This is a genomic window from Kamptonema animale CS-326 (assembly GCF_028330895.1).
GTDB classification, from domain to species: Bacteria; Cyanobacteriota; Cyanobacteriia; order Cyanobacteriales; family Microcoleaceae; genus Kamptonema; species Kamptonema formosum.
Window position 1 is genome coordinate 1 of sequence record NZ_JAQMUA010000281.1, and the last position, 93,042, is coordinate 93,042.

Annotated in this window: 78 protein-coding genes and 1 pseudogene; 28 read left to right on the plus strand and 51 right to left on the minus strand. The window is 42.3% G+C overall.

The window, feature by feature from the left end:
- Window positions 1-93: 93 nt before the first annotated feature.
- Window positions 94-1,002, minus strand: coding sequence for a tetratricopeptide repeat protein (locus PN499_RS16305; RefSeq protein WP_272033120.1), 909 nt, complete (start codon window positions 1,000-1,002; stop codon window positions 94-96).
- A 97-nt stretch (window positions 1,003-1,099) separates the two neighbouring features.
- On the opposite strand from PN499_RS16305, the gene PN499_RS16310 reads away from it, so the two are divergent.
- The 6 genes from PN499_RS16310 (at window position 1,100) to PN499_RS16335 (ending at window position 12,973) form a co-directional block, all read left to right on the plus strand.
- On the plus strand, window positions 1,100-4,639 hold the full coding sequence (locus PN499_RS16310) for a glycosyltransferase (protein ID WP_272033121.1): 3,540 nt from the start codon (window positions 1,100-1,102) through the stop codon (window positions 4,637-4,639).
- A gap of 123 nt (window positions 4,640-4,762) precedes the next feature.
- Window positions 4,763-6,085, plus strand: coding sequence for a GH39 family glycosyl hydrolase (locus tag PN499_RS16315; protein WP_272033123.1), 1,323 nt, complete (start codon window positions 4,763-4,765; stop codon window positions 6,083-6,085).
- A 145-nt stretch (window positions 6,086-6,230) separates the two neighbouring features.
- The gene (locus PN499_RS16320) at window positions 6,231-7,184 is read left to right on the plus strand and encodes a GDP-mannose 4,6-dehydratase (protein WP_272033223.1); all 954 of its coding nucleotides are present in this window, start codon (window positions 6,231-6,233) and stop codon (window positions 7,182-7,184) included.
- Between the two features lie 93 nt (window positions 7,185-7,277).
- Window positions 7,278-8,054, plus strand: coding sequence for a glucose-1-phosphate cytidylyltransferase (rfbF, locus tag PN499_RS16325; RefSeq protein WP_272033124.1), 777 nt, complete (start codon window positions 7,278-7,280; stop codon window positions 8,052-8,054).
- Between the two features lie 170 nt (window positions 8,055-8,224).
- Window positions 8,225-8,395: a hypothetical protein gene (locus tag PN499_RS16330; RefSeq protein ID WP_272033126.1), complete on the plus strand. Its 171-nt coding sequence runs from the start codon at window positions 8,225-8,227 to the stop codon at window positions 8,393-8,395.
- 123 nt (window positions 8,396-8,518) lie between these two features.
- Window positions 8,519-12,973: an FkbM family methyltransferase gene (locus tag PN499_RS16335; RefSeq protein WP_272033128.1), complete on the plus strand. Its 4,455-nt coding sequence runs from the start codon at window positions 8,519-8,521 to the stop codon at window positions 12,971-12,973.
- A 3-nt stretch (window positions 12,974-12,976) separates the two neighbouring features.
- On the opposite strand, the gene PN499_RS16340 is transcribed toward PN499_RS16335, so the two are convergent.
- The 4 genes from PN499_RS16340 to PN499_RS16355 all read right to left on the minus strand — a co-directional run bounded on the left by PN499_RS16340 (window position 12,977) and on the right by PN499_RS16355 (window position 16,023).
- Entirely contained in the window at window positions 12,977-13,765 is a 789-nt protein-coding gene (locus PN499_RS16340) for a class I SAM-dependent methyltransferase (RefSeq protein WP_272033130.1), read from the minus strand.
- A 173-nt stretch (window positions 13,766-13,938) separates the two neighbouring features.
- Entirely contained in the window at window positions 13,939-14,115 is a 177-nt protein-coding gene (locus PN499_RS16345; RefSeq protein WP_272033132.1) for a hypothetical protein, read from the minus strand.
- A gap of 70 nt (window positions 14,116-14,185) precedes the next feature.
- Complete coding sequence (locus tag PN499_RS16350) at window positions 14,186-14,860, minus strand: methyltransferase domain-containing protein (RefSeq protein ID WP_272033134.1); 675 nt, start codon at window positions 14,858-14,860, stop codon at window positions 14,186-14,188.
- 176 nt (window positions 14,861-15,036) lie between these two features.
- Window positions 15,037-16,023 (minus strand): tetratricopeptide repeat protein, encoded by a 987-nt coding sequence (locus PN499_RS16355; protein WP_272033135.1) that lies wholly within the window; start codon window positions 16,021-16,023, stop codon window positions 15,037-15,039.
- A 435-nt stretch (window positions 16,024-16,458) separates the two neighbouring features.
- Here PN499_RS16355 and PN499_RS16360 point away from each other — a divergent pair, with 435 nt between their 5' ends.
- On the plus strand, window positions 16,459-18,624 hold the full coding sequence (locus PN499_RS16360; RefSeq protein WP_272033137.1) for a sulfotransferase: 2,166 nt from the start codon (window positions 16,459-16,461) through the stop codon (window positions 18,622-18,624).
- Between the two features lie 22 nt (window positions 18,625-18,646).
- On the opposite strand, the pseudogene PN499_RS16365 reads toward PN499_RS16360, so the two are convergent.
- The 15 genes and pseudogenes from PN499_RS16365 to PN499_RS16430 all read right to left on the minus strand — a co-directional run.
- Window positions 18,647-18,995, minus strand: a pseudogene (locus PN499_RS16365) (transposase); the annotation flags it as partial.
- Between the two features lie 127 nt (window positions 18,996-19,122).
- Window positions 19,123-20,175, minus strand: coding sequence for a pseudaminic acid synthase (gene pseI, locus PN499_RS16370; protein WP_272033139.1), 1,053 nt, complete (start codon window positions 20,173-20,175; stop codon window positions 19,123-19,125).
- Window positions 20,176-20,337: 162 nt separating this feature from the next.
- Window positions 20,338-21,111 carry a class I SAM-dependent methyltransferase gene (locus PN499_RS16375; RefSeq protein ID WP_272033140.1) on the minus strand — a complete coding sequence of 258 codons (774 nt, stop codon included), beginning with the start codon at window positions 21,109-21,111 and terminating at the stop codon, window positions 20,338-20,340.
- Between the two features lie 64 nt (window positions 21,112-21,175).
- The gene (gene pseG / locus PN499_RS16380; RefSeq protein ID WP_272033141.1) at window positions 21,176-22,213 is read right to left on the minus strand and encodes a UDP-2,4-diacetamido-2,4,6-trideoxy-beta-L-altropyranose hydrolase; all 1,038 of its coding nucleotides are present in this window, start codon (window positions 22,211-22,213) and stop codon (window positions 21,176-21,178) included.
- Window positions 22,214-23,209 (minus strand): class I SAM-dependent methyltransferase, encoded by a 996-nt coding sequence (locus tag PN499_RS16385; protein ID WP_272033142.1) that lies wholly within the window; start codon window positions 23,207-23,209, stop codon window positions 22,214-22,216.
- Between the two features lie 54 nt (window positions 23,210-23,263).
- The gene (locus PN499_RS29675) at window positions 23,264-23,611 is read right to left on the minus strand and encodes a class I SAM-dependent methyltransferase (protein WP_417063884.1); all 348 of its coding nucleotides are present in this window, start codon (window positions 23,609-23,611) and stop codon (window positions 23,264-23,266) included.
- Between the two features lies 1 nt (window position 23,612).
- Entirely contained in the window at window positions 23,613-23,828 is a 216-nt protein-coding gene (locus tag PN499_RS16390; protein WP_272033143.1) for a hypothetical protein, read from the minus strand.
- 32 nt (window positions 23,829-23,860) lie between these two features.
- The gene (locus tag PN499_RS16395; RefSeq protein ID WP_272033144.1) at window positions 23,861-25,051 is read right to left on the minus strand and encodes an N-acetyl sugar amidotransferase; all 1,191 of its coding nucleotides are present in this window, start codon (window positions 25,049-25,051) and stop codon (window positions 23,861-23,863) included.
- A gap of 24 nt (window positions 25,052-25,075) precedes the next feature.
- Entirely contained in the window at window positions 25,076-25,864 is a 789-nt protein-coding gene (hisF, locus tag PN499_RS16400; RefSeq protein ID WP_272033145.1) for an imidazole glycerol phosphate synthase subunit HisF, read from the minus strand.
- Entirely contained in the window at window positions 25,857-26,504 is a 648-nt protein-coding gene (hisH, locus tag PN499_RS16405) for an imidazole glycerol phosphate synthase subunit HisH (protein ID WP_272033147.1), read from the minus strand. Before hisH ends, hisF begins: the two co-directional genes overlap by 8 nt.
- Before the next feature lie 15 nt (window positions 26,505-26,519).
- Window positions 26,520-27,170, minus strand: a complete 651-nt coding sequence (locus tag PN499_RS16410) for a pseudaminic acid biosynthesis-associated methylase (protein ID WP_272033148.1) — start codon at window positions 27,168-27,170, stop codon at window positions 26,520-26,522.
- Entirely contained in the window at window positions 27,167-27,895 is a 729-nt protein-coding gene (locus PN499_RS16415) for a glycosyltransferase family protein (protein ID WP_272033149.1), read from the minus strand. Before PN499_RS16415 ends, PN499_RS16410 begins: the two co-directional genes overlap by 4 nt.
- The gene (pseC, locus tag PN499_RS16420; RefSeq protein WP_272033150.1) at window positions 27,892-29,097 is read right to left on the minus strand and encodes a UDP-4-amino-4,6-dideoxy-N-acetyl-beta-L-altrosamine transaminase; all 1,206 of its coding nucleotides are present in this window, start codon (window positions 29,095-29,097) and stop codon (window positions 27,892-27,894) included. The genes PN499_RS16415 and pseC overlap by 4 nt, the downstream gene beginning before the upstream one ends.
- Entirely contained in the window at window positions 29,055-30,044 is a 990-nt protein-coding gene (gene pseB / locus PN499_RS16425) for a UDP-N-acetylglucosamine 4,6-dehydratase (inverting) (RefSeq protein WP_272033151.1), read from the minus strand. The genes pseC and pseB overlap by 43 nt, the downstream gene beginning before the upstream one ends.
- A gap of 86 nt (window positions 30,045-30,130) precedes the next feature.
- Window positions 30,131-32,209 carry a tetratricopeptide repeat protein gene (locus PN499_RS16430; protein ID WP_272033152.1) on the minus strand — a complete coding sequence of 693 codons (2,079 nt, stop codon included), beginning with the start codon at window positions 32,207-32,209 and terminating at the stop codon, window positions 30,131-30,133.
- Window positions 32,210-32,901: 692 nt separating this feature from the next.
- On the opposite strand from PN499_RS16430, the gene PN499_RS16435 reads away from it, so the two are divergent.
- A complete protein-coding gene (locus tag PN499_RS16435) occupies window positions 32,902-37,740 on the plus strand; it encodes a glycosyltransferase (RefSeq protein ID WP_272033153.1) in 4,839 nt (1,612 codons plus the stop codon).
- A 55-nt stretch (window positions 37,741-37,795) separates the two neighbouring features.
- Here PN499_RS16435 and PN499_RS16440 read toward each other — a convergent pair whose 3' ends face one another.
- Window positions 37,796-39,475, minus strand: coding sequence for a tetratricopeptide repeat protein (locus PN499_RS16440; RefSeq protein ID WP_272033154.1), 1,680 nt, complete (start codon window positions 39,473-39,475; stop codon window positions 37,796-37,798).
- A gap of 153 nt (window positions 39,476-39,628) precedes the next feature.
- Complete coding sequence (locus PN499_RS16445; protein ID WP_272033155.1) at window positions 39,629-44,230, minus strand: tetratricopeptide repeat protein; 4,602 nt, start codon at window positions 44,228-44,230, stop codon at window positions 39,629-39,631.
- A gap of 132 nt (window positions 44,231-44,362) precedes the next feature.
- Between PN499_RS16445 and PN499_RS16450 the strand changes: the two genes are divergently transcribed.
- From PN499_RS16450 to PN499_RS16470, 5 genes are read left to right on the plus strand one after another with little or no spacing between them, the layout of a single operon-like run.
- Window positions 44,363-44,566: a hypothetical protein gene (locus tag PN499_RS16450; RefSeq protein ID WP_272033156.1), complete on the plus strand. Its 204-nt coding sequence runs from the start codon at window positions 44,363-44,365 to the stop codon at window positions 44,564-44,566.
- On the plus strand, window positions 44,544-44,948 hold the full coding sequence (locus PN499_RS16455) for an MAPEG family protein (RefSeq protein ID WP_272033157.1): 405 nt from the start codon (window positions 44,544-44,546) through the stop codon (window positions 44,946-44,948). The genes PN499_RS16450 and PN499_RS16455 overlap by 23 nt, the downstream gene beginning before the upstream one ends.
- A 30-nt stretch (window positions 44,949-44,978) precedes the next feature.
- Window positions 44,979-45,167 (plus strand): hypothetical protein, encoded by a 189-nt coding sequence (locus tag PN499_RS16460; protein ID WP_272033158.1) that lies wholly within the window; start codon window positions 44,979-44,981, stop codon window positions 45,165-45,167.
- Entirely contained in the window at window positions 45,136-45,528 is a 393-nt protein-coding gene (locus tag PN499_RS16465) for a hypothetical protein (RefSeq protein ID WP_272033159.1), read from the plus strand. Before PN499_RS16460 ends, PN499_RS16465 begins: the two co-directional genes overlap by 32 nt.
- A 38-nt stretch (window positions 45,529-45,566) precedes the next feature.
- Entirely contained in the window at window positions 45,567-45,755 is a 189-nt protein-coding gene (locus PN499_RS16470; RefSeq protein WP_007357207.1) for a hypothetical protein, read from the plus strand.
- 115 nt (window positions 45,756-45,870) lie between these two features.
- Here PN499_RS16470 and PN499_RS16475 read toward each other — a convergent pair whose 3' ends face one another.
- From PN499_RS16475 to glyS, 6 genes are all read right to left on the minus strand, one after another.
- Complete coding sequence (locus tag PN499_RS16475) at window positions 45,871-46,620, minus strand: amino acid ABC transporter ATP-binding protein (protein WP_272033162.1); 750 nt, start codon at window positions 46,618-46,620, stop codon at window positions 45,871-45,873.
- Window positions 46,586-48,052, minus strand: a complete 1,467-nt coding sequence (locus tag PN499_RS16480; protein WP_019487624.1) for an ABC transporter substrate-binding protein/permease — start codon at window positions 48,050-48,052, stop codon at window positions 46,586-46,588. Before PN499_RS16480 ends, PN499_RS16475 begins: the two co-directional genes overlap by 35 nt.
- A 199-nt stretch (window positions 48,053-48,251) precedes the next feature.
- Complete coding sequence (locus PN499_RS16485) at window positions 48,252-50,006, minus strand: iron uptake porin (RefSeq protein ID WP_272033164.1); 1,755 nt, start codon at window positions 50,004-50,006, stop codon at window positions 48,252-48,254.
- Window positions 50,007-50,392: 386 nt separating this feature from the next.
- The gene (murD, locus tag PN499_RS16490) at window positions 50,393-51,742 is read right to left on the minus strand and encodes a UDP-N-acetylmuramoyl-L-alanine--D-glutamate ligase (protein ID WP_272033166.1); all 1,350 of its coding nucleotides are present in this window, start codon (window positions 51,740-51,742) and stop codon (window positions 50,393-50,395) included.
- Between the two features lie 59 nt (window positions 51,743-51,801).
- Window positions 51,802-52,053 (minus strand): hypothetical protein, encoded by a 252-nt coding sequence (locus PN499_RS16495; RefSeq protein ID WP_272033167.1) that lies wholly within the window; start codon window positions 52,051-52,053, stop codon window positions 51,802-51,804.
- A gap of 134 nt (window positions 52,054-52,187) precedes the next feature.
- Complete coding sequence (gene glyS / locus PN499_RS16500; RefSeq protein WP_272033169.1) at window positions 52,188-54,413, minus strand: glycine--tRNA ligase subunit beta; 2,226 nt, start codon at window positions 54,411-54,413, stop codon at window positions 52,188-52,190.
- 285 nt (window positions 54,414-54,698) lie between these two features.
- Here glyS and PN499_RS16505 point away from each other — a divergent pair, with 285 nt between their 5' ends.
- Both PN499_RS16505 and PN499_RS16510 read left to right on the plus strand, forming a co-directional pair.
- Complete coding sequence (locus PN499_RS16505; RefSeq protein WP_272033171.1) at window positions 54,699-55,847, plus strand: HetZ-related protein 2; 1,149 nt, start codon at window positions 54,699-54,701, stop codon at window positions 55,845-55,847.
- A 325-nt stretch (window positions 55,848-56,172) separates the two neighbouring features.
- Window positions 56,173-57,273: an ATPase, T2SS/T4P/T4SS family gene (locus PN499_RS16510; RefSeq protein WP_272033224.1), complete on the plus strand. Its 1,101-nt coding sequence runs from the start codon at window positions 56,173-56,175 to the stop codon at window positions 57,271-57,273.
- Between the two features lie 73 nt (window positions 57,274-57,346).
- Here the strand turns inward: PN499_RS16510 and PN499_RS16515 are convergent, their stop codons facing one another.
- The 6 genes from PN499_RS16515 to ruvA form a co-directional block, all read right to left on the minus strand.
- Window positions 57,347-58,297: a PmeII family type II restriction endonuclease gene (locus PN499_RS16515; RefSeq protein WP_272033172.1), complete on the minus strand. Its 951-nt coding sequence runs from the start codon at window positions 58,295-58,297 to the stop codon at window positions 57,347-57,349.
- 32 nt (window positions 58,298-58,329) lie between these two features.
- Window positions 58,330-59,517 (minus strand): DNA cytosine methyltransferase, encoded by a 1,188-nt coding sequence (locus PN499_RS16520; RefSeq protein ID WP_272033174.1) that lies wholly within the window; start codon window positions 59,515-59,517, stop codon window positions 58,330-58,332.
- Window positions 59,518-59,625: 108 nt separating this feature from the next.
- Complete coding sequence (aroF, locus tag PN499_RS16525) at window positions 59,626-60,687, minus strand: 3-deoxy-7-phosphoheptulonate synthase (protein ID WP_272033176.1); 1,062 nt, start codon at window positions 60,685-60,687, stop codon at window positions 59,626-59,628.
- A 70-nt stretch (window positions 60,688-60,757) separates the two neighbouring features.
- Window positions 60,758-61,210 carry a PAM68 family protein gene (locus PN499_RS16530; RefSeq protein WP_272033178.1) on the minus strand — a complete coding sequence of 151 codons (453 nt, stop codon included), beginning with the start codon at window positions 61,208-61,210 and terminating at the stop codon, window positions 60,758-60,760.
- 115 nt (window positions 61,211-61,325) lie between these two features.
- Window positions 61,326-61,595 (minus strand): 30S ribosomal protein S15, encoded by a 270-nt coding sequence (gene rpsO / locus PN499_RS16535; RefSeq protein ID WP_272033180.1) that lies wholly within the window; start codon window positions 61,593-61,595, stop codon window positions 61,326-61,328.
- A 331-nt stretch (window positions 61,596-61,926) separates the two neighbouring features.
- On the minus strand, window positions 61,927-62,550 hold the full coding sequence (gene ruvA / locus PN499_RS16540; protein ID WP_272033182.1) for a Holliday junction branch migration protein RuvA: 624 nt from the start codon (window positions 62,548-62,550) through the stop codon (window positions 61,927-61,929).
- Window positions 62,551-62,581: 31 nt separating this feature from the next.
- Between ruvA and PN499_RS16545 the strand changes: the two genes are divergently transcribed.
- Complete coding sequence (locus PN499_RS16545; protein WP_272033184.1) at window positions 62,582-63,838, plus strand: MDR family MFS transporter; 1,257 nt, start codon at window positions 62,582-62,584, stop codon at window positions 63,836-63,838.
- 25 nt (window positions 63,839-63,863) lie between these two features.
- On the opposite strand, the gene PN499_RS16550 is transcribed toward PN499_RS16545, so the two are convergent.
- From PN499_RS16550 to hisIE, 3 genes are all read right to left on the minus strand, one after another.
- Window positions 63,864-64,148 (minus strand): type II toxin-antitoxin system RelE/ParE family toxin, encoded by a 285-nt coding sequence (locus PN499_RS16550; protein WP_272033186.1) that lies wholly within the window; start codon window positions 64,146-64,148, stop codon window positions 63,864-63,866.
- Window positions 64,145-64,372: a hypothetical protein gene (locus PN499_RS16555; protein WP_272033188.1), complete on the minus strand. Its 228-nt coding sequence runs from the start codon at window positions 64,370-64,372 to the stop codon at window positions 64,145-64,147. The genes PN499_RS16550 and PN499_RS16555 overlap by 4 nt, the downstream gene beginning before the upstream one ends.
- A 92-nt stretch (window positions 64,373-64,464) precedes the next feature.
- Complete coding sequence (gene hisIE / locus PN499_RS16560; protein ID WP_272033190.1) at window positions 64,465-65,115, minus strand: bifunctional phosphoribosyl-AMP cyclohydrolase/phosphoribosyl-ATP diphosphatase HisIE; 651 nt, start codon at window positions 65,113-65,115, stop codon at window positions 64,465-64,467.
- A 259-nt stretch (window positions 65,116-65,374) separates the two neighbouring features.
- Here hisIE and hemL point away from each other — a divergent pair, with 259 nt between their 5' ends.
- From hemL to PN499_RS16575, 3 genes are all read left to right on the plus strand, one after another.
- Window positions 65,375-66,673 (plus strand): glutamate-1-semialdehyde 2,1-aminomutase, encoded by a 1,299-nt coding sequence (gene hemL / locus PN499_RS16565; protein ID WP_272033192.1) that lies wholly within the window; start codon window positions 65,375-65,377, stop codon window positions 66,671-66,673.
- Window positions 66,674-66,797: 124 nt separating this feature from the next.
- On the plus strand, window positions 66,798-67,175 hold the full coding sequence (locus PN499_RS16570; protein WP_272033194.1) for a hypothetical protein: 378 nt from the start codon (window positions 66,798-66,800) through the stop codon (window positions 67,173-67,175).
- Complete coding sequence (locus tag PN499_RS16575; RefSeq protein ID WP_272033196.1) at window positions 67,172-67,384, plus strand: hypothetical protein; 213 nt, start codon at window positions 67,172-67,174, stop codon at window positions 67,382-67,384. Before PN499_RS16570 ends, PN499_RS16575 begins: the two co-directional genes overlap by 4 nt.
- 3 nt (window positions 67,385-67,387) lie before the next feature.
- Here the strand turns inward: PN499_RS16575 and PN499_RS16580 are convergent, their stop codons facing one another.
- The 6 genes from PN499_RS16580 to ebsA form a co-directional block, all read right to left on the minus strand.
- Window positions 67,388-68,431, minus strand: coding sequence for an NAD(P)/FAD-dependent oxidoreductase (locus PN499_RS16580; RefSeq protein ID WP_334311696.1), 1,044 nt, complete (start codon window positions 68,429-68,431; stop codon window positions 67,388-67,390).
- Window positions 68,432-68,629: 198 nt separating this feature from the next.
- Window positions 68,630-69,121: a YajQ family cyclic di-GMP-binding protein gene (locus PN499_RS16585; RefSeq protein ID WP_272033197.1), complete on the minus strand. Its 492-nt coding sequence runs from the start codon at window positions 69,119-69,121 to the stop codon at window positions 68,630-68,632.
- Between the two features lie 127 nt (window positions 69,122-69,248).
- Entirely contained in the window at window positions 69,249-69,659 is a 411-nt protein-coding gene (locus PN499_RS16590) for an MAPEG family protein (protein WP_272033199.1), read from the minus strand.
- 21 nt (window positions 69,660-69,680) lie between these two features.
- Window positions 69,681-70,184, minus strand: a complete 504-nt coding sequence (locus PN499_RS16595) for a DNA recombination-mediator protein A (protein WP_272033201.1) — start codon at window positions 70,182-70,184, stop codon at window positions 69,681-69,683.
- A 283-nt stretch (window positions 70,185-70,467) separates the two neighbouring features.
- The gene (locus PN499_RS16600) at window positions 70,468-71,538 is read right to left on the minus strand and encodes a phosphotransacetylase family protein (RefSeq protein ID WP_272033202.1); all 1,071 of its coding nucleotides are present in this window, start codon (window positions 71,536-71,538) and stop codon (window positions 70,468-70,470) included.
- 749 nt (window positions 71,539-72,287) lie between these two features.
- A complete protein-coding gene (ebsA, locus tag PN499_RS16605) occupies window positions 72,288-72,662 on the minus strand; it encodes a type IV pilus biogenesis protein EbsA (protein WP_007357646.1) in 375 nt (124 codons plus the stop codon).
- A gap of 176 nt (window positions 72,663-72,838) precedes the next feature.
- Between ebsA and PN499_RS16610 the strand changes: the two genes are divergently transcribed.
- From PN499_RS16610 to PN499_RS16620, 3 genes are all read left to right on the plus strand, one after another.
- Window positions 72,839-74,332, plus strand: coding sequence for a glycosyltransferase family 2 protein (locus PN499_RS16610; protein ID WP_272033204.1), 1,494 nt, complete (start codon window positions 72,839-72,841; stop codon window positions 74,330-74,332).
- Between the two features lie 343 nt (window positions 74,333-74,675).
- Complete coding sequence (locus PN499_RS16615) at window positions 74,676-75,938, plus strand: ATP-grasp domain-containing protein (protein WP_272033206.1); 1,263 nt, start codon at window positions 74,676-74,678, stop codon at window positions 75,936-75,938.
- Window positions 75,939-76,197: 259 nt separating this feature from the next.
- Entirely contained in the window at window positions 76,198-77,097 is a 900-nt protein-coding gene (locus PN499_RS16620) for a succinate--CoA ligase subunit alpha (RefSeq protein WP_272033208.1), read from the plus strand.
- Between the two features lie 113 nt (window positions 77,098-77,210).
- Here the strand turns inward: PN499_RS16620 and PN499_RS16625 are convergent, their stop codons facing one another.
- The 4 genes from PN499_RS16625 to PN499_RS16640 form a co-directional block, all read right to left on the minus strand.
- The gene (locus PN499_RS16625) at window positions 77,211-78,797 is read right to left on the minus strand and encodes a hypothetical protein (RefSeq protein WP_272033209.1); all 1,587 of its coding nucleotides are present in this window, start codon (window positions 78,795-78,797) and stop codon (window positions 77,211-77,213) included.
- Between the two features lie 88 nt (window positions 78,798-78,885).
- Window positions 78,886-80,559, minus strand: coding sequence for a hypothetical protein (locus PN499_RS16630; protein WP_272033210.1), 1,674 nt, complete (start codon window positions 80,557-80,559; stop codon window positions 78,886-78,888).
- Between the two features lie 99 nt (window positions 80,560-80,658).
- Window positions 80,659-81,609, minus strand: a complete 951-nt coding sequence (locus tag PN499_RS16635) for an ABC transporter ATP-binding protein (RefSeq protein WP_272033211.1) — start codon at window positions 81,607-81,609, stop codon at window positions 80,659-80,661.
- A gap of 207 nt (window positions 81,610-81,816) precedes the next feature.
- The gene (locus PN499_RS16640) at window positions 81,817-81,954 is read right to left on the minus strand and encodes a hypothetical protein (RefSeq protein ID WP_272033212.1); all 138 of its coding nucleotides are present in this window, start codon (window positions 81,952-81,954) and stop codon (window positions 81,817-81,819) included.
- Between the two features lie 107 nt (window positions 81,955-82,061).
- Here PN499_RS16640 and leuB point away from each other — a divergent pair, with 107 nt between their 5' ends.
- The gene (gene leuB / locus PN499_RS16645; protein WP_272033213.1) at window positions 82,062-83,153 is read left to right on the plus strand and encodes a 3-isopropylmalate dehydrogenase; all 1,092 of its coding nucleotides are present in this window, start codon (window positions 82,062-82,064) and stop codon (window positions 83,151-83,153) included.
- A 141-nt stretch (window positions 83,154-83,294) separates the two neighbouring features.
- Window positions 83,295-84,179, plus strand: a complete 885-nt coding sequence (locus PN499_RS16650) for a fructosamine kinase family protein (protein ID WP_272033214.1) — start codon at window positions 83,295-83,297, stop codon at window positions 84,177-84,179.
- Window positions 84,180-84,227: 48 nt separating this feature from the next.
- Here PN499_RS16650 and PN499_RS16655 read toward each other — a convergent pair whose 3' ends face one another.
- The 4 genes from PN499_RS16655 to PN499_RS16670 form a co-directional block, all read right to left on the minus strand.
- Window positions 84,228-85,574, minus strand: coding sequence for an adenylate/guanylate cyclase domain-containing protein (locus PN499_RS16655; RefSeq protein WP_272033215.1), 1,347 nt, complete (start codon window positions 85,572-85,574; stop codon window positions 84,228-84,230).
- On the minus strand, window positions 85,571-85,966 hold the full coding sequence (locus PN499_RS16660) for a response regulator (RefSeq protein ID WP_272033216.1): 396 nt from the start codon (window positions 85,964-85,966) through the stop codon (window positions 85,571-85,573). The genes PN499_RS16655 and PN499_RS16660 overlap by 4 nt, the downstream gene beginning before the upstream one ends.
- A gap of 56 nt (window positions 85,967-86,022) precedes the next feature.
- Window positions 86,023-87,477 carry a sensor histidine kinase gene (locus PN499_RS16665; RefSeq protein ID WP_272033217.1) on the minus strand — a complete coding sequence of 485 codons (1,455 nt, stop codon included), beginning with the start codon at window positions 87,475-87,477 and terminating at the stop codon, window positions 86,023-86,025.
- 98 nt (window positions 87,478-87,575) lie between these two features.
- A complete protein-coding gene (locus tag PN499_RS16670; protein ID WP_272033218.1) occupies window positions 87,576-89,567 on the minus strand; it encodes an ATP-binding protein in 1,992 nt (663 codons plus the stop codon).
- 263 nt (window positions 89,568-89,830) lie between these two features.
- On the opposite strand from PN499_RS16670, the gene PN499_RS16675 reads away from it, so the two are divergent.
- From PN499_RS16675 to PN499_RS16690, 4 genes are all read left to right on the plus strand, one after another.
- Window positions 89,831-91,003, plus strand: coding sequence for a YcjF family protein (locus PN499_RS16675; RefSeq protein ID WP_272033219.1), 1,173 nt, complete (start codon window positions 89,831-89,833; stop codon window positions 91,001-91,003).
- A gap of 322 nt (window positions 91,004-91,325) precedes the next feature.
- Window positions 91,326-91,643, plus strand: a complete 318-nt coding sequence (locus tag PN499_RS16680) for a 2Fe-2S iron-sulfur cluster-binding protein (protein ID WP_272033220.1) — start codon at window positions 91,326-91,328, stop codon at window positions 91,641-91,643.
- 58 nt (window positions 91,644-91,701) lie between these two features.
- A complete protein-coding gene (locus tag PN499_RS16685; protein ID WP_272033221.1) occupies window positions 91,702-91,911 on the plus strand; it encodes a hypothetical protein in 210 nt (69 codons plus the stop codon).
- Window positions 91,908-92,969, plus strand: coding sequence for a DUF3326 domain-containing protein (locus PN499_RS16690; protein WP_272033222.1), 1,062 nt, complete (start codon window positions 91,908-91,910; stop codon window positions 92,967-92,969). Before PN499_RS16685 ends, PN499_RS16690 begins: the two co-directional genes overlap by 4 nt.
- Window positions 92,970-93,042 lie beyond the last annotated feature (73 nt).

Below are 93,042 nucleotides of genomic sequence, written 5' to 3' on the forward strand. Positions count from 1 at the left end.
AAGTGGATCTGATAAAATGAGGGTAACATTATGTTTTTCGATAGGCAAGCGTGTAACAATTTGGCTGCCTATCTTTTTTTACCACAACTCGGCTCAATCTTTACCCCATAAGCCTTTGGGCCGGATTGTCACCCCCCCAGCGCCTATATAATAGTAAGACGAAGGGAAATCAGAGTTAAGTTCAAGGCTAAATCGATAAGCAGCAACAGCTTCTTCCCACTTTTCCAATTTAAGAAGAGCATTACCTAAATTGTAGTAAGACCAAAAGTAATCGGGATTGAGATCGAGACCAAAGCGGTAAGTAGTTACAGCTTCATTTAAGAGTCCTTTTGCTTGCAAAGCATTTCCTAATTTGTAGTATAATTCAGAGATATCTGGTTGGAGTTGAATAGCTTTGCGATAGTGAGCGATCGCATCATCCCACTGTTCCAGTGAAGTTTCAATTTCTGCTAATTTATAATAAGCTTCGTAACAACTGGGATTCAAATAAATAGTGCGGAGGTAACAGATAACTGCTCTTTCTACTTTATTTTGCGCCATCAGGCTAGAGGCGACATGAAGGAATGTTTCACCCGTGAAATCTGGCTCTAACATCAGAGCAATATACCAGAAATCTGCGCCTTCCTCTGGCTTGCCAATTTGCTCAAATAGTCGAGCTAGGTTCCGATAAACTCCCGCAAACTTGGGTTGGAGAGTTAAAGCTTGCTGGTAAGATGCGATCGCCTCTGGCCACTGTTCGAGGTTAGCATAGAGACTGCCAAGGTTAGCGTGGACATCGGCTAAATTCGGATCGAGTGCGATCGCTTTAGCGTACCATTGCTTTGCCTCTTCTAGCTGACCTTGAGTTTGCAGCACCTTAGCCAAGATTTTGCAAGCATGGGCCGAGTTGGGATAGATTTGTAGAGCTTGCTTGCAGGAAGCGATCGCTCGATCTAACTTTCCTTCATTTAAATCTACTTCTGCCTGTCGCAGCAAATCAAGCACTTCTGTTTCTGGATTCACTATTCTGTTATCCTATAGAGTTGCAAACGTCAGTAAAATTGTATTCTACAAGCTAAACAGGGATAAAAAATCCGTAGAGCACGTCTAGATCTGGGTTGTGCTGCTTTCCCCTTCCCAATTACTTCAGAAATTCATGTTAACGGCAAATTCGACACCGCGAGTCAGTGTAATTATCCCAGCATATAATGGCGATCGCTACATCGCGCTAGCGGTAGAAAGCGTACTGAACCAAACCTATAAAAACTTAGAAATTATCATCATAGATGACGGTTCAACGGATAATACTCGCGAAATTTTACAGCCCTATTTTAACAGAATTCGCTATCTTTATCAAGAAAATCAAGGAGTAGCAGCCGCCCGTAATTCTGGTATCCGAGAAGCCAAGGGTGAATTAATTGCTTTTCTAGACCAAGATGACTTTTTCTTACCAGATAAGTTAGCTGCCCAAGTAGCCTTATTTGATGCTCAAGCCTCCCTCGCAATTGTTAATAGTGGCTGGCGAATTGTTAACGAGGAAGGCGAAACTATTTATGATATCAAACCCTGGGAATACTTACCCCAGTTAAACTTAGAAACCTGGGTCGTATATATGCCCGTACTTCCCAGTGCCATGATGTTCTCAAAGCAGTGGTTAGATCGAGTTGGTGGCTTTGACTCTCAGTATGATTCCGTAGACGATTCAGACTTAGTGCTGCGTTTAGCATTATTAGGAGGCGAGGCTGCTTGGCTACCTCAAGTCACGGTTTGCTATCGCCAACACAGGCAAAATGTCTCTATCCAAAGAGCGCTCAAACAAGCCAACCTTTTTATTGAATTAAAGCAAAATTTATTCAGTAGAACCGACTTGCCAGAACGCATCCGCCAATTAGAAAAACCAGCTTTTTACGAAGCCCTAACCTGGATGGCATGGCAACTTTACTACAGCGGTTATCCCGCAGAAATGGCTGAGTATTTCCAACAATCGTTGCGTTATAGTCCGTACTCGGTGACATCAACTATAGTAGATTGGGTAAAGCGCCTCACCGATATTTCTCAAGCCTACGGCTGCGAAATCGATGGCTTTGCCCTGAGAAAGTTACTAGAATGGAAAAATTTAATGGCTAATATCATCCCCAATAAAAAAGTCAGAGTCAGCGTTATTATCCCCGCTTACAATTGCGATCGTTACATTGCCCAAGCCATAGATAGCGTTCTCAATCAAACTTATCAAAACTGGGAAATTATTGTCGTAGATGATGGTTCCACAGATAATACCCGCAAGGTTTTATCCCCTTATTTAGACTTAATTAAATACGTCTATCAAGATAATCAAGGGGCCGCCGCCGCGCGAAATCATGCTTGTCAGTTAGCCCAGGGCGAATTTTTAGCTTTTCTAGATAGCGACGACTTTTTTCTACCAGAAAAGCTAGAGAAACAAGTAGCTTATCTAGATGCTGACCCCACATTAGGTATGGTACAAACAGGTTGGCTAATAGTTGACGATAAGGGGCGAGATATCCATCCAGTAATGCCTTGGCAGCGTTCGCCAAAATTAGATTTAGAAACCTTTGTAATCTATAAAATTGTCCGCCCAAGTGCGATGATGCTGCGGCGAGAATGGTGGGAAAGATTGGGCGGTTTTGATTCGCGATTTCCCCCCGCCGAAGATTTAGATTTCGCCTTACGCTTAGCTTTAAATGGCTGCAAAGCCGCCTGGTTAGAAGAGATACTTATTGGTTATCGTCAGCACGATGCTAATCTGATGTCTAGCGGTTATAAGTTGATGAAAAATATGGAACTTGTCATGGAAACTTTTTTTGCCAGACCAGATTTACCCAATCAAATTCGTCAGTTAAAAGGCAAAGAACGCTACGAATCTTTAACCTGGATGGCGTGGCGAATGTATCGGGATGAGCATTTTGGAGAAATGGGTGAGGCTTTAGAAAAATCCTTATATTACAGCCCTTTCTCACCGATAGATACTATCTTAAATTGGGTAGAAGCTTTTAAAGTCTATTCTCTCGAATACGGTTATAATTTCGATGCAAATTCGTTAAGTAATGGGCAAGAATGGCAAGCAGCAGTGACAATGGCGATGAATAATCTCCATCAAGCTAACTCCACTGGCAGCTTAACTTCTAGAAAGAATCATCCGCATATTCTATTATATGCTGAAGATCACGGAGTCGGAGGAATGGCTCAGTTTAACCATTCACTTTTATGCAAGTTAGCCACAGAAGGATACGAAGTTACTTGCGTTCAAACTGAAACTTCTAACCCATTAATTACTAAGCAAAAAGAACTTGGTATCCGTCACGTTTGGTTAGAGTTTGACACGATGAAAGAATTTTCCCGCATCGCCTACAATCAGGCTGATGCTGAAAATATTTTCTCGCAGTTTCCCCCCGATTTAATTATATTTAGTGATGGCTGGCCGATGGCAAATTTTGCAGCCAAGCAAGTAGCTTTAAAACGAGGGATCAACTATATCATTGCTTTAGGTTATATTGACCCAAGTTTTGCTAAATTCCATAGATGGGACAAAATTCCCTATTTAGATGCTGTCTCCTATCATTATGCTACGGCAAAATCTATGGTTGCAGTTTCTTCTGAAAATTTAAACTTATGCCAGAAATGTTTTAAAATGCCTCAAGACTGGGGAAAAGTTATCTATTACGGACGGCCTGATAGTTATTTTGTCCCCCCTGTTGCCACAACTCGCAACCGATTGCGACAGGAGGTAGGAATTCCAGAAGATGCCATAGTTTGTTTCACGGCAGCGCGTCTTACTCCCGTTAAAGGCTATCAGTATCAATTGGAAGCAATCGCGCAGTTAAAACAGAGTCCAGTATGGTCGCAAATTTATTTTGTTTGGGCCGGCCCTGGGGCGACTACTCACGATAATATGGAACCTGAATTGAGAGAAAAAGTATCAAATTTAGGAGTAAGCAACCAAGTTAAATTCTTAGGTCAACGGTGGGATATTTCAGATTGGCTCGATGCTAGCGATATTTTTATTCTACCATCAAAAGCAGAGGGAATGCCTTTAGCTGTGATGGAAGCAATGGCAAAAGGATTACCTGTAATTGCCACTGCTGTCAGTGGCATTCCAGAGGAGTTGGGGGAGACAGGAAAGTTATTACCTAACCCGAATCGCGATCCCAAAGGAACGGTGAGGGAATTGGCTATAACGATAGAATCTTGGGTCGCGAATTCGGAATTGAGGCAGTCTGTAGGCAAAGAATGTAAATTACGAGCCGAAAAAATGTTCCGGGAAGAACGGATGCTTCAGGAATATTTGAATACAATTGCAGAGGCTTTATCGAGGGAAAAAGATCCAGAAAAAAGATTTTTGAATCCGCGACTTGAAGAACAGATGAAATTAGTAGAAAAACAATTACGTTATAGCTCTTTGGTGTGGAGTGCTTGGCACGCTCATTGTCATGGTAATCTTGCTAAAATGTTTAGAGATTTGGAGGAATCTTTGACTTGTACGCCTTTTTTGACCACAGAAACTATCTTCTACTGGATACAAAACTTTGCCACTTTTTATGCAGAAGTTGGTAAAGAGTTTGATAGTTATTCTCTGATAGACTCAGTAGAATGGAAAGAATTAGTGGCGACTACATTAGGTGGTGAATTGGCTTTTGCGACTTAATAAAATTTCAGTTTTAACCCACAGTTATCTGGACACGACCTGCATATATCGAAACTGCACCGACGGCAACTTTACGTGATTCTTGCTATAGTCAAATTTGAATGAATACCATTAGGAGCCAATATGCGAACAAAATTTAGTGTCAAAAACTTGCTAAAGCTCCCGCAACTTTTGTTAGCATTGGCTACAGCTCTGTTAATACTATTTTTTGGTCAATTATCAACTTTTGGGCAGGTACAATCTAATGTAAACGTTGATTTTGCTGCCCCACAATCAATTAAGTCAGTCAGTGGTATCCTACACGGTATAGATCCAAGTAATCCACCAGATAGCACGATTAAACCACTACAGTTTAAACTTTGGCGAGCTGGAAGAGTTGATACCTACGACCGAGTTGTGAATTCAGGTGCTGAGTTTCAATTAATAGTAAGCGACCTCTGGGGATATGGAACTAATCCGAATGGATGGCCCTATCAAAATTATCCTGCCTGGGAAGCTTTTGTGCGACAACTTGCTCAACAAAATAAAGGTAAAAAAATCCTTTGGGATGTCTGGAATGAGCCTGACTGGGCAAATCCTTTTTGGGCGGGAACAAGAGAACAATTTTTTGAAACTTACAAACGGGCTTATCAAATATTACGTCAAGAATTAGGCCCAGAACCAATAATTGGAGGCCCAAGCATAGCAATTTATAGCAAAGATTATTTGATTGCTTTTCTCGAATACTGCAAGGCAAATAAACTGGAAGTTAATTTTTTATCTTGGCACGAACTGAATGATGATAACATTTTATTTGTTGACGATCATTTGATTGAAGCTAGACGCAATTTCATCCAAAGTCCAGCTTACGCAAGCCTAAAAATCAAAAAACTTTATGTGAATGAGATTGTCGGAGAGGTTGGACAGTATAGACCAGGAGATATTCTTGGTTATTTCTATAATTTGGAAAGAGGTCAAGCCGACGGTGCTTGTAGAGCTTGTTGGGGTAGCTTGGGACCCAATAAAGTTAGTAATTGCTTTAATAATACTCTGGCTGGGATGGTGACACCTAATTCTTTTCAGCCTAGAGCAGCTTGGTGGGCGAATAAAGCTTATGCTGATGGAGCTAGTTCGCGAGTGCGAAGTCAGTCATCCTCTGAGAGAGTTGTCGCTTTGGCTAGCAAGTCAAATTATAGCGGTAAAGCACAGGTATTATTAGGCTATTTCGATCGGAATAATTCTTCCTCAATCAGACTTGATGTTACTCTTGCAAACTTAAAACAGCTCGGTATTGCCCAGAATGGTAAAATCCATCTAAAATTAGAGAAAATTCCTAACGCTCAAGAGGCGGCTGTGCAGAAATTAGTGATTTTGAAGGAAGAGGATGTGTCTATTGGAAGCGGAACATTGAGATATGTTATTCCTAATTTTGGTCTACATGAAGCCTATGTGTTGACTATTGGCTAAGTGATATCGTAAAGCCACGATATCGGGGTTACTATCCATAACAAAAGCGTGGCTATATGCTGCATAATTCCTAATTGATTAATCGGTTTCAATCTGCAAGATGCTCTGATGTAATTAAAAATAGAATATTGAGGGTTTCTTTGTGATAAAAAGAGCGTTAATTTGTGGCATTTCTGGTCAGGATGGAGCGTACTTAGCTGAACTCCTGCTTAAAAAAGGATATTTTGTCTGCGGAACTTCGCGGGATGCCCAAATGTCTGAATTCCGAAACCTCTCTCGTTTGGGCATTCGCGACTCCGTGAAGATGGAATCTATGTCTTTGAATGATTTTCGCAGCGTCTTGCAAGTCTTGACAAAAATTCAGCCCGATGAGGTGTACAATTTAGCTGGTCAGACTTCGGTGGGACTGTCGTTTGAACAGCCAGTTGAAACTCTGGAAAGTATTGCTACTGGGACTTTGAATCTTTTAGAAGCGATTCGGTTTACTGGGGGCAAGGTGAAATTATATAATGCCAGTTCTAGTGAATGTTTTGGTAATACGAGGGGTTTGGCGGCGGATGAAAATACCCCTTTTCATCCCAGAAGTCCCTATGCGGTGGCGAAAGCAACGGCTTTTTGGGAGGTAGCAAATTATCGGGAAGCTTACAATTTATTTGCGTGTTCTGGTATTCTATTTAATCATGAATCACCGTTGCGACCAGAAAGGTTCGTAACCCAAAAGATTGTGGCGGTAGCTTGTAGAATCGCTGGGGGAAGTTCGGAAAAGTTAAATTTGGGGAATATTTCAGTACAACGGGACTGGGGATGGGCCCCGGAGTATGTGGAGGCAATGTATTTGATGTTACAACAGTCGGATGCCGATGATTATGTAATTGCTACTGGCAAAAGTTATACTTTGGAGGAATTTGTAAAGGCAGCCTTTGCTTGTTTAGATTTGGATTGGCGGGAACATACGGTGATTGACGAGAGTCTGTATAGACCTACTGAGATTTCTATTGGTCGTGGAAATCCGGGTAAGGCTAAGGAAAAATTAGGTTGGGAAGCGAAGTATAAAATGCAAGATGTTGTGAGAATGATGATGGAGGCGAAAATGGTTTAGTTCTTAAGGGCAAAAAGATTTTTTTAGCCCTTTGAGAGTAAAAATATTGGGGTAATTTTCAGATTAATTAATGACCTTTACAAGCATAAAACAATGCAAGTAGTTATCCTAGCAGGTGGTCTCGGTACCCGTCTCCGAGAAGAAACAGAGTTTCGTCCTAAACCATTAGTAGATGTTGGAGGGCATCCTATTCTTTGGCATATTATGAAAATATATGCCCATTATGGCTTCCGCGACTTTATTGTTTGCTTGGGCTATCGTGGCAACATGATTAAGGAATATTTCCTCAATTATGAGGCAATGAACAATGACTTTACTATTTGCTTAGGCCGCCAAAATTCCATCAGGTATCACGGAGAACATCAGGAGCAAGATTTTAATGTCACCCTAGCTGAAACTGGTCAAGAAACTATGACTGGTGGTCGGGTGAAGCGGATTGAGAAATATATTACTGACGATATTTTCATGGTAACTTATGGGGATGGAGTAGCTGATGTAGATATTGCGGCGGTGGTTGATTTTCATAAATCCCATGGTAAACTGGCAACCATTACCACAGTCCGTCCTATTTCTAGATTTGGAATTTTAAATGTGGACGATCTGGGTCAAGTACAGCAGTTTACTGAAAAACCGCAATTAGATGGTTGGGTTAGTGCAGGATATTTGGTACTGAATCGCCAGATTTTTGATTATTTGGGTGGAGATGATTGTATTCTAGAGCGAGAGCCGCTAGAAAGGTTAGCAGCGGAAAGACAACTGATGGCTTACCGTCATAATGGTTTTTTCTTTGCGATGGATACTTACCGCGAGTATAAATATTTGAATGAACTGTGGGATAATGGAGAGGCTCCTTGGAGGGTGTGGGAATGAGGAATTTTTGGTGCGATCGTTCGGTGTTTGTAACTGGCTGTACTGGTTTATTGGGTAGTTGGTTAGTAAGAGATTTTACCCTGCGACGAGAATACACCGTTGCTCAGTGACTATGCTTATTTTTCTATTCAGATACTTGGCTAAGTCATACTAAGAGTTACACTGAATTGATGGTGGAACATTTTGGCTTTGACAAAACTAGCCAGGTGATTGAACAAGCTGATTTATTATTAGGTAAACATATTCGAGAATGGGGCGGTCAGTTTGTTGTCCCCATTCCGCAAGTGGAGGGAATCGTTTTAAAAATAATGAAAAACCTGTTATTATTCAAGAATATATAGAATATATTCCAGAAGTCCGAAGGTGAGTTTACAATTGGTGTACTTTGTTTACCAGATCAAAGATTAGTTTGTTCTATAGTATCCTAAATACGGAAGAAAAAAAATACATAGGAGTAATGTAAGATGGGATTGGGAGATTGCAAACAGCTAATGTTGGTGCTGAAAAATGAATATAATTTGCCAACATTTGTAGAAACGGGGACTTTTCAAGGCAGCACATCTGTGTGGGCGGCAGAGCATTTTCAAAAGGTATTGACAATAGAATTTGCTAAGCACATATATGAATCTACATCCAGTGCTTACAGCCATGTAAAAAATATAGAATTTTTGTGGGGTCATACAAAAGAGCAGCTTAAATTAGTTGTCCCTCAACTCAAAGAGCCTGCTCTATTCTGGTTAGATGCTCATTGGATGGGTGGCGGTACTGCCGGAGAAAATGATGAGTGCCCGCTGCTCGAAGAGTTGCAAGTAATCAATAATTCTGAATGCGAACATTTTATCCTGATTGACGATGCTCGATTGTTTTTGTCTCCCCCACCAAGTCCTCACCGTATAGAACAGTGGCCTAGCCTTAATGAAATAATTGCTACACTATCGGCAAAAACAAGCAGATACACAGTTATCTTTGAAGATGCCATAGTTTCTGTACCTGAACGAGCAAAATCGCTTGTAGCTCAGTTTTGTCAAGATGCTAATACTAAGGTATGGGAAGAGTTTGCGCGAACAGGTGAGTTCCGGGTAGCTACTGTTTTGCCCAAGCATCCAGAAGAGAAGAAAGAAACAGAAAAAATAACAAATAGCAGCTTTCAATATAGTGGTGAGAGCCAAGTTATCGCTAGATTTATTAATGCAGGGAATGTGGTTTTTGATGTAGGTGCTAATGCTGGGGATTGGACAGCGGAAGTGTTGAGTCAAGGACATGACGTAGAAATTCACCTGTTTGAACCAATTCCTCATGTCTACAAAAAGCTGATTCAGAACCTAGATAAACAAGTAATTTCCAATAATGTAGCTGTAGGGCAGAAGGAAGAAGTTAAGACATTTTATTATTACGAAGCCAATCCACCATTGAGTAGCTTTTACCGCCGAGTAGATGTGGAAAAACAAGGGTTGCTCAATACACCCAAAGAAATTACTGTTTTGACCACTAATATCGACAATTACTGTCAGCGCCACGGCATAAAGAGAATTAATTTTCTAAAAATAGATGTTGAGGGTGGCGAATTAGAAGTTCTTTATGGAGCAAAATATTTTCTAGAAACAGGCAGAATAGATTATCTGCAATTTGAATATGGAGGGACTTATCTAGATGCTAAAACGAGCTTGAAAGAAGCCTTTGAGTATTTGCAAAAATTCCGCTATTCAATTTTTAAGATTCTCCCGAATAAGTTAGAATATAAACCTACCTGGCTGTCAGAGGATGAAAACTTTGAGTTCAGTAATTTCTTGGCTGTAAATGAACGATTCCGCCAAAATGTTTTGGGTGAAGTACCCCGAATGCTGGACTTGCAGCAAATTTTCAGTCAATATGGGATCGTGCCGCACGGAGTTATTCACGTTGGAGCTCACGAAGGCACAGAAATCAGCACTTATCAAGCAATGGGCGTTCAAAAAGTGCTTTTTGTGGAAGCTAACCCGGTTGTGTTTGAACGGTTGCAAGCTAATATTGCTGGGGTGCCAAATGTTCAAGCGGTCAACTGTGCTGTTAGCCATGAAAATGGTACGGTAAACTTGCGCGTGACTTCGATCGATCAAAGCAGCTCTATTTTGCAACTGAAGCGCCATCTAGAACTTTATCCCAGCATTCAAGAAACGCATCAAGTTCAAGTACAGTCAAGAACGATTGATACGCTGCTGCAAGAACTGCAACTCAATCCTTATGAATTTAATATCTTAAATATAGATATTCAAGGGGCAGAACTGTTGGCTTTGCAAGGAGCAGCTAACTGGTTGAAATATGTCTCAGGAATCAACACGGAGGTGAATTATGAAGAACTGTATGATGGCTGCGCTTTAATCGATCAGTTGGACGAATTTCTGGAAATGCACGGCTTTCAGCGGGTGGCAACGGTAACGCACCATCCCTACTGGGGCGATGCTTTCTATGTCAAGAAGCCGCTGATTACGATGGCAGCATTCGCGATAGCGCGATTTGGTAATCAGATATTTGACTATGCTTTCTTGAAAATGTACACCAAAGAACACGGGATGCGGCTTGAGTTGCCAGCGTGGCCCGGTCAATATCTTTTCGGTCACAATGAGCCGCCAATTGCTCATCCATTGCCTCAAGTTAGAGAGCAACAATATCCCTATAAAAATTCAGAATCGGCAATACTGAACGCGCCCAAACCAATTACAAACGTAGATTTTTTTGGGTTTTTTCAGTTTCACACCAAGTATCATGCTCAGCAGAAAGAGTATTTCTGTTCGCTGTTCAAACCAGTGTCGGAAGTAGAAGCTAAGATGCAAGAAGCTGTTAACCGCTTGCGAGAACGAGGCAAAACAGTTGTGGCGTTGCATTTACGGCGGGGCGACTATAGTTGGGCAAGCGATATAGTTCCTTATCTTTCTATTGCTCCGAATGAATGGTACAGAGAATGGCTGGACGGTTTGTGGGAAACTCTGGATGAACCAGTATTGTTTATAGCTAGCGATGAAATCGAAAATGTTGTCGGGGATTTTGCTGATTACCACCCCGTAACAGCCAAAGATTTAGGTGTAGAGATGCCAGAAGCACCTTTTTATCCCGATTTTTATATATTGAGCCAGTGCGATGTTTTGGCTACTTCAAATAGCACGTTTTCTTTTGCAGCAGCGATGCTGAACGAACGATGCAAATTTTTCTTCCGACCGAATTTACAAAAGAACAAACTGATTCCCTTCGATCCTTGGAATAGCGAGCCGTTGCTGCGGGATAATCCCAATCAGGAGCCGACACCCCAGCAAGAAAATATCAGAAATAAGTGCAAACTGAGTGTGTGCGCGATTCTCAAAAATGAGGCACCCTATTTAATTGAGTGGTTGGAATTTCATAAAATAGCTGGTGTTGAAAGGTTTTATTTGTACGACAACAACAGCACTGACAACCCTTTTGAGATTGTTCAACCGTACATTAAGGCAGGCGAAGTTATTTGGCACGATTGGCCCTTGATACCAGGACAACTTCCAGCTTACGAACATTGTCTAGAAAACTACAGGCAAGGATCGGAGTGGATAGCTTTTATTGATTTGGATGAGTTTTTATTTCCCACAGAAAAGGACGATCTCAAAGAGGTATTAGAGGAGTTTTATGATTGTCCAGCAGTAGCAGTTAATTGGCTGGTTTTTGGATCTTCGGGTCACAAAACTAGACCAGAGGGCTTGCAAATAGAAAATTTTACTAAACGAGGCGTAAACGATTGGGAAATCAACAAGCATATCAAATCAATCGTGCGTCCTGTAGAGACTATGCGCCCTCTTTCACCTCACAATTTTACATATTTGAACGATCGGGTTGCGGCCACAGAAAGTAAAAAAACGATAGTGGGGCCTTGGTCTACAACAAATTCAGTGCAAAAGCTGCGAATTAATCATTATACGACTCGCTCTTTACAAGAAAGCAAAGAAAAAATGCTTCGAGGTATAGCCGATGCACTTGTTCCGAGACCTTGGATGTTTGACTCCACCGATCGCAATGAGATAGAAGATTTAACCATTCAACGTTTTGTTCCTCAGTTGAGACAAGCTGTTGATTCAGTTATATCTAAATCTCGAATAGCACAGATTTTAATGGAACAGTGGCGCTTGCAATCTAAGCTGTACCAGATGGAAATTGAATTAGAGGAATTTTCGATAAAACTGCACCAAACTCCAGGGGTATTTGAGCAATTTACAACTAAAGTGGAACCAATGAAAGAAGAACTTGAACTCTGGCAAGTTCAATATCACAAAACTCAGGAAGAACTCGCACAAACGAAGTCTCAACTCGTCGAAGTTGAGGCTAAACTGCAAGAGATGGAGAGTGTTGCAAATCCCTTAAATCAACTGGCAGAGTTGTATTTAGCTCAAGGAAAGTCGGAGGATGCGATCGCAGTTTGCGAGCAAGCACTAAAAATTCAACCCAAATTTGCTCCAGCCTACAAGACTTTGGGGAATATTTGCCAAGCTCAAGGTAAACTAGAAGATGCTAAGTCTTGGTATGCGAAAGCTCTTGAAATTCAGCCTAATTTTGCCCAAGCTTTAGCTAACCTCGGAACTGTTTGCGCGCAGCAGCATCTGTGGTCAGAGGCGATCGCATCCTACCAAAAGGCGATCGCGATTCAACCGAATTTTGCTGGCATTTACCGCAACTTAGCTAGGGTTTTTTCGCAAATTGGTAGGGCAGAAGAATCTGTAGAGTGTTCTTATGCAGCCGTGATTTTAGAACCCAAAACAACAGCAGAGGAATACTTTAACCTGGGCAATGCTCTGTTAGGGCAAGGAAAACAAGAGCGCGCGATCGTGTGTTACCGTCGCGCTATTTATTTAAACCCAAATTTTTCTGAGGCTGGCGAGAAGTTAAAGGAAATTATGACTGTTGAAGTTGAAGCAGGAAATTAGCATTTACTGCCGCATCGCTACTAAAGCAAAGCACGGCCCGTGAGGAGTGTGAGGTTGATCGAAGTTGATGCGGATGTCGCTTAACCCAAAATAATTCAAACAGGAAATAATATCTTCACGGGTCATCCAGTTACTAAAGCGACTGCTACCACCGCAGAAACCAGTCGCTTTTACTTCACCTTTGTATTCTGCATATTCCTGACGGTGGAGTGTATGTTTAAAACCTTGATACTCAGCAGCAGTCTTCTCAGGAAACCTTTGAGAAAGATAAGTATTGCTGCGGATTATATCCTCGTCATAGTAGTGAGTCCATATAAAAACTCGATCTGAAACTTTAGCGATTAGACCAATTAGCTCAGCCGGATTTGTCATGTGGTAAAGTATGCCACTGGCGAAAGCAGTATCAAACTTAGCTGGATTTGATCGCAGATATTCTACGCAATCGCCACAAAGAAAGTGAGCATTGCGAAGTACTACAACTTCTTTGACAATCAGACACTTCAGGTAAGCGCGAGTGCTGGCCTCAACTGCTGTAATTGATGCTGCTCCTAGTTGTTCCAGCATATAGGTATGTCCAGCTTCCAGCGGACCGAGTTCGAGGATTGTTTGACCTGCAACTCCACCTAATTGCTCAATAGCCCAGGTAATGCGGGCATCTTCAAACAGTCCGCTTTGTCCCGCACTTAGTAATGACAAATTTCCAGGCAACTTAGATGCCCATTCACCTTGAAAAATATCCAGCGCATTCTGTACACTAGGGGCTGACTTAACATAATAATCTAGGATTTCCATACTGTTATAATTGTGGGGTGTTTGTGCGAAAAATAATTTGTTGTTTTCTTATAGATTCTCCAACTATGAGAGATATACAGAGAAAACTTTTTAATCAATAGAAATCAACCCCTATCTTTTTTAAGAAGGAGACGAAAACCAATTGATTGCTTGGAGTAACTCATTTTCATCGGTCACTTCTGAATAAGTTGGGAGCGGGTATCGCTGAGCCAGTCGATTCGTAGTAAGCTGCTACGCTTAGGGTATACAGTTGGCTCTTGATAGTCATGGCGGAATTCGATTATAACTGGAAATTCACTCACAATACCTTGATAATGCTTGAGAGCAAAGTCAATTGAACGTAATCCCATCCAAGAGTTCCTGGTTTTTTGTTGCCACCACAACCTATATCCAGTTTAAGATATTGCACAAGCTACCCCTTTATTTTTTTCTAAAAATACAAACAAGCTCTCCAAAATTTTCGTGAAACAGCTCAATCTCAAAACCCAAAAATAGATTTTTTTGACAGTATTCCAGAAATTCTGAGAAAGTCTCTGCTGTCCAGACGTGAAAATGAATGCTGTAATCTATGTCAAGTAAATACTGCATCCGCTCAGCCACCTGTGCTTCAGGAAATTTGTCAACTAGCCTGACATACTCTTCATAATGAGGCAGTCTTGACCATTCCGGCCCTTCTTTGTAGTCCCGAATTAAGTGGTCGAGGGAAGTGAGGGGTCGATCGCGATCGAAGGTATGACGTTTGTCCGGAACGCCTATGTACAGAATTCCTTCGGGTTTGACAACTCTCAAAAAGTTTTCCAGAGCGCCGATCGGATTTTGACAGTGTTCTATCATTTGATTGGCAATGACAAAATCCCAGGAGTTATCTGGTATGGATGAAAGAGTTTCGCCGTCATCTATAATATCAACATTTGCTAGATTGACCCCAGCTAGTTCTGGGTAGTGTTTCCTTAATTCTTCTACCGACATCCGATCTATGTAATGAACTTTAACGCCTGCTGGAAGTTCGAGAGGAGCATTGAGTGGGCCCACCTCAATTCCCTCACCTTTTAAGTATTGAGAAGCTATTTCTCTTCTTTTTGCGTACAGATCCATAGTTGATTGTCTGGTCTTTTAAGTTGGGCTTTGAGTCAATGGCACGGGCATGAGGCACGATCGACCTTTCTAGTTTACCCGATCGCGTGTCGGTCGATCGCTTGAGCGCGATCTCGCAGGTGCGTGCAATTGTCTTCGTTTACTTATTGGATAAAATTAATTGTAAGCTCGATTGCTTAAGGCTTGGCAGCGATCGCGTTCTCCATCTGTTCCTGTCTCACTAAAGCCGGGGCTAACTGTAACAAAACTTCTTCGTTGTCCGGTTCTAACTCTAGCAGTTTGTAGTATTCTGAGCTGTTATCGGGATTTTCCTCGATCGCCTGTCGATAACGTTTGATGACTTCTTCTCTGTCTTCGGTAGGCTCTAAAGTCGGGGCTTTCTGCTCTTCCTGTTCGCTGAGTTCAATCGCTTGACGGTAAGCTGCGATCGCCTCTTCGAGTTGTCCCAATTTGGCCAGACACTCTCCTAAGCCGTAGTAAGCTGTCTGATTCTGGGGATTATGTTCGATCAAACGACGATAAGCCGCGATCGCGTCTTCTAGTTTTCCCTGTTGTACCAAACTATTTCCCAACTGCAACCAGAGTTTCCAGTTATCGGGTTGAAGCTGCAAAAGATTTTGATAAGCTTCTACGTTGTCGGGATTGACTTCTATCATCTGGCGATAGGAGGCGATCGCTTCTGCTAAATTGGACTGATTTCCTTGTTGCACTACATTTGCCAAGGCATGATGAATCCAATCAGCATCAGGGTTCAACTCGCTAGCACGAGTATAAGCCGCGATCGCCTCATCCAGTTGACCCAATTTTGCTAAACTATTACCTAGCCCCACGTAAGTCCCAAAATGTTCGGGATTGAGTTCAATTGCATGGCGGAAGGCTGTAGCTGATTCTTCCCACTGTTGCTGTTGAGCTAGGGCATCCCCTAAGTGGTGGTAACTCCAAGCAAAATCTGGTTTGAGTTCGATTGCATGGCGGAAGGCTATGCTGGCTTCATCGCATCGACCTAGTTTTAATAAGGCTTCCCCTAAATGGTGGTGATACCAAGAAATGTCAGGATTTAGCTTGATGGCACGGCAATAAGCGGCGATCGCGTCTTCTAGTTTTCCCTCTTGGAGAAGTTGATTGCCTTTGTCAAACTCGGTCACAGCCATTTGCTCGTTCATTTTGCTAAATTACCTTTTTGCTATAAAATATTATGCCACACCCAATGGGGCTGCCTACTTTAGCACCAACTTGCTTATAATATACAGCAAATTCGACATTTATGAAGGACGGTAGGGACACGGCAATTCCGTGTCCTATGAGTATTGATCGAGAAGTTTGTGTGCATCATAACAGGGGGAACCTCCGATCTGCTGGGGAAGGCAAGTGATGTTTGATTGGTTTTATATAGAATTTAAACAGGTGGATGAAACGATTATTTTCAATTGGCGATCGCAGTGAACTCTAATCCACAATTTGGTCGGTGAGTCAATAGCATCGGTGCGATCGATTCCTCTAATTTTCCCTGTTGTACCAAGGGCAATGGTAAATTTTTGTTAAAGGCGACTGCTTTTGTGCTATCCTATATAAGTTATTTTGTTCAATTAGGTATAATCATGAAACCAACAGAAAGTCAAGACAGTTCGCTCAAGGGTAATAACTTAATATTTTTAATATCTCAGCCACGCGCTGGTTCTACACTAACACAACGGATTTTGGGGGGGCATCCTGATATTCATACTGTGTCTGAACCTTGGTTGATGTTATCTCCATTAACCGCTTGGCATTCAACTATTGGTTATAATGCTGATTACGATCAAGCTTTGGCTCAAGTAGCCGTTTCCAGTTTTATAGGTAGTCTTTCTCAAGGTGAAGAAGATTATGTTCAAGGCTTGCGTCGAATGTATTCCTATTTATATGAAAAAGCGAGAGAAGAATCTGGGAAGCGTTACTTTTTGGACAAAACTCCTAGATATTTCTATATAATTAATGAACTCTATAGAACTTTTCCCGAAGCACGATTTATATTTTTGTTCAGAAATCCTCTGTCTGTTTTGTGCTCTATTGTCGCAACTTGGGCTAACGATGATTTGCATGGTTTGTATACTCTTCAACAATTTAAAAATGACTTGTTCATTGCTCCTCAAAAATTACTAGAAGGAGTTACTACTTTAGGAAAGCAGTGCTTAGTAATGCACTATGAGTGGTTATTGATGAGATCTGATGAAGAAATTGCTAGAGTCTGTGACTTTTTAGGAATTTCGTTTAGACCCGAAGTGGCTGAGTATGGTGTAAGTAACACTTCTCCGGCATGGATTTATGGAGATCAAGTGAAGTTATATCAAAATACTAAACCAGATTCAAGCAACTTAAATAAATGGTTAGAAGATATAAAGCAGCCGCAGATATGGCGGCTGGCAAGTGATTATTTGCAAATATTGGGAGAGGGAACCATAGAAAGATTGGGTTATTCTTATCAAGAATTATGCTCAACATTAAATCAAGAAGTTCCCACGATAGAACAATTAAAAGATACTTTGCCACTGGAGTTTTATTGTGAAGAGACCTTATCATCAAGGAGTGAAGTTAGCCATTTTATACAATTGACTCAAAAAAGTTTGGGGGGATGGATAGGAGCTAAAAAGGAGACAGGAGACGCTTTATATGGTTTGCCAAAACAACAAGAAGCGCAGTATCAAGAGTCTTTGACAAGAGTGCATAGAGAGTCGCAAAAGTGGCAGACAGAATTAGAACAGTCCCAGTCTCAACTGCATCAGACCCAGGCAGAATTAGAACATTCCCAGTCTCAACTGCATCAGACTCAGGCTGAATTAGAACATTCCCAGTCTCAACTGCATCAGACTCAGGCTGAATTAGAACATTCCCAGTCTCAACTCCATCAAACTCAGGGGGAATTACAGGAGTCTAAAGAGGAGTTAGGTGAATTTCAGGCTATAGCTGAACAGTTTCAGGAACAACTGCACCAAACTCATGCAGTATTAGAACAGTCTCAAGGTAAACTACACGAGACTCAAACGGAACTGGCACAAACGAAGTCCCAACTTTATCAATCTCAGTGGGAAGAAGAAAGAAGTCGCTTTCAACTGCACCAGACTCAGGCTGAATTAGGCAAGAGTCAATCTGAACTCCATCAGATTAAAGCTCAATTGCAGCAGTCCCAGTCGCAAGTGGAGGAAACCCAGAGCCTCTTCCGACAAGCTCAATCACAGATTCATCAGATTCAGAAGAATAAAATTGAGTTAAAGCGAGTTTCCCATCAATTTTACCATCTTCAAGGGGAATTGGAACAGTCCCAGTCTCAACGGCATCAAACTCAGCAGGAATTGGAACAGTCTCAATCTCAATTGTCTCAGACTCAGCAGGAATTGGAACAGTCTCAGTCTCAACTGCATCAAACTCGGCAGGAATTGGAACAGTCTCAGTCTCAATTCTCTCAGGCTCAGGTAGAATTAGTCAGAAATCGGTTACAAAATCAGTATGTAACCAGTGAACCACAGTCAACAACTGCAACTGAGTATAAGTTGCTGGTATGGGATGCGTGGTATGCTTATCAAAGTGGCGATTTGAAGAAAATGCAACAGTGTTTGCACGAGTCTTTGAAATTAACACCTGTTTCACGAACCGAGTCTGTCGTCAACTGGTTGGAGAGTTTTGCTAAATTTGCTTCAGAAAAGGGGGATTATTTTGATAGCTACGCATTGACCAATTCACCAGAGTGGAAAAAGCTGATTCAACAGAGAGTCACTGTAAGCAAGGAGTGAGTAATTTTATGATTAGGTAATATCAATTCCGGCTGCACCGGAATGATATAGGTTTGGTTTCTGGCCACCAGTGGAAACAAGTAATCCCTTTAATCAAAGAAGGTTGCTGGAGAAGAACTTGACAGCGCTGAAATAACATTTCTTCTAATTCATCAAGATTGTGAAATGAACGATTGGCAATTGGTTCATTTACCAAGGGCCTGATTACGCTCTGCCGGTTGTAATTCGGGAGAATGAGAGGGCATAAATCAAGAGTGTAAACCCTCTGGAACTTGAACTTGTGGGCTAGTATGCCAACCAGCTTGGTCAATAGTTAAAATGATGTGTTTATCTTTACCTACACCAAATTCTATGGCAAAGTCTGCTAAAATTTATTAAAAACCTCGATGTTAACTTCAGGGGGCGCTTGTCGCCCCCGGAACTAAATATAGTGGTAGCGGCTTGTAATAAATTGGTTTGCTCTATTATCATTGTGCAACGCTTGTTTTCTTACTGATTCTAAAGCAGCAAATCCAAACTTACAGGAGTTCCTTTTTTAACAGGTTGAGTCACCCGACGACCCAGCAGCATCTCATAATACTTGGGCGGTAAACCATGACCGGGACGAATGGCGCGTAAATTATCGGGTGTAAATTGTTCACCTATTTCCATATCGTCAGCAATGTATAAACTGCGGCGAAACACTTTAGAAGCAGTTTCGGCTGCTGTAGCACCATAAGTAATTTTCCCTAGAGATTGCCAAGCCCGTTCTGTTTCGATAACTAATTGTTTCATTTCTGCCGGTTCCATTGAAAACGCCGAATCAACACCACCATCAGCACGACGCAGGGTAAAGTGCTTTTCAATTACTGTCGCACCTAGGGCAACACTGGCAACTGCGGCACCAATGCCCATTGTGTGGTCAGATAGACCAACTTGTACCCCAAAGAGTTCCCGTAAATGAGGAATCGTCAGGAGATTGCTGTTTTCTGGGGTGGCCGGATAGGTGCTGGTACATTTGAGTAAAATAATATCTTCACAACCCGCGTCCCTGGAGGTTCTGACGGTTTCATCTAATTCGGCTACTGTAGCCATACCCGTAGAAATTATCATGGGTTTTCCGGTGCTGGCAACTTGGCGAATTAGGGGCAAATCGGTATTTTCAAATGAGGCTATTTTGTAACAGGGGACATCTAAGGATTCGAGAAAATCAACGGCGGTGGCATCAAAGGGGGTGCTAAAGCCAATGATACCCAATTCTTTACAGCGTTTCAGAATGGGTTCGTGCCATTCCCAAGGGGTGTGCGCTTGCTGGTACAGTTCGTAGAGACTGTAACCGTACCATAGGCTGTTGGGGTCATTAATCAAAAACTCCCCTTCTTTAATGTCCAAGGTCATCGTATCGGCGGTGTAGGTTTGCAGCTTGAGGCCATGTGCGCCTGTTTTGGCTGCCGCTTCTACGATTTCTAAGGCTCTTTCTAAGGATTGGTTGTGATTGCCAGACATTTCGGCAATGATAAAGGGGGGATGGTTTTGTCCTATTTTGCAGTTGGCTATTTTAATTTCTGGCATAAATTTAGATGATCAGGTTTATATTTAGAACGAAGGCTTCAGCCGCTTCAACACCAATGATAGAGCCTCGCTACTTAGCTAAGCACTCTAAAGCAGTAAGTGAACGAGGATGGAGCCAATCGAACGATCATTGACTTTCGGGATAAGCCTATAGTCCAAACATTAAAGACCCTTTCTCCAAACCCAAATGCGCCCTTGCCCAAGATTCCCGATAGCCGGCAACTTGAGCGCGAGCTTATTAATTGGTGACTCGTATTTTGGCTCCTCACCTTCTTGTTGCGCCATCCAAGCATTAACTACGCGACTGAGTAAATAATACGTGGAAGAGTAGTAATCGATTGTTTCTAAGCTAACCCCTGGAAATTCAATCTGCTGGATTTCTGCATCAACAAGATATCTGTTGTGCCAAGGTGCTTGATATGGCTTTAGGCCTACGGCCAGTCTCAGTTCATTTATATCATTCAGGCCGTTTTGACTATTTTCACACATTATAAATGCGCCACCAGGCCTGAGCAGTTGGAACACATTTTCAATTGCTCTGCGTTGAGTGTACCAATCAGATAAATTAATAATTACCCGCTCGGTGTACACGAGGTCAAACTGATCTTGCACCTCGTTAAGATTGAGGATATCAAGCTGTTTGAAGCACAAGTTGCCCTTTAAAACTTGCCCCTCCAATAAGTTAGAAGCCTCCTGAATCATAGACTCCGAAAAATCAGTACCTACTATATTAATTTCAAATTGTCTCGCAAAGTGAATTGCAGAGACCCCGTTCCCACATCCTGCCTCCAATACATGAATGCCATCTTTGATATATCGACCTATGGCATTCATTTCGATTTCCTTGGCAATTACATCGTTTGTTCCTGCCCATAAACCCAGTCCTGCTCTCGAGTCCCAAAATTCTTTGATTGACTCTTTGTTGCTGTAACTCATCGTGTTTCTTTCCTTTGATTTTGCTTTAGCAAGGGTTTAGTCAAAATAAAACCCGATCATAAGACTAGGGTAACAGATTCACCATTTCTGAGACAACTCGCCTTGCGCCGTTGCCATCAACTAACTCCCGTCCTTTTTTACTCATGGTTTCACGCTTGGGGCGATCGCCGATCAATTCCTGCAATGCCAAACCAATCTGCTCGATCGTCACATCCTGATGCCAACTCAGATTGATGATTACACCTTGGCGATCTAGTTCTGGCGCGATTGCCTTCTGATTCTCTGCCAAAATCAGCAAAATACTGGGCAACCCCATAAACGCCAATTCCCAGCAAGTGCTACCCCCAGCGGAAATCGCCACATCTGCCCAAGCCATCAACTCTGGCATATTGGTTATATTCCTTTGCAAGCGGATAGGAAACCGTGAACTCTGCACCGCTATTTCCAGAGACTCATAATGGGGGTTACTACTTCCCGCCACCACCACTGCCTCCAGTTCCTCCACTTCCACAAGCTGCAAAGCCTGAATTATTTTTAGGGTGACATTATCCGGGTCTGCGCCTCCCAATGTCACCAAAACTTTTTTAGCAACTGGTGGGACGGTTCGCTGCCATTTCTGCCAGGGCCAAAACTCCCGCCGTAATAGGGCGTAACGAGTGCTAAGCAATAGCTGACTGTAGGGTTCTCGATGCTGATACCATTGCCGATCAGCGGAGATATTTTGATTTAGGACAAAATCAGCATAATAATGTTCCGCGTGTCCGTAATCATCAATAAATAATAGACGTAATCCAGAGTTTTTGAGAGTTTTCTGATATTCACTCCCGAATTGATACCCATCCACTACCACCCAACTGGCATTAAACTGATGAGCGAGTGCTGCTGTTTCCTTGGCATCCGCTAAACTCCCTGGTTCTACTGCCAAGTGAAGCACTTTCATTCCTTCTGATTTGAGGCGTTTCTCTAAAGCAGGGATGGGATTTGCCATGATAAAAATAGGCTGTCCTTGGGTATCCTGCCTGGGTTGAGCCAGTGCCAAGCAACGCATGACATGGCCTGTGCCTATTTGTGTAGAAGCATCTGCACGAATAATTAAGTTCATTTAATTCTTTATAGCAACCAATAGCATATTTGATGAAAGAAGATTTTGAGATAAAAAGTCCTGAAAAGATTCTCCTACTTCATCCCATTCGTCTATCAAGATTTGTTTCAAAAAAGGCTGATTACTGGCATCAAATTCACCCGAAATAATTTGTTTCCGTACTAATTCAGCATCAAGTTTTCCTGGAGTTTGTCGTTCAATCACGTCAAAACCACAAGACTCCAATAGCATGGTTAATGAATTGATATTAAATAGATTAATATGCTCATTATCAACGGCACTAGATTTTTGTCCTAGAGTGACTATATCAAAACCTTTAGAGTTAGGGCAAGTCACAATTAATATTCCTCCTTCGGTTAGCAAGTTATGACACTTGCCTAAAAAGTCTCTAGGACAAAAAAGGTGTTCAATTACTTCAAAATTTACTATTACATCAATAACTTCGTTGCCAAAATCAACTTTTTCTATAGGTTTCTCCACCACATTGATACCACGAGTGCGGCAAGTTTCTGCTAAGTCTGGAGTAGGCTCTACCCCAATGATTTTATGAAAAGTTCCAATTTTTTGCATTTCTTCGCAAAAAATTCCAAACCCTGCTCCCACCTCTAAAAGAGTATTTGTTTGAACCTTTAATTTTTTGCAAATTTCAATAACTTTTTGGACTCGCGGTCTAAATATTTTCTCGCGCCTCACCATTTCTGAAGCCGGAAAAATATACTTGTTCCAGTAGGCGTAGTTTTCTGAGTGCGCGTAATATTCATCTAGGTGTTGTGGTTGAGGGCGAGGATTGGCATATACTGTTTCGCAATGCTCACAAATCACAAATTGAATCTCGTATTTTTCGTAGACTTTTTGACTTTCAGCCGAACCACAAGCAGGACAATTGACTGTAACAAACTCATGCTTGTGTTGCAGCAAGCGGCGAATGTCGGCGGCCAAACGCTCAGCTTGATCTTTCATTAACTCATCAGGTCTAATCTCTGATTCTTTTAGCATAGTTTTTTCCTCAGAAGCGTGTTGAACAAGAACCAAATATACTGCACATAAACATCAATTTCCAGTGTTATCGCGAGACCTGTCCCCGATTAAATGGTATTTAAAAAAGCTTATTGTGTATTGATTTAAACTGAACATATCAAACAACCTGTTTGAGTGAGTAACAACTAAATACCCTCCGGGTTTGACAATTCTTGAAGCCTCTTGATAAAAAGTAAGTTCTTCCTCATCTGTCAAGTAGGCTAGGACATTAAAGCTAAGCAATCCATCCAGTGAGGCCGAGGGAATCTCCTTCAGATAATTAACATCACCCACCAGAATTAGAGAACTATCTAACCCGCAAGTTGTTAATCGTTGCTGTCCGAGTTGTATTATTTCAGGAGAAATATCAATGCCTGAAATTTTAGCCTTTTGTTTCTATAAACCACGGGAAAAGCACAGCATCTCCACAACCAAAATCAAAAATTTGTTTGTTTGGTTGAAATAGTTCGGATGGAATCAAAGAGCGAATGACATCCAATCGGTGTTTGTGATAGTCATTTTCCAAAGCCTCTGAATATCGGTTAGCCTCATCCGCCCAATATTGTTTGGAGTCAAGATTTTGTCCTAGTTTTTCCATAGTTCTCCCATTCCGTTATTTTAACAACTTAATTAACTAGCTTGGTTGGTGATCTTACCATAGGCTGATGGTTCTCCCCAAATATTGTCCTTAACCCACTGTCCGCCTTCAATCCGCCATACTCTGGAATCACGGAACTGGTCACAGATTTTATCAAACTCATCTTCGCTCATGCCGACATATTCTAACCATCGCTCCAAATCGTGTCGGGGCTTAATAGAGTCATATTTGCGAACCATCTCAATACCCTGTTCACGAGTCATCACGCCAGCCCGAATGTCTTTGCAGGCATGGTCGGTTCCGCGTCCATAGCCAAATTTGATGAATTTCAAGTAGTCATGGATGCCATTCTCGTGCATATCGTCCAGGTTAGAAATAGTTCGGTAAGTACGCTCAAAGGGTTGTTGGGCAGGTTTCCAGCCATATTGCTCCATCACCAGTTTCGAGTGTTCATTAGCTTCCCAATTGACAAAATTACTGAGATAAATGCCCCGCACTCCTAGTGCATCAATTTCCTCATCTGATGGATACTGTGCCCATAGTAAATCTTTGGCGGTCAACCCTTCTTGAAGGTCAGGTCGCCCCAGTTTTTTTAAACCCTCATCAGTGAAATCATACCAATCATATCCGCGCAGAGCGTGTTCCAAGCGAAACTTTGCGGTAAATTCTACTAAGTCGTTGTAGGAATACATTCCTCCTAAATCCATAAAACCATGTTCACCCCACAAAATCAACGGTACTTGATAGCGAACTGCAACTTGAATGGGTACTGTAAAAATCCCACAGTGTCCATGCCAGTTCATATCACCCTGAAGCTTGAAACCAATCCGGTTCATTTTGATTAGGGTATCCACACCGGGGCGGACAATAATGTGGTCGCAATCAAAAACCTCACGCATCCGGTACAGGTTATATTCACCTTCAGGGAGATAATTGTTTCCGTGATAAGTTACCAGAAGAGGCTTGAGACCCAATTCTTTAACAGCAATATGAGTCTGAAAGTAACTATCTTTCCCGCCACTGACTGGTATAACAATATCGTAGTTATTTAAAGAGCGGTATTCTTCTGTTAGCTCTTTTAACCATTGCCAGCGTTGTTGCCAGTCGATCTTTTCTTTCTGGCTGTGAGTACGACATCCAGAACACACCCCATTTTCATCAAAGGTTAAAGGGACGGCACTAATTGCCGGATAAACACATTTCGTACAGTATTGGACTGACATATTTTCTCCTTATCGCTGAATTTTCTATAAACGAACCTCAATGCCCGCTTTTGCCAAAGCCCGCTTTCCTCCTCTATCTGACAATTCCTTAAAGTGCCAAATATTAGCAGCAGCAACGGCAGAAGCACCTGCTTTTATGCCTTCAGCATAATGTTCATATCTACCAACACCACCACAAGCAATAACAGGAATCTTGGTGTCAGAACTCACCATATCAATGAGTTCCAAGTCATAGCCCAGTCCTGTCCCATCACGATTGATGCTATTGAGCAAGATTTCTCCGGCTCCTCGTTCTTCGACTTCTTTAGCCCATTTTTCTGGTTTTAAGCCTGTCGGTTGGCTTCCCCCCTTGATAAAAACCTCCATTTCTCCATTAGTATGTCTAAACACATCGATACTCACTACAATTGCTTGGCTCCCTAAAATATTTGCTGCTTGAGTAATCAACTGTGGATTTTCTACGGCTACCGTGTTAATTGTTATTTTATCAGCACCTCTACTAATTATTTGTTGCATCTGATTCATTGTACGAATCCTGCCCCCCCAGGTCAAGGGCATAAAGCAGGTTTTGCTAACTTCATCTAATATTGTGAGGGGGTCTCCTAAACCTTTGATTTTGTGATCGTCTCTACGCAAGTCATACTCATGGGTCTTACTAATATCCAAATATATCAACTCATCAACATTCCATTCATTGAAACGTTTAGCTTCATAAATAGGATTGCCAATAATTTGATGAATTTTAAATGACTCGCTGCGAACTAGCAAACCATTTTTCAAAAGTAAAATAGGGATAAGTCGTTTTTTAAGCATTAGTTTTAAATGTTGATTTGACAAAATTATCTAAAACTTTTAACCCAATTTTTTGACTTTTTTCTGGATGAAATTGAGTTGCATATATATTGTCTTTTTCCAGGCTGGCAACAAACTCTATACCATGACAAGTTAATCCGCTTATTACATTACTTTTATTTTCTACTTCAAAAACATAGCTATGCACAAAATAAAAAACTTGGGAATCTTCTAAATTTTTATAAAGTCCATCTTTTTTTAAAATTTGAACATCATTCCATCCCACATGGGGAACTCGAATTTGAGAATCGTTACTTACTATTCTATTTACTGTACCTGGAATCCAGTTTAAGCCTTTATGTAAACCATATTCAGTTCCCATTGTTGCTAATAGCTGCATACCCAAACAAATTCCCAGAAATGGTTTTCTTTTTTCTACGACTTCTTCTTCTAAAATCTCTAACCAACCAGACGAGCCGAGATTTTTCATCCCATCTCCAAAAGCACCCACACCAGGCAAAACTATATGGCTATATCGGTGCAAATCATCTGGATTTTGAGTAATAGATGCCATATAACCCATACGGCCAAAAGCATTGGAAACTGAACTCAAGTTGCCCATTCCATAATCAATGATTGCTATTCTGATGTGATTCGTCATAGAAATAAGTTTTAGTTACTTTTCAAGTAAGAACCAAGTGAGATCGTCTTGAGGAAAGTGGCTATCCCGATGATAGACGAATCCATAATTCAAAAGTTGCAAATTTTCAAACCTATCTAGCAGTTCCCCTGCAAAATCTCGCTTAAATAACTTGCCTTGATGACCTCTGTAAGTTATCTCAACTGGAGTAGGATTATAGTATTCAACGATACAAATATAGCGATCGCTGCTTTCGTACAATCGATCATAAACTTTTTCTAAACAATTAGGGTTAATATGAATTAGTACCCCTTTGATTAGTACAAAATCCCAAACCCGTGCTGGGTTGAAATCTAAAATTGATTGAGGGTAGATTTCTAACTTCATCCCTTCTATTTTTCTGAGTTCTTCAACTGCTAAATTGTTAATCTCAACCGCAGATACTTCTAACTCAGGCAACAGCTTTTTTATGGCTTCTATATTGAGTCCTCTATTGGCTCCAAATTCAATCAATGAATTTATTTTTTGAGTGTGAGAAAAAATTTTACTGAATAGGGCTAAGTTCCGAGCAATTAAGCTATCTCCTTGATTTCGATGAGTATATTCATCACCAAACCCCTGGCTCCAAAATTTTTCCTGTTCCGTCACGAAATTCACATCCTCGGGTTTTGTTGATTTATTTATCATAGTTTTTGACTTACATGACTATTAATAATGTACCACTCTGGATGCTGTTTTAGTAAACTCAAGCAATCTTCTAACGTAAAATTAGGTTTTATAGGATAAATTGCTTCGATTATTTTCTGAATCAACTCAAAATCTTCGGGAGTATCTACTGTCCATCGATGGTGACTGCAATCTTCAGAGTAAATAAAATAACCCAAACGATATCTTGATGGTTGCTGATGAATAAAAGGGGTTACGTGCTCGCGATCTGGTTGTGCTGTTGCTTCCCAAAAAGCCTGTTGCAATGTTGAAAAAGAAAACACTTCAGTATCCATACCTCTGGGATAAGTTCTTTCTAAGGAGTTAGAAACATAATCATAGTTTGATTGATTTTTTAGATAACAATCAATCACCTCATCGATAACTTTAGGGTCAATTAAAGGACAGTCGGAAGTTACCCGAACCACTATATCTACTTTGTGTTCCGTAGCTGCTTGATAATATCTTCCTAACACATCTTCTTCCGAACCGCGAAAGTAAGCAACAGCAAGACGGTTACATAATTCAACAATGGGTTCATCTGTTTCATTAGTGGTAGTAGCAATGACTATTTCATCTGCCAGCTTCACTCGTTGTAGTCTTTCAATCTGGTATTCGAGCAAAGGTTTTCCCAATACCTGCTTAAGTACCTTTCCAGGTAAGCGGGTAGAGGTCATTCTTGCTTGAACGATAATCACAGTTTTCATCTAAAAATATCTCTCATAACAGCTACAACTCGCTCTTGGTTTGCTTTTATTAAGCTATAGTAAATTGGAAGACTAATAGCTTCTTGATAATATTTTTCTGCTTCGGGAAAATCAGCAACTTTAAAACCTAAGTTTTGATAATAAGGTTGAGTAGGTACAGGAATATAGTGTAAATTTACTCCTATTTTTGCTGCTCGTAATTCGTCAAATACTTGTCGATGAGTTTTACCAATTTTATCTAGCTTCAGCCGAATTACATACAGATGCCAACTCGACTCAGTATCAGGATGTTGCCAAGGTAAAATTAAGGGAAAATCTTGCAACAAGCTATTGTAACCTTCTACCAACAGCCTACGACACGACACAAACTCATCTACCCTTTGCATCTGACTCGCGCCCAATGCTGCCTGAATGTCCGTCATCCGGTAGTTGAATCCCAACTCTAGCTGCTGGTAGTACCACAACCCGTGAGATTCACCCTGCATTAACTCAGGATTTCGGGTAATCCCGTGAGTCCGCAACCGAATCAGCTTTTCGTACAAATCCTCTTGATTGGTCACTACCATTCCCCCTTCCCCTGTGGTGATAATTTTAACAGGATGAAAGCTGAACACGGCCATATCGGAAAATAAACAACTTCCGACAGGATTATCCTCATATCTGGCCCCAATAGCATGAGACGCATCCTCCAGAATGGTAAAACCATACTTTCGAGACAGAGCTAAAATCCGCTCCATCTCGCAAGACTGTCCCGCAAAATGAACGGGAACCACCACTTTCGGCAGTTTTCCCTGTTGTTCAGCCTGAGTAAGTTTCTGCTCTAGCATCTCCACACTCAGATTGTAAGTATGGGGGTCAATATCCACAAAATCAACATCTGCACCACAATATAATCCACAATTTGCTGATGCCACAAAGGTATTAGGTGAAGTCCAGAGGACATCGCCTGCACTTAAACCTGCTGCCAAGCAAGCAATGTGCAAACCTGCTGTTGCACTGGAAACTGCCACTGCATATTTAGCCCCACAATACTCAGCGACTGATTTCTCGAATCTTTCTATAGCAGGGCCTTGAGTAATCCAGTCCGAGCGCAACACCTCAACCACAGCATCAATATCGGCTTGAGATATATCTTGGCGACCATAGGGGATAAACTGATTCATGGCTTGAGTATCTCTAATAACTGGGTAGCAGTTAACCATTCTTGATTTACATCTGAACTATAAACAAAATCTGGAGCCACAGGAATCCCCTGCTCGCCTAAAGCATTAGTAGTATAATCAAGGCTGTAGGAATATTCAATGGTGGGCTTAATTACATAATGGTCGTCAAACTCTAAAGTTAAGTGGGATGACTCAACGGGACACATGACTTCATGGAGTTTTTCACCCGGTCTAATGCCCACAATTTTATGAGGGACATCGGGTGCAAGAGCTTCTGCCATATCCGTCATTTTCATAGAAGGGATTTTAGGGACAAAAATTTCTCCCCCTTGCATCCTCGTAAAATTCTTGAGGACGAAATCAATGCCTTGATTGAGGGTAATCCAAAACCGAGTCATCCGTGGGTCTGTAATTGGGATTTCAGTCGCGCCATCTTGAATCAGTTTCTGGAAAAAAGGGACAACCGAACCCCTTGAACCCAGAACATTACCATAGCGGACAACGGAAAAGCGAGTTTTCCGATCTCCAGCCAGGTTATTGGCGGCAACAAATAACTTATCTGCGGCTAGTTTTGTCGCTCCATAAAGGTTAATGGGGTTAACAGCTTTATCAGTAGATAGAGCAATCACTTTGTCAACCCCTTGTTCCAGAGCCACATTAATGACGTTATCAGCCCCATTAATGTTGGTCTTAATGCACTCCATTGGATTGTATTCTGCTACTGGAATGTGCTTAAGTGCGGCGGCATGGATGACATAATCGACTTCCCGCATAGCCATTGCTAAACGTTGTTCATCCCTGACATCTCCTATGAAGTAGCGCATAATTGGAGAGTCAAATTTTTGCGCCATTTCATATTGCTTGAGTTCATCTCTGGAGTAAACAATAATTTTTTTAGGTTGGTGGTGATTCACTAGGGTTTCTACGCATTGTTTGCCGAAGGAACCAGTACCACCTGTGATTAGGATTGATTTGTTTTGGAACATGAGTTGTTTATTGAGCAGTGATGTTTTGTGGACTTATAACAGTTTTAATCAAGTCTCAATTAAGTTAACATTAAATTATTACATGATCAATCCAGCAGTTCATCAAATCTCAGTGAATCTTTCTTTTTCAGAAGAATCTGAGTCATAAAGTTCTTAAAAAATGTGTCTTCCTCTACGGTTCCAATTTCGTTGCTTTTTATCTTATTTGCCAAACTCTCCGCTACAGCCCACGGCTCTCCCCAGCCTAAATCCAAATTGCCTTTCCCTGCTGGTCTCATGTAATGATATAATATTGCATATGCTACATACGCTTTTTCAATTTTTTCAGGAGAAAGTTTGTCTTGCTTATGAATATAATCTAACAGAGATTTGTACTCATCCACTGATTGAGGATTATTGGTAAAGCCACATTCAGAATAACTAGAAGAACCAGCCAATATAGAAGGTATTCCAAAACAGGCTAACTCATGAGCTATTGTTCCACTTACAGTAATTACGGCATGACAAAAATCTATAAGCGATAGATTACTTAAATCATCGGGAGCTAACTTAATATGTTGATACGAACTATACTCATTATTTACCAATTCTTTTGCTGTTTTATCTACATTAAAACCCATCGAAATGTTGCCTACTTCTGGATGTTCTTTAACTATCCAATTTACAGAGTCAATTTGAGAACAAATTTTCAAGGTTTCTACGAAAGCTTCATAATAATCTACAAAAAGTCGATGACGATAGTAGTGTGGACTATCATTAAAAACATGGGATGCCACAATTACGATAGGGAGAGAGGGATCTAGATTCAATTGCTCACAAAATTCTAGATGTGTGTAAACTTTTTTATCCTTATAAGCCTTAGTTTCATAGAGCAAGCTCGCATCAGATAGCTTTATACCCGTTGTATTTTCCACAAGTTTTCTTCCAATGGCAGCAGACTCATGTCTATGATGATTCCAAAAATAAAGAAACAATTGTTCGGAAATAGAGAACTGACCATCATAGAGTTCATCGACGGTTTCATATCTACTTATGCACGGGCCACCTCCATCCAAAACTATTCCTTTTGCAGTGGCGACTAAACGCGATATCAATCCTTGAATGTAAACAGTTGCATGAGTGGTAATTAAAAATTTAACCTTGCAACTGTCCAGAAAATTTTTCCAGAAATTATATGCTAGACATTGAGACCCTAATCCAGCCATTACCCTTTGGTCAAGAATTGGTGTACTCATTGCGGCTTGTCTGATTAATAGATCGTACACTAGGTCTCCAATATGTAAATCATCACACTTGAAATCTTTCAGTAAATATTTGAAATTTTCGCTATTAGCATCTTGTGAAAACTTTTCTAGCTGATATTTTTGATGATCGGTTAAACCGTAATCAGCATTGCCAATGATAAGCTTTTCTACACCAAAAGATATCAATAATTGCTTTATTTGATGGTCATAGCCCCAAGCCACGAATGCTGCTATTCTATATCCATACAACTTTTGTAAACATTTAGCTGCAAGCAAATTCCATCCAGTCACCCCCACACCAAAAGCATTGCAAGCATGAAGCTCAATTAGAATCCACTCATCTCTTTTGCCAACCGATTGATGTGGCTCCCAAAAGTCACTGATAACCTGAAGATCCTTGAGAAAACTCTGGTTAAAAATTTTTTCTTCGTCTAAACCCAAATCAGATATTTTTTGTATAAATTTTTTATAGTCCGTATAATTATGCCTCATTGCTAACAAGCCTTGCCTGTATAATTGAATCAATTGCGCCTCTTGTCCTTGTTGAATCAACAAGTCTCCTATTAAATCATACGAGGGGTAATGTTGAAAATTCTTATCAATACATGATAACAGTTCTGCGATCGCATTTTGATAATCATTTTTTCCAATCTGAGCCTGAGCTAGATGATAATGGAAACCATGAAAACTAGGATTCAATCTAATGGCAGTCCTATACATCCCGATGGCTAGATCAAACTGACCTTTTTCTGCCAACAAATTGCCTAAACTTTCATAGGAAAACGAAGAATTGCCATTAAGTTCTATACTACGCTGATAGGCTCCCACTGCCTCTTCCCAACGCCCCAACTGTTCTAAAGCCTCTCCCAGCTTGTGGTAAGTCTTCCGCCGTAATTCATCATCTATAATCGAATCGCTCATAATTTAATGTATCAAATCAAGCAACAACAGCAGGGAAACCACTTTACGACCATTTGTATGATATATAATGCCATCGATATACGCACTTGTCAAGGAGATTCACTCTTAACTAGAGTTCCCCCCGTGTAGTTTCCCTCTCAGGCTTGTCCTGAGCTTGTCGAAGGGGCTGAAACCTCTGAGTTTCCCATTGACCGAACTTTTCTATGACCCTAAACTTGCCTGTTATAGATTATAGTGGTTAAAGAGAGTTGATATCTATCAAAACCTGTGCTATGGTAGCACCAATCTGTACGAAAACACAAGTACGTCAATATGCTCGAAAAAATAAACAACACGCGAAGTTATTCGGGCAGTGATAAAGCTCGGCAACTGGCAGCATCTCGCCTGCGAGAATACGCAAACAATGATTGCTTTTCACACAATCAATGAGAAATGTTATGCCAATGGTAGAGTACCTTGAGTTGGGGCCGGATCCTTGCAATATAGAAACGTTCAAAACTTTTATGTTATTTACAAATGATCTAGATAGATACCTCACACGGACAAAGTTTTTATGATACTTATCCAAGACTTGCCTCTTTCTTTGAGGAAGCAGGTTTTGCCTGGACTTCAGAAAAGATGTATTCAGATAAAGTGCCAGAGGAGATAAATTGAAAAAATTAATTATTTATGCTTGAGTCGAGGAATTAAGTATGTACTTTAATCAAAAAAAATACGAGGTCAATATGAATCTTAAAACTATGTGGAGTGACTTTCAAGATTTTACATATTCAAAGCAAAGCCACCTTTATAAAATTCCTAGATTCGGCGAACATATTGGGGTAGATCATAACCTAGCCAATTTGAAGTTATATCAAGATATTTTTGTCTACAACTTCATCGTTGATAATCTACCTCCTGGTTCAAAACTGTTAGAAGTTGGAGGTGGGAACTCTCGTATTATTGAAGCATTGAAACAGCAATACGAAATCTGGAATGTCGATAAGTTTGAAGGGGTAGGTAATGGTCCATTGCAAATCTCTGATGACCAAGGCTATCACCTTGTTTCTGCCTATATGGGAGAATTCAGCCCTGAACTTCCAGATAATTATTTCGATTGTGTATTCAGTCTCTCAACATTAGAGCACGTCTATCCAGAAACAGAGGAAAATTTTAAAAGTGTCTGTGATGATATCAATCGGGTTTTAAAAGCTGGGGGTCTTTCTCTCCATTTATTTGATGTTGTTAGCGAAAAAGAAGGTGTGCAGACAAATGTTTGGACAAACAAACTTCTACTATATATTTTTCAAAACATTGAAACGGTTAATCAGATGATCCCATTTGCCGAAATGCAAAAAGATCGGGATCTATATGTAATGTCTGAAGCTGCTTACAATAAGATGTGGGAACCTGTTACTCACCAAAGCTACCAATTATTTGGTAAGCCGCTTTCATATAATGTTTTATGGAAGAAGAAAAAAGTTTTGAAAGAATCAATTAATAGTATCAATTCAATCTCAAGCATACCATCTTCTTCACTAAAAAATTCCATAGAAACAAATAATCAAGGGGTGTCGGTAAGTCTGATTGTCAAAAAATCAGTTCCTAAAATATCAATAGTTACGCCTTCTTTTAACCAAGGAGAATTTTTAGAGGAATGTATTCAATCTATTTTGGAACAGGGTTATCCGAATCTTGAATATATTATTATGGATGGTGGTAGTAAAGATAATTCAATTGAGATAATAAAAAAGTATGAAAAGTATTTGAGCTACTGGCAAAGTCAGCCAGATGGAGGTCAATATATTGCGATTAATGATGCTTTCAAAAAAACTACGGGCGAAATTATGGCCTGGCTAAATTCTGATGATAAATATCATCAAAATGCTTTCTTTAAGGTAGCATCAGCTTTTACTAACCATCAGGAAATACAGTGGCTAACTGGGAGAGCTACTGCATGGGATCGAGATGGTAGAGTTACTTACTTTGAAGCGTCTATTCCAAAATGGTCAAGAGAATATCTATTGAACTTGACTAAAGAAATTAGAGAAAGACGAAGATTTATTCAACAAGAAAGTACATTTTGGAAACGTTCGCTTTGGGAACAAGCTGGTTCCCAACTAAATTTACAGCTCGAACTTGCAGGTGATTTTGAACTTTGGGTACGTTTCTCTCGGTATGCGTCGTTATTTCCTATTGATGACTTTTTAGGTGGGTTTAGATCCTATGAAGGTCAGCGGTCAAAACTGTATATAGATAAATATATGCAAGAAGTAGAGTTGGTTGTGAATCAGGAACGCCTTTTAGATAAAGAAGAATACACCCGATCAATAGCTGCACCAGAACCAATCATTGTTAGGTTGACGCTGAGAGAGTTAGTTGCTAATAAAAATTCTAAGGAACAACAAGATGATAACGGGGATAGAACGACAGTCACAATTCTTGAAAAAGGAGAGCATGAGGGGCAATCCCATCAGAAAGATGATGTAGTAATTGTGACGAGTATTGCACCCAAAAATCAAGAAAAACAGCGAGTGGCGATAGATAGCTGGCAAGCTTTAGGGTTTTCGGTTGTTTCATTAAATATACAGTCAGAAATTGACCAACTGCAACCTCTTTACCAGAATGTACTTTTTCATGCTGTCACTCGTGATGCACATTCTGAGGCTGGCAGACCATTGGTATATCTTGATGATGTTCTGCTGTATCTACGACAACGTGGCACAAGAATAGGTGGCATTATCAATTCTGATATATGTTTGAGAGCAGATTCTAACTTTCGTTTATTTATTGCCGAGGAATCCGTCAATTCTCTTGTATTTGGTAATAGGATTAATCTAGATTCCATTGATGATATCTATCTACAGTCACTGGATTGGATAGATAATACAGTAGGGAAGTATGAATATGGTTTTGATTATTTTTTCTTTGATACTTCTATTATAGACTTATATCCAACGGAGACATTTTGTATTGGGATGCCTTGGTGGGACTACTGGATGCCCGCAGCTATTTTACCCACTAATGTTGATTTAAAACTTCTCGATTCAAGAATAGCCTATCATGTTGTACATCCTACTAATTTTTCCGATTTAGCTTGGCGCAAGTATGGCATGAAAATAGCAAAATACTACCTAAATTATAATTCTTATGCAAAAATGGTTGAAGAAATACAGTCACCAAATTATGAACATGATAATTGGTATAGTTTTCACCCATTGGTGGAATTAGGAGAATATATTTTGGAGAAAATTTATAGAAGTAAAAGGACTAAAATTATTAAGTATTGTCCACAACAGTATGCCACAAAAGCTGTTAACGTTGAACTTTATAATTCAATACAACAACTAAGTTATCCTTGTAAAGTATCAGCGATCGTTTCGACTTACAATTCAGAAAAATTCATTAGAGGTCGCTTAGAAAATTTAGTTAATCAGACTTTATATACCAAAGGTCAACTAGAAATTATTGTGATTGACAGTAATTCTGAACAAAATGAGCGTTCAATCGTTAAAGAATTTCAGAACAAATACCCCCATATTATTTACGAACGTACCCCCAATCGAGAAACTATTTACGCGGCTTGGAATCGTGGCATTAAGATGTGTCATGGCCAATATTTGATTAATGCTAATGCTGACGATCGCTTGGCGACAAATGCACTAGAAATTATGGCCAATAAATTAGATGACGATAGCCATTTAAGTGCTGTTTATGGTGATTGGCTGATAACAGCAGTGGAAAACGATTCTTTTGATTCAAATTCTGACAAATTCAACTTTTATTATCCAGAATCTATTCCCCCCCTACTTTTGTATTACCAAATTACTACCCATGCTGCTTTAATCAAAAGAAGCGTCTTCGATCAGATTGGTTACTATAGAGACGATATGAAAGTTTTTGGTGATCGAGAATTTATGCTGCGGTTTTATGCTAATGGTTTGATGGCAAAAAAAATCCCAGATATCGTGGGATTGTACCATGAAAACCTCAACAGTATCAGCATGGGAGAAGTAGGATATACAGCATCAGAAAATGAATATAAACCCCTGCGAGATAACTATTTGCAACCTAAAAATTTATCTCGTTTGTTTGGCTACAATTCTGTGGTTTCCGACTCCCATTTAGCTCAATTATATGCCGTCCTGGGTGCTTGGGGAAAAGACTGTTATATCTGGAAAACTCACATCGTGAGCGATATAAATTTCGCGGAAAAAGTTTTCTGTAAGGCATTAGAACTGGATCAAACAAACTGTTTAGCACTAAACAATTTAGGAATAATTAGAGCGACTCAAGGAAACTACCAGCAAGCCACAGAAATGTTGAATTTAGCTTTACAACATAGCAATAGCGATCGACAAAATATCCAAAATAATATTGCTGCTGTAAACAATCAATGTAACACTTTTGCTGATTATTTTTGGGTAAAGCCCTCTATGCCAATGTTTGTACCCACAAATCAGCTTACTAACTCCTCAACATTAGAGAAACCTTTAGTTAGCGTCATCATCCCCACAAAAGACCGTCCCGAAATGCTTGCCCAAGCTATTCAAAGTGTTCTAAATCAAACATTCACCGAATTAGAAATCATTGTTGTCAACGATGGTGGTGTTGACGTACAAGCAGTCATATCACCCCTCAATACCAGGGGTAACATTGTCTATAAAAAACACAATCGCGCTCTCGAACGCTCCGCCGCCCGTAACACTGGCATCCGCGCCGCTCGTGGTAAATACATCGCCTACTTAGACGACGATGATAACTACTACCCCAATCACATCGAAACCCTAGTCAAATTCCTAGAAAATAGCGAATATAAAATCGCCTACACTGATGCTGTCATGGCAGAACAGAAAAAACAAAATGGTGAATATGTGACAGTTCACCGTAATGTTCCCTACTCCCTAGACTTTGACAAGGACAAAATCTTAGTGAGTAACTGCACTCCTAACTTATGTCTAATGCACGAAAAATCTTGCTTAGATGAAGTGGGCTTATTTGATGAAACCCTATCAACCCATGAAGATTGGGATTTAATAATTCGGCTATCTCGCAAATTTGACATCGCCCATATTAAGGAAACTACCTGCGAATTTACCCAAAGAAATGATGGCACTAACACAAGTAGCCATAACCGCCCTGATTTTACTCGCACGAGGGAGATTATTTTTAACAGATATCGCCAGTATGCTGAAGCTAACCCCACTATTTTAGAGGCTCAAAAAGAGGCTTTTATCGCAGAAGCAAACGAGTTAGCCCAGCAAGTGCAGAATCTACAATCTCAAGTAGTACAAAAAGAGTCACAATTACAGCAAACTCAAGCCGAAAAATCTCAGCTATCAGTACAAGTGGAAACTTGGCAACGCACAACTCAGGAGGTACAAGCTAAATTAGATGCGACTCAATCGGAAAAGGAATGGGTAAAATCTCAGTTGAATAGTTGGAAACAAACGGCAGAAGAAATGCAGATAGAATTGGATCGATCGCGCTCAAAACTGAAACAAGCCCAGTCACAATTAAATCTCTCAGCTTTCCCCATTGGTAAATCCTAGCCCAAGAAACCCGGTTTTTGCCAAAAACCGGGTTTCTTAAAAAAGCCCAAGTCCATTACTTCGTCTTCACTTCCAGCCCCCGACGATAACAAACACTAGCCTCCTTTTGTCGCCCCACCTTAGCCAAACTATCACCCAACTTATCATAAACCTCAGCCAAATCAGGATTAAGCTCGATCGCGTTTTGATAAAACTCGATCGCCCTCTCTACCATCCCCTTACCCAACCAAACATCACCCAAACCCGCGTAACACATAAAATCATCTGGATTAACCTTCACCGATCGATCGTAAGCATCGATCGCCTCATCCCACCGTCCCAACTTAGTCAAAGCATCCCCCAAATACCTATAAGCCTCCCCATTTTTCCCATCAAGTTCGATATTATCTGCATCAAGTTCGATATTATTTGCATCAAGTTCGATCGCCTTTTTATATTGAACAATCGCGCCCTCTAACTGATTTTGCAGTGCCAAAGCCTTACCAAACTGCAAATACAACACCGGCTCATCCGGCTTAATTTCCAAAACCTTTCGACAAACCTCCAAATTATTTGGATTCAGTTCAATACTCCTGCGATAGCAATTCACCGCAGCATCTAAATCCGCATCAATATCTTTTTGAAGCGGTTGCACCCTGGCTCGCTGCCGCAAAGCATCCCCTAAATGGAAATTAACCACATCCGAATTGGGAGCCACTTCCAAGGCTTTCTGGTAAGCCGCTATCGCCTCATCATACCGCCCCAACTGATACAGCGCAAACCCCAAATGATCCTGAGCCTCCAGCGAATTTGGCTCAAACTCCACCGACTTCCGGTATGCGCCTACTGCTTGCTCCCATCTTCCCAGCCGCGTCAACGCATCCCCCAAATGCTGGTAAACTATAGCCGCATTCGGTACAATATCAAGCGCTTTCTGATAAGATCCGATCGCCTCCTCCCACCGCTGCACGATCGACAAAGTATGGCCTAAATAGTGGTGAACGATCGCCGCCCCTGGTTCCAATTCAGAGGCCTGCTTATAAGATGCGATCGCCTCCTCCCATTGACCTTTAGCCGCCAAAGCCGTTCCCAACTTATAACGAAGCCAATAAAAATCAGGATTAAGCTGAATCGCCTTTCCGTAACCAGCAATAGCCTCTTCTAACTCATTTTTTCCTTGCAGCGCCTCTGCCAACTTCATGTACAATTCCCAAGAACCTGGATTCAGCGCGATCGCCTGACGCAAACACTCAATCCCCTCATCTACCTGTCCCAGCCTCGCCAAAACCTCCCACAAATTTTCATAAGGCAAAGCCGACTCAGCATCAAGTTCAATGGCATGACGCAAACACCCTAATGCCTCATCCAATTGACCTTGGAAGCACAAAGCCTTCCCCAAACTATTATGAAACTCATAAAAATCTGGATATATCTCCACAGCCCGCCTATAAGCTGCAACCGCCCCATCCCAATTGCCCTGCCGTTCCAGCATTTCCCCTAAACCATGCCAAGACCAAGCGGAATTTGGGTTCAGTTCACAAGCCCGCTGGTAACAGTCCCCAGCCTCTTCCAACTTCCCCTGTTGAGCCAAAACCTCACCTAAATTATGGTAATACCAAGAGAAATCAGGATTTAACTCAAGACATCGGCGATAAGCCGCCGCCGCTTCCTCCCACTTGCCCGATTGTTTAAATAAGTTGCCGTGGTTAAAATAAGTAGAAACATTGTCTTGATTTTTTTTCAATAAGTCATTCATATTTTTTTCGCCAATATTTATTAGAGTTGAAACTTTAAATTCTGGTGTAACGATTGTAGCAGAGAGAGGGAAAAACAGAAGCAAATTCTGCTCAGACAGCCTACTCACATTCAAATCCCCAATCCAAATGTGAGTAGATTGTTGTGGGCTGATTTATGCCTCAAGCCGAATCCCTGAGTCTTGACACACCCTTGTCAAATTTGGACTGTAATAAGGGTCATTGTCAATATACTTTTGCCAACGACCTTCTATAATCTTTGATTCTCGATCCAAGCGGGCTTTCTTCTCTGGATTATCCTCATAACCCCGGCTCTTAGATTCGTGATGGTAAAGAACCACATGAGGCAAGTAAATATTGCGGTAGCCCTTTTCTAACATCTTCAAACACAAATCCACATCATTGTAAGCTACAGTTAGCTCTTCATCAAACCCCCCCACACTCTCAAATACTTCCCGGCGACACATTAAACACGCAGCCGTTACCGCTGAAACGTTGTTAAGACCGATCGCATTCCCAAAATATCCTGGGATAGATCTAGACATATGATAATAGCTGTGACCTGCAACTCCCCCCCCCAGACCCATTACAACTCCAGCGTGTTGAATTTTGTTGTCTGAATATATTAACAAATTACCCACAGCTCCAATTGAGCTTCTTTGAGCTTGTTCAACCATTCCCTCAATCCAATCGGGAGTAATTACTTCTGTATCGTTATTCAAGAACAGCAAGTAATCTCCCTCAGCTTTACTAGCAGCGTAGTTGTTAATCTTAGAGAAATTGAAGGGAATATCTAAGAGATAACTCTTAAATCTTTTTGATTCCTTAGCTTTCCATTTCGCTAGAATTTCTGCCGTATGCTTCTCTTTACTACCGTTATCAATAACGATAACTTCGTAATTTGGGTAAACGCTTTTAGTAAAGATAGACTCCAAGCAGTTATCCAACACATCGCCTAAATCCTTGGTTGGAATGATGATACTCACCCGCTTGTAATCAGTAATTTTGTAGCGGACAATAAAATGTCCCAAAAACTCAGGAACGCTTTCCACTTGTCCCGGTTCACCCCTTCTCTCTATTGCCTCTTGCAAAGCTTTTTGAGATGCTTCGTAGGCATAGGGTTTTGCATCAGTTCCCCCAGCCGCAGAACCAGCGTGCATTCTCCAGTGGTAGAGAACTTTAGGAATGTGAAAGATTTTGTCAGTCTTTTCCGTAAACCTCAAAACTAAATCGTAATCTTGACCTCCCTCAAAACCTACTCTAAAACCACCAATTTCATTGATTAGCGATCGTCTGTAAGTTCCCAAATGACAAGTATACATCCGAGATAAAAATGAATCAGGACTCCATTCTGGCTTAAAAAACGGATTTATTAATTCCCGATCTTGATAAATTTTATCTTCATCTGAATAAATCATGTCCGCTTCAGGATGGCGGTTTAATAGCAAAACTACTTCATACAAAGCTTCAGGTGTCAGAGTATCGTCGTGGTCTAGTAGCGATATAAATTCTCCTGTAGCCAACTCCAAAGCGGAGTTTGAACTGAGAGAAATGTGACCGTTTTTAGTTCTATAAACTACTTTGATCCGACTATCTTTAGCTGTATATTCTGACAATATTTGCTTCACATGAGTAGCCGTTGATGCGTCGTCCGCAATACACAATTCCCAGCAAGGATAGATTTGATGCAAAACCGAGTCTATGGCTTCCCTCAGATAATTTTCAGGCGTATTATACACAGGCATGATAATACTAATCAGTGGCTTGTAGCTAAAGATTTCTACCGTCTCAGCCATCTTTCGCAAATCTGCTTCTCTGGGGCTGTTCTTAGCACGCCACCTTGTGTAAGCTGAGTCTTGACCGAGAAATAGTGCATCTCGGAGATTTTGATAATCCAAACCAAAAAGTTTGGGGTCGAGTTTGCTCGCCGTTTCGTAGGCTTCCAAAGCTTCTGAAAGCCGCTCTTGTTTAGCTAGAGTTTTCGCTAAATTGTAGTAAGACCAACCAAAAGTAGAATCTACCTCGATCGCTTGACGGTAAGCGATAACAGCTTCATCTAGGCGATCTTCTTGTTGAAATACGTCTCCTAAGTTATGGTAAGACCACACGAATTGGGGATTGAGTTCAATCGCTTTACGGTAAGAATTGATAGCTTGCTCCAGTTTACCTTGCGCTCTGTGGAGATCCCCTAAGTTGTGGTAAGTCCCGAAGTAGTTTGGGTTAACTTCGAGTGCTTTGGTGTAGGCTGCAATAGCTTCCTTGACTTTACCTTTTGCTTGAAAAGTCTCGCCTAATTTGTGGTACTCCGTATCTGCACCAATATTATCAATAGCTTTGCTGGAAGGTGCGATCGTTAAGCCATCACCCCCATGCACCGTTTTTGTCACCCCTTTTTTTTTTAACACCTCTTCCAACCGCGCCGAAATTCTCCGATCGCTAGGCTGAATCTGCAACGCCATCTGATAAAAAACGATCGCCCCATCCAACCAACCCTGTCTTACCAAAGCATCAGCCAACCCCACATAAAGATCGGCATCATTCGGCGCAATCTCCAAAGCCTTATGATACAGTTGCACATCATCGGGGTTGTACTCGATCGCCTCCCGATAAAGCTTACTCGCCGCCTCTAAATCCCATTGAGCCCTCTGTCTAATCGCATCAGCTAATTTTTGAGGTAGCCAAGGCAGATCCGGCTGAATCTCAGCAGCACGGCGGTAAGACGCGATCGCCTCATCCCACTCTTCCTGATGCTCTAAAGCTTGCCCCAAATTGTAATGAGCCCAAGCAAAATCTGGGTTAAGTTCCAACGCCCGCCTATAAACGGGAACCGCTTCCTCCCAACGTTCCAGCTCGATTAGAGCATCTCCTAAGTTATTTTGCGACCAGAAGAAATCTGGGTTAAGTTCAATTGCACGGCGGTAAGCTGCGATCGCCCCCTCCCAATCTTCCAGCTTCACCAAAGCCTCAGCTAAATTACTATGCGATCCAAAATGGTCAGCATTAAGCTCAATTGCCCGCTGGTAGGCCGCCGCCGCTTCTTCCCAGCGTTCCAGTTTCAGCAGCGCATCCCCTAAATTGTTCTGCGACCAGAAAAAATCATTTTTAACTTGATTCGCGCCAGCATAAGCCTCAGCAGCTTCTTCCCATCTTTCCAACTTCACCAGCGCATCGCCTAAATTATTATGCGACCACGAATGATCGGGATTTAACTTAATTGCGCTTAAGTAAGCAGGAACAGCCTCCTCCCACCGTTCCAACTTCATCAGCGCATCAGCTAAATTATTGTGCGACCAAGAATGGTCAGGATTTAACTCAATTGCACGGCGGTAAAAAGCAACCGATTCTTCCCAGTTCTCTTGATTTTTAAGGATTTCTGCTAACTCGTGGAATCCCCAAGAAGAACTAGGATTTAACTCCAGTCCCCGACGATAACAATCAATCCCCTGCTCTAGTTTCCCTTGTTCCAAGAAAGTTTTAGCTAAATTAATATATTCATCGGCTGTTGCCTTACTCGGATCGAGATTAAACCCTCGATACCAACATTCGGCTGCTTCCTGTGGCTTCCCTACCTGTGTCCACAGTTTGGCAAAATTGCGGTAAGCACCAGCGAAATCTGGTTTAATCGCGATCGCCTTTTGATAAGCTGCGATCGCCGATTGCCATTGTTGCTGACCCCCATATAGACTACCCAAATTAGCGTAAGCCTCAGCAAAATTCGGGTTAATTTCCAAAGCTTTGAGATAACAGTTTTTTGCATCCTCTACCTTGCCCATAGCTTGCAAGGCATTCCCCAATAATTTGTATATTGCCGCATCCGGTTTAAGTTGTAGCGATCGCCTACAGGCCGCGATCGCTTGGGGGAATTTCCCTTGTGCTAAATACCCCTCCGCCAAGATATTGTATGCTTCTGGGTCTTCTGTACTAATGCCGACTGCCGGTGCCGCAGGGCGCTGCTTAACAGTACCATTCGTCCTACTTGCCGAAGGCAGAGTATCCATACCCTGACTTGCCGAAGGCAAAGTATCCACGCCTTGACTGGCTGAAGGCAAAGTATCTATAGCTTGACTTGCCGAAGGTAGAGTATCTACACCCCCACTTGCCGTTTTGCCATTCGTAGCCTTCAATTCAATCGCTTTTCTATAATAGGGGGCGGCTTGCTCCAAATTACCCGCTTGCTTGAGAGCATCCCCCAAATTTTGGTAAGCCTGGGCCAAATTAGGATTTAATTTAATGGCGCGGCTGTAACAATTAACTGCCTCCTGTAGCTTCTGCTGCTGCAACAGGCTATTACCCAAATTCATGTGTTCCTCTGCCGTTGCCTTTTCCGGTTCCAGAGTGAATGCCTGATACCAGCAATCTTGAGATTGGGCATCCTTACCCATTTGGGCTAATACTTTAGCCAAATTCCGGTATACTCCCGCGAAATTTGGTTTCAGCGCGATCGCTTTTTGATAATGAGTGATGGCCTCCGACCATTTTTGCTCAGCGGCGTAAATACTGCCCAAGTTGGCATAAGCTTCAGCAAAATTTGGCTGAATTTGAATTGCCTTAGCATACCAGTGCCTTGCCTCCTCAACGCGACCTTGAGCTTGGAGGGCATTGCCCAAAGTTTTTAGAGCCTGTGCAAAATCGGGTTTTACCTTCAGGGCTTGTTCGCAAGCAGCGATCGCTTCCTCTACTTTCCCTTGGGATAAATAGATTTCTGCCCGTTGGTTGAAATGAACCGCTGTCGATTCGGCATTCACTGTCGATTGCATATTTGCACAAGCTCCAGAAGCAGCAATATAGTTATGACTTAGCAATATTAACTCAAGATGCACGCCTTAACGCTGAAAATTTTGCGATCGCGTGAGATGGTTAGTTATATTGACCTGTGCTGACGCTCACCCTTGCGATCCTGTTCCCGGCTACCTGCTATCGCCTGCACATCTCTATACAAACTGAATCAGGGAGTATTAGCGATCGGCTCAAAAATCGCGATCGCCACAAAATCAGAGTCAGGAACCAAGTTAGCGGGAGCTCTGTGTCAGTCTGATAATTGTTATAATATATGGATAGATTCTTGGGAGAATGCCCGTGTCGCCTTGGCCTAGTTTAGTAACTGCCTCAGCTTTACTCGTCTACTTAGTTTTCATCCTCAACGTCGGGAGAGCTAGAGCTAAGTATAAAATATCTCCCCCCCAGATGACAGGGAATCCTGACTTTGAGCGCGTGGTGCGCGTTCAGCAGAATACTTTAGAGCAACTTGTCATCTTTTTGCCGTCACTGTGGCTATTTTCCGAGTTTATCAGTCCAATTTGGGCTTCTGGAATTGGTGCATTTTGGTTAGTTGGGCGCATTTTATTTGCTTGGGGTTACTATCAAGCTGCGGAGAAACGGATGCTCGGTTTTGGAATTACTTCTTTAGCTAATTTTACTCTCCTTGGGGGCTCTTTAATCGGCATAATTTTGCAAATATTTAAGACTTCTCCATAGCTAATTGAGTCAAATAAACTAGGAAAAAATATGTCAGAGAAAGATAAAGATAAAGTTAAATTTGAAATCAGCCAACACCTCTTTGAGCAGCTTTCTGAATGGCAAGATAAAATGGAAGCAGCAGATCGATTAGCCGATGAGTCAGAGAAAAGGGAACCAACTATAACTGAAACTCATCCAGATATTTATGAAAGTCCTTCAAAAACAGATAATTCCTAGTCTGGGAATTGCATTATTTTTGGCAGCAATCTCTGTAATTCCTGCCTTGGCTAACCCTTTGACCAATAGTCAAATTCAGCGGGTGAATAGCGGTTTATTTAGATCGAATTCTCAAGACTTTTTTGAGGAAGGTAGACGTAAATTAGACAGAGAAATTGAAATTTTGCTCCAAAGACTGTTAACCTCCGATCGAGAGATACTTGAGATTGATGAGGAACTGCGATCTGAGCTATGCAGGGGGGAATTGAAAATATCAGCACAAGAGTTAGATAGAATGGACAATCACCAACTCAACACTCTTAATGCAAGAGTTAAAGAGATTTGTACGGCTAATCCACATAAAGCTGAGGCTATAAATTGATATAATAATATCATGTCCGGCAAATTGCTAACGTAGTAATGACGACGAATCGAGAAGAGATGGAAAAACTGAAATTATTAATGTTAGAAGCTGAAACGGCGGGTCAATTAGCTGCCTTAATTATTGACTTCACCCATGAAGAAATAATGCAGGTTTATAGGGAACTCGTACTAGAACAGCAAGCGAGAATTCAGGCAATTTGGAAGACATATTGGTTGAATAGCTAATATCAACTCTGGGTTCATTATCCCTTTTTCTTATAGTCCGCGTAGGCGGACTTTGTTTGTGTAGTAGCGATTTCAATCGCCGACAAATAAAGGGGATAACTAACCCGATTTAATATTAAAGCATTTTTTCCAAAAATTGCTTGGCGCGATCGCACTTCGGGTTACTGAAAAACTCCCTCGGCGGTTCATCCTCAGCCACTTTTCCACCATCCAGAAATAATATCCGGTGAGCTACTTCCCGCGCAAATCCCATCTCGTGAGTGACAATTGCCATTGTAATTCCCGTCTGCGCTAAAGCTTTCATCACATCTAACACTTCTTTAACCATTTCTGGATCGAGTGCAGAAGTCGGTTCGTCCATTAACAAAATTTCCGGTTCCATTGCCAAGGATCGTGCGATCGCCACCCGCTGTTTTTGTCCTCCCGACAGCTTAGAAGGGTAAACCTCCGCCTTATCTGACAAACCTACTTTTTCAAGCAATTCTAGTCCCTTTTGATGCGCCTCATCCTTAGCAACCTGCTTCACCTTTATAGGCGCATAAATCACATTTTGCAGTACCGTCATGTGCGGGAATAAATGAAAATGTTGAAACACCATCCCTACTTTCTGGCGAATTTTCATAATATCTACATTCGCCGAAGTAATATCAACTCCGTCAATGTAGATATTTCCAGAAGTAGGAATTTCCAGTAAATTTAAACAGCGTAAAAAAGTAGACTTACCGCACCCGGAAGGGCCGATAATGGCAATCACTTCTCCTTGATTAATCTCAGTGCTAATCTCGCGCAAAACCTTGAGATTACCAAAGGATTTATAGAGTCTGTCAACCTTAACTGCTACTTTGGAGTCTGCGTTCGAGTACATTTGCCCCCCAAGTTAAACTAAGCACCATTAAGTAGTAAATTATCCCCACAAATATCAAAGGTTCAAAGTAAATATACTTCTCTGCTCCAACAATTGTAGCGCGACGTAGCAAATCTTCTACGCCAATTACTGAAACTAAAGCTGAGTCTTTCAACAAAGCAATACTTTCATTTACCAAGGCAGGCAAAATATTTTTTAAAGCCTGCGGTAAAATAATATCCCCCATCATTAGTTTGTAGGGAACACCAAGGGACTCTGCTGCTTCCTTTTGCCCTTTATCTACAGCTTGAATTCCAGCGCGAATTGTTTCGGAGATATAAGCCCCAGAATTGAGGAAAAAAGTAATCACACCAGCTTGCAGCGCTGATATATTATACCCCGTAAGCTGTGGCGTTGCAAAGTAAACTAAAGTTAACTGCAAAATTAGGGGCGTTCCCCGGAAAATTGAAGTGTAGCCGTTGGCAAATAAGGAAAGAGGTTTAATGGTAGAAATCTTAAAGAGAGACAGGACAATTCCCCAAATAAATCCCAAAAATGCTGACAGCAGGGTAAATGTTAATGTGACCCAGATTCCGCCTAAGATAAAAGGCAGATTCGGCAATATTTTGCCAAAATCTAGACCAAATTTTGGGGTAGCGGCTGGCTGATCTGTAGTCGGTTCTTGAGCTATTGGTCGAGAAAACCACTGGGTAGCTAGTTCCTTAAGTTTACCATTGTCTTTCATTTGCTGGAGGACGCGGTTAAACTCTGGAACTAATCGCGAACCCTTCGGAAAGGCGATCGCAGAACCGCTTTCTTCAGTATTAGGAATTACATTAAATTCTAAGTCGGGATTTGATTCTGCATAACCCTTAGCAACAGTATCTTCAATTATCCCGGCAGTCAGTCGATTGGATTTAACTTCTTGAATGATATCAGCAATTTTATTTAGGGAAACTACCTCCACTCCCGCCATCTTTTTGACAGCTTCCTGCTGAATACTTCCCAGTTGTACGCCTACTTTTTTACCTGCTAAATCTTCAGGTTTGGTTAGTTTGCTGCCTTTATTAGCGACAATTGTATTTTGAGCTTCGTAATAAAGATCGGAAAAATCAACATTTTTTTTCCGTTCAGGTGTGGGAGTCATCCCTGCCATGACAAAATCGGCTCGCCCTGCTTGCAAAGCAGGAATTAAGCCGTTAAAATCCATACCGATGATTTGGAATTGATAGCCTAATTCTTTCGTAATATATTTGGCGATATCTACGTCAAAACCGATAATTTCATTACCACTAACAGCAGTATCTTTAAATTCATAGGGCGGGTAATCAGGGGAAGTCGCCATTGTTAAAGTCTTGTTGGCGGTTTGAGAATAACTCGCGATCGCAATCAATGAGAAAGCGACGGCGATCGCAACCACCATCAAGGATTTTAATTTTTTCCACCGTTTCATCTTCAGCATTCCCCTTAACAATCCCAGCAAACTAGGTAAACACTTCTGTGGCTTAGTTTAATGCGCCACCGTCCCGGCGGTCAAGATACCGCTAGGACGGCGGCGCTACCAACAATTATAGTAAGTCTTCTTCCAAATAGATAATTATCACATAAATTTACTTGTAGGGTACATAATTAATGCACCCTACTTATAGGGTCTAGAAAGTAAAGCTAGTTCGCAGAACTCCTACCCATGTTGTACCATTGTCGCTGTCGTGATCTGTATTGGTAATCACATAAACGCCAGGGGTAACGCTGATAAAGTCATTCACTTGGATGCGATATAGAGCTTCTACGTGGAGAGAAGTAGCATCATCTCTATTACTCTTAATATCATTCTCAGTCACCTTTGGCGGTATACCAACAATGATGCCACCAAGGTTGCCTTCTTTAAACAAATCCGGGAAAGCAAAAGCGATCGCACCGTTCCAAATCCCCGCACTTGCATCTCCCCCAGACAACTGTTTAGCATCTACATATCCTACCCAACTTGCAAGGGCAAATCGAGGGGAAAGTTGCCAACTTACCTCAAAACCGTAGTGATTTCCTCTGGTAGCTTCTTGGCCAAAAGGCTCATTAGCATTATTGCTGCCGGTGCCTATAGACAAGTTAACATCATTGCGGCGGGAGTAACTTCGGACATAACTTAATGCCAGATCGATCTGAGGAGTTGGCGAATAGGTCAATTGAGCTAAAGCGCCGTAGCTACCATTAAAAAGTCCGTTACCTTCAGTAGGATCGGCCGCAGTATTAGCGAGATAGCTCAAAGTTAAATTCAGCTTATTTCCTAATCGGTGATTAATCGCAATTCCTGTTTCTCCAGGGGTGTTGTAAATAGCAGGATTGAAGGCCCCAAACCGAGAAACAGCACCGTCAGCGGAACCCGCTAAATAGGGATTAATAATCGGCCCCACATCGTCAGAAGTAAGTCCTTTTGCCCCAATTTCAACAGTAGTGTTATTACCAAGAGGAAAGAGATAGCTTAATTTATCGAGAATGATTTGGGAACCGTCATCGCCGTCAAAGTTCGTGCGAGTCATTGGGGTTCCAGTTGTGCGATCCAACCTCGCCATATTTCTCGCTTGCAACCTGGTTCTCAATCTGTCTTCGCCAGTAAAGCTAGTGTCGAAATTCAAGCGCACCCGGTAGCCAAAGTTTGTATTAGTATTATCATCATCAACAGCGCCGTCTCCGAAGGTATCGGTGATTCCCCAAATGGTTTCTCCATTTAGCTTGGTAGTGGTTGAGAATTGATTGGCTTCGAGTTCCGTTGCCCGCGCTTCTAAGCTATCTACTCGACCTCGCAGAGTAGCTAATTCGGCGGCAAATTCTTCTTGCAATCGTTGCAATACCGCTAAATCTTCTTTGGTGACAAAGTTAGCTGTAGCTCCCCCTATTAATCTGGTAATTTGGTCTAAGCAAGCGTTTAATCCTGCGGCAAATTCGTATCGAGTTAATGCTCTATTACCGCGAAATGTACCATCGGGATATCCCGCTATACAGCCATAGCGTTCTACGAGGGATTGTAGGGCTTGAAATGCCCAATCTGTCGGCTGTACGTCGGATAGTTGAGATACTGATGTCACCTGACTCATGGAGTTGGTAACTTGCGATTTAGATACAAACTCTGTCTGAGTAGGATAATTTTGCTCTGGCTCAATTGCGGTGGGTTGCGATTGCTTTACTTCGTTGGCAATGACGATGGGGGCAACTGCGTTTGATGTGTTGGTAATATCCTCAACTTCTGAGTCAAATTGCTTTAGTTCGTTGGTAATTGCAATGGCATCTGTAGTATCAGAAATTTGACTAACAACCGCAGTTGTTTCTGTAGCAATAGCTATGTTTTCTACTAGCAAGGCATTGCTAATAACAGCTAGGCAAAACCAGAAGTTTTTCCCAAAAAATTTTGACATTGTTGCTACTCACACCTAATTAGAACTAGGGACTAGGGGCTAGGGGAAGAAGGGAATAGAATCAGAGGGCTAGGGTTAATAAAACCAACATCGTAAATACACCCTTGATTGCTGGAATCTAGATGTTACTGGATATCCAATCCAGTTGCTTAGCGATCGCCCATGCTTTTACTGGCAACTCTAATCTGCTTTGAGGATAGAATAGATGGGTACAGGATAGGATAGCAATAACAACTATGCAGCCAAATTTGATTTGACCGCTAAATTTAGACGCTCTCGCTCTTGAATAACTTGAATATTACTGCCTTATGAAATTTTTTCTGTCAAATTTGATATTTTTTAACGCAGGAAAGGAAAAATTTTACAAATTCTTTTCCTTCCTGCTTCTAAGGTAGCGACTCTAGGCATAACTGCCGGAAATCATCTCCTCGTTGCTCAAAGTTCTGATATTGGTCGAAACTAGCACAGGCTGGTGACAGCAGGACAACTTTCGCGTTATGCTCTTTAGCAAGTTCCGAACTTCGGGAAACGGCTCGTTCCATTGTTTCTACTATTTCCCAGTTGTTGTAATTAGCTTGTTGTAAACGCTTGGCGAAGGTGTCAGCAGCGTTACCAATTAGTAAAACGGCGGCGGCTTTGGCTTGAATGGTTTCGATCCAGGCGATATCGTCGCCTTCTTTGGCTTCACCGCCTGCAATTAGGATCGCGGGTGTCGCAACGGAGGCTAATCCGACTTCGGCTGCGTCGTAGTTGGTGGCTTTGCTATCATTAATAAAGTCTATGCCGGCCCAAGTGCGGATGTGTTCGAGGCGGTGGGGCACTCCGGGGAAATTAGCAATTGCTTGCGCGATCGCATCTTTCTCAATTCCTGCTAAACGCGCTGTCGCTACTGCCATCAATAAATTCTGCTGATTGTGAGATCCTACCATCCGCAAAGAATCAACGGGCAGAATTTTTTCATCCAGCGCGATCGCCCATCCATCTTCAATATACGCACCGCGCGCCGGATCTCCCAACAATTCCGCTTTACCTTTAACACTTGTCCAGCAAGCTTTTGGCCAACTTTCCACCCCTTTTTGGCGCAAATAAGGGTCATCTCCATTAATCACTTGCAACTCGGATTGCTTTAGCAAATGCGCTTTAATGTTGTAATAATTTTCTAAGGTTTTGTGGCGGCTGAGATGATCGGGAGTAAAAGTCGTCCAAATACTAATTTTAGGCGCAATTGAGGGCGATGATTCAATTTGATAACTGCTCATTTCTGCAATTACCCAATCGGGAGGCTTTTCGCCCAAAGCTAACTCACAAGCAGCATAGCCAATATTGCCACAAGCCGGAGCGTAAAAACCCGCCGATTGAAAGATAGCAGCAATCAGGGCGGTTGTAGTGGTTTTGCCGTTAGTGCCGGTGATCCCAATCCAAGGCTGAGATTGCAGATGTCGCCACGCGAGTTCTACTTCTCCTATTGTCTCAATTCCGAGCTCTCTGGCGCGGATTAATGCTGGTAAATCCCAAGGAACGCCAGGGCTCACAACTATTAATTTTAGAGGTGTTGCTGGTGCAAATGAATGGCACAACTCAACTGCAATACCTTCTGTTGCGAGTTCCTGTTGTTGCTGTTGTAAGATTGGGGAGGAGGCGCGATCGCTCAGCGTTACTGAGTAACCTTCCCGTTTTAATAGTCGCGCAGCAGCAATTCCCGATTTTCCTAAACCGATAATATAAGCATTGGGCATAGATTAAATGGCAGCGTCCCTGGTTTGACCAATCTTTATGTTATCACTTAATAGTATTTTTAAGGAATACGTCTTTCAAGTTCTTCTATTTTTTCGTCTAAGCGGACAATTTCTCTGGCTAAAGAGCTATTTACAGAGCCTTGGATCAACGAATAGAAAAGTAGCACGCTAAATAAAAACGAAAATAATTTGACTGACTCCGAGTTACTTGCTGCCAATATTAAGCATATTGTAATCATTATCCCGGTAATGATACCGGAACCCCATGTTAAGGGTTTTGCTAGTTTACGAATTAGCTCTCTCTCATTCATCGTTTTCTACCTTCGCTGCAATTTAAATTTTTTGCAATTATATTCAACTCTATAAGATGTTCACTGCACACTTACGTAACGCCGAGCTCAGTTGCGGTCAATTACCGCCCAGAGGGCGGCGTTACAGAAAGATTCTAACTTTTGACAATTTGACCAAAATCTGCTAATATCCGCGCATGATTCCGCAACAATCCCAATAAATTTAAGCGATTTTGCTTAATTTCAGGATTAGAATCCATCACTAAAACACTTTCTGGCCCATCGAAAAAGTTACTAACTGCCGGGGCAATTTCCGCTAAACTATCTACCAATTGCTGATAATTTCTACTTTCCTTAGATGCCTGAGTTTTCGGTACTAACTGCACAATTGCATCATAAAAAGCTTGTTCAGATGACTTTTGGAATAGTTTCGGATTAACAAACTTTTTAGGTTCTAATTCCATCTTATCTAAATCCCCCTGACTTGCTAACCGAGTTGAGCGATTAACAGTTTCGTAAATCTTATCCAAAGTGCCGTTATCGCGGATATTTTGGAGGAAAACTGCCCTTTCTAAGGTATCTAATAAATCTTGCAACGCCCGTTTAGTATATTCTAGATCGTTCTCTCCTAAAACTGCATTTACTAAGTCATAATCAATGCGTTTTTCCTCTTGTAACACAATGCGTTTTTCCTCTTGTAACAGCGTGCGGATGCGTTGTACGAAAAAGTCAGACAAGTCTGGCTGCAAATATGACAGCGTGCGGATGCGTTGCACGAAAAAGTCAGACAAGTCTGGCAGCAAATCTGGCAGTGCTAGGGGGCCATTTTGGGTAAATTCATTTACAACTTTTTCGATTAATTCGTCTAAATCTAGGGGCAATTGTGCCGCCCAAGTTATGTTAATTACCGCATTGGCTGACCGCCGCAAGGCAAAGGGGTCGGAGGAACCTGTTGGTTTCATCCCCAAACCAAAGATACTGACTAAAGTATCTAATTTATCGGCTAAAGCGACAACTTGACCTGTCAATGTTTGCGGTAAAATATCCCCTGCACCTCTGGGTAAGTAATGTTCAAAAATAGCCGTTGCTACTGCTTCCGGTTCGCCGCTAGCTAAGGCGTATTTTTGCCCCATGATTCCTTGTAATTCGGGGAATTCGTAGACCATTTGGGTAACGAGGTCGGCTTTACAAAGTAAGGCGGCGCGTGTAATATTTTCACGTTCTGCTTCTGTTACTTGCAATTGGTCGGCAATTAGGTTAGCTATTTTACTGAAGCGATTGATTTTATCCCGAACAGTGCCTAAATCTTCTTGAAAGGTGACTTTTTCTAATTGCGGTAAATAGCTTTCTAAGGGTTTAGCTAAGTCGGCTTTATAGAAAAAGTCGCCGTCAGCTAAGCGAGCACGAACTACTCGCCCGTTACCAGTGGCAATTACATCAGATTTTTCTGGATCGCCGTTGGAAATTGTGATGAAATAAGGTAATAATTCGCTGGAAGCTTCGCTTTTCAGGATGGGAAAATAGCGCTGATTTTTGACGATAATTGTGGTAATTGCTTCGGGGGGCAATATCAAAAATTCTTCGTCAAATTTTCCGACTACTGCTGTCGGCCATTCGACTAAGTTTGTGACTTCTTCTAACAATTCAGTGGTAATATCGGCTTTGCCGCCTTGTTTTTTCGCGGCGGCTTCTACTTGTTCTCGGATTTTAGTTTGACGCTTTTCTGGGTCAACTTCGATGTAGGCGGAACCCAGAGATTCTAGATAAATCTCAGCTTTGGGAATAGTGACTGGTTGCGGATGTAAAACTCGATGTCCTTGGGATATGCGATCGCTGTTTACGGTCTCTGAACCGTTGACTAATGTTATCGGCAATACGGCATCATCTAATAATGCTACCAGCCAGCGAATCGGTCGGGGAAATTTTAATTCTCCGTCTCCCCAACGCATTAATCTTTTACCTTCCAATTTGCTAATCCACTGGGGAATTAGTTCGGCTAAAATATCTGCTGTGGGACGGCCTGGGATTTTTTTAAGGATAAAAATAAAGTCGCCTTTGTCTGTGGGACGAATTTCTAAACTGTCGATTTCTACGCCTTGTTTTTTGGCAAATCCTTCTGCTGCTTTGGTGGGTTTGCCATCTTTAAATGCTGTGGCGGCGGGTGGCCCTTTGATTTCTTCTTCGCGATCGCTTTGCTGGGTTGGTAGTCCTTCGATGACAACTGCTAAACGTCGCGGGGTTCCATATACATTAATTGCATCATTTGTCAAGGATTGTTCGGCGATCGCAGCCGGAATTAGTCGTTGCCATTGCGCGATCGCTTCTTTGACAAAGGTTGCTGGTAATTCTTCTGTACCGACTTCTAATAAAAATGTCGCCATATCACTTATTGTTATTTTTGTCAATAGCGTTGAGGACTTAACCATTAAAATCTGAAACTTCGACCCCCCCAACCCCCCCTTGTTAAGGGGGGGCTTTTGATTCCCTGCTGTTAAGGGATTGATGTCCGTCCTACTGCTGGTGATGCTAATACCCCTTGTTAAGGGGGCTTTTGATCCCCCCCTTAACAAGGGGGGTTAGGGGGGTAAGTCCTAAAACAATCAACTTGCTAGTTCAAGCAATATCCAAAAAAGGCCCAAAAGTTGAGCATACCACGTAGAATCGGGATGAAACCAATCTTTCAACACCTGATGACTTTGGCGGAAGAACTGGGACAAAAATGGAGTGCGCGACTCCAACAAGATTATCCCGATATGAGCGCGATCGCGATCGAGAGTATTGTACGCTGGCTGTTGGGAGAAAAGCCAGAGCGGTTTGAAGCTCTACCTCCCGCTCAAAGGGCGATCGCTTCCCAAGCGATAGAATTTCAGTATGGGATTTTGCGACAGAGATATCTGGGAGTAACGCCAGAACAAGCTTACCGCAACTTGATCGGACGCTTGGGGGGTTTAGTCGTGTTGCGGGAGAAAATCAAGGCGTGGGTAGCATTAAGTCGCGATCGCCAGCGAAGTGCGGTAGAAGTATTACAAGAAGTAATTCAGGAAATGCTCAAAGGCGATCGCTACCTCCAGCAACAAATCGCCTGGATTGCTGAATGTACAGCCGATAAACGCCTCCGTAACGCCTTATTACTAGCGAATTTAGAAGAATATTGCTTGCGTCCGATTCGCAACCAACCGCTCTTAGTTTACCGTTTCGTTAACTACCTGCATCGCACCCAGCGAGGCGGCTTAACTCAAGTCCCAGCAGGCGATTGGGTGCGATTAGTCTCCGAGGAAATTGTCCCGCAGGATGCTGATGATAAAGTTAGCCTATTAGATGAACAAGCCGTAGAGCAATATCGAGAAAATCAAGCTTGGGAAGAGCAACAAGGACTCAGAAAGAAAGTACAAGTGGAATTTCAGGCTTATTTAGCAGATGAAGTCGATCCGATGGCCGCCGAATGGCTGCGACTGTACTTATTAGGACGTTCTCAAGAAGCGATCGCTCAAGCTTTAAATATACCAGTCAAGCAGATTTATCGGCTACGGGAAAAAGTTACATATCATGCTATTCGTAACTTTGCTGTCAAAGGCGCACCCGAATTAGTTGCAAATTGGCTAGAAACTTCCTTTGAACACAATTTAGGTTTACCGCCAAAGCAATGGCAAGAATTCTGGGAAAGCTTGACACCAGTTCAAAAGCAATTAATTCAAGATTTGAAAGCAGGTAAAACTGTAGATGCGATCGCGTCTGAAATGAAAATCAAAACCAATCACGTCATCGGCGAATGGAGCAAAATATATTTAGCCGCCCAAAACTTGCGGAATGGGTAATTGGTTATTGGTAATGGATAACTGCAATCTTTAGGTGTAAGATAAAAGCAGCACTCCCAAATTCTGAGGATTTTCTACCCGCGACAGGCGTTAATTGTTTTGACAAGGCACTCAACAGTAAAAAGAGCTAGAGTGCTTTTCCCAGATTGGGGATGTCAGACTTGAACAATACCGCTTCTAGTTCAACTAGAGCAGCTAAGCGCAAAGTTCTCAATTTTTGGTGCATCCGATTGTCGAGGGAGTTGCAGCTTTTAGTCGCACAAAAGAGGTTGATTTGCCTGTAAAAGCGCGATCGCTCGCGTCTGTCCAAGACACCAATGGGCCAATGCTATCCAAAACTCAAACTGACTGGGCTGCTGAAATGGCTTCCGAGCAGGTATTTTACCTGATTGATACTGTTCTACCTTTTGAAGCCTGCCTCTATTATCAAGTTCTGCCTCTCTCCCTAGAAGGTAGCATCTTTAAACTGGGTATTGTCGATCCGCAAGATGACTTAGCTTTGGACTACGTGCGGCGAATTTTAGCTTATATGAATTGCTCAGTGGTGACACAGCCGATTTCCTCGGAAGCTCAGCGATCGATGCTTTCGGCTTACTTGTTCCACACCAGCCAGCCACAGGAAACAGCAAAGGGAACGCCAGAGGGAGCAACTGTCAAAACTGCTGAAAACATTGCAGCGACTGGGGCTGATGATACCACTCTAATTTTAGTTCAGGAGCACGTTGATGGGTACAAACCTCAAACTCGGACAAGTGAACCATCCGCACCTGCAATAGCTAAACCGAGCCGATCTGAGGTTTCAGAATCGGGCACGCTGGATGTTTTAGATGTGCAAGCTTTATATTTATCTAGTCCCGTTGAAATTCTGGCTACTTTGCCACCGAAACAGTTATTACCAGAATTATTAGCTAGAGTTTTAGAGGGGGGAATTGGCCGACTATTTTTTGAGCGGCAGCATTCCCAAGGTAAGATTTTGTGGAGTCAGGATGGGATTTTAAAATCCGTATTGGAAGGTTTAGATGGGACGGTATTTCAAGGGGTAATTAATGAGTTAAAGCTGTTAACTCAATTGCCTTTAATTCCGCTGGAAGCACCTAAACAGGTAGAGATTGAACGAGTTTATAAGCAAAGTCATTTGCTCTTGCGGTTGCGAGTGATGCCTGGAACTCACGGAGAGGAAGCTACGCTTCAGGTTTTACGGGGAGCAGCTTTAAGGTTTTATCAGCAGCAACAGTTGTCTAATTTGAACAGGGATGCCTTGCGACTGGCGGAACAGCTTCAGCGGAAGGTAAATCAAATTCGCGATCGCACTCGTCTTGCTACTATGCCTGTAGATATTTCCGCTTTAGAACAGTTGCTTAAGAGTGTAGATCGGCAGCTTGAAGCTTTGATGGCTGAAAATAAACTTCATCATCCCGATCCTTAGATGAAGGATGTTGACGGTACAAGTTGATTGATTATTTGTTTGGACTTTTTTTGAATCTACTTGTGCCGATGGCTCAAAATATATCTTTTATATAGTTGGAAACACCTTGGCTACCGTTTCCATACTTTCTAGTGAATTCATTAATAAGCCGTTGAGCTGCGACTTCTATAGCATCATAAATTGAACTTTGTGCTAAAATTTGATTGGCTGACTGACGTAGGGTTTCAAATAGGTTATCAGTATATTCAGGATCTTCGCTCACAAAATCCCATAGTTCTCGACCAATTAAAGTTGTAATTTGCCAATTTGGTAAAAGTTGTTTCAGTAAACCAATTGTTACAGTCTGGTTAGTTCTCTTACCATAAGCTATACCAATACAACCTTGCTCGCCTTCATTAAATTTTTCTTGAATTTTTACGGCCCAATATACTATCTGGTCTTTATCCATATCATTCGGTCCACTTTTTACCTGAATCCAGCATCGATCGCCATCACTTGTAGTCTTAATTACGTCCCATCCAGACTTACCAGGAGGACTAGCAGCACTTTCCGAGCAAGATATCAAAAGTTTCTGGATAAAAAATCCCATTGATGTGACAATAGATCTAGTAGCGCTCATAAAAACATTAAGTCTCACCACTTCCTCTGGAGTTTCTAGATTTAGCGCTCTAATTAAAAATGGGTTAGGGTTAATTTTTTCTAAAGTCAAGTTTTGGAGCATAGTTAGTTGTCGCCTTGTGAAATCACGACAGATACTAGCTAAAAAATTCTCCGCTACTGTTAATTGTGGCGCAAGCTTACCGGATGCGATAAAAGCTAAAATACGTTCAATTTCATCATCAGTGAATTTAAGTGCTCTTTTACCAAAAATACTCCTAACATTTGTCAGATTTTCAGCTTTTAGAAGTAAAAATTCTTCTATATCTGCAAAGTGACCCGCAAAGCTGGCAGCTTTTGTGGCAGGAATTCCCAGTTCTTTTTCTAAAATAAATCCTAAAAGTTGATGAACCTGTTCTTCCGACATTATTGTAATTATAAAGTTGACGATAAAATTATTTAAAACAGAGAAAGCTGCTCAAAAATTTCTCTACCTTTAACTCGATCGCCTCTGATTATCTGGTAAAGATAGTGAGCGATTGCTGACCCCAAAAGTACCGGAACTGCATTTCCAATTTGCCGATACTTAGACGTAGTAGAACCATGAAAAACCCAGTCATCAGGGAAAGTTTGAATGCGTGCAGACTCTCTGACACTCAAAGGGCGTAATTCATCTGGGTGACACATATCAGTAGCCTTTTGATGAGGGCTAGTCGTAACCGTAGGTGATGGTTTATCCCATGTCAATCGCCGATAAAATCCAACTTTTCCGCCTTCAGATTTGTAAGCACCTCCCATTGCTTCCTGCTTTAACTCATTAGGTAAATTTTTCCAATTCTCACCAGCTTTTAACAGGCGCAAATACTTAAGACGAGCTTCAGAATAAGGAATATACTCTGGCTGAGGATCGATTAATCCTTTTAGTCCTTCCTTGAGTGTAATCCATTTTTGCAGTCTACTTACGCCACTTTGACTATGAGTAGGGAGCGGTAAAGTCACTGAATCGCTACCTTTATAACCAATAAAAATAACTCTTTCTCTAACTTGAGGTACGCCGTAGTCAGCAGCATTTAGTAACTCATAAACAACTTCATAGCCAATGCGTTTTATCTCTGCTAAAATCACTTGCATAGCAGCACCCGCCATCTCATCAGGTGCAAGATTTGGGTAGTTTATCCCTCTTTGTTCGTGAGGTCGGTGACGAATTGGGGCTGATAGCAATCCTCGGACATTTTCCATTATAAAAAACCGAGGTTGGATTTCTTCAACAATGCGGATAAAATCCATAAATAAGCTGCCACGCGGATCGCCAACAGACCCTCTTTTTCCGGCGGTACTGAATGGCTGACAAGGGGGGCCACCAGTCACAAGGTCTACTTCACCAGGGCGCAAAGGTCTATCTATACCTAATATCTTTCCACCTTCTTTAAGAAGAGTTTGAGCGCTGACTTCGCGAATATCTCTCGGTATCGCACATAGTGAAAGGTGGGGGCGGTTGAGAGAGATAGTTTTGACAGCATCAGGTTCAATTTCTACTAAGCTTACTGTCTGAAATCCGGCTTTTTCTAGCCCTAAATCTAAACCGCAAGCTCCGGTAAATAAACTAACAGATATTGGCTGATTATTAATCACCAACTTAATCCTCATACCAAATTACATTCAAATCGCAAACCTGCCCTCACTAATTAACAATGTAGGGGCAAGTTTAAAACCTGCCCCCACATTCTTTCTACATCTAAATTAACAACTAGCAACCTAAGCCAAAACTGGCACAGGCTGCGGCCAACGCTTCACCGCTTTACCAATCACGGCCAATTCACCCACCAATTGATCGAATTGATCTGGTGTCAAAGATTGCGGCCCATCCGATAACGCCTTCTTGGGATTCGGGTGTACTTCAATCATCAACGAATCTGTACCAGCCGCGATCGCAGCCATCGCCATCGAGGGCACATACTCCGCCAAACCAGTCCCGTGACTAGGATCGATCATAATCGGCAAATGAGTCAGCGATCGCAACACCGGAATCACCGACAAATCCAACGTATTCCGCGCATACTGGCGGTCAAACGTCCGAATACCCCGTTCGCACAAAATCACATCAGGATTACCAGCAGCCAAAATATACTCAGCCGCCATTAGCCAGTCTTCAATCGTCGCCGCCATCCCCCGCTTCAGCAGCACAGGCTTATTCCGCGCCCCCACCTTCTTCAACAGCGAGAAATTCTGCATATTTCGCGCACCCACTTGGATCACATCGGCTACTTCCTCGATCGCATCCAAATCAGCCGCATCCATTACTTCCGTAATAATCCCCAAACCGCTAGCTTCCCGCGCCGCCGCCAACAGTCCCAAAGCACTTTCGCCGTGTCCTTGGAACGCATAGGGAGAAGTCCGAGGTTTGTAAGCCCCACCGCGTAAAAAATGAGCACCAGCAGCTTTCACCCGCATCGCCGTCTCAACGATCATCTCCTCATTTTCCACCGAACAAGGCCCAGCCACGATCGTCAGCGGGTGATGTAGACCAATTGGTACGGTTCCTGCGGGAGTAGACACCAACACCTCGCTCGGTTCACCCTGGCGGTACTCCAGAGAAGCCCGCTTATAAGGACGTTCCACCCGCAACACTTCCTCAATCCAAGAGCTCATTTCCCGCAATTGCAGGGGCTCCAGTTCAACAGTATCGCCCACCAAACCGATCACAACCTTATAACGCCCGACAATTTTTTCTGGTGTCAGACCCCAAGTTGTAGTTAGTTCTTCATTAAGCTTGTCAATTTCGGCCTCTGGAGTGCCGGCCTTCATCACAATAATCATTTTTGTTCGTTGGTAATTGGTTAACAGTTAAACAGTTAACCGTTAACAGTTAACAGTTAACCGTTAACAATTAACTTTTTGGCTTTGCCGATCGCCACGCTGCCCGCATCCGTCCAAAATTGGTATTGAATTCTTCCCAACCAATGATGCTACCCGGATTTTCTTCATCCCAAGATGCAGAGAGGACACCATAACTCAGCCCTAAAACCCCTAAACCGAAAAAGCCCATGCTCAAAAGTACAACCACTGAGTTTGGTAAAGCCAACCAGCCCTTACTCACAACTAAATAACTGGCAATAAACGTCGAAATTCCGGCTGCTGTAGGTACGCCGCATAATAGTGCCATGCGGCGGATCATGCGTTTGCTGACCACATCTGGAATCGACATTGATGCCTGTGAGGTGGAGGGCTGCTTTGTGTCCTCAGCGACCTTTACCTGGGGTTCTGGGGGGGCTTTAGGCTTTTTTTTCGTTTTTTTAGCCGGTTCAAAGGGCAACCGCTCTTTAGGAGGTTCTGAGGACATAGAAGAAGGGGCTAGGGGCTAGGGGCTAGGGGCTAGGGGAAGAAGGGAATAGAATTAGCGGGCTTTAGCAATTTAGAGTGTCTTAAATGCCTTGGCGATTGCTATATTTCTGACTCTAGCCGCGAATGCCGAGGCGAGCAATTAAAGCTTGATAGCGAGCTCTATCTTGTTTCTGGATATAGCTTAGCAGGCGGCGGCGGCGACCGATTAACTGCATTAAACCGCGTCGGGAAGAAAAATCTTTTTGGTTGATTTTCAGGTGGGCGCTGAGTTTGCTAATGCGATCGCTCAGCATGGCTACTTGTAGGTCTGCCGATCCTGTATCGGTTTCATGGGCTTGATATTGACCCATGATTTCTTGTTTGCGCTCTTGTGTTAGTGCCATGAATCGAATTTATGTTTTACTTTACTAATGCGACAATCCCTAATAATATCACAAGGGATATAAAATTTTGCAGTCGCGATCGTCTTGTCAGGGCGAACACATCCGATCGCATCTGAATACCATTCTCTTTAAGCCGCTGGGAGTTTTAACCCCCATCTCAAACGTGAAAGTCAGTTAAAACCGACTGAAAAGCTCATCTGACAAGAGCTCTCTTGCAAAAGTATATCGAGCTCATTAGTCCGCGTAGGCGGACTTTGTTTGTGTAGACGCGATTTCAATCGCCGGGATATTGTCACGGGATATTGTCAATAGCTTTCGCTTACCATCCCTATTATCGACTCAACCAGGCGATCGCTTCTCGAATCCAATCTTCCGCATTACCTTTCTTTAACAAACTCGGATCTTGACTAAGAGCCTGTAATGCTTGCATTACCTCCGCTCCAGTATATCCCAAAGCGAGTAAAGTCATCTCCACTTCTTCTTGAATAACTGAACTGACTCCCGCAGGTACAGATGTTGACAAACCCTCTTGATTCCGCCATTCTGATAGTTTAGTTCTCAGTTCCAAAGCAAGGCGTTCGGCAGTTTTGTTACCAACACCGGGAGTTTTGGCCAAAATGCGAGTATTACCCCCAACTATAGCTTGAACTAAGTCTTGCAATCCTAAAGTTTCCAAAAGTGCGATCGCCAGTTGTGCCCCAATACCGCTAACACTGACTAATTGCCGAAATAAATCTCGTTCCGCACCGGAAATAAAACCGTATAATACCATTTGGTCTTCCTTAACTTGTTGGTGAGTGAAAACTTGCACCACTTCCCCCATTGCTGGCAATTGTCCCGTCATTCGAGGCAAAATTTGCACTTCATAACCGATTTGATTGACTTCCAGAATCAGCATGACGCGATTGTTACCTTTTTGGATATCTGCTACCGTACCTTTGAGATAGTTAATCATTACAACTAAGTCCTATTTAAAAATTAAAGCCATGTCTAAACATCAATTGCCATCTTGGCTTCCGCAACTTGGTTCTCAAGTCTGGATTCTAGCATTCGGTCGCTTTTTATCCCACACTGGCACTGGTTTTACTTTATTTTATGCTCCCATATTTTTTGTCAATCAACTTGGTTTATCTGCTACTGCTGTCGGTTTAGGTTTAGGTAGCGCTCAAGTTTCGGGAATTTTAGCCCGCATTTTGGGCGGTTCGTTGTCAGATTCTCCTGTTTGGGGCCGCCGTCGCACTTTGTTAATGTCAGCAATTATTTCTGCTGTAGCTTCTTTTCTGTTGGCAACTGCCAAAGATTTTACCGGGCTAGTATTAGGTAATGTTTTAATGGGTTTGGGAGTGGGTTTATATTGGCCGGCAACTGAAGCCGCAATCGCCGATTTAACAGAGGGAGAAGAACGCAGAGAAGCTTTTGCCTTAACACGATTGGCTGATAATTTAGGCTTACAAGTAGGAATTATTTTAGGAGGATTATTAATTACTTTGACTGGCGCTTATTGGGCGCTATTTGTAATTGATGGCATTTCATTTCTGATATTTTTTGTATTAGTTTACTTTACAATTACTGAAACCTACAAACCCAAGATTTCAGCTTTACCAGCGGGGACAGATGAAATTCAAAATGGCTGGAAAATTGCCTTACAGGATCGCAGTCTCCTAGTTTATGTCGTAGTAAATATTCTCTTCACTCTTTACATTTCCCAAACCCAAAGTACAATCCCTCTTTATCTTAGCAATTTTATCCCCGCAGCCGCATCAGGAAAAGGTTTTTCCCCCGGTACACTGACGGCATTATTTACTTGGCACACAATTTTACTTGTCAGTTGCCAATTGCCAATTGCCCGCGCTTTTAAGCGTTTTAGTCACACTAGATCCCTTGTAATTTCAGCCCTTTTATGGGGTATAGGATTTATCCTGATTGGTATGACGGGAATTGCTCATAGTGGTAACATTTTCTTTGCAATTTTAGGCTTAGGTATTTTGTCAATTGCTATTGTTAGTTATACTCCTGCGGCTTCTTCGATTGTAGCTGATTTAGCTCCAGAATCTTTGCGAGGTGTTTATTTATCAATTAATTCCCAGTGTTGGGCAATTGGTTATTTAATCGGGCCACCTTTAGGCGGTTGGGCTTTAGATAAAGGGAAAGTAATCGGAGATAATTTTTGGTTGGGTATAGCTTTAAGTGTGGGAGTTGCTATCTTGATTTTACAGCAACTTGAGCAAATGTTGAAGAAATAGATTTGAATAACCAATTATAAAGCTGTTAGTAGACCTCATCATGGGTTCCTATGTCAAGCAGAACAATAACTTCACTATTCGTTTCAGTTTCCTGTTCAATGGAAAAAAGCACGCGACAATCATAACCGCAAGAGCAAGACTGAAGACCTTCCAGTTTACCACTAAGTTTGTGAGTCCCCAAATTGGGAGCAAATACATCTACTTCCATTTGTTGCAGAGTTTCTTCAATACGTTGCTGAATCTCAGGATTTCTCCTAACAAACTTACGGAATGCTCGTTTAAATTTGGTGGTCAAAACCAACGCTCTCATACTTCTGTCTCGCTCAAAGAGTCGCGTAAAGTAGTAATAACATCTTGAGCTGACTGAGAACTAAATTTGCCTGCATGGAAATCAGCCAAAGTTTGTTGAGCATCGGTAGCCATCTCTGCACGGCAACTTTCGTGGCGACGGTTTTGGAGAATTTTTATCAGCATTTCCTGCTGTTCATAAGGCAGTTTTAATGCAGTTTCTAGCACTTGGTCGAGGGTATTCATGGAAAGTAGGGATTAAGGATATTTGCGTTTTCAATCATTGTTATTCTGTGAGAGCAACGAGCAACTAACTATCAACAACGAACAACTAAGCATTACTTTCGCCGTTGCTCCAACTTCCGATAAACCGCTCTCAAATCAACCTGATGATAAGCCAAAGCCACCAAAGTGTGATAGAATAGATCGGCGACTTCAGAAGCTATCCCATCCTTGTCATCATCCTTACAAGCCATCACCACCTCCGCCGACTCCTCGCCAATTTTCTTAAGAATCTTATTATCGCCACCTTCAAATAGCTTACAGGTGTAAGATGTTTCTATCGGACGATCGCGGCGATCGCAAATCACCTCAAACAACTGAGACAGTGCATCCGCAGGTGGCGCGACAACCTCCCCGTCAACCCGATGAAAACAACTCCTTTCCCCCGTGTGGCAAGCAATATCTCCCACCTGTTCCACCGTAAACAGCAAAGCATCGCTATCGCAGTCATAACGCACAGACTTAATATTCTGAACGTGACTCGAAGTCGCCCCCTTATGCCATAACTCCCCACGAGAACGACTCCAAAACCAAGTTTTCCCAGTTTCCAGAGTCTTTTGTAGCGATTCCCGACTCATCCATGCCATCATCAGCACCGTACCATCAAGATAATCTTGAACGATCGCAGGCACTAAACCCTGCTCGTTATAGCGAATTTTCTCAACCGGGATAGATTGGCTCAAAGCAGCGAAATCGGGAGCAGACATAATTTGAGGCTTCAAAAGTGAGGGCTGACTTTCTACAATATCATCTACCTTCCCCCTTCACTCCCCCGGAATACTCCTTCGAGGTTGAAAGCGTACCCGCCTGACCTAAAGTAGCAAAAAGTAAAGCTAGGGATTGTCAGCGATTGGCTTCTACGAGAAGATCGACTAATATAGTTTTTCTCTCATCCATTCTCACGCCTGTCTTCAAGCCTGTATTTAAGCATTCTAGCAACAAGAAACTTTCATTAAGGAGAAAACATTGGTTTCCACAACCTTGAAAACTACCAAATCCGAAGAAATTTTTGCCGCCGCCCAGAAATTAATGCCCGGAGGCGTTAGTTCCCCAGTACGCGCCTTCAAATCAGTAGGCGGACAACCCATCGTCTTTGATAGAGTCAAAGGAGCCTATATCTGGGATGTCGATGGCAACCAATACATCGACTACGTAGGCACTTGGGGCCCCGCCATCTGCGGTCACGCCCACCCCGAAGTCATCAACGCCCTGCGCGACTCCCTGGAAAAAGGCACCAGTTTCGGAGCCCCCTCTGCTTTGGAAAACGTACTAGCGGAAATGGTAATTGATGCCGTTCCCAGCATTGAAATGGTGCGTTTTGTCAACTCCGGAACAGAAGCTTGCATGGCCGTTTCCCGCCTGATGAGAGCTTTTACCGGACGCGATAAAATCATTAAATTTGAAGGTTGCTATCACGGTCACGCCGATATGTTCTTGGTGAAAGCCGGTTCTGGCGTAGCCACCTTGGGTTTACCTGACTCCCCTGGCGTACCCAAATCTGTCACGATTAACACTCTCAATGCTCCTTATAATGACTTGGAAGCTGTTAAGGCACTTTTTGCCGCCAATCCCGGTGAGATAGCAGGGGTAATTTTAGAACCAGTTGTCGGTAATGCCGGATTTATTGTACCGGATGCCGGCTTTTTGGAAGGCTTGCGAGAGATTACTAAGGAAAACAAAGCACTGTTAGTATTTGACGAAGTGATGACAGGTTTTCGCATTGCTTACGGCGGAGCTCAGCAAAAATTCGGTGTTACTCCCGACTTAACAACTTTGGGTAAAATCATCGGTGGCGGTTTACCAGTGGGCGCTTACGGTGGTCGTAAGGACATTATGGCAATGGTCGCTCCTTCGGGGCCGATGTATCAAGCGGGAACGCTTTCGGGTAATCCTTTGGCGATGACTGCTGGGATTAAGACTTTGGAATTGCTGCAAAAACCAGGGACTTATGAGCAGTTAGATAAGGTGACAAAAAAGCTGTCGGAAGGGTTGCTGAAAATTGCTAAGGAAACTGGTATTGCTGCTTGCGGTGGCCAAATTAGCGGAATGTTTGGCTTATTTTTTACTGGCGGCCCAGTTCACAATTATGAAGATGCTAAGAAGTCTGATTTGGGTAAATTTAGCCGTTTTCATCGGGGAATGTTAGAGCGAGGAATTTATCTTGCTCCTTCGCAATTTGAGGCTGGATTTACTTCTGTTGCTCACTCCGATGAGGATATTGACCGGACTTTGGCGGCGGCCCGTGAGGTGATGGCAAGTTTGTAATTGCTCTGTCTAACCCCCCTTAAAAAGTAGGGGGGCTAGGTCTTTTTAAATAGATTTTTGCGTTGCTCTGTGGTTGAATCTTACAAAAATAATTTATAATAAATAAAAAGGTTATCAGTGAAATATGACTGAATTACAAACAGCAGAACTACCAATAGCTAAGCTTTCCCCGGCTGAAATTTCACAATTAGAACAACTCTATACTCTCAGGGAAAAAAGCCAAGTTTTGGAGTTTATAGAAAAACATCCATTTTTACTTCCTTTATTGCTAGAAGCACCAGAAAAAATAAAACATTACTTTCCCGATACCCCACTTATTCTGGAAATTAAGATCGATCCAGAGGCGGTTTCAATGGAAGAACAGGAATTAGCTCTCTACATAGCATCAGAAATTGACCCAGACGAGTCAGCAGATAAACTTTTTCAGTTCGATCGAGATGGGTGGGAGGAGGTAAAAATTCGTTCGCAGGAAAAACTCTTTATTAATTTGGGGTATGAATGAGTTTTGATTGGTCTGAATATCTTACTAAGAATAGCTCAGATCCAGTTCGCCAACAGATCGGAAATAACTTAAAACGTCTTCGGGATAATCGCAACAAAGCTGATTATCACAATACATTTGCCATGTTATCTGTTGTTACCCTACAAACCCTGAGACTCGCTGCAAAAGTCATTTCTGACTTACAAGGTCTATCAACTATTAACAGTTAACTATTAACTCTTAACCAGATTCTCTTCCCACTTACGAGGCGCACTAGCGCGACGAATATTCCGCCAAATTTGAGTAGCGGCCAAAGTACCATCAGCAACAGCAATTGATACCTGATTTAATCCCTTTTTCAAATCACCAAGCGCAAAAATCCGGCTATGGCTAGTTTGCGCCATCTCATTAGTAACTAAATTCTCACCATCCCACTCTAACCCCTCAATTCCCTTTAAATAATGGTTATGGTAAACCGAACCCATACTAATTAAACCAGTCGTCGCCTCAACTACCGTACCATCTTTTAATTCCACACCGCTCATTTGATGTTTTTCACCCAAAAAACGAGCAATGGGGGACTCATATAAAGGATATCCATGATCCGCAAGCTTCTGTCTCATTGTATCGCTCACCTCACACAAACCATGAGTTAGCACCGAAATATAAGGAGTAAACCAATTCAACACAAACGCTGCATTGATTTGAGATTCGGAATTAACAATCAAAACTGCTTTCTGATCCCACATATCAAAACCATCACAAATCATGCAGACGTGAAGCGTATAACCTGCATAATTATAAAGATTCTGCATATCCTCAACTTCAGGTAAATTATCCATTATACCCGATGCGGCGATTAGATATTTACTCCGAAATACAGGATAAATACTATCTTTTTTTCCTACCTTTACCCGCACTGCTAATGTTTCTCCTTCATCGGTTACTTCTTCTACATAACCTCGAAGATGATCTGCGCCCCAGTCTAACGCTTGCTTAGTTCCATGATTTAATATATCTCTACCGGGCGTATGAGGATCTAATCCTAAATAATTACGCAAATCCTGCATCCAAAGGGATCGCCCTTTCCCTTTTTCTATTACTAAACATTTGAGCCCGTAGCGACCTAAATAGATTGCTGCGGATAGTCCACCCATACCACCGCCAACAATAATGGCATCGTAAACAGTATTAAGAGAAGCCTCAAGATTTTTACTAGATAGTTTCATAATTACAGCAACTAAGTAGATGAGTGGGAAAATACATAAGTATGTCATTGCGAGTGAAACGAAGTGAAACTAAGCAATCGCAGGGGTGAGGACAACTTACATTCTGTTACACAGCAAGATTTATTTGCGTCTACCTACTTACGTCAAGGATTGAAGGTTGATAGTTATGAGGTGACAGTCTACTGTGTTTGCTCGCTTTGACACTAATAGTGATGAAATTCTCGACAATTTCTAGTAACTGTCTTCCTAACGATAGTTAGTAAATTGCAGCGCTACCGGATAATCTTCCTCCTTCAAGCGCTGAATAATCAATTGCAACTCATCCTTAGATTTAGCAGAAACCCGCACTGAATCTCCTTGAATTGAAGATTGAACTTTTTTAAATTCGTCGCGGATTAACTTATTAATTTGTTTGGCAATTTCCTGGGCAATTCCTTTTTTCAGCTTAATCTCTTGTCGCACCCGACTACCGCTAGCAGATTCTACTTTGCCATAATCAAAAATTTTCAGGGAAAGGTTTCTTTTAGCTGCCTTTGTTTGTAAAATAGTATGAATAGCATCAAGAGTGAATTCACTATCTGTATTCACATTAATTGACTCTTCGCTCAATTCTAAAGTCGTTTTCGTATCTTTTAAATCATAGCGACTTTGGATTTCGCGCACGGTTTGGTCAACAGCATTTACTAATTCTTGCCTGTCGAAGTCGCTGACAATATCAAATGAATATGTAGAAGCCATAAATCCTAATTGGTAATTGGTAATTGGTAATTGGTAATTGGTAATTGGTAATTGGTAATAGTTAGTTATGAGTTTTATTTTTCCACTAACAACTAACTACTAACCAATAACAATCAACCATTAACCATTAGCTATTAGCAGTTATCAAACTGAGAACAAATAAAGTACCAGTACAAAAAGAACCGATACCAAACATTAGCGATCGCGCCAGCGGTACATTCAGAATATAGAAAACTGAAAATAATAGCCGCGTTATCACAAAAATCAGCGCCGCCCAACCAGCCTCATCGGAATTTTGACCAGTCGCATAAGCCATAAAAGCCGCTGCGGCAAACACTACAAACGTCTCAAACGAATTTTGATGAGCCCAAGTTGCTCGCTGAGCATAAGCAGGCAATTTATCAAACATAGCGCGGGGTGCCTTTAAATCGTAGCCTACTTGCAAACGCCCATAGGCTACGACTAAATAAGGTACGTAAACTAACGCAGCCGCCGCTGCAATAGAATCTAGCAGAATTGTCGAAACAGGTAATTCCACGATCGCGATCGGCTTTGTATTTTAATCAAAATAGAACAGAGTAACTACTTTGCGCTGATCTTCGGCATCCCGGCAAGTTTGCAATAGGGTATGACTTTCGTGAAACGCAAAACAGATGAGCTGTTGACAACGAGATACAATCTCTTGATTGCACAACGCACTTGCTTCCCCTAGAGACAAAACATCATTTTTGGGATTTTCTACCAAGTGTATTACTTGATCGAGTTGTTCCCGAGACTCTCTAGGCTGGCGACTTAGACTTTGAGGCAAAATCACTGTCAGCAGGTTTGGATCGGCCCGCATGGCCCCCCGAATAGCTGCTGAATTTGTGCCTGTAGCCCCGGAGGTAATTAGTTGATTGCCTCCTAGAACTAGGGCATAGCTCAGCATCTCAATTAGTTGCTGATGGGTAATAGGAACGTGACGAGATCCTAATAATGCAATCCGTTTTGAGCCGGTTTGCTGGATCGCGACGAGTTCTTGTAAAAAATCATCTACCTTGGGTAGTTCAATTGATTGACTCAAAGATTGTATCAAGTTAAATATAACAACCTTGTAGATTTTAGCAGGTCTGGCAACTTTTGAACTTTTAATCTAAGGAGCGGGGGAGATGGGGGAGATGGGGAGCGGGGGAGATGGGGGAGATGGGGGAGATAGGGGAGATAGGGGAGATAGGGGAGATGGAACAGGAAAGACGAAGATTTCCCCTCTGCTCCTCTGCTCCCCCGCTCCTCTGCTCCTCTGCCCCCCCGCTCCTCTGCTCCTCTGCTCCTCTGCCCCCCCGCTCCCTCTCCTCGCCTTCCTACGTTTACCCTTGACCTAAAGATGTTATTAGTCGGTCAATGTCAAAATGCTCTGCCATTAACTGAGTGATGCACTCTACCTTAATCGGTTCGTGCAGGCGCACACTGCCAAAGGCTCTGTCGATAATTTCCACTGTGGTCAGGGTATCCAAATCAACGGATAAAACGGGAATTTCAACCTCTTCAGCCCGGCTGAGAACCAGGGGAGAAGGGGGGAGGTGGCCGGTTAAAATCAAGCACTGGGTCGAGCTTTCCAGGGCTGCTAGCTGAATGTCTGTGCGATCGCCTCCCGTAACTACTGCCATATTTCTCGCTTTGCGGAAATATTTTAGAGCGGAACTGACGTTCATCGCGCCAATAGAAAGACATTCCACCATCAAGTCCAAACGGTCGGCTCGACAGAGGACATCAGCTTTCAACTGCCGCACCAGTTCGTTAACGCTAACACTATGGAGCAAAGCACTTCTGGGGAGTATTCCCAATACAGGAATACCTTGGGCTTCCAAAAATGGTCGCACCATTCCTGTAACTACTTCTAGCTGTTCAGAGGGAACATCGTTAACTACAATGCCAACTAAGCGATCGCCCAAGCGCCGTTTAGCCGAGAGTAGAGCATCGACAAATTGGGAAATTGGCCGTACCACCAGCAGCACAGAGGCATCAACTGTCTCAGCCACTTGAGGTATGGATAAGTCAAATAGACTACCCTCTTCCAAATTACCTGGCCCCTCTAACAGCACCAAGCCAGGGGCTTGCGCTTGCGCGTGGCGAGCTAGAGACTGGCGATAATCAGTTCGATCTTCGCCCCGTAGCCGTTTGTGAATCGTAACCTCGTCCAGCGACAGCAGAGTTGGCTGCAACTGGCTGTCTGAAAGCTTCAACGTCTGGGCCACGAATCGCACATCTTCGTCTGCCCCATCAGCGCGATCGTCGCGGAAATAAGTTGCTAGGAGTTTGCCATAGCCAATAGCCTGTCCTTTTGCTTGGAACTGACAAGCCATTCCTAACGCGATCGCAGACTTACCGCTATAAGCTTCAGTCGATCCAATCAGCAAATAATTGGCGGATTTCGCCACGCCCTCACTCCTCAATTTCGACCTGTAAATTTGGACAAATTCATTTTTTTACCGAAATTCGCAACTAACAACCAGATTTCGCCCTATAATCACGCAAAAAGTTTGACAATTGCACGGATAGAGCCTTCTAACAATTGTTTTGATTGCTGGTTTGAATTTCTTGTTTTTACACAAGAATTACATATTTGAACTCTCACCCCGCTTAGGCTTCGCCGTAAGCTCTGCCGAACTGGATGGGATTCTTGAGGGCTAGGCGAACCTAACACACAATGGCATAAGCCTTAAAACCTTTAGACACTTGCTCGAATTCGAGGTTGTGTTTACTTGTTGTTTGTGGTTGGTGGTAGGCATTTGCTTCCCAAGCTCCAATTTATGATACACCACTTTGATTGAGGGGGGGCATAGAGAAGGATAAATCATTAAAGAACGGGGAGGCTGGGGAGGTTAGAGAGAGGGAGATAGCGAGGATGGGGGGGAGAGAAAAATTTACTTGGTTAGGATTTACTATTGGGGACTTAAGCAGGCTTGTGCAGTAACGCCGATCGGAAAAACGGTTTATTGACGGTTTTTGTACGCGGCATTACAGATATTTTTGCGTAATTTCTGACCTTGTAAAGCTGTAGCAAAAGTAAAAGATTGCTTCACTCCGTTTGTAATTACAAAAACTACGTTACTTTTGCGTAAGTTTTGAGATCCCAACATAGCAATCTCCCCGATCTCCCCCATCCTCCCCGATCTCCTACTCCAACTTAATCATCAAGGCGCATCAGCTTGCGGTAAAATCCTTTAGAAAAATCCACTGTACGAGTGCGCTGAAAAGTCAGCAGTACATCAATTAAGAAATTGACAAACTCCGAACTTTGCAGAGTGACTTCATAACTAAGCTCGGCATTGCCATCAAACAGTACGCGGCAGCGAGTTAAGTCAATTGGTAGTGAGGAGACATTCCAACTAGCAACAAAGGGAATATCCTCGCCCCCATCAATTTTCCGCGCTCCTTCTAAACTTTTGAGCTTGTAGAGGCTAATAGCTAAAGGTAGAAATCTTCGCCTCGTTTCCTGGCAGAAGGGCGCGTAGACTTTGGCTTCTTTCTCATCGGCTGGCTTCAGTTGAGGAATAGACATAATCAGGATCTCCTGAGAATTAATCTCAATTTGGACGGAAAACTCCACAACCCAACTATACTAGGGATTCGCAGGCTAAACTTGCCAACAACCAGTAGAGCTAAAAGCCTACAAACTGGTAAAGTGAATACTTGTCCCTAAAATCTGAACCTATTGGTGGTTAAATCTTGTTACCTATGCAGGAGAGTTCTTGGCCAGACAGCGATTCCATAAGCGAACTTAGCTTAGATATCCCTGAGTTAGCTCAGGAGAAACAGGGTATGGCAGAGGATTGGCGGAGCCAGGGAATCTTCCCCTCTCCCGCCCTCCCCCTCTCTTCCTCTTCCGATGTCCCCTTTTCGCCTTCTTTCCCTCAAAACTTATACCGGGGACGTAGGGGGAAAGCGGCTGTAGCTTTGACCATAATCTGGGGTGGTACGATTACTCTCCACTTAGTCTCTTGGGGCTCGTGGTTAGTTTGGGGTTTGACAGGCTTGTTATGGATTCACGCCTGTAGGGTTTTGTTTGCTAAGCCCCAATCTGTACCTGAGCCTTTGAGTGCCGAGAGTGAGGAAGATCGGGAGAATTGGCCTTATGTCTCGCTGCTGGTAGCTGCTAAAAATGAAGAGGCAGTTATTAGCGATTTGGTCAAGACGCTCTGCAATATAGATTATCCAACTAGCCGATACGAACTGTGGGTGATTGACGATCGCAGCACGGACAAAACTCCACAGGTGTTGGAACAATTGGCTAAAGAGTACGCTCAGTTGCGTGTCTTTCGCCGAGGGGCAGATGCTAGTGGGGGTAAGTCGGGAGCGCTCAATCAGGTGTTACCGATGACTAAAGGTGAAATTTTGGCGGTGTTTGATGCTGATGCGATCGTGGCTTCGGATATGCTGAGGCGGGTGCTGCCCATGTTTGAGCGATCGCAGGTGGGGGCGGTGCAGGTGCGAAAAGCGATCGCTAATGCTCCCCTGAATTTTTGGACTCGCGGCCAAGAGTCGGAGATGGCTCTCGATAGTTTTTTCCAGCAGCAGCGGACTGCTATAGGTGGGATTGGAGAATTGCGGGGTAATGGTCAATTTGTCCGACGCAGTGCTCTGGAGGGCTGCGGGGGCTGGAATGAGGAGACTATTACTGATGATTTGGATTTAACAATTCGACTACATTTAGACAAGTGGGATATTGAATTTTTAGCTTTTCCGGCGGTGTTAGAAGAAGGTGTTACTAATGCTTTGGCTTTGTGGCATCAGCGGAACCGCTGGGCAGAAGGTGGCTATCAACGTTATTTGGATTACTGGCGGTTGATTGTTCGCAACCGGATGGGAACTGGGAAAACTTGGGATTTATTTGGGTTTTGGGTAACGCAATATCTTTTACCTACTGTGGCGTTGCCTGATACTTTGATGTCGATTGTTCTGCGCCGCTTGCCGATAACTAGCCCTCTAACTGTGATGACGGTTACTCTATCTTTGGTAGGAATGTTTATAGGGCTGCGCCGTACTCGCAGGCAGACGAAATTTGCTGTTTCTAATGTTTTTCTTACTTTACTGCAAACCCTACGCGGTACGCTGTATATGTTGCATTGGTTGGTAGTTGTCGGCAGCGTGACCGCACGGATTTCGGTACGACCGAAGCAGCTAAAATGGGTGAAAACTATTCATCAAGGTACTGATATGGGTAATGGGTAATGGGTAATGGGTAATGGGTAATGGGTAATTGATGAGTTATTAGTAATTAATTCAAAACTCATGCAGGACTTACGGAGGAAGTGAAAAATTAATGGTTGCGATTAATTTGAGCTTGTTGAACTATAATTAGCAAAGGTGTTACACTTAGTTCACACTGACAAATTGTTTCTTTTGGCGTAAGTTTTGACTCGAAATAATTGCGAATTACAATTACTTTTTCCCAAGTAGGTAACACATTCTGTAACTGATATTACCAATTACCAATTACCAATTACCAATTACCAATTACCAATTACCAATTACCAATTACCAATTACCAATTACCAATTACCAATTACCAGTAATGGATTTATTAGAATATCAAGCTAAAGCGTTATTTCGGGAGATGGTGATTCCTGTGTTGCCATCGCAGCGGATTGATTACCCAACAGACTTAAAGGGGCTAAAAATTCCCTATCCTGTTGTACTGAAGTCTCAGGTGCGAGCGGGTGGTAGAGGCCGGGCGGGGGGCATCAAGTTTGTGGAAAATACGATTGATGCAGTGGCGGCGGCTCAGACAATTTTTAATTTGCCGATTATGGATGAGTACCCAGAAGTGCTACTGGCTGAGGCAAAGTATGATGCTGACCAAGAATTATACCTGGCTGTGCTGCTAGATCCTGTTGCTCGTCGGCCGGTACTTCTGGGTTCTAAGCAAGGGGGGATTAATGTAGAGGCGGCGATCGCTCAAATGCAGCAGGTGATTGTAGACCAAGATTTTTCGCCTTTCTATGCCAGACGCTTGACGCTAAAAATGGGATTGCAGGGAGCGCTGATTCAGTCGGTGAGTGCGATCGTGGAGAAGATGTACCAGTTGTTTGTTGAGAAAGATTTAGATTTGGTGGAAATTAATCCTCTGGGGATCAGCAGATCGGGTGAAGTGATGGCTCTAGATGGTAAAGTGACTGCTAATGATGAGGCTCTGGGACGGCATCTAGACTTGGCGGGATTGGTGGGTAAGAAACAGTTTGGGAGTAGGGGAAATATTGAGCGGGGGAGTGGGGGGGCGAGAGCATCGGGGGAAGTTTCCCACTCCTCAGTCTCTGGGTTACGAAGGTATGACTCGAATGTGGGGCGATCGCCTCTTGAGGCTAACTCCAATCCGCAGCAGCCGATTTCCCATTCTCAACTAAATTTGGTGGAACTTGAGGGGAATATTGGGATTTTGTGCAATGGAATTGGTCTGACAATGGCTACGCTGGATGCTGTAATTCATGCTAAGGGAAAGCCAGCTAATTTCTTGAATTTAGGTTCCTTTGAGCGCTATGAATTGACAGATACGCTGCGGGAGCGGTTGGAAAGGGGTTTGGAGTTGGTGAGTCAGGATAAAAGCGTTAAGGTGGTACTTGTCAATATTTTGGGCAGTGTAGCTGCTGGTGAGGAAATGACGTTGGCGATCGCGGCCTATCTAGAACGAAAAGCCCGCGCTAACCGTAATCCCCAGATTGTACTGCGCTTAGTGGGCAATCAACTGGACACAACTAAAGAGCGTTTAGCGGGACTTTCACTACAACTGGCAGAAAAGTTGGATGAGGCGGTAGCACAAGCTGTATCCTTGGCTAAGTAGTCACTGTTAACAGTTAACTGTTAACTGTCAACTGTTAACTGTCAACTGTCAACTGTTAACTGTCAACTGTCAACTGTTAACTGTCAACTGTCAACTGTCAACTGTTATAGCAACCGCTTTCGTCGGTTAGGAAGTTCTGAATTCCTGAAACCATTAGATTCTAGAATTCCCTTCTTCCCCTAAACCCTAGTCCCTAGTCCCTTTTTTCCCCTAACCCCTAGCCCCTAGTCCTTAGCTATAACTGTCAACTGGCATTCGCATGAATTTAACTCCACAGACCAAAGTCTTAGTGCAAGGCATTACAGAATCTCCCGCCTCAACTCAAGCTGCCTTGATGATGAAAGCCTACGGGACGAATGTAGTTGCGGGGGTGAGTCCGGGTCAGGGGGGACAAGAGTTGCACGGAATTCCAGTTTTTGACCTTGTGGAACAAGCGCTGTCTGCTTTTGGCAAGATTGACACTTCGGTAATTTTTGTGCACCCCTATTCGGTGCTAGATGCGGCTTTGGAAGCGATCGCGGCTGGCATCCAACAGATCGTAATTGTCACAGAAGGCGTACCTCCCCTAGATATGGTGCGTTTAGTTAGAAAAGCAGAGGCAACGGAAACTCTGGTTGTCGGCCCAAATTGTCCGGGGATCATTGTGCCAGATAAGTTGTTACTGGGTACGCATCCGAAGGAATTTTACACTCCAGGCCCAGTGGGACTAATTAGCCGTAGCAACACGCTAACTTATGAAATTGCCCTACAGCTTACTAATGCGAAGTTAGGACAGTCGATTGGGGTGAGTATTGGTAGCGATGTGATTGTTGGTTCCTCTTTTATGCAATGGCTGCAAATTTTAGATGAGGATGACAGTACCGATGCGATCGTTTTGGTTGGGGAAGTTGGTAGTGGCAGCGAAGACGCGGCGGCTTCTTACATTGCTGAGGCGATCGATAAGCCTGTTATTGCTTACATTGCTGGTCGCTATGCGCCAAAGGGTCAACCTTTGGGTCATGCGGGTACTTTAATTAGTTCTCGTGCTGCGGTGCAGACAACAGATGCAGGCACGGCAGAAAGTAAAATTGCGGCTTTTCAAGAGGCAAAAATACCTGTTGCTGAGCGAATTTCTCAGATTCCAGAATTGGTGAAAAAAGCTCTTAAGAAGAGTGGTTAATTGTTAGTTGTTAGTTGTTAGTTGTGAATAACTTGTAAGGTGGGCGCTCGCCGCTTCAAGCTTATAACTCATAGCGATCGATAGTTGTCGGCGAGCGCCCACCCTACGTTTAATTAATTACTCCGCCCAGGTAAAGAAGGACGAACTGCTAGCAGTGATTTAGAATTAGACTCACCAATTTTTCGTAACTGTCGCGTTAATTGCAGGCTCAAAAGCGCTAAAACGCTCCACTGACCGAGAATTGTCAGAAAAATGGCGGTTGTTGAGGCCTTTTGAATCGCGATCGCGGCAAATGGTGAAATCAGGAACCAATCAGGATTCTTCTCAAACGTAAAACCTAACGCTGCCATAGTTACCAGTGGTAAGATAATCACTGCACTAACTGCGGTAGCAGCCCAGATTTCTGGTTTGCGAGTTTTCATTAACAACGTGAGTTGCGCGATCGCAGCACAGATTAAAATCAAATTAGCAGTCAAGAAAAGAGTTAGGATAACTTGATTTTTTGAATATTGTTCCCAGGTGTTAAAAAGCGAATTATTTTGTTCAGGTAACAGCAACATCCAAGGTATCCAAATCGCAGCAGTAATAGCGAGATTAATTGCGATCGCGACCAGGGCAGGACTTTTTTCACCTAAGATTAAATCCTGTAATGCAACTGGGAAAGCTGAAAAAATCGTTTTTCTTCCTTTTTTCTCATTCTTCCTTTCTCCATAATACCGCGCCCAATCCTGTAAAGCTTGGCGATGAGGTAACAAAGCAGCAATTAAAATTAGAAAGTAACAAGGGAGCAAAAAGAACAAAGAGAACAAAAAGATATACTTTATACCTTCAATTATGGAGGAGTCTGTTTGCATTACACCAAACCCTAATATCCAAAGATTGACACAAGTTACTAATAGATAACTTTGCGACTTACTAATGGTTGTAGCATTAGGATTTCGGAAGCGGCGGTTTAATAATTGCCAAATCCAGCAGGTTCCCAAACAGATACTTAGTAGGTAAAATAAACAAGCAATTCCTAAATTAGAACCGACTGGCAAATAATACCAGTTCAATGGTAAATTGATATCCCCTAGCACATCTCTATTTTCTGTTACTACAGCAATGAAGAAGTTAAGTAGTAGTAAGAGTGGATATGCCAATAGTAGGGATAAAATGGCTCCTGCCCAAGGTTGTGATGCTCCTAGCAGCGTGGATAAAAGTACCCCGCTGTAGAAGAAACTGCAAATAGCACCTACCATTAAATAAATTGTCAACACAAAGCCAAAAGCCACACCTGCGCTAGTTGCAGTCCACAAATGTAGAGGTAATGCTAAGGCAATTGCGAAATAGAGCAAGACTGGAACTCCTAAAATTTTACCAATTAGAACGCTCTGACTTGGTTGCGGAGTCAATCGAATAAAATTGAGAGTGCTTCGGCGTTCTTCTTTCGCCATATCGCCGATGAGCATATAGGCACCACCTAAGATTAAGATGATTGGCAAAATCCAGTTGAGACTTTGGAATATATTGAACCATTCCTGGGAGTTAATTTCCCAAGAGTCAGTATAAGATGGGGCTGAAATTATGGCTACTAGGAGAGACTGACCTAGTATAGAGATAGAAGCTGCAATCGTCACATTACGAAAATTAAATCTGCCTTTGATCTCTCGAAATAGCTGAGGATTCCAGTTTCCGATTGTTTCAAGGGTTAATAACATTGACATTCTCTCCATAATCAAGTAAAAGTGCGCCCTTAAATTAACAATTAAAAATGAAGATGATTCTTCATTTTTAATTGTTAATTTCTTAACTTTTCAGTAGTGCTTTAGAAGCCGACTCCCCGGCTTTTTTCAGTTGCCGAGTCAGTTGGAAGTTGAGGAAACCAAAGAAAGCAAATTGCGCTAGGAGTGTGCTAACGATCGCATTTATGGATGCGTGTTTGATGGCATCTAAGGCAAACGGTGTTAGCAGCCACAAACCACCTCCATTTTCTCCCGGATTAATGGATAGAACTCCTAAAATCATCGAGGGCAAGATAATGCCTGCTGCGACTGTACCTCCTGCCCACAGAGATCTTTTAGAAGTTTTCATTAACAGCATGAGCTGGGCTATAGTAGCACAGATTAACATAAAACTGAGAGTGTAAAGCAAACCTAAGATAATTTGATTGCGATCTCCTGGTTCAGCAAAAACTAGAGTTGCAGGAACAAATAGAGCAGCTACAATCAATAAGTTAACACCGATAGCAACTACAGCCGGACTCTTTTCTCCCCAAATTAAATCGCGGATTAGAGAATACTTAACTCCTGTTTTCAACCGTTCTTGACGATATCGCGCCCAATCTTGCAAAGTTTGTCGATGTGGAGAGAGAGCGGCGATTAAGCCAGAGAATACTAACACGATCCCGAAGCCGATAAAATATAACTGGGATATGGACTGAGAAGATTGCAAAATTAATCCCAGATTCAAAATGGTCAAGTAAGCTATCAGTAGATAACTCTGTTTTTTACCAAGAGCAGTGGCATTAGGATTGCGAAAATAACGCTTTAAAGCTTGCCAAATTAAGGCTGTCCAGAAACCATAATTTAATAAGGTAAAGCAGGCGGTACTAATAGCATTTTCCCCGATAGGTATGTAAAACCATTGCCAATCTTTCAAGTGCGAGAGGTAATAGCTGGCTTCGTTGGTATTAAAAATTCGTTGAGTTTTGATAAAAGTCTCAGGAATTAGATAGGGGAGGATAGTGGTAGGAGAAAATGAATTTAGCAAATCATATCCATCGTTGGTAATTGGTTTGAAACTAAAAACGAATGAGAAAAATAGGACTGTTACGGTTCCTAACCAAGGTTGAAATCCGCCCAGCCAGGAACTTACTAAGCCAAATAATAAGGCGGCACTGTAAGTGAAAATACTAGCGGCAATGACTAATCCCTCAAATGTCAAGATTAAAGAAAGGGGAATTTTGGCATTTATTCCTGACCACAAATGTAGAGGGAGGGCTAAGGCGGCTGCTAGATAAAGTAAACTGGGAACTCCTAAGAGTTTGCCAAGAAAAATGCTCTGGGTAGACTGAGGACTAAGGCGGATAAAGTTAAGTGTTCCCCGTTTTTCTTCCCTTTCTAAGTCACCGATTAGCATGAAGGTTCCGGCAGTTAGTAAGGCAAACATACCCAGGAAACTCAGCCAGATAAATATATCCAGCCACCACTGTTGCCAGTCGATTACAAAGTTACCATTGAGTATGAAGCAGCTAGCCCCGCTGTAGCTTGACTTATTATTACCCGTGCAATAGCGATTGAGGTAGTATTTATCGAGTGGATTTAATACTGGTAGCTGAGTGAAGTGATACATCAGCAAAAGCAGTTGCCCAAATAGGGAAATACCTGTTGCGAGGACGATATTGCGGGTTTTGAATCTACCTTTGATTTCTCGAAATAGCTGAGGATTCCAGTTTCCTAATCTTTCAAGGGTTAATAACATTGACATTTTCTCCAGAATTAAGTAAAAGTGGAAACATTAAATTAAAAATTAAAAATGTTGACTTTCATTTTTAATTTTTAATTCTTAATTTTTAATTCTTCAGGATGCTTGCTGGTGTCCCATCTTAAGGAAAATGGTTTCTAGGTCTTCTTGGGTGCAGTGGAATTCTGTTAGGGGAATATTTGCAGCGACAAGCGATCGCAACAAGTTTGCAGCATCTTCTCGATTGCCGGAAAAGTGTACGCGGACTTGTTGAGTTTCCGGTACTATTTCCCAACTTTCAACCCAAGGATGGTTTTTCAGTTCAGATGTCAGCACATCTAGTTTACCCAAAGTAGAGAGGAAAATTTGCTGGCGGCTAAGGCGTTTGTAAAGTTCTTCTAAAGGAGCACTTTCGACTAAATATCCAAGTTCCATAATGCCGACTGAGGTGCAGAGTTCTGCTAAGTCGCTGAGGACGTGGGAGGAGATAATTATGGTCATGCCAGCTTCTTGTAAGGCTTTAATTATTTCGCGGAATTGCATTCTAGCGATAGGATCTAAGCCGGAAACTGGTTCATCTAGAAGTAGTAAAAGTGGCTCGTGAATGATGGTTCTAGCTAAGCTGAGACGCTGTTTCATGCCTCGCGAAAGAGTAGAGATTATGCTGTTACGTTTATTAGCTAGTTGCACGAGTTCTAGAACTGCATAAAGTCGTTCTCGCTTGCGGGGGTTTCGGAGGTTATAAAGTCTGGCAAAGTAGTCTAAATAATCCCAAACTGTGAGGTCGTCGTAAAGAGGAAAGTCATCGGGTAAATAGCCGAGGCGTTGTTTGAGGATGGGGTTGCTTTCGTCACAGAGGAGGCGATCGCCATTGATATAAATTTCGCCCGCCGTTGGTTCTTCAGCGGTGGCTAACATTCGCAGGAGGGTAGTTTTACCTGCGCCATTGGGCCCGATGAGTCCGTAAACTTCGCCGATCGCGATTTGCAAGTCGATGTCGTTGACGGCGATATGGCGATCGAATTGCTTGGTAAGTCCGCGAGTGTCGATTGCGAGTTCTTTTGTCATATTTCTGGGGTGACGGGGATGGAACTTGAGTTTTCGGAGAAAAATTTTAGTTAAACGGACGGTAGCCAAAACCATTCTCAGCTTATATATCGCTAGAAACAGTTGCCAGTTGTGCTCACTCTACAGCTAAGGTATGTCTGAGGTAGTGGGACTTATGCAGCCTGATGTTTGAGGTGGTAAATGCGAAAAAGGTAGTTAGCAGCTAGCCTAGCCTTTAGCTCCAGCGATCGCCAATAGTATTACGGAAATTGAAACGAGAACAGGACGGATTGAATCTGTGGCTACACCAACAAAACCCGGTGGCGTTGGATGGAGAGGAGAGGCGATCGCTAGCCTTAAATTCAAACTGTTAGTTTACCTATGCTGATACAATTATAACCTGGCAAGAATTTCTCACCTTGCACAAAAATTTCTATCAACCTCAAATCTTCAATCTAAAATCTCCAATTGATATGACTCAAAACTACCGCATTACTCTTTTACCAGGCGACGGCATTGGCCCTGAAATTATGGCAGTGGCGGTAGATGTCCTCAAACTTGTTGGCCAACAATTAGACCTTAGCTTTGAATTCCAAGAAGCATTAATGGGCGGTGTTGCTATTGACGCAACGGGCAATCCGCTACCCGATGAAACTTTGGAAATGTGCCGCAATAGCGATGCGGTATTATTAGCAGCAATTGGCGGTTACAAGTGGGATAATCTACCTCGCCACCAACGTCCAGAAACAGGATTATTAGGATTAAGGGCAGGTTTAGGGTTATTTGCTAATTTGCGTCCCGCCACAATTTTACCTCAATTAGTTGATGCTTCTAGCTTGAAGCGAGAAGTAGTTGAAGGCGTGGATATTATGGTCATCCGCGAACTCACTGGCGGGATTTACTTTGGTAAACCCAAGGGTATTTTTGAAACGGAAACTGGCGAGAAACGCGGCGTGAATACGATGGCTTACACAGAATCCGAAATCGATCGCATTGGGCGAGTCGGATTTGAAACTGCCATGAAACGCGGTAAAAAGTTGTGTTCAGTGGATAAAGCTAATGTCTTAGATGTATCGCAATTGTGGCGCGATCGCATCACTGAACTAGCCAAAGAATATCCCGAAGTCGAACTTTCTCACCTCTACGTTGACAACGCCGCCATGCAGTTAATTCGATGGCCAAAACAGTTTGATACTATCGTCACCAGCAACCTTTTCGGAGACATTCTCTCCGATGCTGCTGCCATGCTAACTGGTAGTATTGGAATGTTACCATCTGCCAGTTTAGGTGCATCTGGCCCCGGCGTATTTGAACCCGTTCACGGTTCTGCACCAGATATCGCCGGACAGGATAAAGCTAATCCTTTAGCACAAGTTTTAAGTGCGGCAATGATGCTTCGTTACGCCTTAAATCAACCTACGGCTGCCGATAAAATTGAAAAAGCAGTAGTGCAAGTTTTAGAACAAGGATATCGCACTGGCGATATTAAATCAGAAGGCATGAAACTGGTAGGTTGTCAGCAAATGGGAGAGGCTTTAATTACGGAATTGAAGAAGAGTTTGTAACCCGATCTCTTAATACCATTGTCACAAACCTGTAGGGGCGGGTTCGCCAATAGCTGTTAAAGAATACCCAAAGACTAAAAAACCCGCCCCCACCCCGCGAGAGAAACATTAATTGCAACTTATCCATAAATTTAATACCTTATGTGGAATAACATTGCTACACGCATTACCGAAGTAACAGGAGAAAAGTTTAAGATAGATAACCGCCGTTCAGTTAGTGGCGGCTGTATTAATCAAGGGTATCAAATCAGCGACAGTTCCCGCAGTTATTTTGTGAAATTAAATCAAGCTTCACAAATAGCAATGTTTGAGGCGGAAGCATTAGGATTGCAGCAAATGTGGGATACTCAGACAATTATAGTTCCTCAACCTATTTGTTGTGGAACTGAGGGCAATTCTGCTTATATTGTATTAGAATGGCTAGATTTAGGAGGACGCGGCGATAATCAAGCTTGGGAAGAGATGGGGCGCAAGTTAGCGGCGATGCACCAATATAATCCGTCTAATTCTACTTTGTCAAGGGGTGGTTTTGGTTGGGATATTAATAATACAATTGGTTCAACGCCACAGATTAATACTTGGACGGAAAATTGGGCTGATTTTTGGGCAGAACATCGGATTGGTTATCAATTAAAATTGGCTAAACGTAGAGGCGGTCATTTTCCCCTTGGGGAACGTTTATTAGCAGCGATCCCCGATTTATTAGCCGGCCATAAACCGCAACCTTCTCTAGTTCACGGCGATTTATGGGGAGGAAATGCAGGGATAACACCTACAGGAGAACCTGTGATTTTCGATCCAGCATCCTATTGGGGAGATAGAGAAGTTGATATCGCGATGACGGAGTTATTTGGCGGCTTCTCGGCGGCGTTTTATCGTGGATATAATGATGTTTTGCCGTTAGAGGGAGGTTATGAGAGGAGGAAGATTCTATATAATCTCTATCACATTTTGAATCATTTTAATTTGTTTGGGGGGAGTTATGAGTCGCAAGTGAATCAGATGATTAATCAGTTGTTGCGGTAGAAGATAGGATAATTTAAAATATTTAAAACTAGCCATAACTGGAAATTTTTACTTTCCTAATGCTTGTTGACATCGAGCTAAATAGATTTGAGCCACTGTATCTGGCCCAGTTTTTTGTAGACACTCTTCCAACAATTTTTCGGCTTCTTTAAACTCCTTTTGGTGACAAAAAATCAGAGCTTGTTCAAATTTGGTTTTAGTGGCAAATTTAGCATCTCTTAGTGGGGGAGAGTCCGCATCAAAAACTTCATAGACTCCCACTAATTCCACTTTACCCTTGACCTTAGCCTGACCAATAAAGCGGACAGAGTAAGCTTCAGGTTTTTGTAATTCAAAATAGGTGCAATCGCTAATCAGTAATGGTACACCATAGTATTTCGTTAATTCTTCAATTCTGGAGGCTACATTCACCGTATCTCCGATGACAGTTCCATCCATCCGAGATTTTCCTCCCACTATTCCTAGCATTGATATTCCTGTATTAATTCCAATCCCAATCTTGATGGGTGGAAGATCGGGATTGTGATAAGTCATATTATATTCCGCGAGTGCTTGCAATATCGCAATCCCTGCATTTACGGCATGATCTACGTTACCATTAAATAAAGCCATAATTGCATCGCCAATATATTTATCAATAAATCCATTATTTTCCAAAATTGCCGGTTCCATCCACGATAAATAGCTATTAATAAATTTAAAATTATCCTGGGGAGTCATTCTTTCAGATAAACTGGTGAAATCTCGAATATCCGAAAATAAAACAGAAATTTCCTGCTGAATCTGATCGCCTAATTGAATATCAAGAATACTAGATTTATCTAATAACTGGAGAAACTGACGCGGAACAAAGCGTAAAAAAGACTCATTTAGTTCTTCCAAGATGCGCTCTTTCTTGTGTAGTTCAGCAATCAATTTAGCCTGTTCAAGCGTCAACTTTTTCAACTGTTGATTCATTTCTAGAACTTGAGCATTTTTTTTAGCGATTCTTTTATCTTGACTATAGCTATAAATAGCCTCTCTTACAGTTAATATCAGGTCTTCATTCTGCCAAGGTTTAGCAAGATAGCGGTAGAGTTTTGCATACTTAACTGCATTAGCTACTGCTTCAATTGTTGCTTGACCTGTAAGCATCACTTTCAGAGTTTTCGGAGAAATATCGTGGACTCTTCTTAACAATTCATCTCCCTTCATCTCTGGCATCACATAGTCAGAAATAATCAGCGGAATTTCATGATTCTCTGCCATCAATTCCTTCAATAGTTCTAACGCATCTTCACCCCCTTCAGCAATTTCAATGGTATAGTCATTGCTCAAGGCTTTTCTGAGTTCTGCTTTTAGACTTGTGAGGATAGTTAATTCATCATCAACGCAGATAATTACATTTTTAGTCATGGTTTCTCTAAACCAGATTTAATGGCTTCTATCAACTCGAATTCTGACCAAGGTTTAAATAAGCAGCGATAGAGATTGGCTGATTGCTGAGCGCGTTCTATGGCACTATCATCAGCTTGACCTGTGAGCATTATTTTTACAATTTTGGGAAACTTTTCATGGACGCGAGTTAGAAATTCATCCCCTTTCATTCCTGGCATTAGCCAATCAGAAATAATTAAAAGAATACTAATATCTTCGTCGTTCAATTCATCAATTAAATCTAGAGCATCATTGGCATCCTCGGCAATTTCATAACTATAAGCATCCCCAAAGGCTTTTCTGAGTTGTGCTTTGAGACTTTGCAACACAACTTTTTCGTCATCGACGCATAAAATGAATGGTTTAGACATGGTAGGAATGGATAATGGTTGATTTTTGATTGAGCTTAATCATAGGAAATTTTAACCTATGATTGGAGATTCATGGGGAGAAAAACGGTGAAAGTAGTTTTTCCAGGAACGGATTCAGCTTCAATTGTTCCTTGATGTTTTTCCACAATTTTCTTAACTATATCCAATCCTAAACCGCTACCTTCTCCAGGTGCTTTCGTGGTAAAGAATGGCTCGAAGATGCGCGGAATAATTTCTGGTAAAATTCCCGAACCACTATCCGTAATACTAACTTTTGCTTGCTCTTCAACTTGGGTAACATCAATTGTTAGTGTACCGCGATTATCCATTGCTTGGATAGCATTATGGACAATATTTGTCCAAACTTGATTCAATTCATCGGGATAACAGTAAAAATGCGGTAAATCTATATAGTTACGAATGACAGTTACTCCTTGTTTTAAAGAATTTTGATACAGTGTTAAGACAGTATCAATACCTTGAATTATACTAGCTTTGATACGCTTACCCGTCTCGTCGTAATGAGCATAAGTTTTTAAGGCAAACACAACTTTTGTTGCACGTTCCGTAGCAGTATAGATGATTTGGGTACTTCTTTGCAGCCCAGAAAGGTTGTAGGCAATTTCTAGAACATTCCGGCTATCTGAACGTTTGAGTAAAGGAAAGAAGGGTACAATATCTTGATAGATTTCCATATCTATTAAAGTATCGGCAATTACATCAGGATTGCTAATTTGTTCATCTTCCATTTTTCTAATTAATTCTCGCTTTAACTTCCGAGATTCTTTCAGAGAAACCGTCGGATTTTTGTGAATAGAGCGCTCTACTAAGGCAAAGAAAATCTCAAGTTCTGCTGGAGAAAAGGTGCGAATCATCGTCGGCAATTCCGCGAAGGTTTCAGCCAGATATTTGGACATATTTCCCACTGAAGAACGAATTGCACCTAATGGGGTATTAACTTCATGGGCGATACTAGCGACAAGTTGTCCTAATGTTGCCATTTTTTCAGATTGAATTAGTTCTTCTTGGGTAGCTCGTAGTTGTTTTAAAATCGTAGTCAATTCCTCATTTTTCTGTTGCAAAGTCTCATTATTTTGTTTAAGATGCTTTTGCAGAAAACGCATTTGACATTGGGTTTCAACGCGCGCCAATACTTCTTCGGCTTGAAACGGTTTAGTAATGTAATCAACTCCACCTACAGCAAAAGCTTTGACTTTATCTAGCACTTCATTAATCGCACTGATAAAAATAACTGGAATGTCGCGAGTGACTTCATCGGCTTTAAGTTTTTGGCAGACTTCATAACCACTTATTCCTGGCATCATGATATCCAGTAAAATCAGATCGATAGGGATATTTTGGGCAATAGATAAAGCTTGAAAGCCATCTCTTGCAGGTCGAATTCGGTATCCTCTATCCGCTAAAATTCCCGCTAAAAGACGCAAATTTTCTGGAATATCATCAACAACTAAAATATCAGCTTTTTCGGGCATCATCGAAGGGTCATTCATGTTATTTAAGTAGAGTTTATGGCGATAGAAAAATTTTGGTATGCGTTCCCAGTCAGAAACTAGGAACGATAACAACTAAGAGGCGATAGCTGATTCGGTTATGGCTTCACCCGTTGAATTAAGAGGGCTATTTTGTCATACTCAAAATTATGTGCTAAACTTGCCAACGCCTCAGCTAGCGCAGGATTTAGCGGGCGCATCTCCTCAATATAGCTATCGACTTTCATCATGTCGGAGAATTTTACAGCTTCTAACAAATTAGCTAATAAATCGCTAGGCAATGCCAAAATAGATGATTTGAGTTCGTCTTGAGTTTGGCTATTAGACTGATGAGCGAAACTTTTAGCGGTAGCTTCTTCATAAATAAAGCGCACACCAATGTGTTTCTCAATGGCAGTAAAAATATCTGCCTCTCGGAATGGCTTTCTCATAAAATCATCGCAACCTGCTGATAGAATCACAGCCCTTTCTTCTTCTAAAACACTAGCAGTCAGAGCAATAATTGCCGTTGCTTGACCTTTAGTGCTACCTTTGATCTGTTTTGTTGCCTCGTAGCCATCCATCACTGGCATCCTCATATCCATCCAGATTAAGTGAGGTTCCCAACTATCGGCAATTTCTACCGCTTCTTTGCCATCCATCGCTTCTTTTAAGGCAAAACCAAAGGGATTCAGGAGTTGAATTAGCAGTTGGCGATTGAGGGGTTTATCATCAACAATTAGAATTCGATATTGGGGTTGATTTGGCTCTAAAGCAATTGCTCGTCTTGCTAATTGTTTACTCTCAATTTCGCTCGCATCAACGACGTTGACTTGAATATTAAATTTGAAATTGGTGCCGCTGCCAACTTCACTGCTGACCGCGATCTCTCCTCCCATTAACTGCACAAATTTCCGGCTAATTGGTAATCCTAAACCCGTACCTTCTTGTGCTTCTTTACCTGTTTGAGTTTGTACAAAAGCTTCAAATAACGAGTCTAATTCTTCGGGTGCAATGCCAGGGCCAGAGTCTTCCACTTCAAACCGCAGCATAGTTTTTTCTGATTCATCGGTTATTTGTTTGGTTGCTGTACCTGTGACTAACGATCCACCATCGGTTACTACTCTAACTGAAACGCCTCCTACTTGCGTAAACTTGAGGGCATTATTGAGTAAGTTAATTAAGATTTGGCGCAGTTTGACTTCATCAGTTCGCACGTAGCGAGGAACATCGGGACTCCGCTCAAAAATTAACTGTAAACGTCGATCGTCGGCTTTCAGATGAAACATATCTTCTAAGTCATCTAGCAGGCGATAAAGATCGAAGTTTTTTTCGTTGAGGGTAGTGTGTCCCGCTTCAATTTTTGATAAATCTAAAACGTTGTTGATCAAGGAGAGTAGATGCTCCCCGCTACGGCTAATAATCCCGACATTTTCTATGTGTTCGGATGGTAAAGTTTTGCTGCGAGTCATAATTTGGGAAAAACCCAAAATGGCGTTGAGAGGCGATCGCAATTCGTGGCTCATATTAGCGAGAAAGATACTTTTTGCTTCGTTGGCAACTTCCGCTTTCTCTTTGGCTTCCGCTAGTTCAGCATTTAACTCATCAACTTTTCTAGCTGCAAGACGGAGCTCGATTTCATCCATAACTATCCCGGCTAAATCGTTCAAAATTCCCATTTCCTGTGGAGAAATAGGACGTGGTTGTTTGTCGATCGCGCATAAAGTCCCCAAGCTATAGCCGTCGTGAGTTTGTAGCGGAGCTCCGACATAAAAGCGTAATCCAAAGTCGCTAGTTACTAGGGAATTTGTGGCTGCACGTTCATCTTTAGTAGCGTCTGTAACTACGTAGATATCAGGAGAAAGAATAGCCGATGCACACAAGCCTGGGGAACGGTCAATTTGCTGAACATCTAAACCATGACGTGACTTAAACCAAATGCGATCGTTGTCTACTAAACTAACAACAGCAATGGGTACTTGTAGCAGTCGAGCCACAATTGCAGTCACTCGGTCAAAAGTACCTTCGGGGCGTGTATCTAAAATTTCATAACGATGCAGCGCTTTCAGACGTTCAGTTTCATTGTCAGGAATCAATTTTTGATTATTCATAACCGCTGTTGGAGTGATTTTGAGAGTACTTAGTTTTGACTGAATAAGTAGATGCTAAACCTAGTGTTCAAATAGTAGTAGGACTTACACAAAAGTATTTGTAACGCCGCCTTCTGGGCGGTAAAAGAACCGCCCAAAGGGCGGCGTTACGGTATTGATGCCTAAGTCTTAAGTAGATTAAACCTTGGCGCACCATTGTAGCAAAAGCTCTCGTAATTGTGATATATTTTAATCTGGGCAATCGCTATTCTCGGAGCAAAGCCATGTCAGAAGATTTTTCCTTCGACGAACTCTTGAACAAAAGTTTTGCCGCCTTCACAGAAGCCGAAAATCAAGTCGGACAGTGTAACGTTTTAGTCATCGGCAAAACTGGCGTAGGTAAAAGCACCCTCATCAACGCCGTTTTTCGCGATCGCTTAGCAGAAACAGGTGTCGGAAGACCTATAACCCAAGGGATTCGCCAATATACTAAGCCCAATTGTCCCATAACTGTCTATGATACCCCAGGACTAGAGCTAAACGCCGAACAAATTAAAATTGTCCAGCTTAATGTTGCTAAACTAATTGACGAGCAAAGGCTTCTACACCCCATAGAACACATTCACGTCGTTTGGTACTGCATTAATCAGGGAACCAATAGAATAGAACCAGTGGAAGAAAACTGGCTCAAAGATATTGAAATCAAAGATGTGCCAACAATCTTGGTACTCACTCAAACCACAAGTAAAAAACCGAGTGAGTTTTTCAAAGAATTAGAACACATGAATTTGCCCGTGAGCCAGATCATACCAGTGCTAGCAGAATCAGAAGAAATTGACGACGACTACACCATTAAAGCACACAGTTTAGATCGTTTAGTACATTATACTTTTCAGTTGTTACCAGAAGTAGCAAAAAAAGCATTTGTTAAAGAACAAATTGCTAGCATTGCTCTCAAAGGCGAGATGGCTTTCAAGTATGTAACTGGTTATGTTGCTGGCTCTGCTATTATTGGGGCAACTCCCATACCTTTTGCTGATGCGCCGATACTTGTGACAGTCCAAACAGCGATGATTGCTAATATTACTGCGATCTTTGGATTGCCCTTTGATAAAGGATTTATCTCTGCTATGTTTTCCACAATTACAGGTGCAAGCGGGGTGACTGCTGTTGGTAGAAGTATTGTTGCTAATTTACTTAAAATGATCCCAGGTGCCGGCACTTTAGTCGGAGGTGCTATTTCTGGTGCTACGGCAGCAACTTTAACACTTGCTCTCGGTTTAGCTTACATTGAAGTGCTTAAGGCTTATATTAAAGCTCAAATTAATGGAGAGAATATTTCTTTGTCCGATTTCAGTAAAATGTTTATTGAGTTATATAAGGATTATCTAGAGTCGGGACGCAAAACTTTGAAAGAAGACCAACCAATTCCTCCCAAAAATATCAATATTGATTGATAAATCTACGGTGTTTTCATTTGCTTTATAACAAGCTAATTGCTAATAGCTAATTGCTAATTGCTACTGCCCGCTTGAAAGTAGCACCTACGCAATTGAAAACTACTATATTTTCAATCTTATGGTAATTAAATGTAGGTTGAATAGAGAAATAAAAATATTAAAACTTGTGAGTAAATTTGATATTTTTAATTTTTAATTTTTAATTTTTAATTGAGTAGTGCTAGCAGGTTTTAATATCGCGATTGAGGAATTGTTGGCTTGACGTAAGCAGGAATGCCATTGAGCTGTAAAATAATTTCAGGCTTACTAATCATTAATTATGTCCACCACTTACACTGTAGAAATCCTCCACCAAGGCAAAAGCTATACCATAGAAGTGCCAGAAGATCAAAAAATTCTTACCGCTGCCGAGAAAGCTGGTATAGAGTTACCAAATTCTTGCAATGCAGGAGTCTGCACCACTTGTGCGGCTCAAATTATCGAAGGTAAAGTCGATCAAGATGACTGTATGGGGGTAAGTCCCGAACTTCAGAAAGAAGGATTTGTCTTGCTGTGCATTGCCTATCCCCGCTCTAACTTAAAAATTGAAACAGAAAAGGAAGAGATTGTGTACAATCGCCAATTCGGTCAATCCTGAAAGTAAGCTAGAATTAACAACTGAACCCCTAAAGGTTGCAAATACTATGGAGTCCTCCATGACAACCAATTTCATTACCTTAGAAATTGACCTCCCAGAAACTACGGAGGAATTGCACGCAGCAATTGAGGCGGAACTCCAAAAACAAGGGGAACCTTTACGCTGGGCCGTCACAGACGTGGATGTGCTGCGGCAAAAGGCTACAATTGAAGGCTACGTGCTCGTAGAAGCGACAAAAGTAGAGATTGAAACACCTGTAACCCCGTGAACCGCCGTCATTTCACAGTGGTTTTGATTGTCCCCACAGGGGTTGGCGCGTCCATTGGCGGCTATGCTGGCGATGCGCTACCAGTTGCCAGAGCGATCGCCCAAATTTGCGATACACTGATTACTCACCCCAACGTTCTCAACGGCGCTCAGTTGTATTGGCCTTTACCTAACGCTCTCTACGTTGAAGGCTACGCCCTTGACAAATTTGCCTCTGGATGCTGGGGTTTGCAGCCAGTTCATCAGAACCGCATTGGTTTAATCCTTGACTCAGGTATGGAAGCAGACTTGCAACTGCGTCACTTGCAAGCCGCTGATGCTGCTAGAGCGACATTAGGAATTAATATTACCGATTATGTGGTCACAGATATCCCTTTGGAGGTAGAGTTACGCACCTCTAATTCTGGGGCATCTTGGGGTACGATCGCCAATCCCGACAGTTTACTGCGGGCAGCAGAAGGGCTGATTAAACAAGCAAAAGTAGAAGCGATCGCAGTTATTGCCCGATTTCCCGATGACGAAGGCAGCACGCAATTGCAACAGTACAGGTATGGCCAAGGAGTTGACCCCCTCGCCGGGGCAGAAGCCGTAATTAGCCACTTAATCGTCAAAACCTTTAAAATACCTTGTGCCCACGCCCCCGCCCTGTTACCACTCCCCTTAGATTCTCAGATTTCAGCGCGATCGGCAGCCGAAGAAATCGGTTATACTTTCCTACCTTGCGTACTGGCGGGATTAAGTAAAGCCCCCCAATTTGTCACCGAGGAGAAAATTACCCACTCCCCAATAACTGCCGCTAGCGTAGATGCAGTAGTAGTACCCGCAACAGCTTGCGGCGGCAGTGCTATCCTAAGTCTAAGTCAGCGATCGGCAGTGCAAATTATTGCGGTCGCCGAAAATCAAACCCAAATGCAAGCGACCCCAGACAAATTAGGAATTAAAGCTTTACAGGTAAACTCATATTTAGAAGCATTAGGAGTATTAGTAGCTCATAGAGCTGGAATTAATCCAGCAATCCTACACCCCAAAATCCCACCCTTACGTCGCCTATCTATCTAGGCTAATTGGTAATTGGTAATTGGTAATTGGTAATTGGTAATGGCTAATCGCTAATTACCTATCTCCCCTATCT

What these genes read in the sequence shown, in the direction of transcription:
- pseG (WP_272033141.1), bottom strand. Translation starts at nt 22,213, where the DNA reads ATGAACTTAATTATTCGTGCAGATGCTTCTACACAAATAGGCACAGGC.
- PN499_RS16610 (WP_272033204.1), top strand. Translation starts at nt 72,839, where the DNA reads ATGCAGGAGAGTTCTTGGCCAGACAGCGATTCCATAAGCGAACTTAGC.
- ebsA (WP_007357646.1), bottom strand. Translation starts at nt 72,662, where the DNA reads ATGTCTATTCCTCAACTGAAGCCAGCCGATGAGAAAGAAGCCAAAGTC.
- PN499_RS16625 (WP_272033209.1), bottom strand. Translation starts at nt 78,797, where the DNA reads ATGTTATTAACCCTTGAAACAATCGGAAACTGGAATCCTCAGCTATTT.
- PN499_RS16465 (WP_272033159.1), top strand. Translation starts at nt 45,136, where the DNA reads ATGAAAGTCCTTCAAAAACAGATAATTCCTAGTCTGGGAATTGCATTA.
- PN499_RS16655 (WP_272033215.1), bottom strand. Translation starts at nt 85,574, where the DNA reads ATGACTAAAAATGTAATTATCTGCGTTGATGATGAATTAACTATCCTC.
- murD (WP_272033166.1), bottom strand. Translation starts at nt 51,742, where the DNA reads ATGCCCAATGCTTATATTATCGGTTTAGGAAAATCGGGAATTGCTGCT.
- PN499_RS16340 (WP_272033130.1), bottom strand. Translation starts at nt 13,765, where the DNA reads ATGGAAATCCTAGATTATTATGTTAAGTCAGCCCCTAGTGTACAGAAT.
- PN499_RS16485 (WP_272033164.1), bottom strand. Translation starts at nt 50,006, where the DNA reads ATGTCAAAATTTTTTGGGAAAAACTTCTGGTTTTGCCTAGCTGTTATT.
- leuB (WP_272033213.1), top strand. Translation starts at nt 82,062, where the DNA reads ATGACTCAAAACTACCGCATTACTCTTTTACCAGGCGACGGCATTGGC.
- PN499_RS16505 (WP_272033171.1), top strand. Translation starts at nt 54,699, where the DNA reads ATGAAACCAATCTTTCAACACCTGATGACTTTGGCGGAAGAACTGGGA.
- PN499_RS16555 (WP_272033188.1), bottom strand. Translation starts at nt 64,372, where the DNA reads ATGAATACCCTCGACCAAGTGCTAGAAACTGCATTAAAACTGCCTTAT.
- PN499_RS16650 (WP_272033214.1), top strand. Translation starts at nt 83,295, where the DNA reads ATGTGGAATAACATTGCTACACGCATTACCGAAGTAACAGGAGAAAAG.
- PN499_RS16620 (WP_272033208.1), top strand. Translation starts at nt 76,198, where the DNA reads ATGAATTTAACTCCACAGACCAAAGTCTTAGTGCAAGGCATTACAGAA.
- rpsO (WP_272033180.1), bottom strand. Translation starts at nt 61,595, where the DNA reads ATGGCACTAACACAAGAGCGCAAACAAGAAATCATGGGTCAATATCAA.
- PN499_RS16615 (WP_272033206.1), top strand. Translation starts at nt 74,676, where the DNA reads ATGGATTTATTAGAATATCAAGCTAAAGCGTTATTTCGGGAGATGGTG.
- rfbF (WP_272033124.1), top strand. Translation starts at nt 7,278, where the DNA reads ATGCAAGTAGTTATCCTAGCAGGTGGTCTCGGTACCCGTCTCCGAGAA.
- PN499_RS16515 (WP_272033172.1), bottom strand. Translation starts at nt 58,297, where the DNA reads ATGTCGGAAGAACAGGTTCATCAACTTTTAGGATTTATTTTAGAAAAA.
- PN499_RS16375 (WP_272033140.1), bottom strand. Translation starts at nt 21,111, where the DNA reads ATGAGTTACAGCAACAAAGAGTCAATCAAAGAATTTTGGGACTCGAGA.
- pseI (WP_272033139.1), bottom strand. Translation starts at nt 20,175, where the DNA reads ATGCCAGAAATTAAAATAGCCAACTGCAAAATAGGACAAAACCATCCC.
- ruvA (WP_272033182.1), bottom strand. Translation starts at nt 62,550, where the DNA reads ATGATTAACTATCTCAAAGGTACGGTAGCAGATATCCAAAAAGGTAAC.
- PN499_RS16575 (WP_272033196.1), top strand. Translation starts at nt 67,172, where the DNA reads ATGAGTTTTGATTGGTCTGAATATCTTACTAAGAATAGCTCAGATCCA.
- PN499_RS16355 (WP_272033135.1), bottom strand. Translation starts at nt 16,023, where the DNA reads ATGAACGAGCAAATGGCTGTGACCGAGTTTGACAAAGGCAATCAACTT.
- pseB (WP_272033151.1), bottom strand. Translation starts at nt 30,044, where the DNA reads ATGTTCCAAAACAAATCAATCCTAATCACAGGTGGTACTGGTTCCTTC.
- PN499_RS16390 (WP_272033143.1), bottom strand. Translation starts at nt 23,828, where the DNA reads ATGGAAAAACTAGGACAAAATCTTGACTCCAAACAATATTGGGCGGAT.
- PN499_RS16510 (WP_272033224.1), top strand. Translation starts at nt 56,173, where the DNA reads ATGCTATCCAAAACTCAAACTGACTGGGCTGCTGAAATGGCTTCCGAG.
- PN499_RS16460 (WP_272033158.1), top strand. Translation starts at nt 44,979, where the DNA reads ATGTCAGAGAAAGATAAAGATAAAGTTAAATTTGAAATCAGCCAACAC.
- PN499_RS16470 (WP_007357207.1), top strand. Translation starts at nt 45,567, where the DNA reads ATGACGACGAATCGAGAAGAGATGGAAAAACTGAAATTATTAATGTTA.
- hisF (WP_272033145.1), bottom strand. Translation starts at nt 25,864, where the DNA reads ATGCTTAAAAAACGACTTATCCCTATTTTACTTTTGAAAAATGGTTTG.
- hisIE (WP_272033190.1), bottom strand. Translation starts at nt 65,115, where the DNA reads ATGTCTGCTCCCGATTTCGCTGCTTTGAGCCAATCTATCCCGGTTGAG.
- pseC (WP_272033150.1), bottom strand. Translation starts at nt 29,097, where the DNA reads ATGGTTAACTGCTACCCAGTTATTAGAGATACTCAAGCCATGAATCAG.
- PN499_RS16665 (WP_272033217.1), bottom strand. Translation starts at nt 87,477, where the DNA reads ATGAATGACCCTTCGATGATGCCCGAAAAAGCTGATATTTTAGTTGTT.
- PN499_RS16445 (WP_272033155.1), bottom strand. Translation starts at nt 44,230, where the DNA reads ATGCAATCGACAGTGAATGCCGAATCGACAGCGGTTCATTTCAACCAA.
- PN499_RS16345 (WP_272033132.1), bottom strand. Translation starts at nt 14,115, where the DNA reads ATGGGATTACGTTCAATTGACTTTGCTCTCAAGCATTATCAAGGTATT.
- PN499_RS16675 (WP_272033219.1), top strand. Translation starts at nt 89,831, where the DNA reads ATGTCAGAAGATTTTTCCTTCGACGAACTCTTGAACAAAAGTTTTGCC.
- PN499_RS16330 (WP_272033126.1), top strand. Translation starts at nt 8,225, where the DNA reads ATGGTGGAACATTTTGGCTTTGACAAAACTAGCCAGGTGATTGAACAA.
- PN499_RS16530 (WP_272033178.1), bottom strand. Translation starts at nt 61,210, where the DNA reads ATGTCCTCAGAACCTCCTAAAGAGCGGTTGCCCTTTGAACCGGCTAAA.
- PN499_RS16395 (WP_272033144.1), bottom strand. Translation starts at nt 25,051, where the DNA reads ATGTCAGTCCAATACTGTACGAAATGTGTTTATCCGGCAATTAGTGCC.
- PN499_RS16585 (WP_272033197.1), bottom strand. Translation starts at nt 69,121, where the DNA reads ATGGCTTCTACATATTCATTTGATATTGTCAGCGACTTCGACAGGCAA.
- PN499_RS16545 (WP_272033184.1), top strand. Translation starts at nt 62,582, where the DNA reads ATGTCTAAACATCAATTGCCATCTTGGCTTCCGCAACTTGGTTCTCAA.
- PN499_RS16635 (WP_272033211.1), bottom strand. Translation starts at nt 81,609, where the DNA reads ATGACAAAAGAACTCGCAATCGACACTCGCGGACTTACCAAGCAATTC.
- PN499_RS16435 (WP_272033153.1), top strand. Translation starts at nt 32,902, where the DNA reads ATGTACTTTAATCAAAAAAAATACGAGGTCAATATGAATCTTAAAACT.
- PN499_RS16315 (WP_272033123.1), top strand. Translation starts at nt 4,763, where the DNA reads ATGCGAACAAAATTTAGTGTCAAAAACTTGCTAAAGCTCCCGCAACTT.
- glyS (WP_272033169.1), bottom strand. Translation starts at nt 54,413, where the DNA reads ATGGCGACATTTTTATTAGAAGTCGGTACAGAAGAATTACCAGCAACC.
- PN499_RS16630 (WP_272033210.1), bottom strand. Translation starts at nt 80,559, where the DNA reads ATGTTATTAACCCTTGAAAGATTAGGAAACTGGAATCCTCAGCTATTT.
- PN499_RS16670 (WP_272033218.1), bottom strand. Translation starts at nt 89,567, where the DNA reads ATGAATAATCAAAAATTGATTCCTGACAATGAAACTGAACGTCTGAAA.
- PN499_RS16360 (WP_272033137.1), top strand. Translation starts at nt 16,459, where the DNA reads ATGAAACCAACAGAAAGTCAAGACAGTTCGCTCAAGGGTAATAACTTA.
- PN499_RS16680 (WP_272033220.1), top strand. Translation starts at nt 91,326, where the DNA reads ATGTCCACCACTTACACTGTAGAAATCCTCCACCAAGGCAAAAGCTAT.
- PN499_RS16385 (WP_272033142.1), bottom strand. Translation starts at nt 23,209, where the DNA reads ATGCTAAAAGAATCAGAGATTAGACCTGATGAGTTAATGAAAGATCAA.
- PN499_RS16550 (WP_272033186.1), bottom strand. Translation starts at nt 64,148, where the DNA reads ATGAGAGCGTTGGTTTTGACCACCAAATTTAAACGAGCATTCCGTAAG.
- aroF (WP_272033176.1), bottom strand. Translation starts at nt 60,687, where the DNA reads ATGATTATTGTGATGAAGGCCGGCACTCCAGAGGCCGAAATTGACAAG.
- PN499_RS16430 (WP_272033152.1), bottom strand. Translation starts at nt 32,209, where the DNA reads ATGAGCGATTCGATTATAGATGATGAATTACGGCGGAAGACTTACCAC.
- PN499_RS16455 (WP_272033157.1), top strand. Translation starts at nt 44,544, where the DNA reads ATGCCCGTGTCGCCTTGGCCTAGTTTAGTAACTGCCTCAGCTTTACTC.
- PN499_RS16685 (WP_272033221.1), top strand. Translation starts at nt 91,702, where the DNA reads ATGACAACCAATTTCATTACCTTAGAAATTGACCTCCCAGAAACTACG.
- PN499_RS16570 (WP_272033194.1), top strand. Translation starts at nt 66,798, where the DNA reads ATGACTGAATTACAAACAGCAGAACTACCAATAGCTAAGCTTTCCCCG.
- PN499_RS16350 (WP_272033134.1), bottom strand. Translation starts at nt 14,860, where the DNA reads ATGGATCTGTACGCAAAAAGAAGAGAAATAGCTTCTCAATACTTAAAA.
- PN499_RS16480 (WP_019487624.1), bottom strand. Translation starts at nt 48,052, where the DNA reads ATGAAACGGTGGAAAAAATTAAAATCCTTGATGGTGGTTGCGATCGCC.
- PN499_RS16415 (WP_272033149.1), bottom strand. Translation starts at nt 27,895, where the DNA reads ATGAAAACTGTGATTATCGTTCAAGCAAGAATGACCTCTACCCGCTTA.
- PN499_RS16410 (WP_272033148.1), bottom strand. Translation starts at nt 27,170, where the DNA reads ATGATAAATAAATCAACAAAACCCGAGGATGTGAATTTCGTGACGGAA.
- PN499_RS16335 (WP_272033128.1), top strand. Translation starts at nt 8,519, where the DNA reads ATGGGATTGGGAGATTGCAAACAGCTAATGTTGGTGCTGAAAAATGAA.
- PN499_RS16660 (WP_272033216.1), bottom strand. Translation starts at nt 85,966, where the DNA reads ATGTCTAAACCATTCATTTTATGCGTCGATGACGAAAAAGTTGTGTTG.
- PN499_RS16520 (WP_272033174.1), bottom strand. Translation starts at nt 59,517, where the DNA reads ATGAGGATTAAGTTGGTGATTAATAATCAGCCAATATCTGTTAGTTTA.
- hisH (WP_272033147.1), bottom strand. Translation starts at nt 26,504, where the DNA reads ATGACGAATCACATCAGAATAGCAATCATTGATTATGGAATGGGCAAC.
- PN499_RS16580 (WP_334311696.1), bottom strand. Translation starts at nt 68,431, where the DNA reads ATGACATACTTATGTATTTTCCCACTCATCTACTTAGTTGCTGTAATT.
- PN499_RS16495 (WP_272033167.1), bottom strand. Translation starts at nt 52,053, where the DNA reads ATGAATGAGAGAGAGCTAATTCGTAAACTAGCAAAACCCTTAACATGG.
- PN499_RS16440 (WP_272033154.1), bottom strand. Translation starts at nt 39,475, where the DNA reads ATGAATGACTTATTGAAAAAAAATCAAGACAATGTTTCTACTTATTTT.
- PN499_RS16475 (WP_272033162.1), bottom strand. Translation starts at nt 46,620, where the DNA reads ATGTACTCGAACGCAGACTCCAAAGTAGCAGTTAAGGTTGACAGACTC.